This is a genomic window from Mycobacterium sp. IDUB_24, from assembly GCF_055419385.1.
This window is the reverse complement of sequence record NZ_JBVAXO010000011.1, coordinates 1-108,091: the sequence shown is the minus strand read 5'-3', so window position 1 is coordinate 108,091 and position 108,091 is coordinate 1. Positions and strand designations below refer to the sequence as shown.

Sequence of the window (108,091 nt, the reverse complement as noted above, 5' to 3'; positions counted from 1 at the left end):
GCCAAACCCGCGAACAAGACCGCCAAGACCGCATCGCCGAAGAACGACGGCTCCGCGCCGAACTCAACGGCGACCTCAAATTCGAACGCGACTTCCAAGCCTGGATCGCCGAAGAATACGGACCGCCACCACCATTCTGAGTGGGATGGGGAATCAACCTTCGGCGTGTTCCTTGAGCCGCTGCAAGGTGAGTTGGATGTGCTCGGCATTGGCGCTATCGCGGTCGGGAACCCCGGTGGCCAGGCCAGCGACCTTCTTGAACCAACCCGCACGACGATCCCAGGTGGATTCGGTCACCGTGCAGCCACTGTCGGTGGCAGTGATGTCGTAGCGCCAGTGCGCGACCGGGAAAACCAGGGACTTCACGTCGAAGGCGAACGTCTTACCCGGCTCGGCGTCGGTGACGGTGCACGTCGTGCTCCAGGCCTTCGATCCATTGCGGTTGCGGCCCTTGAAAACCGACCCGGGAGTGGCCGAATCGCCTTTCTGCCACTCCATCGCATCGGCTTCTTCGGCCAACGACGCCAGAGTGGGCAGGTCGGTGATGAGTGCGTACACGGCTGCGGGATCGGCGGCGATCGACACAGTGGCTTTCACAGGCGCGGTCATGGGCCGATCGTAGTTGGGGGGCTACCGGTCGATCATCCGCATCTGAGCCTCGGTGTGATGGTCGCCTGCAGCCGGTGCGAGATTGTCGAGGGTGGACAACTGGTCGGCGGTGAGTGTCACGGCATCGGCGGCGACGTTCTCCTCCAAACGCTCGACGCGTTTGGTACCGGGGATGGGCACGATGTCGGGGCCGCGGGACAGCAGCCAGGCGAGCGCGACCTGCCCTGGCGTCACGCCCGACGCGTCGGCGATGGCCCGCACCTCATCGGCGAGGCGCAGATTCGCGGCGAAGTTCTCACCGGCGAACCGGGGATTGGCCCGGCGGGTGTCGTCGTCGGCCAGATCGTCGACGGACCGGATCTGGCCCGTCAGAAACCCGCGGCCCAGCGGCGAGTACGCGACGAAGCCGATCCCGAGCTCACGCAGGGTATCGAGGATCCCGTCCTCGGGATCGCGGGTGAACAACGAGTACTCCGACTGCAGCGCGGTGACCGGATGAACAGCATGAGCCCGTCGGATCGTCTCGACCCCCACCTCGGACAAACCGATATGGCCCACCTTGCCCTCGGCGACGAGCGCGGCGAGCACCCCGATGGTCTCCTCGATCGGCGTGGAGCGGTCCAGGCGATGCTGGTAGTAGAGATCGATGTGATCGGTGCCCAGGCGCCTCAGCGAACCATCGACCGCGGTGCGGATGTTGGCCGGGCTGCTGTCCGTCCCGTCGCGGCCGGTGTGGGAGATCATCCCGAACTTGGTGGCGAGCACGACCTTGTCGCGCCGGCCCTGCAATGCCCGGCCGACCAATTCCTCGTTGACGTACGGGCCGTACACCTCGGCGGTGTCGATGAGGTTGACACCGAGGTCGATGGCCCGGTGGATCGTGCGGATGGATTCCGCGTCGTCGAGACCGGCGCTGCCGTAGGCGAACGACATGCCCATGGTGCCCAGCCCGAGCCGTGTCACCTCGAGCTCACCCAACCGCGCCTTCTGCATAGTTGCCATCGCCCCAGTCTGCCCGGGAATCCGCGGCCGTGCCTGAGACGTTGTGCCGATCATGACCGAGCGCCAGGTGCTGCAGCCAAACGCAGCCCACCCCATCACGATCGCCCCGACCGGACGCCGGGTGACCGTCACCGTCGGCGGTGCGATCATCGCGCAGACCGACGATGCCCTGACTCTGCAGGAGTCGACTTACCCAGCGGTGCAATATATTCCGCGCGCCGACGTCGTGTGGGAGACGCTGGCACGCAGCGCCACCACCACGTACTGCCCCTACAAGGGCGAGGCGAACTACTACCATGTCGGGGGGATCGAGGACGCAGTCTGGACCTATGAGCAGCCCTACCCGGCTGTCGCTGAAATAGCCGATCACCTGGCCTTCTACCCGCAGAAGGCCGACATCGCGCTGGCCTAGTCTGGAGCGGTGCCCTCAACCAGCGTCAGGTTCGACAGCCCGGCCAGTCCCGGACTGACGCTGGCTCCGTGGCGGCGCGGTGGGCACGACCCGGCCAACCGGATCAATGTCGACGGCGCGGTCTGGCGCACCAGCGCGATGAAAACCGGACCGGTGACCGCGCGCATCACCAAGTCGGCCCCCGACACCGTGGACTGCGAGGCGTGGGGTCCGGGTAGCGCGGAGTTCCTGGACGGATTCGGTGCGCTGGTGGGTGCCGACGACGACGCCGACCGCTTTGACCCCGTGGAGCCGACCATCGCAGAGGCACACCGCCGGGTGCCGCATCTGCGTCTCGGGCGTAGTGGCTTGGTACTTGAGGCGCTGGTACCCGCGATCATCGAGCAGCGGGTCTCGGGCATGGACGCCTGGCGGGCCTGGCGGCGGTTGGTGACGAAGTACGGGGCCCCCGCTCCGGGGCCGGCACCCGACGGTATGCGCGTGCCGCCCACCGCGGAGGTATGGCGACGCATCCCGTCATGGGAATTCCACCGGGCCAACGTGGATCCGGGCCGGGCCCGCACCATCGTCGGCTGCGCGCAGCGCGCCGATGCCCTCGAAAGGCTGACTGCCGATCGAGCTGTGCGGGCGCTGCGCTCGCTGCCCGGTATCGGGGAATGGACGGCGGCAGAAACCGTGCAACGCGCTTTCGGTGATGCCGACGCGATCTCGGTCGGGGACTATCACCTGTCCACGATGGTCGGACGCAGCCTGCTCGGCCGGCCGATAGACGACGAGGCCATGGTGGAACTGCTGGAGCCGCTGCGCCCGCACCGGCAGCGCGCGGTGCGGCTACTGGAAGCCAGTGGGCTGGCTCAGAATCCGCGATTCGGTGCGCGTTCGGCCATTCCGAACCTGCGCGCGCTGTAGCCGCGCTGATTGCCGGGCGCGGTTGTCGGGTACCCGGGGACGGAACCGATCGTGAACCGAAAGGAGCCCCGATGACCTCGTTCACAATTCCCGGACTGACCGACAAGCAGGGCCGTGACGTGGCCGAGCTGTTGCAGAAGCAGCTCAGCACGTACAACGACCTACATCTGACACTCAAGCACATCCATTGGAACGTCGTCGGTCCGAACTTCATCGGCGTACACGAGATGATCGATCCGCAGGTAGCGCTGGTGCGGGCATACGCCGACGAGGTCGCCGAACGGATCGCTGCCCTGGGCGAATCGCCGAAGGGCACTCCCGGCGCCATCGTCGCTGACCGCACCTGGGATGACTACTCCGTCGGACGTGACAACGTGCAGGCCCACCTCGCGGCACTCGACCTCGTCTACAACGGGGTGATCGAGGACATCCGCAAGGCCATCGACCGTCTGGAGAAACTCGACCTGGTGTCCCAGGACGTCCTGATCGATCACGCCGCCGAACTCGAGAAGTTCCAGTGGTTCGTTCGGGCGCATCTGGAGAGCGCCGGAGGCACGCTGGCCCATGAAGGTGCACCCACCGAACGTGGGGCGGCCGGCAAGGCCCGGCGCAAGAGCGCTTGACCTGAACCTTCGTTGAGGTGCCAGGGTCGGTGTATGCCTACCTGGATTTGCACGGGATGCGGTGTGGAACACCCCGATTCCGCTACCGCACCCGCTGAGAGCTGTGTGTTGACGTCGGAGACGGTGTCGATCGAGGAACGTGGAGACCTGCCCCCGCATGGCACCTGGATCACGCTGGAAGAACTGGCGGCGCAACCACATCACACCGAACACGTCGACCACGGTCGCGGAGTGCACAGTCTGCGGCGCGCGCCCAAGTTCGCCATCGGACACCGGTCGTTCCTGGTGCAGACCGCGCACGGGAACCTTTTGTGGGATGCGCCGAGCTACCTTGACGACGAGATCATCGGCCTCGTTCACGGCCTCGGCGGCGTCGATGCAGTCGCCGCCAGCCATCCCCACATGTTCGGTGCGCAACTCAGTTGGAGCAGGGCATTCGGCGACGCGCCGGTGTATGTGAATGCCCTTGACGAAGAATGGCTTCCGGGTCCGGATCCGCTCACCCAGCTCTGGACCGACGAGCTGCAACCGTTGGCCGGAGTGCGGCTGATTCACGTCGGCGGCCACATGCGGGGCAGTTCGGTGGCGCTGACGGCCGACGGCACGCTCCTGGTCGGGGACACCATCTCCGGTGGGCTGGCCCGGAACTGGGTGTCGTTCCAACGGAACTTCCCCAAGCATGTCCCGCTGTCGGCCGCGGTGGTGCGGCGGATCGTGGACCGGCTCGATGAATACGAATACGACCGGCTCTACACCCTTGGCGGCGATGAGATAGACAGCGCCGCCAAGGATGTAGTGCACCGGTCAGCCGACACCCATATTCGTTGGGTCAGTGGTGAATTCGACCACCTGACCTGACCTATTGGCCTCGCGGCTGGTCAAGGGCGTCCTCGCGCACCGGGCGTTCGGCCAGCTTCTCGGGTGAACCGAACAGCAGCGGGTATGCCACACCGGCGATGGCCGCACCGACCAGTGGCGCCAGCCAGAAGGCCCAGAGTTGCGCGGGCGCGCCATTACCGTTGAAGAATGCGACCGCCGTGGAACGGGCCGGGTTGACCGAGGTGTTGGAGATCGGAATCGAGATCAGGTGGATCAGCGTCAGGGTGAGCCCGATGGACAAGCCGGCGAAACCCTTCGGTGCGCGATCATCGGTGGAACCGAGGATGACCAGCAGGAACACGGCCGTGAGGATCACCTCGGCCAGCAGTACGGCCGTGAGCGAATATCCGCCGGGGGAGTGCTCGCCGTAACCGTTGGCCGCCATGTTCCCGGTGGCCGACCAACCGTCCTTGCCGCTGGCGATCACATAGATCACCAGTCCGGCCACCAGACCGCCCACGATCTGTGAAATCCAGTACGGCACCACGGCTGCCCACTCGACGCGGCGCGCGAGTGCAGCGCCCAGGGTGACCGCCGGGTTGAAATGCCCGCCCGAGATGGTGCCGAAGGCGTACACGCCGGTCAGAACCGTCAGGCCGAACGCGAGGGCGACCCCGAGGAACCCGATCCCCACGGAGAAGCCGTCGGAGAGAAACTTCGCGGCGAACACCGCGCTACCGCAACCGCCCAGGACCAGCCAGAACGTCCCGATGAACTCGGCTGCCAATCGATGTGACATTGTCGGCGTACTCATGGCGAACTCCTCCGTAGATGTGGTTCATCCGGAGGGTTTCACGCCAGTAGCTGATGGCAGAGTCGTTGTTGCCGAATTGAGCGCACAGTGAAATTTACGTTTCCGTAATACAATCAGCGGTAGGCGGTCAGCCGGGCCATCAACGCCACCGCGCCGTCGTCGCCGATAGCCTGTGCGTCGGCTACCCCGGAACTTCGCCCGGTACGCAATGCCTTTGCCTCATAACGAGATTCGTTGCCGCCGCGGAACTGGCGCAGGTAATTGACCCGGAGGGATGCGGTTCGCCAGGGCTCGCCGGCGTCGTCACCGAGCGCAGCGGAACCGACGAGTTCCAGTGCGGCCGCCGACACCCCGCCGTGCACGATGCCGATGCTGTTGTTGACGACGGGATCCGGCAGCTGCCGCAATACCGCGATACGACCGCCGGTCTCGGCGACCTCGACCGACATGCGGTCTTCCAAGGTGGCAGGCGGCGTGCCCTCGGCGGAATCGGCAGGCCACGCGACGACCTGCCCCGGCGCGTGGATGTGGAAGGACCGCACCGTCGCTGTCCCCAGCAGTTGGTCGCCATGGGTCAACTCGCACAGGCTCAGTGAGCCGGTGCCCTTGGGGCCGAACGGGCGGGCGGTCGCCACGACGGGCACATCGAGTGCGGCAGTCACGAGCTCCATCGCGTGCGGGGTGAGTTCGACGGCCAGCTCGCTGGACACCGTCCACTCGTCGTCATCGCGGCGACAGTGGTTGACCAGGCCGCCGACGTGATCAACCAGCATGGCCAGCGGGGCGACGGTCGGCAGTTGCGTCAGGGGATTGCGTAGGCCGCCCACGGGTATGGAGGCCACGCAGCGGTCCGGGCTCTCCTCAAGGGTTTGTACGCCCATGCGGCCCAACGGGGTGTTCAGCGGATAGCGCATCGCCGTCAACAGTTACGCCCATCACGGTGGCCAGATACCCCCTAGGGGTATACAGTGGCGATATGACCACGACCGAACATGCGATGCACGAGCACGAACACACCGGTCACGCGGGGCATGCGGGCCACGGCGACCATGTCGCCCAGTTCCGGAGGCTGTTCTGGGTCATGGCGGGGCTGGCGGTGCCGACAGTCGCACTCTCACCGATGTTCGCGATGCTCCTCGGTTACGACCTTCCGGGCTTTCCCGGCGCGCGCTGGATATCGCCGGCGCTCGGCACGGTCATGTACGTGTGGGGTGGCCGCCCGTTCCTGACCGGCGCCATTAGCGAAATACGTTCGCGTGCACCGGGAATGATGCTGTTGATCGGATTGGCGATCACCGTGGCCTTTGTGGCGTCCTGGGGCGCGAGCCTCGGTGTGCTCCACCACGAACTGGACTTCTGGTGGGAGCTCGCGCTGCTCATCGTGATCATGCTGCTGGGGCACTGGATCGAGATGCGGTCACTGGCCCAGACCACCTCAGCCCTGGATTCGCTGGCCGCGCTGCTGCCCGACGAGGCCGAGCGGGTGGAGGGCGACGGCGACGGCGAGCAGGTGGTGACCGTGGCCCCGTCGGATCTTCGGGTCGGCGATCTGGTGATCGTCCGGCCGGGTGGCAGCGTCCCCGTCGACGGCGCGATCACCGACGGTGCAGCCGACATGGACGAGTCGATGGTCACCGGAGAGTCGCGGACAGTGCGCCGGGGCGTGGGCGACGACGTGGTCGCGGGCACCGTCGCCACCGACTCCGGGCTACGGATCCGGGTGACGGCTGTCGGCGACGACACCGCCTTGGCGGGTATTCAGCGGTTGGTCGGTGAGGCGATGAACTCCTCATCGCGGGCGCAGCGCCTGGCTGACCGAGCCGCGGGCTGGCTGTTCTGGTTCGCCCTGGGATCGGCGGTGCTGACGGCGCTGGCTTGGACACTGCTCGGCGAACCCGATCAGGCGGTGGTTCGCACGATCACGGTGCTGGTCATCGCATGCCCGCATGCCCTGGGCCTGGCCATCCCGCTGGTGGTGTCCATTGCGACCGAACGGGCGGCGCGGGGCGGCGTGCTGATCAAGGACCGGCTGGCGCTGGAAACCATGCGCACGGTCGGGGCAGTGCTGTTCGACAAGACCGGCACCCTGACCAAGGGCGAGCCGGCCGTCACCGCGGTGGCGGCCACAAGCCGTCCGGAGAACGACGTGCTGGCGTTGGCGGCCGCCGCTGAGGCGGATTCCGAGCACCCACTGGCCCGCGCCATCGTTGCTGCGGCGAAGCATCGCGGGCTCGACATTCCGGCGGCGAGCGACTTCAGTTCCTCACCTGCGGTCGGGGTCAGCGCCCTGGTCGGTGGGCGCCGGGTGCAGGTCGGTGGGCCCGCATTGCTCGAGCAGGCCGGGAAACCGCCCCTCCCGGACAGCGCACGGTGGGACGGCGCCACCGTGTTGCACGTCCTGGTCGACGGGGAAGTGGCCGGAGCGCTGGCGCTGGCCGACGAGGTCCGCCCGGAATCCCGGCAGGCCGTCGATGCGCTGCACGATCTGGGTGTCGAAGTGGTGATGATCACTGGCGACGCCGCTCCGGTGGCCGCCGCGGTGGCCTCGGAGCTGGGTATCGACCGGGTATTCGCTGGTGTGCGGCCCGAAGACAAGGCTGCCAAGGTCGCCGAGCTTCAGGGCGAGGGCCTGACCGTGGCCATGGTCGGTGACGGTGTCAACGATGCGCCGGCGCTGGCTGCGGCCGATGTCGGCATCGCCATCGGCGCGGGCACCGACGTCGCCATCGCCTCGGCAGGCGTCATCCTGGCCAGCTCCGATCCGCGATCGGTGCTCTCGGTGATCGAGCTGTCCCGGCAGTCCTATCGGAAGATGAAGCAGAACCTTTGGTGGGCAGCGGGTTACAACCTGATCTCGGTGCCGCTGGCGGCCGGGGTGGCCGCTCCGCTGGGCTTTGTAATGCCGATGTCGGTCGGCGCGATATTGATGTCAGCGTCGACGGTTGTCGTGGCACTCAATGCGCAGTCGCTACGGCGCCTCGATCTACGACCCGAGGCCGGTGTGCGCAGCGTCGCGCAGGTCTCGGGACGTTGACGACCCAAATCTAAGAATCTGACTAAGCTTTCCTGCAAATGTCGAATATCGATATAACAGCACTATAACGGGCTAATGTGATTTTTGTGGCAAACTAAATTGACGTATGGGGTGGCTGTCGGCCCCGTCGGGGGATGGTTCACCCTCGCTCGGGTCAAATTGAAATGGCAAGGGCTGCAAGTATATTCGCGATTTCGATGACTGGGTGGCGAGTGGGTTCCAAAGTTGCCGAACGAGCATAGTTAGGCTTGGCTAAGTTGGCATCTGCCACGGTAGTTGCCTTATCGTTTTCTCCACTTATGGCGTGTGGGACATCGCCGTCGTCCAGTGCTGCACGGAGGCCACCCACGCCGAGCCGGCTTCTTCGTAGAAGCGTGTTGAAGGGCAAGGTGGGAATGGCGCCCAGCAAGGTCGGGCTGTACAACCCCGCGTACGAACATGATGCGTGCGGTGTGGCAATGGTGGCAGACATCCACGGTCGCCAGAGCCGCGACATCGTGGACAAGGCGATCACAGCACTGGTGAACCTGGAGCACCGCGGTGCCCAGGGCGCGGAGCCGAACACCGGCGACGGCGCAGGCATCCTGCTGCAGGTCCCCGATTCGTTCCTGCGCGCAGTTGTCGACTTCGAACTCCCGGAGGCCGGTAGCTACGCCACCGGCATCGCCTTCCTACCGCAGTCGTCGCGCGACGCCTCCACGGCCGCCGAGGCAGTGGAGAAGATCGTCGAGGCCGAGGGCCTGAAGGTGCTGGGCTGGCGTCCGGTGCCGACCGACGACTCCTCACTGGGCGCCCTCGCACGCGACGCCATGCCGACGTTCCGGCAGCTGTTCATCGGCGGCGCGTCCGGCATGGACCTGGAGCGCAAGGCGTACGTCGTGCGCAAGCGCGCCGAGCACGAGTTGGGCACCAAGGGACCGGGCCAGGACGGCCCCGGCCGCGAGACCGTGTACTTCCCGAGCCTGTCCGGTCAGACCTTCGTCTACAAGGGCATGCTGACCACCCCGCAGCTCAAGGCCTTCTACCTGGACCTGCAGGACGACCGGATGGAAAGTGCGCTGGGCATCGTGCACTCCCGCTTCTCCACCAACACGTTCCCGTCCTGGCCGCTGGCCCACCCGTTCCGGCGGATCGCCCACAACGGCGAGATCAACACCGTCACCGGCAACGAGAACTGGATGCGCGCACGTGAGGCGCTGATCCGCACCGAGGTGTTCGGCACCGACGGCCTCGACAAGATCGTCCCGGTCTGTACTCCCGGCGCATCGGACACCGCGCGCTTCGACGAGGTGCTCGAGCTCCTGCACCTCGGCGGCCGCAGCCTGCCGCACGCCGTGCTGATGATGATCCCGGAAGCGTGGGAACGCCACGAGTCGATGGATCCCGCCCGTCGTGCCTTTTACGAGTTCCACGATTCGCTGATGGAGCCGTGGGACGGACCGGCCTCGGTCTGCTTCACCGACGGCACCGTGATCGGTGCCGTGCTGGACCGCAACGGCCTGCGCCCCTCCCGTATCTGGGTGACCGACGACGGCCTCGTCGTGATGGCGTCCGAAGCCGGCGTGCTGCCGCTGGACCCGTCCACCGTCGTCCAGAAGCTGCGCCTGCAGCCCGGGCGGATGTTCCTGGTGGATACCGCCCAGGGCCGCATCGTCTCCGACGAGGAGATCAAGGCTCAGCTCGCCAGCGAACAGCCCTACCAGGAATGGATCGAGGCGGGCCTGTTCCCGCTCGACGAGCTGCCGCCGGGCGACTACGTCCGGATGCCCCACCACCGCGTGGTGCTGCGCCAGCAGATCTTCGGCTACACCTACGAGGAGCTGAACCTGCTGGTGGCGCCCATGGCGCGCACCGGCGCCGAGGCCCTCGGCTCGATGGGCACCGACACCCCGGTCGCAATCCTCTCGGCCCGGCCGCGGATGCTTTTCGACTACTTCCAGCAGCTGTTCGCCCAGGTCACCAACCCGCCGCTGGACGCCATCCGCGAAGAGGTGGTCACCAGCCTGCAGGGCGTGATCGGCCCCGAAGGCGACCTGCTCAACCCCGGTCCCGAATCGTGCCGGCAGATCGTGCTCTCGCAGCCGATCCTGCGCAACGCCGACCTGTCCAAGCTGATCTGTGTTGACCCCGACCACGAGGTGCGGGGCCACAAGCACGGCATGCGTGCCGCAGTGATCCGCTGCCTGTACCCGGTCAACCGGGGCGGCCAGGGCCTCAAAGAGGCGCTCGACAACGTCCGCGCCAAGGTCTCGGAGGCGATCCGCGAGGGCGCCCGCATCATCGTGCTGTCCGACCGTGAATCCAACGAGACCATGGCGCCGATCCCATCGCTGCTCTCGGTGTCCGCGGTGCATCACCATCTGGTCCGCGAGCGCACCCGCACCAAGGTCGGCCTGGTGGTCGAGGCCGGTGACGCCCGCGAGGTGCACCACATGGCCATGCTGTGCGGCTTCGGTGCCGCCGCGGTCAACCCGTACATGGCCTTCGAGTCGATCGAGGACATGGTCGACCGTGGTGTGATCGCCGGAATCAGCAGTGATCAAGCCAAGGCCAACTACGTCAAGGCCGCCGGCAAGGGTGTGCTGAAGGTGATGTCCAAGATGGGCATCTCCACCCTGGCCTCCTACACCGGTGCCCAGCTGTTCCAGGCGATCGGCATCTCCCAAGGCGTGCTCGACCAGTACTTCACCGGGCTGCACTGCCCGGTGGGCGGCATCGACCTCGACGACATCGCCGGCGACGTCGCCACCCGCCACGCGCTGGCCTACCTGGACCGCCCCGACGAGCGTGCCCACCGTGAGCTCGAGGTGGGCGGCGAATACCAGTGGCGCCGCGAGGGCGAATACCACCTGTTCAACCCGGATACGGTTTTTAAACTCCAACATTCGACTCGGACCGGGCAGTACTCGATCTTCAAGGAGTACACCGCGCTGGTCGACGACCAGAGTGAGCGGATGGCCTCATTGCGCGGCCTGCTGAAGTTCCGCAGTGGTGACGACGCCGTGCGGCCGCCCATCTCGATCGACGAGGTGGAACCCGCCTCCGAGATCGTCAAGCGCTTCTCCACCGGTGCCATGAGCTACGGCTCGATCTCGGCCGAGGCGCACGAGACCCTGGCCATCGCGATGAACCGCCTTGGCGGGCGGTCGAACTCGGGTGAGGGCGGCGAGAGCGTCGACCGCTTCGACCCCGACGAGAACGGCGACTGGCGCCGCAGCGCCATCAAGCAGGTGGCGTCGGGCCGGTTCGGGGTCACCAGCCACTACCTGACCAACTGCACCGACATCCAGATCAAGATGGCCCAGGGTGCGAAACCTGGTGAGGGCGGCCAGCTTCCGGGGCACAAGGTGTACCCGTGGGTGGCCGAGGTGCGGCACTCGACCCCGGGTGTCGGCCTGATTTCGCCGCCGCCGCACCATGACATCTACTCGATCGAGGATCTGGCACAGCTGATCCACGACCTGAAGAACGCCAACCCGGCTGCCCGCGTGCACGTGAAGCTGGTTTCGGAGAACGGCGTGGGAACGGTCGCCGCGGGTGTCTCCAAGGCGCACGCCGACGTGGTGCTGATCTCCGGCCACGACGGCGGTACCGGTGCCACCCCGCTGACATCGCAGAAGCATGCCGGCGCCCCGTGGGAACTGGGGCTCGCCGAAACGCAGCAGACCCTGCTGCTCAACGGTCTGCGTGACCGCATCGTGGTCCAGGTCGACGGTCAGCTCAAGACCGGCCGCGACGTGGTGGTCGCCGCCCTGCTGGGCGCCGAGGAGTTCGGCTTCGCCACCGCACCACTGGTCGTGGCGGGCTGCATCATGATGCGCGTCTGCCACCTCGACACCTGCCCGGTGGGTGTGGCCACCCAGAACCCGGTGCTGCGGCAGCGGTTCAACGCCAAGCCCGAGTTCGTCGAGAACTTCTTCATGTTCATCGCCGAAGAAGTCCGTGAGCTCATGGCGCAACTGGGCTTCCGCACCGTCACCGAGATGGTCGGCCAGGTCGGCGCGCTGGACACCACCCAGGCCGCCGAGCACTGGAAGGCCCACAAGCTGGACCTGACGCCCGTGCTGCACGAGCCCGAGTCGGCGTTCATGAACCAGGATCTGTACTGCAGCTCGCGTCAGGACCACGGTCTGGACAAGGCGTTGGATCAGCAGTTGATCGCCCAGAGCCGCGACGCCCTGGACAAGGGCACCGCGGTCCGTTTCTCCACCAAGATCACCAACGTCAACCGCACGGTCGGCACCATGCTCGGCCATGAGGTGACCAAGGTCTATGGCGGACAGGGGCTTCCGGACGGCACGATCGACATCAACTTCGACGGGTCGGCCGGCAACAGCTTCGGCGCGTTCGTGCCCAAGGGCATCACGCTGCGGGTCTACGGCGATGCCAACGACTACGTCGGCAAGGGCCTGTCCGGTGGCCGGATCGTGGTCCGACCCGCCGAAGAGGCACCGGCGGGCTTTGCCGCCGAGGACAACATCATCGCCGGCAACGTGGTGCTCTTCGGCGCCACCAGCGGCGAGGCGTTTCTGCGCGGCCAGGTCGGCGAGCGGTTCGCGGTCCGTAACTCCGGCGCCCACGCGGTCGTCGAAGGTGTCGGTGACCACGGCTGCGAATACATGACCGGCGGCAAAGTCGTCATCCTCGGACCCACCGGCCGCAACTTCGCGGCGGGCATGTCCGGCGGTGTCGCCTACGTCTACGACCCGGCCGGCGTGCTGGGCGAGAACCTGAACACCGAAATGGTGGAGCTGGAAGCCTTGGATGCTGAAGACACGGTGTGGCTGCGCGACTTCATTGCCGCCCATGTCGATGCGACCGATTCGGCTGTGGGACAACGGGTCCTGGACTCCTGGGATCGATCGGATGGAGCGTTGAAGCACTTTGTGAAGGTCATGCCGCGCGACTACAAGCGCGTGCTGGCCGCGATCGCCGAGGCTGAACAGCGCGGCGTGAACGTGGACGAGGCGATCATGGCGGCGGCCAATGGCTGATCCACGCGGTTTCCTCAAGCACACGTCCAAGGAGCTACCGACCCGCAGGCCGGTTCCGCTGCGCCTGAAGGACTGGAAAGAGGTCTACGAAGACTTCTCCCACGAGAAGCTACAGGACCAGGCATCGCGATGCATGGACTGCGGTATCCCGTTCTGCCACAACGGGTGTCCGCTCGGGAACCTGATCCCCGAGTGGAACGACCTGGTGTACAAGGACCGGTGGCGCGACGGGATCGAGCGGCTACATGCCACCAACAACTTCCCGGAGTTCACCGGGCGGCTCTGCCCTGCCCCGTGTGAGGCATCCTGCGTCCTTGGCATCAACCAGGATCCGGTGACCATCAAGCAGGTCGAGGTCGAGCTCATCGACAACGCCTTCGACCAGGGCTGGGTGGTCCCGAAGATGCCCGACGTGCAGACCGGCAAGAAGGTCGCCGTCGTCGGGTCCGGACCGGCCGGACTGGCCGCAGCCCAACAGCTCACCCGGGCCGGCCACACCGTCACGGTGTTCGAACGCGCCGACCGCATCGGCGGCCTGCTGCGCTACGGCATTCCCGAGTTCAAGATGGAAAAGCGCCACATCGACCGGCGCCTGGAGCAGATGGCTGCCGAAGGCACCCAGTTCCGGCCCGGCGTCAACGTCGGCGTCGACATCACCGTGGCCCAGCTGCGGCTGAACTACGACGCCGTCGTGCTGGCGGGCGGTGCCACCGCGTGGCGCGATCTGCCCATCCCGGGCCGCGAGCTCGATGGCATCCACCAGGCCATGGAATTCCTGCCCTGGGCCAACCGGGTTCAGTTCGGCGACGACGTCCTCGACGAGAGCGGCCAGCCGCCGATCACCGCCAAGGACAAGCACGTCATCATCATCGGCGGTGGCGACACCGGCGCGGACTGCCTGGGCACCTCGCACCGTCAAGGCGCGGCCAGCATCCACCAGTTCGAGATCATGCCGCGCCCGCCCGAGACCCGCGCAGACTCGACACCGTGGCCGACCTATCCCTTGATGTTCCGGGTGTCCTCGGCCCACGAAGAGGGCGGCGAGCGCGTCTTCTCGGTCAACACCGAGGAATTCACCGGCGCCGACGGTCATGTGACCGGCCTGCGCGCGCACGAGGTCAAGATGAACGCCGGCAAGTTCGAGAAGGTCGAAGGGACCGACTTCGAGCTCAAGGCCGACCTGGTGCTGCTCGCCATGGGCTTCGTCGGACCGGAGAAGGAAGGCCTGCTGACCAAGCTCGGCGTCGAGCTGACCGACCGCGGCAACGTCTCCCGCGACGACAACTTCCAGACCACCGTGCCGGGTGTATTCGTCGCCGGCGACATGGGTCGTGGACAGTCGCTGATCGTGTGGGCGATCGCGGAGGGCCGGGCAGCCGCCGCCGGCGTCGACCGATACCTGATGGGCCAGACCGCCCTGCCGGTGGTGATCAAGCCGACCGCGGCGCCGCAGCGCTAGGTATGAGGCTGCGACGTCGCGTCGTCTCAGGTGCGGTACTTGCGGCTGTCCTGGCACTGCTGGTCCACAACCAGCTGGTGCCGTTCAGCACGCATTTCTTCGGATTGACCGGCAACAACTTCGACCTGGACACCTACCGCGCTGCGGTACATGCGTCCTGGGACGGTAGGAGCCTGTACCAGGAACCGGCGCTGCGCGGTGCCTGGTACGTCTATCCACCGTTCGCGACTTTCATCCTGGCCCCGTTCGCCTGGCTCGGCTTCGACGTCGCCAAATACGTTCTGCTGGCCGTCTCGATCTGCCTGCTGGCGCTCATCGCGTGGCGCATCCTGCGGCTGGCCGGAATCCGCGCAGATCTCCGGCTCGGCGTGATGAGCGCCGCACTCGCGGTGATCGTCATCGATGTCGAACCGGTGCAGGCCACGTTGTGGTGGGGACAGATCAACGTCCTGCTCATGGCGCTGGTGATGCTCGATCTGTTGCGGCCCGACCAGGCTCGGTGGCGGGGGATCGGGCTCGGACTGGCCGCGGGCATCAAGCTCACCCCGTTGGTGTTCCTCCCATACCTGTTGCTCACCCGGCAGTGGCGTGCCTCGGCCACTGCCGCAGTCACTTTCGTCGCGACCGCTGCACTCACCTGGCCGCTGCTGCCGCGAGACAGTGCCTGGTTCTGGAACCACCTCGGCGACACCGCCCACATCAGCTCGATCGAGCACCTCGCGAACCAGTCGATCAACGGATTTCTCGCCCGGTACTTCGCGCCGGATCCGCGCCCGGAATGGCTGTGGATCATGTTGAGTCTGCTGGTACTTGTCGCCTGCCTCGCCGCGGCGACGTGGGCGCACCGACGAGGGGAACGTGCGCTGGCAGTGGTGCTGGTGGGCCTGACCGGGTGCGCGGTCTCGCCGTTCAGCTGGGCGGCGCACTGGGTGTGGTTCGCCCCCGCGATCTTCTGGCTCGTCGCGAAAGCGTGCGCGACGCAGGGTCAGTGGGCGCGCGGTTGGGCCTACCGGGCCGCCGGCCTGCTGGCGATGACTTTCATGTGGACGCTGCACCGGCCCGGCCGCAATCACACCACCATGTACTTCAGCGGGGTGTACTGGAATTTCCTGGACCTGCGGCGCTTCTGGACCGGCCAGCTCGCGAGCGGCTGGTACCCGCTGACGTTCGTGTGTTTCGTGATCGCTGCGGTGAGTTGGCTGCGGCTGAGCACGACGGCAAAGCGAGACGATCCCGACGAGATCTCCATGACGTCCGACGATATCGACGACTATCCGCCGGAGTTCCTCGATGAGGAGCTGGCGCGCGCCTGAGCGCGCCGTGCACCAACACCGAGAAAAGTTTGAGGGCTTTTCTTAATTAGCTAATGTGAGCTGTATCACGGTCCACGAGTGTGCTGACCAGCGAAGAAATGTGACATACATCTCGAATAGGCGAGATTTCACCGTCACACACGTCACATTAGTCTCATTAGAAACATCAGATGTTTCTGCGGCGTGGCTCACACTGTTTGCGGAACGTCCGGTATCTAATGACGGGGTGAGAGTGCTGCGGTAACGTAGAACTACGGAAACAGCTACCAGTAGTCGCAGGAGTGATCACCGTGTACATCAATCCGATCAGTCGGTCACGGATGGGTCGAATTGCCTGGTCATTGTTCCGTCATCCGATGAAGAGCCGTGAATTCCCGGCCAGGAACGAACGCCTGGTGACGGCCGACGAGCTACTTCGCTTCGGGGTCTGACGGGTATCCGTCACGGCACGCCGGTGTTAGCTTGGATCCCCGTTGCTGTTCCCTTAAAAGGAGTGCACAACGCCCTCGAACCGACGCGATAGCGCCGATCCGAGGGCGTAGCCAAATCCGTCAGCTCGTCAGCTGACCCGAGTCCCTGATCGCCTCAGCCAACGGTTCCAGCACGGCCGGGTCGTAGGGCGGCGGCAAGTAGATGATCGCCAGATCCAGGCCCTCGGCGCCCAGGGCGGCAGCCTCGTCGACCACCTTTGCGTAATCGCGGTCCTCGCCCAGGCGCACGTGCGCCGAGAGGCTGATCTCCTTGGGATCGCGGCCGAGATCGGCGCAGTGCGCGGCCAGCACATCGCGCTTACGGGCGAACTCCTCAGGTGGGCCGCCGACGAAATTCCAGTGGTCGGCGTACTTGGCGGTGATGCGCAGCGTGCGCTTCTCCCCACTGCCGCCGATGCAGAACGGAGGATGCGGCTGCTGCGGGCCCTTGGGCTCGTTACGGGCGTCCTTGAGTTGGTAGAACTTGCCGTCGAACGTCGTGGTCTCCTGCGTCAGCAGGCCTTTGAGAACTTCACACGCCTCCTCGAACCGGTCGAAGCGCTCCCTGATCGAGCCCAGTTCGATTCCGTACGCGCCCGATTCCTCCTCGTTCCAGCCGGCGCCGATGCCGAGCTCGAGGCGGCCGTTGGAGACGATGTCGAGTGCCGAAGCCATATTCGCCAGCACGGCGGGATGGCGGTAGTGGATACCGGTGACGAGCACGCCGACACGTAGCCGCTGAGTGGCCTGCGCCAAAGCGGTCAGCGTGGTCCAGCCCTCGAGGCAGGGACCGGACGAGTCGGAGAAGATCGGGTAGAAGTGGTCGAACGTCCAGCCGGATTCGAAGACGTCGATCGTGTCGGCCGCTTTCCAGATGGCAAGCATGTCGGCCCACGTCGTGTTCTGCGGGGATGTTTTGAAGGCGAAGCGCACGTCATCACAAACCAGTCCCGCTGCAGCATTCATTCCGGACAACCCGAGCTGTGCTGATTCCGTATCTTCGGTGCCATTTGGACGTCGCAATCGGTAGTCTCAGGCAGGGAAATATGCGGAATCCCGCGATCAGACCATCTGGGAGTGAACATGAGCGAGTACGCAGTCACCGATCCGGCGACCGCAAAGGTGGTCGCCACCTACCCGACCTCGACCGACGCCGAGATCCAGGCCGCGATCGAGGCTGCCGCCAAGACCGGCCGCACCTGGGCACGTACGACCACGGTGGCCGAGCGGGCCGCGCTCATCGGCAAGGTTGCCGCCCTGCACGAGCAGCGCCGCGAACAGCTCGCCGACGTCATCGTCCGTGAAATGGGCAAGCCGCGCGACCAGGCCTTGGGCGAGGTCGACTTCAGCGCCGCGATCTACCAGTACTACGCCGACAACGCCGGGAAGTTCCTCGCCGACGAGGAGATCACCCTGCTCGAGGGCGAAGGCAAAGCGGTCGTGAAGCGTGGCCCTGTCGGCGTGCTGCTCGGCATCATGCCCTGGAACTACCCCTACTACCAGGTCGCCCGCTTCGCCGGTCCAAACCTGATCGTGGGCAACACAATTCTGCTCAAGCACGCCCCGCAGTGCCCCGAATCCGCCGAGCTGCTGCAGCTGATCTTCCTGGAGGCCGGGCTCCCGCAAGGCGCCTACGTCGACATCCGTGCCACCAACGACCAGGTCGCCGAGATCATCGCCGACCCCCGGGTGGCCGCGGTCTCGCTGACAGGTTCCGAACGGGCGGGTGCCGCAGTGGCCGAGATCGCCGGCCGCAACCTCAAGAAGTGCGTGCTCGAACTCGGCGGCTCCGACCCGTTCATCCTGCTGTCCACCGATGATCTTGACGCGACCGTGCAGGCCGCGGTCGAGGGACGGATGGAGAACACCGGGCAGGCCTGCAACGCCGCGAAGCGCTTCATCGTCGCCGAGGACATCTACGACGACTTCCTGACCAAGTTCACCGACAAGCTGCTGGCCGCCGCCGACGGGATCGCACCACTGTCCTCGGAGCCGGCCGCCGAGAGGCTTGAGCAACAGGTCAAGGCCGCCGTCGCGCAGGGTGCCGAGCTGAAGTCGGCAGGGGAGCGCCGCGGTGCCTTCTACCCACCGGCTGTGCTGACCGGCGTCACCGAGGACAACGACGCCTACCGCCAGGAGCTGTTCGGCCCGGTGGCCGTGGTGTACAAGGCAAGTTCGGAAGACGAGGCAGTCGAGATCGCCAACGACACCCCGTTCGGATTGGGCTCCTACGTCTTCACCACCGACGCCGATCAGGCTGCCCGGGTGGCCGATCGGATCGACGCGGGCATGGTGTTCGTCAACGCCGTCGGTGCAGAGGGGGCCGAGTTGCCGTTCGGTGGCATCAAGCGGTCCGGTTTCGGGCGCGAGCTGGGCAAGTTCGGCATGGACGAGTTCGTGAACAAGAAGTTGATCCGCACCGTCAGCTGACGTGAGTGCGAGCATGCTCGATCGCCTCGTCGAGCGAATCGAGCAGGTGATTCTCGTGTCGCAGTGACTCGAACACGCCGACGTTGGTCAGCAACTCGGCGTGTTCGGGGCGAACGCCCTTGATGATCACCGTGATACCGCGCGATTCCAGTTCGGTGGCGATCTCCGCGAGGGTGTGTGCTCCGGTGGCATCGAGCATGCCCAGTTGCGACATCCGGATGATGACGACGGATGTCTGCGGATGCTCGGCGTCCACGATTGCACTCGAAATGCGTTCGGCTGCACCGAAGAACATTGCGCCATTGAGGCGCAGCAACGCAATCTGATCGTCGCCGGGCTGTGGTGGACCGGGGAGCTCCTCGCGAACGACGCTGCTGCGCCGCGCTACCGAACGCAACGCGAAGAACGCCGCGACGACGACGCCGATCTCTACGGCTTCGATCAGATCGAAGCATACGGTCACCGCGGCCGTCAGGCTAAACGTCAACGCGTCGGATCGCGTGGAGCGCAAGATCTTCCGGATCGTGACCGCCGAGATCATGCGGAACGACGTGACCATCAGCACCCCGGCCAGTGCGGCCAGCGGAATGGTGGACACCGGGCCGGTGGCCAGGTAGACCACTCCGAGCAGGACAAGCGAGTGCACGATTGCCGCCACCCGCGTCCTGGCGCCGGACCGGACGTTGACCGCGGTGCGGGCGATCGCGCCGGTGGCGGGCATGCCACCGAAGACTCCGGAGGCGACCGATGCCAGACCCTGCCCCACCAGCTCACGGTCGGGGTCGTACGGCCCGGTGGGCGACATGGTTGCGGCCACCCGCGCCGACAACAGCGATTCGATGGCCGCCAGTGCGGCGATGGCCAGCGCCGCACCCAGCAGGGTGCGCAATGCGCCGAGGTCGGCGTGGGGCAGCACCGGGGTGGGCAGGTGTGACGGCAACTCACCGATCGCCGCGACCGGAAAGTGGAGCACAGAAACCAGGACGGTAACCACGATCACCGCAGTCAGCGATTCGGGAATGGCGCGGTGCAGCCGGGGCAGGGCGACCATGAGGAGCGCGACAACAGCCACTACCGCAAGGGTTTTCGCCGCGGTTGTCCAGTCCGCCTGGGTGACCACCGCGATCGCGGCGGGGAGTGTGCGCTCACCGGCCGGAGCCTGCTGCGCGAAGGCGGCCGGGACCTGTTGCAGGAAGATGATCATCGCAATGCCCAGCGTGAACCCCTCGATCACCGGCCACGGGATGAATGTCACGGCCCGGCCGAGGCCGGTGGCCCCGGCCGCCAGCACCACAAGGCCGGCCGCGACGGTCACCAACGCGATGCTGCCGAGCCCATGTAACGCGACGATCGGCGCGAGGACCACCGCCATCGCCCCCGTCGGGCCGGACACCTGCACATGGGAACCGCCGAACACGGCGGCGACCAGGCCGGCCACCACCGCCGTGACCAGCCCTGCGGCCGCTCCCACGCCGGAACTGATCCCGAACGCCAGCGCCAACGGCAGCGCCACCACGCCGACGGTCACCCCGGCGAGGACGTCGCGCCGCCACGAGCGTGGCACCTCGGCGTAATCGTCGCGATGGGGCAGCAGCTGACCTAATCTGCCGGCGGCGGTCCTGATCACGGTATGCCTGACGGATTGATGGATTGAGCAATTTCGCAATCCACTGTACGGTATCGCGAAAGCTGGGCACACTGAAGGTATGAGCGGTGTCCTGTACTTCGACGGCAACTGCGGGATGTGCACCCGCAGTGTCAACGCGCTGACCGATCGACAACGGACCGGAGACCTCCACATCGCGCCGTTCCAGCGACCGGGCACGGCGGACCGACTCGGTGTGCCGGCCGACGAGATGCTGGAAGCGGCGTGGTGGCAGGACTCGTCGGGAGTGGTCTACCGCGGTGCCGAAGCGATCAACGCCGCGGTATCCGCCGGGTTTGGGACACGAATTCCGTTGCGGCTCTACCACGTACCAGGTGTGCGACACCTGCAGAACGCGATCTACCGCTGGATCGCCACCCACCGCTACCGGTTCCCGGGCACCACGCCGCACTGCGAGGCGCGCCCGGGGGACTGCTGAGTATGCCGATGGATCCGGTGACCGCGCTGCGCCAGATCGCGTATTACAAGGACCGCGCGCGGGAAGACCCGCGACGGGTGATGGCCTACCGCAATGCCGCCGATGCCGTCGAGTCGCTGACCGACGAGCAGCGCGAGCGTCTGGGCGCGTCGAACAATTGGCAGTCACTGCCCGGGGTGGGGCCCAAGACCGCGAAGGTGATCGCCCAGGCCTGGGCTGGCCGTGAACCGGATACCCTCGTCGAATTACGTTCGGCCGCCGTAGATCTCGGAGGTGGCGATATTCGCGCCGCGCTGCGCGGTGACCTGCATGTGCACTCGAACTGGTCGGACGGATCGGCTCCCATCGAAGAGATGATGCTGGCCGCGCGCGACCTGGGCCATGAGTACTGCGCGTTGACCGATCACTCGCCGCGGCTCAAGATCGCCAACGGGCTGTCGCCCGACCGGTTGCGCGAGCAACTCGACGTCATCGAGGAAATCCGTGAACTCGTGGCGCCGATGCGCATCCTCACCGGAATCGAGGTCGACATCCTCGAAGACGGATCGTTGGACCAGGAGCCCGAACTGCTGCAACGCCTCGACGTGGTGGTGGCCAGTGTGCACTCCAAGCTCGCCATGGACTCGGCATCCATGACCCGGCGCATGGTCAAAGCGGTGTCGAACCAACACACCGATGTTCTCGGGCACTGCACCGGGCGCCTGGTCACCGGCGGACGCGGCGTGCGGCCGGAGTCGAAGTTCGACGCCGAGAAGGTGTTCACCGCCTGCCTCGACCACGGCACGGCCGTCGAGATCAACTCCCGGCCGGAACGGCGTGACCCGCCGACCCGGCTGCTGAAGCAGGCGCTCGACATCGGATGCCTGTTCAGCATCGACACCGATTCCCATGCGCCCGGCCAGCTTGAGTTCCTCGGCTACGGGGCCCAGCGCGCCGTGGATGCCGAGGTCCCGGTCGAGCGCATCGTCAACACCTGGCCCGCCGAACAGCTCCTGGAGTGGGTCTCAGGCCGCTGAGGTGAACGGATTGTGTTCGGCGATCAGCTTTTCCATGCGTGCCTCGTCGAGCCGGACCCGGATCGTCGTGGCTTCCTGCTGGTCCCGGATCACCTTGGCGAGGGTGAACGAGCTTGTCACGAGGAACAGGACCGTCATCGCCAGGAACAGCCGCTGCCACAGATCCAGCGGTAGGAACAAGACCCCGCCGAGCAGACCGATGAAGCTTGCCCCGAAGGCGATTGCGGCCTGGAGGGAGAAAGCGGCGGTGACCCTCGGTCTAAGCTCACGCGATGCACGCGGATCTCGGGATCGACACCGTCATCACCCTGCTGGCCGCCGGCCTGATCTTCCTGCTGGCGCTGGTGCTCGGGGTGTGGAAATACCGGCAGATGGCCACCAGCGAGAACCATCTGGCCCATCCGTATGTCGACATCGCACACCGGGCGGCCCTGCTGTATTCGTTCGCGACACTGCTCGTCGCCGTATTCGTCGAACTCAGCGCCTGGCCCACCTGGGTGAACCTCACCGCGGCGATGGTGCTCGTGGCGTTCTTCGTCATTGCCATTGCGGCCTACATCGAGCACGGCGCAAAACGGGACACCACCAACCAATTCGAAAAGCCCACCGCGGGCCTGCATGCCGGGATGCTGGCCCTCATCGGCGGCGAAATCGGCGGATTCGCCGTGCTGCTGGCCGGATTCATTGCCGCGCAGTTCTTCTAGGACCGCATCTGTTCAGTACGGCAGCGTCGGCATCTCCAAGCCGGGATCACGTCCGACCAGCACCCCGCGGGTCAACATGGCGTTGCCGAACCGCTGCCGTACCTCGTCGATCGCGCCGTCGATGGCCACCGGATCCGGTTCTGATTCAAAGGGCAATTCCAACTGTTGACTGCCCTGGTGGTCGATGTTGGACACCGCGAACCCGATCAGGGTCAGGCCCCGCTCGGCGATCACCGGCGCGGCGGCGGTGACCAGCGCGCGGGCCGCGCCCAGGACCGCATCTGTCGAGGCGGTGGCCCGAGGCATGGTGTGCGACCGGGTCGCCCGCCCGAAATCATCGAAGCGCAGGCGCAACACGACGGTCCGACCAGTACGCCCGGCACCCCGCATGCGGCGGGTGATGCGGTCGACGAGGTTGACCACCACGACATCCACCTCAGCGGCCGACATGGTGTTCCCGCGCCGCCCGAGAGCGCGTTGGGCACCGACCGAACTGCGCCGCACCCCCGTCGTCACCCGGCGTCGATCGATGTTGCGCGACAACGCATACAGCTGTCGCGCCATCGCGCCGCCGACCATGGGGCGCAGGGCCGACTCGGGCAACTCGGCCACATCGGCGACCGTCTCGATCCCGTGGGCATGGAGCTTTTCGGCAGTCTTGGCACCTACGCCCCACAGTCGGCGCACGGGCAGTGGATGCAGGAACGCCAGCTCCCGATCGGGCGGCACCAGCAGCAGACCGTCCGGCTTGGCCACCTGACTGGCCACCTTGGCCAGGAACTTGGTGCGGGCGATGCCGACGGTGATCGGCAGGCCAACCTGCTCGCTGACCTGTTCGCGCAGCCGTCGGGCGATCTCCACCGGGGTGCCGGACACCCGGCCCAACCCGGACACGTCGAGAAACGCCTCGTCCACCGACAGTGGCTCCACCACCGGCGTCGTGTCGTGGAACACCTCGAACACGTGCGCGCTGGCCTGGGAGTATGCCGACATCCGCGGCGGCACCACGATGGCCTGCGGGCAGAGCGCCCGGGCCTGGCCACCACTCATCGCCGTGCGGACCCCGAACGCCTTGGCTTCATAACTGGCTGCCAGCACCACGCCACCGCCGACGATCACCGGGCGGCCACGCAGGGCCGGATCGTCGCGCTGCTCGACCGATGCGTAGAACGAATCGAGATCAGCGTGCAGGATGGCCGCCTGCGCAAGTGACACGAACATATGTTCGCATAGGTGGCTGACTGGTTACGACGTGTCGCCGTAGATGCTGGTCAGCCAGATGTGGGCGAGGGTGTCGACCACCTTGTCGTAGTCCACCGCGGGCTGTTCGGCGCCCAGGGCAGACATGATGGTCCGCTCGTTCATCAGGTTGAGCGAGGTCGCCAGGTCCAGTGCGGGAATGGTGTGCGGGGCGGCACCCCGTTGGCGTTCGGCGCTGATCAGGGCCGCGGTCAGGTTGATCCACTTCTGCATGAGCCCGGCCCAGAAAGTCCGGAACTCCGGGCTGCTGTTCAGTGCCTCGGTGCCGGCGCGCGCTGTCGCGGGATGTGACGCGAACGAGTCGAAAAAGATCTCGATGCCGCGCCGGATCGCCCGCTTCGGATCGGCCGGCATGTCCTCCAGCGCGCTGTCGAAACCGGTGTCGGCGCGTTTGATCAGCGGATCGATCAGCGACAGCAGGACGGTTTCCTTCGACGGGAAGTAGAAGTAGAACGTGGGCCGGGAGATCCCGGCGCCTTTGGCCAGGTCATCGACCGAAATGTCGGCGAATTTCTTGGTCTCCAGCAGTTGCCGTGCCGTCTCGAGGATGGCGGCCTCACGATCGTCGCCCGACGGCCGGGCGGCTCGTCGACCGCGGGGGGCGCGGGTCGTGCTGGAGGTGGTCACAATGAGCACCCTAACACCGCGTTGAATTTATCAACACACTGTTGACCACATCAACACCATGTTGATACCGTCGGTCCCATGACCGAACATTTCGATGTTGTGATCGTCGGCGCCGGCATCTCCGGCATCAGCACCGCCTGGCATCTGCAGGACCGCTGCCCGACCAAGAGCTACGTACTCCTGGAGCGTCGGGAGAACATCGGCGGCACCTGGGACCTGTTCAAGTACCCGGGCATCCGTTCCGACTCGGACATGTTCACCCTCGGGTTCCGGTTCAAGCCGTGGGAGTCGGCCAAGTCCATCGCCGACGGCCAGTCGATCTGGAATTACATCAACGAGGCCGCCGACGAGAACGGCATCAGGAACCACATCCGCACCGGCCATCGCGTCCTCTCGGTGGACTGGTCGGATGCCGACAACCGCTGGACCATCGACGTCGAGCACAACGGCGAAGCCAAGCAGATCACCGCGTCGTTCCTGTCGGTGTGCAGTGGCTACTACAACTACGACGAGGGCTACTCACCCGAATTCCCGGGCGCCGAGAACTTCAAGGGCCAGATCATCCATCCCCAGCACTGGCCCGAGGACCTGGACTACACCGGCAAGAACGTCGTGGTGATCGGCTCCGGTGCCACCGCCATCACCCTCATCCCGTCGCTGGTCGACGGCGGCGTCGGACACGTCACGATGCTGCAGCGGTCACCCACCTACGTCGGATCCCTCCCGCTGGTCGATCCGGTGGCCGTGAAGACCAACAAGTACCTGCCGAAGGACCTGGCGCACTTCGTCAACCGGTGGAAGCAGATCGGCTACAGCACCGGCCAGTACCAGGTCGCACGCCGCTTCCCGTCGATCTTCAAGCAGTTCTTGCGCAAGATGGGGACCCGCCGCCTGCCCCAGGACTTCGACTACGACAAGCACTTCAGCCCGCGCTACGCCCCGTGGGACGAGCGAGTCTGCCTGGCGCCCAACGGGGATCTGTTCAAGGCCATCCGCTCGGGCAAGGCCGGCGTCGTCACCGACACGATCGAGACCTTCACCGAGACCGGCATCAAGCTGGCTTCCGGCGAGGAGTTGCAGGCTGACATCATCGTCACTGCAACGGGTCTGAACATGCAGTTGTTCGGTGGTGCGACGGCGAATCGCAACGGCGAACCGATCGACCTGACCGGGTCCATGACCTACAAGGGTCTGATGCTCTCGGGCGTGCCGAACATGGCCATCACCTTCGGGTATACCAACGCATCGTGGACGCTGAAGGCCGACCTGGTGTCCGAGTTCATCTGCCGCGTGCTGAACTACATGGACGCCAACGGTTTCGACCGGGTCGAGCCGCAGCACCCCGGCGACGCGGTCGACGAGCTGCCCTTCATGGACTTCACCCCGGGCTACTTCCGGCGGGCCATGGACACCCTGCCGAAGTCGGGTTCGGAAGCGCCGTGGAAGCTCAAGCAGAACTACTTCTTCGACATGCGGACCATCCGGTACGGCAAGGTCGACGAGGAGTCGCTGCTGTTCACCAAACACCGTGCCGCAGTGAAGGTTTAGTTCCCCGCCGAGCAGACACAAAACTGCCCATTTCCACGTGGAAAAGGGCAGGTTTGTGTCTGCTCGCGTTGAGGGGTGACCTACGGGGCGACGACGACGATGCCGTCCTCGTCGCAGTAGGCGACCTCGCCCGGGACGAACGTCACGCCGCCGAACTCCACCGGCACGTCGCGTTCGCCCTCGCCCGTCTTGGTGCCCTTGCGCGGGTTGGTCCCCAGGGCTTTGATCCCGACGTCGATGGTGCGCAGGGTCGCCGCATCCCGCACCGGCCCGTTGACCACGACGCCCGACCAGCCGTTGTCGTGGGCCAGTCCGGCGATGATGTCGCCGACCAGCGCGGTGTGCAGTGACCCGCCGCCGTCGACCACCAGCACGCCGCCGTTACCCGGGGTGGACAGGATCGACTTGAGCAGAGCGTTGTCCTGGAAGCAGCGCACCGTGGTGATCGGCCCGGCGAACATGGTCCTGCCGCCGTAGTTGCCCAGCTGCAGATCGCAGCTACGGACGTCGGGGTAGATCTCGTCGACCAGATCAGCGGTGGCGCGCGGTTCGATACTCACCCGGCGATTATCGCAGCCGGCTATCCGGCGACGCTTTGCACGATGATGTCGTGCACGAACTGGGCCAGCCCGGGCTCGGCATCGTCGTAGTAGCGGGCGAACCGCTCATCCTCCACATAGATGTTGGCCAGACAGACGTGCATGTCGTCGCTGCAGTCGTAGAACCGGGAAATGTTGGCGCGATGCCGGGCCGCCAGCTCGTCGGCCCGCGCCGACCCGGGACGTACCCCGGCGCGCTTCCCCTCGGCCAGCGCTTCCAGCAGCGCATCGTTCTCGGCCTTGAACTCGATCCAGTCCTGCTTGGTCATCTGTGCGGTGCGTTGCCGCGATTGCCGCCATTCCTCGGTCTCACCCCAGCGCTCGCGGGCCTCGTCGTCGTGCTCGTCGAAAACCGCACTGCCGAAGATCTCCACCTGCTCCTCGGCGGTGAGCTGAATTCCTTGGTCGTGGGCGCTCATCAATTCCTCCACTGCCTTGATGGTCTGCTGTAACTGCTCGGCCTGCTCGCACAGCAGGCTGTGCTGGCGTTGCAGGTGGGCGAGGACGTCGGCATCGGGATCGTCGAGCAGGGACCGGATCGCCTCCAGCGCCAGCCCGGCCGACCGGTACACCAGCACCAGGTGCAAACGCTCCACATCGGCATCGGTGTAGCCGCGGTAACCCGCCGCAGTACGCACGCTGGGCACCACCAGACCGATGTGGTCGTAGTGATGCAGGGTCCGCACCGAGATTTCCGTCAGCGCGGCGACCGCGCCGACGGATCTCACCTGCGGATCTGCGTGCATGAGGCCACTATTGGCCCTGACGTCGCGTCAGGGTCAAGCCACAATCAGTCTTCCTCGGCATTTCGTCGGCTGAGCAACACCAGCACCAGGGCCAACAGGCCGACGGCTGCCGCCGCGATCAGCGGCAGCTTGGACGACGGACTCTCGCTCAGCGGAACCGGGACGGGGCCGGACACCGGGTTGGCGGCCGAGGTCACAGTTGACTTAGCTTGCGCCGCAGCCTCTTTGGCGGCCTTGGCGACATCGGGCAACGGAATGACGGGAGCGGGCTTCGGCTCTGCCGGAGGCGGGGCGGCCGGCGGGGCAGGCTGAGCCTTCTTGACCGGGGCATTCTTCGGCGGGGCCTTCTTGGCGGCCTTGGCGGGAGCCTTCTTCGCCGCTGCCTTCTTCGCCGGAGCCTTTTTGGCAGGAGCTTTCTTGGCCGGCGGCGGACCAGGCTTGGGCGCCGGGGTGGGCGGAGCAGGATCCGCGCCGGACGCCGACGCATCAGCCGCACCGGACTGCGCTGCGGTTTCGGGCTTCTCGGCGGGTTGATCCTGCTGCTCTGCCATCTGGCTGCTCCTTTGCAGTAGCTGGTGTTCCGCGCCAGCGCGGTCGGGGGCCGGCAGTGTTTCCATCATGCCAGGCGCCGCAGCGGTCAGCCTGTGACGGCCAGAGCCGCCGCAAGGGTGACCGCAAGAGCCATGATGCCCAATTCCACCAACGAGCGGTTCTGCGACAACGCGGCGCTGCTGCGATGCGCCCGCGCCGCGGGCAGCCACCGTGACCGGTTTCGCCAGGCCAGCACCAACAGGACCACGGTCACGACCACCTTGGCCGCCAGCACCCGGCCATAGCCGGTGGCCCACAACTCGGCGGGCGAGGTCAACTTGATCGCCGCCCCGGTGACGCCGGCGACCAGCAGCACCCCCACGCACGACAGTGACAACTGCGAGAACCGGGGCAACACCCTGGCCCACTGACCCCGGTGCGTCACAGTGAGCACCAGCGCGGCCAGCACGCCGCACCACACCGCGGCGGCCAGCGCGTGCACCGCCACCGCTATGCCGCCGACCGGGCTCTCCGCGAGATGGCCGGCCAGCGTCCTGGCGGCCATCCCGACTGCGGCGAGACCGACCGTCGTGACCGTCGTGGTCGCACCGCGCGGGGCCAGGATTGCCACGCCCGCCACGATCACCGCGGCGGCGATGCCGACCAGCCCCGAACGGCCCGCCGTCGTATAGAGGCCGAAGTCGGCCAGGGTGCGGACGCCGATCTGCCAGAACCCGACGCCCGCCGTCTGCGCCGCCTCCACGGTCAACCGCACGATCTCGGTCAGCAGCCAGATCGCCGCGACCAACCCGAGCGGTCCCGCGGCCCTGCGGCTCAATTCGGCGCGGTAGCGGTCGGATTCGAGCAGTGGCACCGCTGCCAGGCCCAGGGTCACGATGGCGGCGCCGTCAGCCAGCGCCCGGATCAGCAAGCCGGTCACCGCTGACGCCGGACCGCCCACCAGGCTCCACCACCGATGAGCACCACCGCGACCAATACGAACGGCCACACCACGATGCCGCCGTCGGACTGCGCAGGCGACGACGCGGCAGCTCCCGGCGTACCTGACCCGGCGACCGTCAGGTCGAACGACCAGGAACCCGACACCACATGTCCGTCGGCCGAGGTCACCCGGTAGTTGACCGTGTACGTACCGGCTGGGCCGAGCGGACGGACCCCGACGCTGAGCACTGCGCCGGCCACCTTCGGATCGCCCTCGGACCACAGGTTCTTGTCCGGCCCGACCACCGTCATGTTGGCGAAGGCAGGCTGCAGTGCCTCGTTAAACGTGGCGCTCACGCGCGGCGGTGAGCTGGTCAACGCGGAATGTTCGGCGGGGTCGGCGGCGATCCGGGCCGCATGCGCCGATGCCGCGGGGGCTCCGAGCAAGGCAGAGGACGCCAAGATCAGCCCGGTCAGAGTGGCAGCCAGCAGCCGGCTCATGGCCGGCGCCGGTTCAGCAGGCTTGCGACCACGGCGGCGGCCGCCACGATCAACGCCCCGCCGGCCAGCCAGCGGGCCGAGTTGTCGACGGTGCCCGCGGCCTGCGCGACCGGCGAGGGCGCAGTGCTGGGTGCCGCAGGCACCTCGGTGCCGTGCTCGGGGTGGCCCGCCGCGGGAGGTGCGCCGGTCAGCGTCAACTGCGGGGCCGGATGCTCGGGCTCGCTGCCATCGGGCAGGGGCGGCTGATCCCAGCGGACCACAGAGCCGTCGGAGTAGGTCTGGGTGACCGGAAAGGTCGCCGTCGCCGCGTCGGGGAGCTTGACCGACACCCGGAACAGGGCGAACTGCTCGGGTGAGATACCCACCCCGGGCGCCGCGGTCCACGTCACCGTCCGGACCGTGCCCGCCGAGGTATCACGGTCCAGCTTGGCGGTCCAGCCCGGCATCACCTCGGTGCGGGCCGACGCGACGTTCGGTAGGTCGACCGTCAATCGTGTTGTCAGCGCGCCGGTATCGGACTCGCCGGGGACGCGGAAGGTGAGCACCGAGGTGGTCCCCGGAGTCGGATTCTCGGCATCGACGTGGACATGGGCCCAGGCCGGTGCGGCGGTGAGCAGACCGGTGACGGCTACCGCGGCGGTCGTGAGGAGGGCGCGCGAGGACGCCCCGGTGAAGGGTTGCATTCGGGGTGGTCTTTCTGGAGTTGATCGGGTCGGATGGTCAGGCTGCGACGCCGACCGGCGGACCCCGATGAGACACCGAAGCGGCGAGAAGCAAGGCTGAGTGCAACGGCTGATCTGCGCTGCGTGCCGCGACGCAGACCGTCGATCCCGGGGTCAGGCGGCCAGCCCTCACCACCGCGCGCGCCACCCGCGAAACCGCTGCCGACAAGCGCGCGCCGCAGGCGATCAGACCCGCGCCGAGCGATACCGCTGCCACGTGCGCGCCGCACATCGCCGGGCCGGACGGCGCGGCGTGTGCGTGACCGGCCGTGGCCAACAACCCGTGGGCCACCAGCTGGCCGGTACCGAGCAGACCCCACAACACCGCGGTGCGGTTTGCACCGGCCAGGGTCGCGGCCACCGACCCCAACGTCACCGCAAGGACCACGAGTTGGGCGGCCACGGCTCCGCCCGGCACGGCACCACCGGCCGCGCCATGAGCGGCGATGGCCAGCGCGGCAGTGAGTGAGCCGACGGCCGTACCGCGCAGCGTGGCTGCGGAGTCGATACGGGCGCCGGTCATGGAAGTGCGCTAGACCAGCCCGAGCCGAGCCATCAGATCGGCATCGATGCCGTCGAGTTGGGCAGCGATCGCCGCATGGGCGCCACGGCGACGTGCGGTCGGCATGTTCTCGGCGGCGGTCACCGCTGCGGCCAGATCTGTCAGCCGCTCGTTGATCGCTGTGACGAACTGTTTGGTCTCGGCGTCCTTGGGCTTCTTCTCGGCGACCTGTCGGAGGGTCTGCTCGGCGCCGGAAATCCGCGCGGACAGCTCGGCGCCGTGCCCGGAGAACTGACCGAGCTGGGCCAGCGGGACACCGAGGCGATCGGCGCGACGCTCGTCCAGAGCGCCCCGGGCGGCCGTGGCGGCCCGGTAGATCAACGGCACAAGCACCGGCGCCAGCAAACGTGTGACGGTGAGTAGGCGGCGAATCCGGACGGGGGAGAGCAGGCGTCCCTCGCGGGCCGCCTTCAACTCGGTTTCGGCTACCTTGAGGGCATTGCGGTCACTGTCCCGCTGCGCTTTGACCTGAGCATTGAGGGCCCGCCGCGCAGATTTTTGATCGGACTTGATGCGACGGGCGTCGTTCTTTGCGGTGAGCCGAGCTTCCAGCTTGGCCTTGGCCTTGATGGCGCGGGCTTCGGCGCGGCGGGTGGCGCGGCTTTTTCGTCGCGTGAACAGGCCCATTCCGGTTGCCTCCCGGTCAATTCGTCGTGTGTTCATGGTCACCGCAGAAGTGCTGCAGACCCACAGTATCGTCCGGTGGATTTGCTCCGCTGCGGCTCCCCGCCCAGGGCGGGGGCAATCGCCTCAGCTAGCAAATTTGAACTGCCCGGTTGTGCAAGAATCAGATTCATCAATCGAAGCTGTTGGGCGGTGCGCGAAAGGGTGGTGAGAACGTGCGTTCGCGGTTGCGCGTCGCCGCCTCGACCGGTCTGGTGCTAACGGGCCTGATCATCGCCGGTGTCGGAGGGGCATTGGCATTTGCCGACCCCAATCGGGGTCGGTCTGATGGTGGGCAGGAATCGTCGAACAGCGCCGGCAACGGCCACGACGGGCACGACGGCAAGGACCACGGCCACGGCCATGCCCAGGACGGCGACGACCAGGGCGAAAATGACGGCGGCACCGGGTCCATGGGCACCCGCACGTCCCACAAGCCCACCAAAACGAGCGGCAAGCCCACCAAGACGACGGGCAAACCGACCAAGACCGGGGAACCTACGGACACCGCGCAACCCTCCGGAACACAGACGCCTCCGCAAACTGGAACCGACACCAAGACACCGACCAAGACCGACACGGCCCCACCGAGCACGAAGCCGTCCGAGACTGAGACGGAGACGGAGACGCCACCCACCTCGCAGCCCTCGGAGACGGAGACGCCGACGACCTCGGCCTCGGTCGAGACGTCGACAGCGGTGACCTCCACCGAGGCCACGGTGACAACCTCACGAACCACCTCGGCCACCACCGAGACGACCACCGGGACGACGTCGGAAACCACCTCGGCGACGACCACGAAATCGACCTCGGAGACCACCTCTGCGACGACCACGAAATCGACCTCGGAGACCACCTCTGCGACCACCCTCATCGGGGGTTCCGCCGGCGGTGGAGGCGGTGTTGGTTTGGGCGGTGTCCCGGCGCCGTTCAACTACCCGCGCCCACCGGACATGCTCATGCCGGCAGTGCAGGCGCAGGCTCCCGACGTGGCCGTGGCACCCCCGCCAGGTCTGGCCGCGGCGGCCGGGGTGCCGCCGATCGTCGTTCCGGTCATCGCCCTGCCGGTCATCGTTCCGCCGCTCGCGCTGCCGTTGGAGGCTTCGGGCTCTGACCACGGGCCGCAGTCCGGGCCGCGATCGGGACCCGAGGTGCAACCCAACATCAAGATGCGCACCGAGTCGCTGCCTCCCGCCGCTGTCGGGTTGGACTCCGTGATGCCGGTGGCCTTCCGGGCCGGGTACGCGGACTACCTGCGCACCGCGAACACGAGGGAACTCGCGGCGGTTGCACTGCCCGGGGTGACCGGAATGATGGCCCTGACCGGCCTCGGTGGACTCCTGGGTTACCGGCAGGCCAAAGCAGGCCGGACGGTCCCGATCGATGCCCGCCGGTTCATGAGCTAGGTATGACTTGGAAGAATCCAGGTAATCGGACTTCTCCGGGCGTGCTACGAAAGGGTGGAAAGGGGGATCATGTCCGCCAGTCGAAGCGTCACGCGCGCTGTGAACGAGGTGCTCGACCTCGCCCCGCGACAGGGTGAAGTCACATTGACCCGCCTGGTCGACGCGGTGGCCGCGGACCGCGGCAGGCCGATCGAGTTGACCATGGCCGAGCTTCCGACCGGTGTCTGTGGGCAGTGGCGGCAATACACCGACCGCGATGTGTTCCTCATCCAGCAGGGTCTGCCGGCCTGGGACCGCACCCTGGCTCACGAACTCGGGCACCTGGTCCTCGGGCACGAAGGCATATCGATCGTGGACGCTGCCGCGGCCTCGGCCGAGGTGGCGACCTCAGATCTGATCAGTTACATGCTCAACCAGCGGACCGGCTGCATGGGCCCCAACGGTGAGGACATCGAGCAGGAGGCCGAGGACTTCGCCGCGCTCCTGCTCTACCGCCTCGGCCGGTTGCCGTCCGACCGGTCATCGATCGTGCAGGTCCGCCTCGGAGAGGCGTTTGGTTGATCGTCTGGGTGATCGCCGGCCTACTTGGCCTGGCCACCGGCCTGCGCATCGGCTGGGCTCTGGTCAACAAACAATCCCTGGTGAGCTCTGCGATGATCCTGTCGCTGGGCAGCCTGGGCGTGGTAGCCGCGCTGAACTGGGAGCCGCTCGCCCTGCTGATCGACACGGTGGTGCACTGGCCCAACATCGCCGCCGGTCTGAGTCAGGTCGCGCTGATCGCGTGTGCGGCAGGCAGTTGCGTCATGATCACGACTGCGTCCTCGGGCCATTCGGCCACGCTCACCCGTCGTATCGCGTTGATCCAGTACGGCATCGCCGGCGTCGTCGTCGTCATCAGCCTGGCGATCTTCTTCCGCGCCGGTCGGCAACCGGAGATGTCCCCCGCCGAGTATCTGAGGCGAGACCTCGGATCGCACGGCGCCTCGTGGCTGCTGCCACTGCTCTACGTGTTTCTGGCGCTCACCCTGGTGGTCTGGGCCGGTCTGCGCTACTCGAACCGCAGCCGGCGTGGGCGGGCGCTGTTCCTGTTCACCATCGGCATGGTGCTGATCGTGGGAGCCATCGGCTTCGTCCTGCTCCGGGCCGCGGGCCGGACCGAACCCGTCGGAGTCGGCGCCGCGGCCACCCTCCTCGGTTGCGCGATGATCGTTGTCGCCGCCGGATCGCTGCTGCCGAGTGTCGAAGACTGGTTCGGGGCACGCCAGGAATTGCGGACCATCAAACCGCTGCTGAGCGAGTTGGCCCGGCGTCAGCCCGATGTGGGCATCGGGGTGCGGCCGCGTGGACCGTTGGTGTTTCGCGTCGCCGAGCGGATGTCGCTGATCTCCGATGCGCTCTATCTTGAGGCCACCGCCGCCGACGCACAGCAGCATGAAGCAAGCGACACAACACAATTGGGGGATGACGAGCGCCCTCAGGTACCACCCCGGGATCAGGCCGAGGTCATCGCCCAGTGGATCTACGAAACCCGCGACGACGACAAGGATTCGGCGTTCCCGGGGCTGGCCTGGTTGAGCCAGCCCGCATCGTATTCCGACCGGGAATGGATTCTGGCGATTGCCGAGCAGTACCGGGAATTGGACCGCACGGCGTCGCACAGCTGAAACCCGCGCGAGCGGAGCTCAGCTGTGCGAAAGTGCCGGCCGAACCGACGGATCAGCCGTCGAGGTGTTCCCGGCGGCGCAGTTCATCGACCTTCTGCACCAGATCCTGCTGAGCCTCGTTGGACAGCCCGACGGTCCGGGCGGCGATCCGGCGGATCCCCTCGTCACGCATGCTGGCCAGCCAGGTCAGCTCCTTGTCGAGCTTCTCGTAGTACTCGTCGTCGGTGAAGTAAGCCGGTTTGATCCGGAAGAAGTTGGCAAGTGCGGCCATGGTTGCCACCGACGGGTTGGTCCGGTTGCCCGAACGGAGTTGCGACAGGTACGGGGCCGACATGGTTACGCCCTCGGACTTGAGTGCGGCGATCACCTCGGCAGACGTATGGGGTCCGCGCCCAGGTGGATAAACCGTATCGAACAGGCGGTTTAGGCGGGCGGCGAACGTCTTGCTCATCGATTTGACCTCCACATGCTTCACGAGCGGTACGAATTAGGCGGCGTATTTGCTGACCATCGTAGCGAGTGTTGTGACGACAACCAAGTGCAAACGCCACAAAAGTTAAACGGGCTTTGTGTTTGGGTGGCCTCTGCTGCGGATACCGGCGCCTTCGCCGTAGGGGTGCGGCGGGATTGTGCCGTCTGACAATGCAAAAGGTGACGGCTGCGTTGCATTGGCCGCGATGAGCTGCGAGCACAGGGGTGCCCGATCATGATCAACCTCTTGACCGGCAACCGAAGCGGTGCCGTGACTGACAGAAACGAATATTTGCTAGAGTGCAGGTCCAGGGTCGCGTCGGATTCCGCGCGGCGCCGTTGTAGGACGACGTGGAACACGTTACAGGTTGGGCGGTGGAATGCCCGTCAGCCCCGTCGCGCGCGATAGCCAGACAGGCCTGGGCGGATTCCGGTACCGATTGTGGAAGGCTGTTGCCAGGCGGAAGCGGGCGGAGGTTTCCGCCGTGGCCGGACAATCGACGGTACAAATGCGCCGACGTTGACGGTTGCGGCGGGTCATCACGGCTATCTGAAACACATACTGGGTCGCCGATATCGGCGACCCTGTTAAGACGCTGACGTCTGCGTCTGCGGACATGGCGACCTTTCGACACACCGCCGATACCTGCCGCTCACGCGGCTTACCCCACCTACGGTCGAAGGTGTCGCCCACCGCACCGCAAGCTGTCGACCGGGCTCATGGCCGGCATGTCGACGCGACGATTGCGGGCTTCCGCCCTTCGCTGATTTAGAGGACCCTAGCTGTTGTCCGCCGAGCCCGCTAGGGTTCCTATCCTTTTCGGGCAGCTGGATTCTCTTTGTTGGAGAAGCTGTCCCACATCTGGCGCGCCTACGCCGCCAACAGCATCGCCAGGATCGCAGTATCGGGATGGCTGATCGGATCGACACCCACCCTGCTGACCATCGACGTGACCGTGCCGTCGGATTCGGCTTCGACCCAGGCCGCGCGGTGTTCCAGTCCGAGATGCGGAAGGCCGGGTAGCAACACGCAGCCCGAAGCGGCGCCGGTGCACTCGGGAAGCGACGGCGTTGTCTCCGACGGCGGATGCAACATCAGGAGTGCCGGCGGTTGATGGTCGGCGAAATACCCGGGCGGAACCGCGGATTCGCCGACCACCGGTCCCTCGGCGATGACAATGCCGACAGTGCCGGGGCGCGGCGCCTCGGGTAATTCTTCGCGAACGCCGAAAATCGTTGTGGTGGAGAGCAATCCGGGCAGCGAGGCCACCCGGACAGTGACCATGAGAAGTTGCGCCCACTCTTTGGTGGAGTCGGGCCATCGGCCCAGCACCACAAACCCTTTGAGCGCACCACCGGAATGAAAAGGGGCGATCTCAATCGCCCGGCCGGACCCCGTCGTATCCATATCGCCTCCGGGACATCGGTGTTGGCTCGCCGGCTGGCCGGTGCTCCGACACGTCGGTGGGTCGATCACATCAGGATGCGGCAGCAACCGGCACGGTGCAAGGCGACACGGGATCCGGCCCGATAACGAGTCGGCCAAAAACGAGGGCGGGGCGTCACGCAGTTCGCGCGACGCCCCTTGGTGAGAGATCAGAAAACCGATCAAGCCCTCAAAATCGGACCGAGACCGGAACTAGCCGAAGATCAGGCCGTTGGTCTTGGAGGTAGCCGCTGCATAGCGGTTCTGCACGTCCTCCCAGTTCACGACGTTCCAGAAGGCCTTGACGTAATCGGCCTTGACATTCTTGTACTGCAGGTAGAAAGCGTGCTCCCACATGTCGACCTGCAGCAGCGGGATGATGCCCAGCGGCACGTTGGCCTGCTGGTCGTAGAGCTGGAACGTCAGCAGCCGGTCGCCGAGGCTGTCGTAGCCGAGCACTGCCCAACCCGAGCCCTGCAGCCCGTTGGCGGCGGCAGTGAACTGCGCCTGGAACTTGTCGAACGAACCGAACTGATCATCGATAGCCGAAGCGAGGTCGCCCGTCGGCTTGTCGCCACCGTTGGGAGACAGGTTCTTCCACCAGATCGAGTGGTTCACGTGGCCGCCGAGGTGGAAGGCCAGGTTCTTCTCGTTGAGGAAGATCGCAGCGTGGTCACTGTTGGCCCGTGCCTCGTCAAGCTTGGCGACGGCATCGTTGACGCCCTTGACGTACGCCGCATGGTGCTTGCTGTGGTGGAGTTCGTTGATCTGCCCGGAGATGTGGGGCTCCAGAGCTCCGTAGTCGTAATCCAGGTCTGGCAGGGTGTATTCAGCCACGAGATTCCTTCCTCATTATCGATCGATTGAGCCAGGCTTCAGATCGTCAAGATCGTCGTCAACATTGCTCCATCGCAAGGCGCACCGCAAGGACGCGCGCGCCGACCACACGTATACCCGATCGGGCGTCGGTCAGAACAAGTCAGAGCAAGACGATCACGGCGAGTACGCCGAGCAGCAGCAGGGCGATCACGCTGGCCCGAAGAAAGGACATCAACTGGTTACGGGTGTGCAGATGTCCGGATGAATGCCATTCGGGCTGCGGAAACGCTGATCCCGATCCGATCGGATGTGACGCCATCAAACACTCCTGACCTGCACGATCAATGCTTGCCCTCCAGTGAGTTCTGTCACAACAGCTGGTGTGACGCCGATCATAGCCCGTGTAATGGCCAGGGGAAAATCGGCCTCCGCGTAACTGGTATGAGGCGGGTTCAGCGCCTGGAATCAGGCTGATCCCAACCGGGCCCGCTCGGCGCCGATGACCGCGGTTTAGCCGAGTGCTTAATTTCGCTCCGCACCGGTGGTGGCTGTTGATCGCTGCCGTGAACAGCCCAGGTTTATCCACAGTGTTGGACAGCTACCGCACAGTAATGCCCATTTCGGGGGCTTTTCTCCAGGTGGTGGGCCTGTGGATGAACCTGTGGAAACTGTGGATAGCTTTGCGTTGCTAACACCGCGTTGAGCCATCAGGGGCGGGTGCGCTCAGCACCGTGGGCATGCGAGCATTGAGGGCATGGACGATGTGGAAGTCGGGCAGGCAGATATCGCTGCGGTACCCACCACGTTCGGCGGGGCCGTGGTACTTCTCGACGTCCGTGAAGACGACGAATGGCAACGCGGTCACGCCGAAGGAGCCCAGCACATCCCGATGGGTGATGTGCCGGCGCGAATCGCCGAGATCGACCCGGACGCCGAGCTGTACGTGGTCTGCCACGCGGGTGGACGTTCCCTGCGTGTGGCGAACTATCTGGCCCGTAACGGTTACACCGCGACCAATGTCGAGGGCGGAATGTTGGCCTGGGCCGGGGCTGGGCGTCCCGTCATCACCGACGCCGGCGGCCCGGGAACCGTCTGACCGCGGGGGCTGTCCGGAGATCGTGACTAGGCTGGTCGGATGATCCAGGTGTGTTCGCAGTGCGGGACGCGCTGGAACGTGCGTGACCGGCAACGGTCGTGGTGTCCCCGGTGCGGCGGTTCGTTGTTGGCGCCTTCTGCGCCGTTGTTGTCGCAGTCCCAATCCCAGTCCCAATGGGGACCCGCTGCCCGGCCTCCGGCGCCGTCATCGCCGACCGCAGGGCGCACTCCACCGCATCTCGCTCCCGGCTATCGCTGGGTCGCCCTGCGCCCGGGGCCTCCCCCGCACCAGCGCCGGCAGCGGCGCTCGCTCGGCCCGACGCCGCACTACCGCGCGATTCCGAGTTGGGGCCTGCACCAACAGTTCGACCTCGAGGAACAGCCTCAGAAAACCGAGGCCGAGACCGATGCCGGCAATGTGCGTCTCATGCTCGTCGTGGCCATGGTGGTGCTGGGAATTGCGGCCTTCGCCCATGTGATTCGTTACGTGTTGCTGCTGATCAACCGCAGCGTGCTTCTGCATCCGCTGATCGCGGTCGGCGGCGTGGTCATCGGGCTGCTGGCCAGCGTGGTGGCGATGGGCGTCGTGGTCGTCGCGGTGGTGACGTTGGTGCGTTGGCTGATCACGCGGCGCGCCGCCGGGTATGCCGCGCACGGCGAGGTGGATCCGCGCAGCACCAGGACACTGTGGCTGTGCTGTCTGCTGCCCGGTGTGAATCTAGTGATGGCGCCGGTGTTCGTGTGGGAGCTGGCCGCGCTCGAAGCGCGCCTCTCACACCTGCGTCGCCAGATCGTGGTGTGGTGGATCGTCTGGGTGTTCAGCGCAGTGGTCGCGTTCGCGTCGATGGTGAGCACCGTGTATGTGACGTTCTTCAACGACACACCACAGAACATCGCGAACAACACCATGACCGCGATCGTCGGGTACCTGCTGGCGCTGGCGGCATTCCTGTTGACCGCCAAGGTGTTCGTCGGGTTCGAGGGCAGCGGTACGACGGCTGAGCGCAGCGTCCGGCGCTGGGTGGTGATCGAGCCCGAGTCCTCTGGTCCCGGCCCGGCGCCTGACCCGTCCCCGGACCACGCCGAGGCGGACGACACTTCGCAGAATGGTGAAGATTCCGCTGAATCCGCCGTTCCGGTTGAGGCCCAAGGGCAGAACCCGGCAGCATAGGCCGTATGGAAACGGGCGACGGCGGAGCCGCTGCGCAAGCGACACCGGGGCCTGGGCATCCGTTCGTGGTGGCCCACCGGGGAGCATCCGCCGCGAAACCCGAACACACGCTCGCCGCATACGACCTGGCACTGCGTGAAGGTGCCGACGGTGTCGAATGCGATGTGCGGCTGACCCGCGACGGCCACTTGGTGTGTGTACATGATCGCCGGGTCGACCGCACCTCCACGGGCACCGGTCTGGTCAGTGAGATGACGCTGGCCGAGTTGCGCAGGCTGGACTACGGATCGTGGCATGCCGGCGGACGGTCCGACGATGGTGAGGGCGGTGACGGCGGTGACGAAACCGACGGAGACCTCGAGGGCGCGCTCGGCGATACCGGGCTGCTGACCCTCGACGACCTCGTGTCGCTGGTGCTGGATTGGAACCGGCCGGTCAAGTTGTTCATCGAGACCAAACATCCCGTGCGCTACGGCGCGCTGGTCGAGAACAAGGTGCTGGCACTGCTGCACCGCTACGGAATCGCCGCTCCGGCCTCGGCCGATCTCTCCCGCGCGGTGGTGATGTCCTTCTCCGCGGCAGCCGTGTGGCGGATTCGCCGGGCCGCTCCGATGCTGCCGACGGTGCTGCTCGGTGAGACGTCGCGGTACCTGGGCGGCAGTGCCGCCACGACGGTCGGGGCCACCGCGGTCGGTCCGTCCATCGCGACGCTGCGTGAACACCCGGAGCTGGTGGATCGGGCCGCCGCCCAGGGACGGGCACTGTACTGCTGGACCGTCGACCATTACGAAGACGTGCAGTTCTGCCGCGACATCGGCGTGGGATGGGTGGCCACGAATCATCCCGGCCGCACCAAGAGTTGGCTGCAGAACGGCCTGACCGGTGCCGGCCGGGACTGAGTGTTAGCAGCTGGCGGCCCAGATCAGATCAGAGATTGCCGCCGGCGGCCCTGGGGGCTGCCGCGTCGACCCCGGCGCCGCCGGTGAGTTCCCGGGCGACGAAGTCCTCGATGTGGAAGAGGTTGGCGCCGGCGCGGTCGGCGATGCGCACCAGCGTCGCCATCGACGCGACCTCTTCGATCTGCTCCTTGAGGAACCATTGCATGAACTGCTCGCCGAGGTAGTCACCCTCCTCGCGGGCCACGCTGGCGAGCCGGCTGATCTGTTCGGTGACCGTGCGCTCCTGGCTCAGCGCCAGCGCGAGCGCATCACGGGGCGCATCGAAACGGTTGCACACCGCGTCGACTCCCGGGATCTCGGCGTCGATATCCCGATCGAGCAGATATTGGACCAGCATCATGGCGTGGTTGCGCTCTTCGACTGCCTGCGCATAGAAGTGCTTGGCGAGCTGCGGAAGGTCGGCACCATCGAAATAAACCGCAATTGCGATGTATTGCTGTGACGCGGTGAACTCGCTGCGGATCTGGTCCTGAACAAGTGCGTGGAATTTCGTGTCATGCTCACCGGTCGTCGTCATGATCGCGAGAATATCCCAGGTCAGGACGTGTTGTCATCGAAGGTTGACCTCATTGAGGTCAGCTTTACCTTAGTTGTGTGGCGCGGATTACATTTGCTACGAGGAATTTGCTATTGCCTTATTTAGCTTTGCCTAAGCTCAAGGTTGGGGCTTTTCGATGACGTCGTCCGGGACAGCCGTGTCGTTGGCCAGCGCGGTGAACAACCGGCCTGCCGCGTCGCTGTCCCACACCACGACCGCACCCGAATCGCTCCCGGTGAACTCGCCGATCGGCACCGTCGTGGTCACCATGTCGCCGTGCATCGCCCAGGCCAGCCGGCCCAGATCCCAGACGTGGGCGTCCTGGTCGACGGCCACCGAGTCGGTGGCCGCGTGGGCCATCGGCTGCCACCGCAGGGGGTTGATCAGTACCTCCGGGCTGGTGGCCCGATGCAGCAGTGCGGACATGAACGCCCGCTGGTGTGTCATCCGGTCCAGGTCGGCGCGCGGGGTGGCGCGGCTGCGGACGTAGCCGAGCGAGTTGCGGCCGTCGAACTCCTGGCAACCCGCCGGGAGGTCGATCCCGGCCAGCGGGTCGCTTATCGGTTCGGTCGGGCACATCGTCACCCCGCCGACGGCGTCGACGAGCGCCGCGAAACCGTCGAAACCGATCTCGGCGTAATGGTCGAGGCGCAGGCCGGTCGCCTGCTCGACGGTCTGCGCCAGCAGCGGCGCCCCGCCCAGTGAGAACGCGGCGTTGATCTTGTCCTCGCCGTAGCCCGGAATCGGCAGGTAGGAATCCCGGGGAATCGAGACCATGGTGGCCGGTGTGCCCGAGCCGATCCCGGGAATGTGCACCAACAGGATGGTGTCGGTGCGGCCGTTGCCGATGTCCCCGCCGGTGGCCAGCTCGGCCTGCTGCTCGGGGCTGAGGTTCTGGCGACTGTCCGACCCGACCAGCAGCCAGGTGGTGCCGTGCGCCACGGCGGGCCGCTCGGGATAGTCGGCCAGCGCCGGAATGCGGTGCAGCGACGAGTCGATCCAGAATCCGCCGCCGATCACGGCCAGCACCGCCGCCAAGACGACCACCAGCGACACGGTCATCACCAGGCGGCCCCAGCGCCGCCGTCGCCGCGGCTTGCGCGCGGGTGCGGGTGCGGGCGGACGGGGCGCGGCGGGCCGGGGCGGGTGCGACCCCCGGGGCGGACGCGGTGGAGGTGGAGGTGGCTGCCTCGGTGGCAGGGGCTGCCTGGGTGGTTGTCGTGGTGGTTGTCGTGGGGGCGTGGGCGGATTCGGCGGCCAGGCCGGGCGGTAGTTCGGGTCGCGCCGGATCACCTGGGACGGCTCGTTGCCATGGCGGCGCGGTCCCGGACGCCGCGAGCGCGGATCGGGTGGTCCGCCTGAAGCCGGGAAGTCGCCCACAGCAGAAATGTACGTGGCGGACGCGTTATTGCAGCCAACTGAGATGATCGGCCACCAGCGCGTAGCCGACGAACGCCACCGCGTCGATCAGGGTGTGGGCGATGATCAGCGGCCACAACCGGCCGGTGCGCTGCCATGCGTAGCCGAATACCAGGCCCATCACGATGTTGCCCAGGCCCGCGCTGTAGCCCTGGTACAGGTGATACGCGCCGCGCAGCAGGCTGGAGATCACCAGCGCCCGCCCGGGGCTGACGTCGAGTTGACGTAGTCGGGTCAGCAGGAACCCCACCACGATGATCTCTTCGGCCCAGCCGTTGGCGAACGCCACGCCGAGCAGCATCGGGATGCGCCACCACGTGTCGTACAACTCGGCCGGTTCCACGTCCGCACTCAGGCCCAGCACCCGGGCCAGCACGTAGAACCCCAACCCCGGCAGGCCGATGAGCAGGGCCAGGCCGACCCCACCCAGACCGTCGGTGCGCCACTGCGGACGGGACAGTCCGATCGTTGACGGTCCGAAACCGCTGCGCCACAACAGGTACAGGGCCAGTGCGCCCCAGGCCAGCAGTTGCAGGACGACGGCCAGGTGCAGGCCCAGGTCGATCAGGTCGAACGGGGAGCGCTTCGGGTTGAGCGCGACGGTCTGCCCCGAAAGGCCGAGCAGCACCGCTTCGATGAGCCGCAGGCCTGCGGTGTAGGCGCTGAGCCCGAAGGTCACCGCGAGCACGACGGCGATCTCGATCTTCAGCGTGCGGCGCTGCGGCTCGAGTTGCTCGTGGGGCTCGGTCACCGAAGCTACGGTAGCGGCGCCCGGCCGGCGTGGCCGATCGTGCGGGTCAGATCTTGCGCGCGCGCAGGCCGTTGAGGAAGGGGCAGCCCATCAATATGCGGATGGCCTGGCTCAGGCCGGTGACGTCGTCGACGGGGTTCGGGAACGGCAACCGTACGTCGTGGTCGCCGTGTTCGTTCTCCACCCGCAGCTGCACGCCGTAGCGGTCGAGGCCCAGTGGGCGTACCCGCCCTTGGCGCAGCGTCATCGGCAATCGGGTGGCGAGGCGTTCCACCACGTCGCGGTGCGAGGACTCCATGTGCTGCAGCCATCCGGATTCCATCGCGCAGAACGGATCAGGGCGCGCCTGCAACAGCGCTCCGAGGCCGACCGACTCGGCGCCGGTGGCGTCGGCCACCACGACGGATTCGATCTCCAGACGCATCAGGGTGTGGTTGTCGTCGTCCTGGTGGGCGTTCGACTGAGCCCCGGAATTCACCTGCAGCAGAGCGGGATCGGGGTTCTCGGCAGCGATCAGGTCGAGCAGGGCCGGAACCTCGGCGCTCGGCACGTGCTGTAGGCGGCCCCGGATCCACACCAGGGAGCGCACCGGTTCGCGTAGTGGGAGCGGCGCGTAGTCGGTCATCTCGAGCACGGCCTGCACCCCGGCCGAACCTGCGGACATCGCCATTCCGGCCAACGGGCCGGCCTCGGGGACGGTGATCGCGAACGACCCGTCGTCGAGCAGGTGATGAACGGGGGAGGCGACGGGTTCGATGCCCTCGACCGCAACCACCGCACCGCCGCCTCGTGCGCACGCGCTGCGGATCCGCTCGGCTGTCGTCGGTGTCGCTATGGCCATCTCGCCGCCTTAAAAGCTAGGTCAGGATTAAGTGAGGTAAGCCTAACTTAACTGGGCGGTTCCCGGTGGGCAAGACCTCCGGTGAAACACCGGCGCGCCCGTCATCAACCGCCGGCGGACAGCGGACCGATAGTGTTGGCTTGTGCCGCGCATCGCCTACCTCGGGCCTGAGGGAACCTTTACCGAAGTGGCGTTACTGCAGATGGTGGCCCATGAGCTGGTGCCCGGATTGTCGTCGGCACCCGGCGACGGCCGGGCTCGATTCACCCCGGTTCTGACCGACAGCACCCCCGGCGCGCTCGGCGCGGTGCGTGACGGCCGGGCCGATTACGCGTGCGTGCCGATCGAGAACTCGATCGAGGGGTCGGTGCTGCCAACGCTGGACAGCCTGGCCGTGGGGGAGCCACTGCAGATCTATGCCGAGCTGACTCTCGACGTCGCCTTCACAATCGTGACCCGACCCGGCCACGCCGGGCCCGTGCGCACCGTCGCCGCCTTCCCGGTGGCCCTCGCGCAGGTGCGTCAGTGGCTGGCCGCCAACCTGCCCGACGCGGACATCGTCCCGGCTACTTCCAATGCCGCCGCCGCCCACGAGGTGGCCGAGGGCCGGGCCGACGCCGGGGTGAGCACCCGACTGGCCGCCGAGCGTTGCGGCCTGGACGTCCTTGCCGCCGACGTGGTCGACGAGGCCAATGCCCGCACCCGCTTCGTCCTGGCCGGGCCGCCCGGCGCGCCGCCGGCCGCCACCGGTGCCGATCGCACCTCGGTGGTCCTGCGGTTGGACAACACCCCGGGCGCCCTGGTCACGGCGATGACCGAATTCTCGATCCGCGACATCGACCTCACCCGGATCGAATCCCGGCCCACCCGAACCGAGCTGGGCACCTACATGTTCTTCCTGGACTGCGTTGGACACATCGACGACGATTCGGTGGCCGAGGCACTCAAAGCGCTCCACAGACGTTGTACCGATGTGCGATATCTCGGTTCATGGCCTACCGGAGCGACCGCGGGTGCACCTCCGCCGCGCCTCGACGAGGCCTCGCGATGGTTGGCGGGCCTGCGCGCGGGAACGGACGACTCATGAGTGGCCGGCTGATCCTGGTCCGTCACGGACAGTCCTACGGCAACGTCGACCGGCGGCTGGACACTCTGCCTCCCGGTGCCGAGCTGACCGACCTCGGTCACGACCAGGCCCGGAGATTCGGTGGGACGCTGACTGCGCGTCCCTCGATCCTGGCCCACTCGGTCGCCCGCCGCGCAGCGCAGACCGCTGCGGGTATCGGTGTCGAAACCGGCCTTGTCCCTTTCGAATTCGAAGGGGTCCACGAAGTCCAGGTCGGTGAACTCGAAGACCGTAGCGACGATGACGCCGTGGCCGAGTTCAACCGGATTTACGAGCGCTGGCACCGGGGCGAACTGGACGTGCCCATGCCTGGCGGCGAAAGTGCCGAGGCGGTGCTGGCCCGGTACGTGCCGGTGCTCACCGAGCTGCGGGTGCGCTACCTCGACGACCACGACTTCGACAGCGACATCGTGCTGGTGAGCCATGGTGCGGCGATCCGGCTGGTGGGCGCCGTGCTGGCCGGCGTCGACGGCAGTTTCGCCCTCGATCACCACTTGGGCAACACCGAATCGGTGGTGTTGGCGCCGATCACCGACGGGCGCTGGAGCTGTGTGCAGTGGGCCGCGGTGACGCCGCCCTTCTACCCGGAGCCCGGCGCCACACCGATCACGGACGCGGTGCAGTCCGAAACCGACCCGATGGGCTAACCGGTCCGCCGGATCGAGAGCGCACTCTCATGCGCACACGGGCAGCCCACCGCCTCACAATCGAGGCTGAATGTATGCGCTGCTTCCGGGGTGGTGCAGGTGTCGTCGGTGCATTCCGCGCGGTACCGCACGTGGTGGATCACGGTGCCGTGGCAATGCTCCAGACCGGCTGCGCACTCCCGGCACTGGATGGTCATAGCCCGTTGATAGCACTGCGGGCCGACAAAACCTGGTTGCCGCGCGGCTCATCCCCAGCAATTTTGTCTTCGCGCAAGCGGCTCATCCCCAGCAGTTTGTCTTCGCGCAAGCGGCTCATCCCCAGCCGAGTTCGTGGAGCCGCTCATCATCTATCCCGAAATGGTGCGCGATCTCGTGGATCACCGTGATCGCCACCTCGTCGACCACGTCGGCCTCGCTGTCACAGAAATCCAGCAGGGCGCCGCGGTAGATCGTGATGGTGTCCGGTAACGAGCCGGCGTACCAGGAATCCCGCTCGGTCAGCGCGACCCCCCGGTACAGGCCCAGGATCTCGGGCTCTTCGGGATCACGGTCCTCCACCAAGATCACGACGTTGTCGATCGCGGCCGCCAACCGCGGCGGGATCAGGTCGAGCGCGTCGGACACCAGCTCGTCGAACCGCTGCGAGCTCATCCGCACCGGCACGGCTACGGCGCCGGCGGTACGGGGGCAGGCTCACCCGGAGGTGGACCGGCGGGGGGTGCCGCGCCATCAGGAGCAGGAGCGGGCGCCGGGGCCGGGCCCTGCTCGGGTGCCGGGGCCGGTGCCTGCTCGGGCGGCGGCGGGTTGAAGGTGTTGGCCTGCGTCGGAGCCGGCGCCGCGGTGGTCGAGGCCTGCGGCATGTGCTGACCGCTCGACGAGGATCCCGACGAACCCGAGGACCCGGACGATCCGGATCCCGACGACGAGGACGAACCGGACGACGACGAACCGGACGAGGACGAACCGGACGACGACGAACCGGACGACGAAGACGAACCCGAGGAGGATGTCTCGTCCACATCGGGCATCGGGACGGGCGGCAGATTGAGCCGCTCCTCCGGGATGTCGGGCGGTGCGACCGGCGGTTGCCCGTTGATCATCAGTGGGCCCTTGGCGCTGTTGATCAGTGTCGACCAGCCTCCGTTGCCCAGCGTGGCGCCGATGCTGCACGAGACCTGGTGGCTGCCGGCCGACCAGCTGGGCAGTGAGATCGTGCTGTAGCTCAGTGCCAGCGTGGTGGTGCGCAACTGGACCGGGGCCAGGTAGGCATCGGTCTGCGCGGTGCAGGCGTCCTTGATGAAGTTGTCCTGGTCGCCCTCCGCAGGCAGCCCGCCCGGGAACTTCTCGACGAGGTTGACCGCGCCGGTGACCTCCATGGCGTGCGGTGCCGCGCAATCGACCGGGACGTCGGTGGGCTGGTTGGTGGCGGCGTCGATACCGAGGCAGGTGCCTGCGGCCCAGACCTTCGATTGATCGACGTCGGCCACCTTGCCTGCCGACTCCAACTGGCCGTCGCCGGGGCCGAGGAGTTGCAGCCCGCACAGCATGCGCCGCTCACCGGACTGCTTCCAGGCCTTCTCGCCCGACCACAGCAGGCCGATGGTGTACTTGCCGTTCGGGTCGTACTTGGGGCCCAGGTAGCCACGGACCGACGGGGTGCACTGCTCCTGGCTGATCTGCTTGATCCGGTCCACCGACGGTGGCGGCGCGCCCGGCCCGTACTCGCTGCCGGGGAAGGTGCGCATGTCGACGGCCTGGGCGACCTCGAAGCGATGGTTGTCCTTGCAGTCCACGATGTGTGCGGCGTCGGGGTTGCGCCCGGGCCAGTTCAGACAGTCACCCCGCTTGACGTGATTGAAGGTGTCGTTGCCGCGGGGCCCGAGGGCGATCGCGCCCGGCGCGGTGCTCGTTCCCTCGCTCCGGGGCAACGCGGTGATCAGGCCGGCGATGAGCAGCGCGCCGAGTGCGGTCAACAGCAGTGCCCGTCGCGTCGACGCGGCCGCCAGACTCTGCCACCACCGTTCCTTGGCGGGTTGTTCGTCCGGAACAGGTTCGGCGAGCAGGGCCCCGTGCTCGGGGTGCTCGGGGTGCTCGGATGCTTCCAACATTGCCCTCCATTGTGACAGGCGTGTCAGCCCCTGTGGCAAGTGATGCAGTTGTAATGTTGCGAGGTTGTGCCCGGTGGCTGTGGGAATCTGGTCGCCATCGCTGCGCCACACTTCGATCGACCACCTCAGATGTACGTCGACGCACTTCAAAAAGTAGGGTTGCGCCCGTGATCGACCTCAAGCTGCTGCGCGAGAATCCCGACTCCGTCCGTGCGTCGCAACGCGCCCGCGGGGAGGACCCGGCGCGCGTCGACGCGCTGCTTCAGGCCGATACGGCGCGGCGGGCCGCGATCTCGACGGCCGACAACTTGCGTGCCGATCAGAAGGCCGCCAGCAAGCTCGTGGGCAAGGCGACCCCCGAGGAACGTCCGGCCCTGCTGCAACAGGCCAAGGACCTCGCCGAACAGGTCAAGGCGGCCGAGGTGGCCCAGGCCGAGGCCGAGACGGCCTTCACCGCTGCCCACATGGCGATAGGCAACGTGATCATCGACGGTGTACCGGCCGGCGGCGAGGACGACTTCGCGCTGCTCGACACCGTCGGTGAGCCGCGGGCGATCGATAACCCCAAGGACCACCTCGAGCTGGGCGAGACGCTCGGGCTGATCGACATGGAACGCGGCGCCAAGGTGTCGGGTTCGCGGTTCTACTTCCTCACCGGTGCCGGTGCCCTGCTGCAACTGGGCCTGCTGCAACTGGCCACCCAGGTGGCCGTGCAGAACGGGTTCACGCTGATGATCCCGCCGGTGCTGGTGCGCCCGGAAGTCATGGCGGGCACCGGATTCCTCGGCTCACATGCCGACGAGATCTACCGGTTGGAGGCCGACGACCTGTACCTGGTCGGTACCTCGGAGGTACCGCTGGCGGGCTACCACTCAGGCGAGATCCTGGATCTGTCCGCGGGGCCGAAGCGGTATGCCGGCTGGTCGTCGTGCTTCCGACGTGAGGCCGGGAGCTACGGCAAGGACACCCGCGGCATCATCCGGGTGCATCAGTTCGACAAGGTCGAGGGATTCGTCTACTGCAAGCCCGAGGATGCCGAGTCCGAGCATCAGAAGCTGCTGGGCTGGCAGCGCCAGATGCTGGCGGCCATCGAGGTGCCGTACCGGGTGATCGATGTCGCGGCAGGCGATCTCGGCTCCTCGGCCGCACGCAAGTACGACTGCGAGGCGTGGGTGCCCACCCAGCAGACATACCGGGAGCTCACCTCGACCTCGAACTGCACGACGTTCCAGGCGAGACGATTGGCCACGCGTTACCGCGACGAGAACGGCAAGCCGCAGGTTGCCGCCACGCTCAACGGCACGTTGGCCACGACCCGATGGCTGGTGGCCATCCTGGAAAACCATCAGCAATCGGATGGCAGTGTGAGGGTTCCCGACGCGCTGGTGCCGTTCGTCGGCACCGCCGTCCTGGAGCCCGGTAAGTAACACGCCGCGGCCCGGCACAGGGAAATGACTGCGGACGCCCCGGTGCGGGTGAGGGTGCTCGGGCCCGTACAGGCCTGGGTCGGCGACAATCCGGTGGATCTGGGCGCGCGCCTGCAGCGGGCATTGCTGGCGCGTTTGGTCGCCGCGCACGGCCACACGGTATCCGTCGATCGGCTCATCGATGATCTGTGGGAGGGCGAGCCGCCGCCCAAGGCGTTGTCGGCGCTGCAGGTCTACGTCTCGCATCTGCGGCGGGCGCTGGAGCCGGGGCGGCAGCGTCGGGCCCCGGCCCGCATCCTGGTCAGCGCTGCACCCGGTTATTGCCTGCGACTGCCGGTGGACGCCGTCGACTCCTGGCGGTTCGAAGCGAAAGTCACTGCGGCATATGAGGAATCGGACGCACAGCAACGGGTGTGTCTGCTCGACGAGGCGCTGGCCGACTGGTCGGGAGATCCGTTCGCCGGGGCGGGCGATGTGCTGTGGGCGGCCCCCGAGATCGCCCGGCTGACCGAGCTCCGCCTGGCCGCGGTGGAAGCGCAGGCCGCTGCCCAGGTGGAACTGGGCCGGTACGGCACCGCCATCGCCGCGCTGGAACGACACGTCGGCGAGCGACCGGGCCGGGAAGGCGCCGCGGCCGTGTTGGCGACGGCGCTGTATCGGACCGCACGCCAGACCGACGCGCTGGAGGTGTTGCGGCGCACCCGGGACCACCTCGTCGACGAGCTCGGTTTGGAACCGGGCCGGACGCTACGCGACCTCGAGCGCGACATCCTGCGTCAGGCCGACCATCTGGAGCCGTCCCGACCGTTGCAGCCGGCGATACCGGAGATCGTCGCGCCCGAGGGCGCTGAACTGGCCGCCCGCGGCCGTACCGAGGAACTCGCCGAAATCGACTCTGCCGCAAGCGCTGTCGCCGCCGGCCGCAGCGCGGTGCTGTGGATCGGGGGCGAAGCGGGATCGGGCAAGACCACCCTGGCGGCCGCCGCGACTGCCCGGTTGCGGGCGGCGGGCTGGCGCACCGTGCTCGGCCGTTGTCCGGAGGTTCACGGTGCGCCGGCGGGGTGGGCGTGGACCGAGGTGCTACGCGAATTGATTGACACCGCAGCGCAGGTGGACGACGCCAGGCAGGCGCTGGCTCCGCTGCTTCACGACGTCGCCGCGGTCGAGCCGGGCACCTTCTGGTTGGGGCATGCGGTGGCCGATGTGCTGAGCACGATCGCCGGCAGTCAACCGCTGGTGGTCGTCCTCGATGATCTGCACCGTACCGACGGTCTGACGTTGGAGCTCCTGCGGCTGGTGGCCGACCGGATCAGGGATCTGCCGGTGTTGGTGATAGGCACCTATCGCCCGTCGGAGGACCGCGGCGAACTCGAGGTGGCGCGGGCGGCACTGACGGTGCACACCGCCGCACATCTGATACTCGACGGTCTCGACGCCGCGGCCACGGCGGCGCTGGCAGCCGACCACGGACTGACCGCCGCCAGCGGCGAGGCGCTGCGCCTGCTGCGTGAGCGGACGGGCGGCAACCCGCTGTTCGTCCGCGAACTGGCCCGGCTGATGGTCGCCGAGGGGCCGGACGCAGTGTGGGCATCGGTGCCGGTTGGAGTTCGAGATGTGTTGCGCCGCAGGCTGGCCCGGCTACCCGGTCCGACCGTCACCGCATTGCGCCAAGCCGCGGTGCTGGGCCGCGATATCGACGTCGACCTGCTCGCCGAACTGGGACGCAACGACCCCGAGGATTTGCTCGACGCATTGGAACCGGCCGTCCTGCTCGGTCTGCTCGACGAGCCGGCGCCGGGCCGATTGCGGTTCGCCCACTCGCTGGTTCGCGACACCCTCTACGAAGACACCTCGAAGTTGCGGCGGTCGCGGTTGCACGGTGCCGCTCTGGAACTGTTGCGCGCACCCGGCCGGTCGGTCGATCCGGCTGCTCTCGCACACCACGCAGTCGCATCGGCGACAGCAGAAACTGCTTTGACCGCTACGGCTTTCGCAACAGCAGCGGCTCGCGAGGCCGATTCGGTGGGGGCACACGCCGAAGCGGCCAGACAATGGCGTGCCGCCGTGCAGATGCTGGAGTTGGCAGCCAGCCGCCGGTTGCGGCCCAGCGCCGACGGCCTGGAACACGAGATCGACGCCCGGTGCGGGCTGATCTCCGCACTGGCCCAGTCTGGAGACGCCGTCGCCGCCCGCATCGAGTTGAAGGCTGCGCTGCAGTTGCTGAAGGGGACGTCGCGCGACGACCTGATGGTGCGGGTGCTCACCGCATGGGACACCCCGTTGGTATGGCGGGACCGCGAGTACGACGAATCGGATGCCCAGATGATCGGCCTGCTGCGCCGGGTGCTGGACGGCGGGTCGACGAAAATCACTGCGGCCGACCGGATCAGACTCCTCAAGGCCCTCTACGTGGAGTCGGAGGGCACCGATCCCGACGGGGCACTGGCCGCCAGCACGGAGCTGCTCGAGTTGGCCCGACGCGCCTACGCCGAGGATCCGGCATCGTCGGGCCGGCTGCTGTGTACCGCGCTCAACGTCCGGGCATACTGCGCGCTGGGGCCGGATCTCGACGCCGAACGCGAAGCCACCGCCGCCGAATTGCTGCAGACCGCGGAGGCCACCGAGCAGGCCGACTATCAAGCTGTGGCGCACTGGATGCTGTCGCTGGCGGCCGGTCACCGGTCCGATCTGGCGACCGCGAAGCGGCATGTCGACATCGCGGTGGCCCGGGCCGGCACCGGGCAGCTCGTCCACCTTCTGGGGGTGCTGGGACTGTTCCGGGCCCGGATGTACCTGCTGGCGGCACGATTGGACGACGCGGTGGGCGCCTACACCGACCTGGCGGCCCGCATGGTCGAGAACGGGGCCGCCAACGGGGCGAAGCTGGCGATGGTGGGCCGGGTGACGGGCGAATTCTGTCTCGGCGACCTCGGTGTCCTGGCCGACGAGTTGGTGTTCTTCTACCGGGAGGTCTCGGTTGCCGCGCTGGACGCCGCGGTTCTCGCGCTGATCGCGCGGGGCCGGGAGGCCGAGGCTCGCGAGCTGTGGCGGGACCGGCAGCCGATCGAGCGGGCGTACTTCTGGCTGCCGTTCACCGTGCTGCGCGTCAACGCGGCCGTGGCGCTCGGGGATGTCGAGGAGGCCGAGGCCCGGGCAGCAGACCTCGAGCCGTATTCCGGGCGTATCGCCGGACTCGGTGTCGACGGGCTGATGGTGGGCCCGGTCGACGAGGCCCTGGCCGCCGCTGCCGATGTGCTGGGCCGGCCGGATCGGGCGCGCGCCTACCGGGAGGCCGCCTCGGTGCTGCGGGACCGGCTGGCGGCCGAAGCGCAGCGCTTCATCGACTGACACCGGCGGTGCCGAAGACCGCCCGCTCCCGGCGCCGGTGCAGCAGCATCAACCCGGCGAGTAGCACCCGCAGTCCGATCCCGACGTCCTGTGCCAACACTGCGCGCTCGTCGTCGGTCATCACCGCTACCGAGCGCGGACCGTCGAACGACATCCGGCTGCCGTCCCGGGCGGCTTTCTCCACCGTCGCCCAGTCCGCCACCGAGACGTGTTCGGTGACCAGGGGGAACACCTCGATCTCCTCGTCGTTGATGTGCTCGGTGAGGAGGGCTGCCAGTTCGGCCAGTTCGATGGCCATGAGGCCGGCGACATGGCGGTCACCCATCGACAGCCGAAACGCCGCGGCGCGGGCCCGCAGCTGCTCCAACCGTGGTTCCAGAGCCGCGTGGTCCTCGATCAACTCGGTGAGGTCCACATGGTCGCCGACACTGGCCCGGATCACCGGCCACAGCACCGCGTCCTCGGTGGTGTGGTGATGGTGGATGGAATCACAGAGCAACTCGACGTATCGGGAGATCGCGCGGGCACGGCCGGGTGTGCAGATCACATCCCGGTCGCGCACCGCCGCAGCGAGGTCGCTCAGGCGGAGCAGGTCGGCCAGCATCGCGCGGTGGGCCACCGTGATACCCAGCAGGTCCGGTGCGGGATCGCCCGCGCGACGAGGTGAGCCGCTGGTGGTGGTTGTTGTCGGCACTGGGGTACTCCTCGGGTCCAGCCGATCCGGCGCGGATCGGCACTGTGGAGCACAGCCTGGTACCGGCCACTTAAGCGCGACTTGTTACCGGCTTGGCGCGGCCACAGCAGGGCGGCCACAGTAGGGTTGCAGCCATGATCGATATCGACCTTGCCGAATTGCGCAACTGGTTCGGCTTCGGCGTGGCCGGTAACTTCGCGGGGCACCTCGAACAGGCCGGAGAGGCCGGGGATTTCGTCAAGGTGGTTACCGAAGGGTATGCGCCCAAAGGTATCTTCCCGTGGTACGCACCAGGCCGGGACGACTTTCTGGGTGAGTTCCCGCTGTCCAGCGATGCCATCGTGCTGCCGGAGGCCGGTGAGGTTGACGGCCCGCTCAACCTTCAGATCGAGCCCGAGGTCGGAGTGGCCTGCCGCGTGGTGTGGAACGGCGATACCGTGGTGCGCCTCGAGCCGTTCGCCCTCGGCGCATTCAACGACTGCTCGATCCGCCGGCCGGGCGCACCCAAGATCAGCTACAAGAAGAACTGGGGCCCGGCCTCCAAAGGCGTTGCACCGCAATTCTTCGAGATCAGTGACCTCACCCCGGACGGTCCGACCGCCACCATGCGGCTGGTCTGCTATCTGAGCGAGGACGGCGGCCAGCAGCACGCCTACGGTGTGGATTCACCCCTGGTGGGCTACTCGTATTACGGTGAGGTGCTGCTGGACTGGATCGTCGAACGGCTGGCCAACCAGAAGGGTTCGGCCGATACGCCGCTGGAGGATGTCGGCGCGTTGATGGTGGCCAGCGGTCACCCCGAGAACGTGCTGATCGGCATCGGTGCCACCCGTTACACCCCGCTGGGTGAGTCCACCTTCCTCAAGCCGGGGGATGAGGCCATCGTTCGGGTGTACGACAGTGCTTCCAGCGCGGCTTCCGAACTGCGGCAGGTGGTCTCGGCGCGCTAGTCGCCGAGCAATTCCTCCAGGCGGGCGACGAACTCGTCCGGACGGGCCGGAGTGAACGCCGGCTTCGGATAAGTGCCCGGCACGTCGAGGGTGATCAGCGTCGACCGCAGGGGACGGTGCACATCCAACGGCAGCCAGCGGCGCAGATCGGTGCTACCCCACAACCGGAAGCGTTGCATCCACAATCCCAGTGGGGTGGCCTCGTATCCGCTGATCGACCGCAGCGGGATCACCTTCGAGGTTCCCGATGGGAAGTGGTAGCGCCGCAACGTGATCGCCTCGCGATCCAGCTGGATCAGGCCGTCGTCGTAGTACTGGCGCGGGGCGGTCATGACTTGCTGCACCGCAACTCGTGACCCTTGGTGGTCAGGCACTTCCCGTTCTCCAGGTTCCACTGCCAGCCGTGCAGGTTGCAGGTGAGGGTGTTGCCTTCCACCACACCGAATTTCGACAGGTCGGCCTTCAGGTGCGGGCAGCGGCGCTGGATCTGGAAGCCGTCGAGGGTGATCGATGAGGTGTCGTCGTGGGCCTCGGCGAACCAGCCGTCTGCGTAGGCGATGCGCTCATCGGTGAGGCATTTGAAGAACGTGTACAGGTATTCGTTGTAGCCGCCCACACGCCAGGCTTTGAACCGGGTGGACAGAAAAATGGTGTTGACCCAGTCCGGTTCGTTGTCGCGTAGCACGGTGCGCACCAACTCGGGTGGGATCGCGAAGCCGTAGCGGAACTTCTCGTCGGCGATGGGTTCGCGGACAAGGCGTTTCGGGAAATCCAGGACCACGGTCTCGCTGTGGCCGGGGCCGGACAGCCGCAACTCCACCGGGTAGCCGATGCCGTCGCAGATCTGGTCGGTCTGGCTCATGATCGGCTCGAACAGCGCCCGCAGTCCGGGCAGCAGGGGTTCGCCGGCCGCCGGCGCCCACGAGGCCTTCTCCGCAGCCAGCACCGGGGCCATTCGTTGCGCGAAGTCCTCGATGTAGGCGGCCTTACCGGTGGTGAAGATCGTCTCGGGGTCCTCCACCGGGTGGGTCAGTGAATTGAGTTGGGACCCGGTGAAATCGGCGGTGCTGCCAGGGATCATCAGCAGGCCGCCGTCGTGACCGTGGCGACGCATCTGGTCGAGGAACACCACCTGGTCGGGGAAGATGTTCGCCGGGTCGTCGTGGTCGTCGTTGAGGTCGCGTAGTTCGGGATCCAGGAAGCACGGCGGGCCTGCCGACGGGATCACCCAGGTCGCTCCGACCTGGGCGATGTATTGGCGGCACCGGTCCATCTGGCGCTGCCGTTTCTGGATGCCGAAGGCTTCCTTGGCCCGCGCAGGCATGTCGTAGACCATCGGGTACCAGATGGCCCCGGAGTACTGCAGCATGTGCACGTCGACCTGCCCGAAGTCTGACTCCAGGACTTCAAGGTCAACGGGTCGCGCGTCGTTCATGTTGAAGGCGACGGTGTCGCCGTCGTCGACCACGAGCCCTGAGTCGCCGATCGGGCCGTCTGCGGGTGCGCGCAGCGCGATGATCATCACGTCGAGGTCACCCTTGGGGCCGCTGACGGTGTGCTTGACCGAATCGGTGGTCTCGAAGAACCGGTGAAAGCCCAGGGCGGCCAGTTCGCGTTGCAGGTCGGGCACCGGGAAATCGGGCAGCAGCACCACGGCGTCCTTGTTGACGTGGCGGCGCAGGTTCTCCGGGTCGAAGTGGTCCTTGTGCAGGTGTGAGACGTAGAGGTAATCGACATTTCCGAGAGCCGCCCAGTCCAACTGCGTGTTGTCGGGGAACGGGAACCAGGAGGCGAAGTACGCGGGGTTGACCCACGGGTCGCACAAAATGCTGCCAGCCTTGGTCTCGATCAGGAAGCCGGCATGCCCGACGCTGGTGACCTGCACAAACGGCCTTTCGATGGAGTGCTTTGATGCCCGACCAGCCTAGCCCGAGTTGGGTGACGGGCCGATACGGGCTGGGATTAGGCTGGCTACGTGGAACCGGTGTACGGGACTGTCATACAACTCGCTCGGCTGACCTGGCGTATGCAGGGGCTGAAGTTCAACGTGACCGGGGTGGAGAACATCCCGGTGACCGGCGGTGCGGTGGTGGCAATCAACCACACCAGCTACTTCGACTTCACCTTCGCCGGCTTGCCTGCCTACCTGCAGAAGCGGGGCCGCAAGGTGCGGTTCATGGCAAAGAAGGAAGTTTTCGACAACAAGATCACCGGACCGATCATGCGCAGCCTGCGTCACATCGAGGTGGATCGTGACAGTGGGGCCGCCTCGTTCGAGGCGGCTGTCGACAACCTCAAGGCCGGTGAACTGGTCGGGGTGTACCCCGAGGCGACGATCAGTCGCAGCTTCGAGATCAAGGAATTCAAGTCCGGCGCGGCGCGGATGGCGATCGAGGCCGGGGTTCCGATCGTGCCGCACATCGTGTGGGGCGCACAGCGGATCTGGACCAAGGGGCACCCCAAGACGCTGTACCGGCCCAAGGTGCCGATCTCGATCGCGGTGGGCGAGCCGATCCAGCCCACCCTGCCGGCGGCAGAGCTGACCGGACTGCTCCATTCGCGCATGCAACATCTGCTTGCCCAGGTGCAAGACGCCTACGGGCCACATCCGTCCGGCGAGTTCTGGGTGCCGCACCGGCTGGGCGGCTCGGCGCCGACGCTGGCCGAGGCCAACCGGATGGATGCCGAGGAGGCTGCGGCGAAGGCCGCCAAACGTGCACTGGACGGACCTTCTGGATCTTCTGGACCCGCCGGGGTCTCGGGGTAAATCGCGTATGGAACCGGTCTTCCGAAGTCTGGAGATTGCCGCCCGGCTCGCGGTCAGGGCCACCGGAACCCGGATCACCTTTCGTGGGTTGGACAACCTGCCCGCCACGGGTGGTGCCGTCATCGCGATCAACCACACCGGCTACGTCGACTTCCTACCTGCGGCGCTGGCCGCCACCGCACGTGGCCGCCGGATGCGCTTCATGATCAAGGCGGAGATGGAGCAGGTGAAGGCGGTGAACTTCCTGATCAAGCACACCGGGACGATCCCGGTGGACCGCCGGGCGGGAGCCGGCGCCTATGCCGCGGCGGTGGAGGCGCTGCGTCGCGGCGAGCTCGTCGGGGTGTACCCGGAGGCGACGATCAGTCGCAGTTTCGAGCTCAAGGATTTCAAGACCGGTGCTGCGCGCATGGCCGTGGAGGCCGGTGTCCCGATCATTCCGCTGATCGTCTGGGGCGCCCAGCGCATCTGGACCAAGGACCATCCGAAGTCGCTGGGGCGCAAGAAAATTCCGGTCACCGTCGTGGTCGGTGAACCGATGCGGGTGGCAGGTTCGGTCGACCAGATCGACGGCACCCTGCGGGCAGCGATGTCGTCACTGCTGGATCGGGCCCAGCAGTACTACCCCGAGCCGGCCGGGGCGTACTGGGTTCCGAACCGGCTCGGAGGAAGTGCGCCGACGCCTGCCGAAGCCAAGTCGCTCGACGAGGCGGAACTGGCCGAACGCGCACGCAAGCGCGCCGAACGTGAAGCGACGGGGAAAAAGTGACGGGTGCCGAGCGGACGCCGGGGTTGATCGCCACCGACGTGGACGGAACGCTGCTCGACGAGGACGAGAAGGTCACGCCACGCACCCGCGCGGCGGTCCGGGCCGCGGTCGAGGCGGGAACGACGTTCATCTTGGCGACCGGACGGCCGCCGCGCTGGATCGCGCCGGTGGTCGACGGGCTCGGCCTGGCGCCGATGGCGGTGTGCGCCAACGGCGCCGTGATCTACGACCCGGCCACCGACCGCATCATCTCGGCGCACACGCTCTCGACCGACGTGCTCGGCGAGCTCGCCGAGATCGCCACCCGGGTGATTCCGGGCGTGGGGCTGGCCGTGGAACGGGTGGGGCGTTCGGCGCACGATGCGGCGACCCCGCAGTTCGTCAGTTCCCCCGGATACGAGCACGCCTGGCTCAACCCGGACAACACCGAGGTATCGGTCGAGGATCTGCTCAGTGCCCCTGCGGTCAAGCTGCTCATCCGCAAGGCAGGCGCGCGCAGTGCCGACATGGCCGCTGAACTTCTCAAACACATTGGGTTACAAGGCGATATCACCTATTCGACCAACAACGGTCTGATTGAGGTGGTGCCGCTGGGCATCAGCAAGGCCACCGGTGTCGCGGAGTTGGCCGCTCCGTTGGGGCTCACCGCCGCCGACGTCGTGACTTTCGGCGACATGCCCAATGACGTGCCGATGCTGAGTTGGGCCGGGCGGGGTGTGGCGATGGGCAATGCCCACCCCGACGCGGTGGACGCGGCCGACGAGGTCACTGTGACCAACACCGAGGACGGCGTGGCCCGGGTACTCGAACGCTGGTGGTCCTGAGCGGTCAGGTGATCGGGGTGAAACGCTCCAGTTGCACCGGCTGCTGATCGGGTGAGGGTGGGGGCAGTTCCACCGGCACACCGTCGACGACGCGGGTGACGCTGCCCTTCTCCCGGTCGAAGTTCAGGGTGCCGTGCTGGAAGTTCTGCACGATCCACTGCGGCTCGGGGATCTCCGCGCTGGTCGGCAGGCCCAGGACGCCGCGCTCGAAGCCCAGCGAGCCCCAGGCCTCATAGATGGCACCGGACACCGGTTGGGCGCCGCTGTCCGGCGACCAGTACACCGCGCCGCGCTCGAACGTGGCGTAGCGGGCGGCCCCTTCGCCGGTGGTCTCGGGCGAGGTCGGATTACCCAGCAGGCCCGCCGGCCCACCTGCCGCCTGCCAGCGGTTGTAGATGGCGCCGCCGCGCATCTGGTCGGCCAGATCCTCGGGGCCCGGCGGCCGGTTGAAGCGGGCGGCGATGTCCCGGATGTGGCCCATCTGGGCGTAGGCCGCGTTACCGGGGCAGTCGGTGATGCCGACATCGCGATGGGTGAAGATCGTCGGCAGTGTCGGGGTGGCTCCGCGGGGGAAATGGGTGAACGATCCGCCGGCGGAGGTCAGCACGACGGTGCCGTGCGGGTCGATGCGATCGAGGCCCAGGCGCCAGCCCAGCAGACGCCCGGTGTTGCGCACCTGGATCTCGGTGGGCGGCACGACGTCGAAGTCGCCCAGCATCGCCACCCCCCAGGTGTCGATGTTGAAGCCACCGGTGTGGGAACCCTCGACGGGCTTGTCCATGCCGCCTGCGCGGCCCTCGAATACCTGGCCGTACTTGTCGACCATGGCGTTGTAGGCGATGTCGCACCAGCCCAGCTCACGGGTGTGGTACTCGTAGATCGACCGGATGATGCCTGCCGAATCTTCGGGTGCGTAGTCGTTGCTGCCCGCCGTGTGATGCACGATGCCCGCGCGGATGCCCTTGTCGTACACGGTGTTTCCGCAGCGCATCGACTCGTTGGCGCCCCACTGCGCACGGCTGATGATGGTGGGCGGCTGGCCGGGGTTGATGGCGGCGGTCGGCAGCGGGCCGACGTCGACGGGGGACTGGGGCGGGCTGATCAGCACCGCGGTGACGTTCTGGCCGATGGGTGCTTCGACGTTGGCCGGCACATAGCCCAGTGCGGGTTTCGCCGGTGTCTTTCCGGGGCGCGGGGCGGGCGCCTTGGGCGCGCGGGTGACAGCGATCTGGACGGTGGTGGTGCGGCCGACGAATACCGGTTCGGTGCCGCGTGGGCCGGGAGTGTCGGCGCCGACCCCGTCGAGGTTCTCGGCCTGGTACCAGGGGCCCCAGGTGCCGTCGTCCTTGCGGGCGCGGACCCGGGCGGAGGTGCCACGGAGGTCCGGAGAGGTGAGCGCGACCATCGAGAACGGGCTGTCCTGATGGACCTCGCGGATGCTCTCTCCGACCGCAAGATTTTCGAGTGGTTGCTGTGTGAGCTGCGGTGCAGCATTTGCTGGTTCGGGTTGTTCGCCGGAATCTGTTCCGGAGATGGCCCACGGCACGATCACGACCGTCGCCGCGAGTGCGGTGAAGAGAATCGACGGCGCGGAACGGCGGGACTGCACGGACTGATGTTACGTATGAGTCTGGTGTTACGAATGATTCGACACGGTCCGCGCGTCGTTTTAACCGGCAACGGCACCGCAGAGCCGATGGCTTCTGCGGTGCCGTTCTTCTAACCGGGCTTTCTCTACGGGGCGGGCGGTGCCGGGACCGGTGCGGGCACCGGCGGCTTCATCGCCGAGGTGATCGCCGGCATGACCATGCCCTTGAGCAGGTCGATGGCCTGACCGGCGCCGAGCTGCTGAGCCGCGCTGGACAGGTCGCCGAACAGACCGCCGCCGCCACCACCACCGGTGGCCGGCATCGCGGACAGCGACGGATCGGCACCCAGGAGCGGGTAGGTGCCCGCGCTGGGATCGAGCCCGATCGGAGCCGAGATCGGCACTTCGCCCGGAGCGCCCAGACCGCCGGACAGCGACGGGTCGAGGCCCGCCGGCGAGGTGGTCAGGCCCGTACCGCCCAGGGAAGTGGGGGACGTGGTCAGACCACCCGGCGCGCCACCGGCCGGCGTCAGCGCCGGGTTGGTGAGCGAGCCGGTCGGCGGGGTCAGCGCCGGGTTGGTCAGCCCGCCGGGTGCGGCCGGAAGCCCGGCCGTCGGCGACGTCAAACTCGGCGTCGCACCATTGGGGCTGGTCAGTCCCGCGTCAGGGGACGTCAGACCGGGCGAGGCGAGCCCCGGTGAGGTCAGCCCCGGCGACGTGAGACCGGGCGAGGTGAGTCCGGGAGACGTGAGGCCCGGGTCGGTCAAGCCGGGCGATGTCAGCCCTGGCGATGTCAGCCCCGGGGACGCCAATCCGGGAGAGGTCAGGCTCGGCGAGCCGAGTGTGGGGGTCGGAGAGGTGCCGCCCAGCATGGGCATCGGCGGCAGGTTGACGCCGAACTGGGACAGGCCCTGCGAGAGGGCGGACATCAGTTCACCGGGAAGGTCGGTGACCAGGGAGGCCTGGGTGAACTCCCGCTGCTGGGGCGCGGGGGACAGCTGGGACATGGCAACTAGGGCGACTGGACTTGCGACTGCCACTGCGGCGACTGCGCTCATGGCTGTCGAGAGCTTGCGTCGACGGCGGTTCGGCACGGAAGTCTCCTCAATATGTTTGCAGTTAAGGACTGCATTTCGGATTGCACGGGGTGCTCTCCGCTTGCTTGATCGGCGGTTCCGGACCAGTTGGTGTGAAGCCCATGAATGCCAACGAGATCGATGTTAAGGCTGTTACTCATGGGACTGAAGTGACGATATTGAATCGTGAGCGAATTGCGACCTGGGCCCTTCGTCGAATTCGGGGCACAGGGGCGCGGTCGGATACCCTGGCTGCCGATGACGTCCTTATCTCCCCGGGTCGCTACAGACCAGTCCAGCGCACATTTCGACTTATTCGTCGTCGGCTCCGGTTTCTTCGGTCTGACGATCGCTGAGCGCGCCGCGGCGCAGCTGGGCAAGCGTGTCCTTGTTATAGAACGCCGCCCGCACATCGGCGGCAACGCCTACTCGGAAGCCGAACCGCAGACCGGTATCGAAGTCCACAAGTACGGGGCCCACCTGTTCCACACCTCCAACCAGCGGGTGTGGGACTACGTGCGGCAGTTCACCGAGTTCACCGGCTACCAGCACCGCGTCTTCGCGATGCACGACGGCCAGGCCTACCAGTTCCCCATGGGGCTGGGCCTGGTCTCGCAGTTCTTCGGCCGGTACTTCACCCCCGACGAGGCCCGCGCCCTGATCAAGGAGCAGGCCAGCGAGATCGCCGGGCACGAGGCGGCCAACTTCGAGGAGAAGGCCATCTCGCTGATCGGGCGCCCGCTCTACGAGGCGTTCATGAAGCACTACACCGCCAAGCAGTGGCAGACCGACCCGCGCGAGCTGCCGGCGTCCAACATCACCCGGCTGCCGGTGCGCTACACGTTCGACAACCGCTACTTCAACGACACCTACGAGGGCCTGCCGGTCGACGGTTACACCGCCTGGCTGGAGAACATGGCCGCCGACGACCGCATCGAGGTGCGGTTGGACACCGACTGGTTCGACGTGCGCGATGAGCTCCGCGCGGCCAACCCCGACGCCCCGGTCGTGTACACCGGTCCGCTGGACCGCTACTTCGACTACTCCGAGGGCCGGCTGGGTTGGCGCACACTGGACTTCGATCTCGAGGTGTTGACGGACTGTGGTGATTTCCAAGGCACGCCCGTCATGAACTACAACGACGCCGACGTGGCGTACACCCGGATCCACGAGTTCCGGCATTTCCATCCCGAGCGGGACTACCCGGCCGACAAAACTGTCATCATGCGGGAGTTCTCGCGATTCGCCGAAGCGAACGACGAGCCGTACTACCCGATCAACACCGACGCCGACCGTGCCCTGCTGGCTTCTTACCGGGCCCGCGCCAAGGCCGAAACCGCCTCGGCGAAGGTGCTTTTCGGCGGCCGGCTGGGCACCTACCAGTACCTCGACATGCACATGGCCATCGCCAGTGCGCTGAACATGTACGACAACACCCTGGCCCCGCACCTGACTGACGGTGCACCGCTGGTGACCGAGCAGACCGACAAGGAAAGCAGCAACGCATGAGTGACATCCCTTCCGGCGCGCTGGACGCCGGGGAATCCCGGGCCGTCAGTCTGCTGGCCCGCGTGATCCTGCCGCGACCGGGCGAGCCGCTGGACGTCCGCAAGCTCTATCTCGACGAGGATCCGACCAATGCCCGTCGGGCCCATGCGCCGACGCGGACGACCCTCGAGATCGGTACCGAATCCGGTATCTCGTTCGCGACCTACTTCAACGCTTTCCCGGCCAGTTATTGGCGGCGCTGGTCCACCCTGAAATCGGTGGTGCTGCGAGTCGAGTTGACCGGCACCGCCCGGGTCGACGTCTACCGGTCCAAGGCCACCGGCGCCCGGATCACCGTGGGCGGCGCCCCAGTCTCCAGCGGCGACTCCGCCGAACCGGCGAGCGTCGAATTCGAGATCGACCTCACCCCCTTCGAGGACGGCGGGTGGATCTGGTTCGACATCACCAGCAACACCGCGGTGCGGGTCCACAGCGCCGGTTGGTACGCCCCGTCCCCCGCGCCGGGCCGGGCCAACATCGCCGTCGGCATCCCGACCTTCAACCGTCCCTCGGACTGCGTCAACGCGCTGGCCGCCCTGACCTCGGATCCGTTGGTGGACGAGGTGGTCAGCGCGGTCATCGTGTCCGACCAGGGCACCAGCAAGGCCAAGGACCATCCGGGATTCGAGGCCGCCGCAGCCGCACTCGGCAACCGGCTCACGATCCACAACCAGCCCAACCTCGGTGGCTCCGGCGGTTACAGCCGGGTGATGTACGAGGCGCTGAAGAACACCGACTGTGAACAGATCCTGTTCATGGACGACGACATCCGCATCGAGCCCGATTCGATCCTGCGGGCCCTGGCCATGAACCGGTTCGCCAAGGAACCCATTCTGGTCGGCGGGCAGATGCTCAACCTGCAGGAGCCGTCACACCTGCACATCATGGGCGAGATGGTCGACCGGGCGAACTTCATGTGGTCGGCGGCGCCCAACGCCGAATACGACCACGACTTCGCCAAGTATGCGCTGGACGACACCGACGCCGTCCGCAGCAAGCTGCTGCACCGCCGGATCGACGTGGACTTCAACGGCTGGTGGATGTGCATGATCCCCCGGCAGGTGGCCGAGGAGCTCGGGCAGCCGCTGCCGCTGTTCATCAAGTGGGACGACGTCGAGTACGGCTTGCGCGCCGCCGAACACGGCTACCGCACGGTCACCCTTCCCGGCGCGGCGATCTGGCACATGGCGTGGAGCGACAAGGACGACGCCATCGACTGGCAGGCCTACTTCCACCTGCGCAACCGGCTGGTGGTGTCGGCAATCCACTGGGATGGCGATGCGCGGGGGCTGCTGGCCAGCCACCTCAAGGCCACCTTCAAACACCTTCTGTGCCTTGAATATTCGACCGTCGCCATCCAGAACCGGGCCATGGAGGACTTCCTGGCCGGCCCGGAGCACATCTTCTCCATCCTGGAATCGGCCCTACCCGACATCCGCAAGATGCGCCAGGAGTACCCCGACGCCGTCGTCGTGGGCGGTGCCACCGAACTACCGCCGGCCTCGGATCTGCGGCGCAAGAAGATCGGCATCCCGGTCTCCAAGCCGGCGATCGCGGTGAACCTGGCCCGCGGCGTCGTCCACCAACTGCGCCAGCACGATCCGCAAACCCACATCCAGCCGCAGATCAACGTGGCCACCCAGGATGCCCGCTGGTTCTCCATGTGCCGGGTCGACGGGGTCACCGTCACGACCGCTGACGGGCGTGGTGTGGTGTACCGGCAGCGGGACCGCGCCAAGATGTTCGCGTTGCTCCGTGCCTCGCTGCGCCAGCAGTTGCGAGTGGTCCGTCAGTTCGACCGGATGCGCAAGGTCTATCGTGAGGCGCTGCCGGTGCTGACCAGCACCCAGAAGTGGGAGACGGTGTTGCTGACAGAGTCGGCGGAGAAAAACTGACATGACCGATGCCCCGCGCGGCGAAGACGCCGTGTTGGTCGCCGTGCAGTCTGCCCTGGCCACCAGGCCCGGCGTGCTGAGCGGCGCACGTGCGTTGTCGCATTTCGGCGAGCACAGTCTGGGTTGGCTCGCGCTCGCGGCCGGGGGTGCGCTGGCCCAGCCGGCCAAGCGCAGGTCATGGATCGCCGTGGGCGTCGGCGCCTTTGTCGCCCATGCCGCGGCGGTACTGATCAAGCGGGTGGTGCGCCGTGAGCGGCCACATCACCCCGATGTCGCCGTGAACGTCGGGACGCCGAGCCGGCTGAGTTTCCCCTCGGCACATGCCACCTCGACCACCGCGGCGGCGGTCCTGCTGGCCCGGACCACCGGTCTGCCGGTGCGCGCGGTGCTCGTGGTGCCCATGGCGCTGTCCCGTCTGGTGCTGGGCGTGCACTATCCCACCGATGTGCTGACCGGCGTGGCCGTCGGGGCAGCCGTGGGTTCGGTGGTCGGAAGAACTGCCGGTGTCGGGCCGAAGGAGACCGTGGCCAAATGAGTGAGGAAGTGTTGCCGGAGGTCGGCCCGCCGAAGAATCTGGCCGCCGGGCTGATCAAGGCCGTCCGTCCGCGCCAGTGGATCAAGAACCTGCTCGTCCTGGCCGCGCCGTTGGCCGCGGTCGGCAGCGGCATCCAATACGACTACGGCGACCTCGCCTACAAGGTGTCGATCGCGTTCGTGGTGTTCTGCCTGGCCGCGTCGTCGATCTATCTGATCAACGATGCCCGCGACGTCGAGGCCGACCGCGCCCATCCGACGAAGCGGTTCCGGCCGATCGCCGCCGGTGTGGTGCCGGAGTGGATGGCCTACGTGCTGGCCGTCGTTCTCGCGGTGGCCTCGCTGGGCATCTCGTGGCTGCTGACCCCGGCGCTGGCGCTGGTGATGGCGGTGTACATCGCCATCCAGCTCGCGTACTGCTTCGGGCTCAAGCACCAGGCCGTGCTCGACATCTGCATCGTGTCCTCGGGCTTCCTGATCCGCGCCATCGCCGGTGGTGTGGCTGCCGATATCCCACTGTCGCAATGGTTCCTGCTGGTGATGGCCTTCGGCTCGCTGTTCATGGCGGCGGGCAAGCGGTACGCCGAACTGCAGTTGGCCGAGCGCACCGGGGCCAAGATCCGCAAGTCGCTGGAGAGCTACACCAACACCTATCTACGGTTCGTCTGGACACTGTCGGCCACTGCGATGGTGCTCTGCTACGGCCTGTGGGCGTTCGGGCGCGACAGTGCCAACGACGCCTTGGGCCTCGACGGCCAGGACGCGTCGTGGTACGCGATCACGATGGTTCCGTTCACCGTCGCGATCCTGCGCTATGCGGTTGACATCGACGGTGGCATCGCCGGTGAGCCTGAGGAGATTGCGCTGAAAGACCGAGTGCTGCAGATCCTGTTCCTGGCCTGGATCGGAACCATCGGTGCAGCCATCTACTTCAGCTGACCGGATTACGTTGCGCCGCTTGGCAGGCGGCGTGGGTGCACGGTTGGCGCGGTGGCCGGTGTTTCCCTACGACGTCTCGGTGCGGGTCAGCCTGTGGGTGAGCGTGGTCGTGGTGGCCGGGCTGTTCGGCTGGGGTGCCTGGCAGCGCCGATGGATCGCCGACGACGGCCTGATCGTGCTGCGGACGGTGCGAAACCTGCTCGCGGGCAACGGCCCCGTCTTCAATGCGGGTGAACGGATCGAGGCCAACACCTCCACCGTGTGGACCTACCTGATGGCGCTGGGCGCATGGCTTGGCGGCTCGGTCCAGATGGAGTACGTGGCGCTGGCCCTTGCGTTGACGCTGAGCGTGCTCGGCGTCGTTCTGGCGATGCTCGGCACCGGCCGGTTGTACGCCCCGAGCCTGCAGGGCCGCCGGGCACTGCTGCTGCCCGCCGGCGCGCTGGTCTACATCGCCGTCCCGCCGGCCCGCGACTTCGCCACCTCAGGGCTCGAAAACGGTTTGGTCCTGGCCTATCTGGGTCTGCTGTGGTGGATGCTGGTGTGCTGGTCGCAAGCTCTGCGTGCGGCTCCGGCAACGAGGCGCGGGGTAGCCGCCGGTGCACCGAACCCGGTGTCCAGCAAGTACTTCGAGGGTGTGTTGGCCGCCCTGGCCGGGCTGAGCGTGCTGATCCGCCCCGAGCTGGCGTTGATCGGCGGCGGCGCACTGGTCATGATGCTGATCGCGGCGCGCGGCCGGCGGCGCCGGGTCCTGATCGTGGTGGCCGGTGGGCTGCTGCCGGTCGCCTATCAGATCTTCCGGATGGGTTACTACGGGCTGTTGGTGCCGGGTACCGCGGTGGCCAAGGACGCCTCTGGATCGAAGTGGTCCCAGGGCCTGACCTATCTGACCAATTTCAACCATCCGTACCTGCTGTGGGTGCCGGTGCTGCTGCTGGCCGCGCTCGGTGCGGTTCTGCTGACCACGAGGACCCGGCCGTGGTGGGTGCGTCATCAGGTGCCCCGCGGTTACGGCTGGCTGGCACGCACCGTCCAAAGTCCTGCCGCGGTAGTGCTTTTCATGTTCGTCAGCGGGTTGCTGCAGGGCATCTACTGGGTGCGGCAGGGCGGTGACTTCATGCACGGCCGGGTGTTGCTGACCCCGCTGTTCTGCCTGCTGATGCCCGTCGCGGTCATTCCGGTCGTGCTGCCCGACGGCACCAGGTTCACCCGGGAGACGGGTTACCTGCTGGCCGCGGCCACCAGCGTGTTGTGGGCCTCGGTGGTGGGCTGGTCGATCTGGGCCGCCAACTCGCCGGGCCTCGGTGCCGACGGTACCCGCGTCACCTACACCGGCATCGTCGACGAGCGTCGGTTCTACTCGCAGGCCACGGGCCATGCGCACCCGCTGACCGCCGCCGACTACCTGGACTATCCGCGCATGCGTGCGGTGCTGACCGCGATCAACAACACCCCCGACGGGGCGCTGCTGTTGCCGTCGGGCAACTACGACCAGTGGGACGTCGTCCCCGCCTATCCGCCGCCGCCCGATCTCACCCCGGAGGCCCGTCGGGCGCTGGAAACCCCGCACACCGTGTTCTTCACCAACATGGGCATGCTGGGCATGAACGTCGGGCTCGACGTACGGGTCATCGACCAGATCGGTCTGACGAATCCGCTGGCGATGCACACGCAGAGGCTGACCGACGGCCGCATCGGCCACGACAAGAATCTGTTCCCGGACTGGGCCGTCGCCGAAGGACCGTTCCTCAAGACCAGGCAGTACATCCCGCCCTACCTGGACGAGGATTGGATCTCGCAGGCACAGGCGGCGCTGGACTGCCCGGCCACCGAGTCGATGCTGAACTCGGTGCGCGGGGAGATGAGCCCGCGGCGGTTCCTGTCCAACCTGGCGCACGCGTACGGGTTCACCAAGTACCGGATCGACCGGGTGCCGCTCTATGACTTGAAGCGATGCGGCCTACCGGTCCCCGAACCGAAGAACCCGCCGTACACGGGAATGCCCGCCACCGGACCGTGACGGGGGCGGGATCGTAGGACTGAATTCTGTGTATTCGGTAACGCCCGGCCGGGTGGCGCCGATACCCAGACGAGCCCGCATGATCGATCTTGAACGGACGGTATGAGAAACCGATGCTGACCTCTGGTGTCTGTACCTGTGAACGGGAGACGTTCCTCACACCGGAGCACCCGGCGTATCGGACCGACACCAAGCAGGTCTGGGCGACCGGAAACGCTGTAGTGGGGTGGGCGAATTGCGTGCCGGGCGACGGTGCCCGGCCGTACCGGGCGGCTCGTTCGAAGGCCCCGAAACCAGACCTGATCGCGACCGTGAACGGCTGAGGGAGCGATCAGGGACGACAACTGCTGAAGAGAAGCATCACGCATTCGTGTGGTTGACTACACGGGCACGTGAGCCGCTTACGTCGGTCCTGACATCGATGTGCGGAATACGAAGAAAAGATTCAGATAGGGAGCGGTATGAAGTTCGTTGGGAAGATGCGCGGCTTGTCGCGCCGGCTGACGGTCGCGGTTGCGGCGGCGGCCGTGCTGCCTGGCCTGGTGGGCGTCGTGGGCGGCTCGGCGACCGCTGGAGCTTGGTCTCGACCCGGCCTGCCGGTCGAGTATCTCGAAGTTCCGTCGGCAGCGATGGGACGTGACATCAAGGTCGAGTTCCAGAGCGGTGGCGCGGGTGCACCTGCGCTCTATCTGCTCGACGGCATGCGTGCTCGTGAGGATCAGAACGGTTGGGACATCGAACTGCCTACGTTCGAGTGGTTCCTGAACTCGGGCATCTCGGTCGTGATGCCGGTCGGCGGTCAGTCCAGCTTCTACAGCGACTGGTACAAGCCGGCCTGTGGCAGCAAGGACGGCGGCTGCAAGACCTACAAGTGGGAGACCTTCCTGACCCAGGAGCTCCCCTCATGGCTGGCGGCCAACAAGGACGTGAAGTCGACCGGTAGCGCTGTGGTCGGTCTGTCGATGGCCGGTTCGTCGGCGCTGATGTTGTCGGCTCGCCACCCGGATCAGTTCATCTACGCGTCCTCGCTGTCGGGCACCTTGAACCCGTCTGAGGGCTGGTGGCCGATGCTGATCGGTGTCTCGATGGGTGACGCCGGTGGCTACAAGGCCGACGACATGTGGGGCAAGACGGGCGATCCGGACAACGCCTGGAAGGCCAACGACCCGACCGAGAACGTCGCGACACTGGCCAACAACGGCACTCGCCTCTGGGTCTACTGCGGTAACGGCAAGCCCGGCGAGCTGGGTGGCGCTGACATGCCCGCCAAGTTCCTGGAGGGCTTCGTGTGCCGCACCAACTCCACGTTCCAGGAGAAGTACATCGCGGCCGGTGGCAAGAACGCGGTGTTCAACTTCCCGCAGAGCGGTACGCACAACTGGGCCTACTGGGGCCAGCAGCTGCAGGCCATGAAGCCTGATCTGCAGCGGGTTCTGGGCGCCACCCCGACCGCCTGATCCGGCGGTAGGTAGCGACCTAACACGTACGACGCCTGACGGCGGCGACCCCCGACGGGGTCGCCGCCGTCAGCCGTTTCCGGGTCCTGTCACGGTCGGGCGTTTGACGCCCCGGCTGTGAGGTCGATGTGGTTCACTACAACGCGGGTGTGTGCGGTGGGCCCAGATGTGTAGTGCGCAGTCGAGTCCGGCAGGCAGCAGGAGAGGTTGATGATGAGACGTGCGTTGAGTCTGATGCGGACGATGCTGCTGGCCCTGCTGGCCCCAGTGCTCGGCACTGCCCTCTGGGCCGTGTCCGCGACGACGGGCGCGCCGGCCCGGGCCGAGGGTGTCGAGTATCTGATGGTCCCGTCGGCGGCGATGGGCCGCGACATCCCGGTGGCGTTCCAGGGCGGTGGCCCGCATGCGGTGTTTCTGCTCGACGCGTTCAACGCGGCCCCTGACGTGAGCAACTGGGTCAACGCCGGTCACGCGATGAGCACCCTGGCCGGTCGCGGAGTGTCGGTGGCCGCGCCGGCCGGTGGAGCGTTCAGCCTGTACACCAACTGGGAGCAGGACGGCAGCAAGCAGTGGGAGACCTTCCTGTCCGCCGAGCTGCCGGACTGGCTGGCCGCCAACAAGGGTCTGGCCCCGGGCGGGCACGGAGTCGTCGGAGCCTCACAGGGCGGCACCGCCGCGCTGACGCTGGCCGCGTTCCACCCCGACCGGTTCCGCTTCGCCGGATCCCTGTCGGGCTTCCTGACCCCGTCGGCCACCACTCTCAACGGCGCGATCACCGCGGGCATGGCGCAGTTCGGCGGCGTGGACAGCTATGGCATGTGGGGTGCCCCACAGCTGGGCCGCTGGAAGTGGCATGACCCCGACGTGCACGTGCAGTTGCTGGCTGACGCCAACACCCGGCTGTGGGTGTACAGCCCGGCCGTGCTCACATGCAGTGACCCCGCTGCGATGATCGGTGTCTGCGATCTGGCGCAGGGCAGCAACAGGTCCTTCTACCAGCACTACCGCTCCGTCGGCGGCAGCAACGGGCACTTCGACATGCCGGCCGGTGGCCAGCATGACTGGGGTAGCTGGGCTCCGCAGCTGGCGCAGATGTCGGGCGAACTGGTCGCGACCATCAAGTAAGCCGTCCGGGCGGCCGCCGTGGTGACCAGAATCAGCTGCGCCGGGACACTTTTCACCAGCCGGTACGGTGGAAGCGTGCAGCACACGGTACGGTCGGCCACCCTGGTGGTAGCGGTGTCCGCTGCGTCGTTGCTGACGGCATGCGATGCGAGCGGTGACATCATGGCGCCGCTGGCCCTGCCGACGTCACAGGTCAACGGTGCGCAGCCGCAGGCGGTGTCCGCGGAGCCTCTCCCACGCCGCTCCGGTGAGCTGGCCATCACGTCGCAGCAGCACACGTATCTCGATGAGCTCAAGGCCGCGGGGATCAGCCCGTCCAGTGAGCTGCTGGCGCTGTCGATCGGGTCGTATGTGTGCCAGGCCCACGCCGCCAAGCTGAACGACCAGGCCGTGCGGGATTTCGTCCTGCCGCTGGTGCGCAGCGACGTCCGGGCCGCCCACACCGCGGAAAGCCCGACCTCCGGCGAGATCGACGCCGCCGCCACCGATTACATCCGTATCGCCACCGAACATCTCTGCTGACAAGCAGATCACCGCACCGCACGCGAGGAGCCCGAGTAACCCATGGCAAAAAATGCCGGCCGCCGGAAGCGGCACCGCATCCTGGCCCTGATCGCCGCCGCGGCCATGGCACTCGTGGTGGTGCTGGTGGTGACGATCGTGGTGATCGTGATGCGTCGTCCCGAAACCCCGTCGGCACCGCCGTCGGCCCAGCCTCCGGCCGGGGTGCCGGGCCCGTCGGGGACGCGTAAGCCGCGCCCGGAGTTCCAGTCCGCCGACTGTCCCGACGTGATGTTGCTCTCGATCCCCGGTACCTGGGAGTCCTCGCCGCAGGACGACCCGATCAACCCGACACAGTTCCCGCTGTCGCTGATGACGAATGTCAGCCGGCCGATGGCCGAGCAGTTCGGGACAGACCGCCTCGAGGTCTACACGGTGCCCTACACCGCGCAGTTCCATAACCCGTTCTCCGCCGACAAGCAGATGTCCTACAACGACAGCCGTGCGGAGGGGAAGCGCACCGCGGTCAAGGCGCTCACCGACATGAACGACCGGTGCCCGCTCACCAGCTATGTGATCGCCGGCTTCTCGCAGGGCGCGGTGATCGGCGGGGACCTGGCCAGCGACATCGGCAACGGCCGTGGCCCGGTGGACGAGGACCTGGTGCTGGGCGTGACGTTGATCGCCGACGGCCGCCGCGAGCTCGGTGTCGGGCAGGACATCGGCCCCAACCCGCCCGGACAGGGTGCCGAGATCACGCTGCACGAGTTGCCGGTGCTGTCCGAGATGGGCCTGACCATGACGGGTCCGCGGCAGGGCGGCTTCGGGGCGCTGAACGACCGGACGAATCAGATCTGCGGAAAGGGCGATCTGATCTGCTCGGCGCCGGAGGAGGCGTTCTCGATCTTCAATCTGCCCAAGACCCTGGAGACGCTGACCGGCAGCGCGGCCGGTCCGGTGCACGCCTTGTACAACACCCCGCAGTTCTGGGTGGAGAATGGACAAACCGCCACGCAGTGGGCGCTGAGCTGGGCCAAAGACCTGGTGGACAACGCGCCGCATCCAAAGCACGGGTAGCCGGGACGGGCCGGAGGCGTCAATCGTGCGTCGGATTTGGCCAGCACCGTCACAGTCCCTTAACATTAAGAGAAAAATAAGAGCTTCTTGCGCGAGTAGTGGGTTGGATAGAGCCGTCAGCTGATTCGTGGCATGGATCTGCGGGCCCGGTACGATCTTCGGGTTTGGGACGTATCGGCCGCCGAGTGGCTGCGACGCACCGGCAGTGACGTGCGACAACGCGACGAGTACGGCTCTGACAGGAGATTTAAATGCCGTTCATCAATCCGTTCATCAAGGACGGTCAGATCAAGTTCCCTGACGGCGCCAGCATCGTCGAGCACGTCGAGCGCTGGGCCAGGGTCCGTGCTGACAAGCTGGCATACCGCTTCCTGGACTTCTCGACCGAACGTGACGGTGTCGCCCGCGACCTGACCTGGTCCCAGTTCAGCGCCCGGAACAAGGCGGTGGCTGCCCGGCTTCAGCAGGTCACCCAACCCGGTGACCGTGTTGCCATTCTGTGCCCGCAGAACCTCGACTACCTCGTCGCCTTCTTCGGCGCGCTCTACGCCGGCCGCGTCGCGGTGCCCCTGTTCGACCCGTCCGAGCCCGGACACGTCGGCCGCCTGCACGCGGTGCTGGACGACTGCCACCCGTCGGCGATCCTGACCACCACCGATGCCGCCGAGGGCGTCCGCAAGTTCTTCCGCAGCCGGCCGGCCAACCAGCGTCCCCGCGTCATCGCGGTGGACGCGGTGCCCGACGACGTCGCCGCCACCTGGGTCCACTTCAAGGATGTCGACGAGTCCACCATCGCCTACCTCCAGTACACCTCCGGATCGACCCGGATCCCGACCGGTGTGCAGATCACCCACCTGAACATGGCCACCAACGTGGTGCAGATCGTCGAGGCGCTCGAAGGTGAGGAGGGCGACCGCGGCCTGTCCTGGCTGCCGTTCTTCCACGACATGGGTCTGGTCACCGGGTTGATCGCCCCGATGATCGGCCACTACTTCACCTTCATGACCCCGGCCGCCTTCGTGCGCCGGCCCGAGCGCTGGATCCGGGAGATGGCCCGCAAGGAAGGCGACACCGGTGGCGTCATCTCGGTGGCCCCGAACTTCGCGTTCGACCACGCCGCGGCCCGCGGCGTCCCCAAGGATGGCGCGCCGCTCGACCTGTCCAATGTGAAGGCCGTGCTCAACGGCAGTGAGCCGATCTCGGCGGCGACCGTGCGCCGGTTCAACGAGGCGTTCAGCCCGTTCGGCTTCCCGGCCAAGGCCATCAAACCGTCCTACGGCCTGGCCGAGGCAACGTTGATGGTATCGACCACCCCGGCTGCCGAAGAGCCGAAGATCATCTCCGTCGACCGCGACGAGCTCAACAGCGGCCGCATCGTCGAGGTGGATGGCGATTCGATCAAGGCGGTTGCCCAGGCCTCGGCCGGCAGGGTCGGCGTCTCCGAGTGGGCCGTCATCGTGGACGCCGAGAGCGCGACCGAGCTGCCCGACGGACAGGTCGGCGAGATCTGGATGAGCGGCCAGAACATGGGCACCGGGTACTGGGGTAAGCCCGAAGAGACGATCGAGGTTTTCCAGAACACCCTCAAATCACGGACCAGCCCGTCACACGCCGAGGGTGCTGCAGACGACGCCACCTGGGTCCGCACCGGCGATTACGGCGCCTTCTACGACGGTGACCTCTACATCACCGGCCGCGTAAAGGACCTGGTCATCATCGACGGCCGTAACCACTACCCGCAGGACCTGGAGTACTCGGCGCAGGAAGCCAGCAAGGCGCTGCGTACCGGCTACGTGGCGGCCTTCTCGGTGCCGGCCAACCAGCTGCCCGACGAGGTGTTCGAGAACGCGCACGCGGGGCTGCACCGCGACGACGATGACAGCTCCGAGCAGCTGGTCATCGTCGCCGAGCGTGCCCCCGGCTCCCACAAGCTCGAAGTCGGCCCGATCACCGATGACATCCGCGCGGCTATCGCCGTGCGGCACGGTGTGACGGTGCGCGATGTGCTGCTGACCGCGGCCGGAGCGATCCCGCGTACCTCCAGCGGCAAGATCGGCCGCCGGGCCTGCCGCTCGGCCTACCTGGACGGCTCGCTGCGCAGCGGGAAGATCGCCAACGCGTTCCCCGACGAGACGGACTGACCGAACCCCCCACCGCTACGACGCCGACCAGCGCTCGTTCTGATGCAAGGTGACCTGAAATATGGATGAAGCACAAAGCAATTCGAATCTTCCAGAAGGCACCGAGCCTGCCGCGGCGCCGGCGGTGCGCCCCGACCTGACTGTCGCGGAGATGCGTGAGTGGCTGCGCAAGGCGGTGGCCACCGCCACGAGTCAGTCGCCCGACACGATCGACGAGACCACTCCGCTGATCGAGCTGGGGCTGTCCTCGCGTGACGCGGTGGCCATGGCCAGCGACATCGAGGACCTCACCGGTGTGACGCTGACGGCCACGGTGCTCTTCCGGCACCCGACCATCGAGTCGCTGGCCACGGTGATCATCGAGGGTGAGCCCGAGCCCGAGGACACCGGTGACGAGGACTGGACGCGTGCCTCCGATGTCGAGGACATCGCGATTGTCGGCGTCGCAACCCGCTTCCCGGGGGACATGAACTCCCCGGACGAGATGTGGGAGGCGCTGCTGGAGGGCCGCGACGCCATCACGGACCTGCCCGAGGGCCGCTGGGAAGAGTTCCTCGCCGAGCCGCGGATCGCCGAACGCGTCGGCAAGGCCAGCATTCGCGGCGGCTACCTCTCGGACATCAAGGGTTTCGACTCCGAGTTCTTCGCGCTGTCGAAGATGGAGGCCGACAACATCGATCCGCAACAGCGGATGGCGCTCGAACTGACCTGGCAGGCCCTCGAGCATGCCCGTATCCCGGCGTCGAGCCTGCGCGGCACCAATGTCGCTGTGTACGTGGGTAGTTCCAACAACGACTACCAGTTCCTGGCCCTGATGGACCCGACGACCGCGCACCCGTATGCGATCACCGGTACCGCCACCTCGATCATCGCCAACCGGGTGTCCTACTTCTACGATTTCCGCGGGCCGTCGGTATCCGTCGACACCGCGTGCTCCAGCTCGCTGGTCGCCGCGCACCAGGGTGTGCAGGCGCTGCGCTCCGGCGAGGCCGATGTCGCCATCGTGGGCGGGGTCAATGCGATGATCACCCCGATCGTCACCATCGGTTTCGACGAGGTCGGCGGAGTGCTGGCCCCGGACGGCCGGATCAAGTCGTTCTCCTCCGACGCCAACGGATATGCCCGTTCCGAGGGCGGCGGCATGCTGGTGTTCAAGCGGGTATCCGATGCCCGCCGCGACGGAGACACCATCCTCGCCGTCATCGCCGGCAGTGCGGTCAACCATGACGGCCGGTCCAACGGCATGCTCGCACCCAACCCGGATGCGCAGGAGGATGTGCTGCGCAAGGCCTACCGGGACGCCGGGATCAACCCGCGCGACGTCGACTACATCGAGGCGCACGGCACCGGCACCATCCTGGGCGACCCGATCGAGGCCGACGCACTGGGCCGGGTGGTCGGCCGCGGTCGCGACGCCGACAAGCCAGCTCTGCTGGGTGCGGTGAAATCCAATGTGGGACACCTGGAGTCGGCTGCCGGCGCGGCCAGCCTGGCGAAGATGACCCTGTCGCTGCAGCGCGACAAGCTGCCCCCGTCGATCAACTACGCGGGCCCCAACCCGTACATCGACTTCGACAAGGAACACCTCAAGGTCAACGACACCGTCTCGGAGTGGCCGCGCTACAGCGGGCACGCCATCACCGGTGTCTCGGGCTTCGGCTTCGGTGGGGCCAATGCGCACCTGGTGCTGCGCGAGGTCTTGCCGTCGGATCTGGTCGAGCCGCAGCCGGAACCCGAAGTCGAGGACAAGCCGGCCGCCGACGAAGCGAACGCCGCCCTTGTCGGTGGTGTGCGGATGGACGAGTACGGCGAGTTTGTTCACGATGAGCCTTCTGAATACCCGGCCTACGAAGAGGCGAGCCTGGAGCTGCCCGGCCTGACCGACGAGGCGCTGCGCCTGATCGAGGCGGCCCGTGCGGAGTTGGCGGCGGCAGAAGCTGCTGAGCCCACCAAGAAGGTTGTCCCGCTTGCTGTCTCGGCGTTCCTGAGCTCACGCAAGAAGGTCGCCGCGGCGGAGCTGGCGGACTGGATCGACAGCGAAGAGGGTCGCGCGTCGTCGCTCGAGTCCATCGGACGCTCGCTGTCGCGCCGCAACCACGGCCGTTCCCGCGCCGTGGTGCTGGCCCATGACCACGACGAGGCGATCAAGGGCCTGCGGGCGATCGCCGATGGCAAGCAGCATCCGACGGTGATCTCGGCCGACGGCCCGGTGACCAACGGCCCGGTGTGGGTGCTCGCCGGTTTCGGTGCGCAGCACCGCAAGATGGGCAAGAGCCTGTACCTGCGGGAGCCGGTCTTCGCCGAGTGGATCAACAAGGTCGACGCTCACATCCAGGATGAGCGCGGGTACTCGATCGTCGAACTTATTCTCGATGACGCGATCGACTACACCAACGACACCTGCGAATACCCCATCGAAGTGGTCCAGACGGTGATCTTCGCCATCCAGATCGCGCTCGGGGAGTTCCTCAAGGCTCACGGAGCGAAACCCGGTGCGGTGGTGGGACAGTCGCTCGGTGAAGCGGCCGCCGCCTACTTCGCCGGCGGCCTGTCACTGGCCGACGCCACCAGGACCATCTGCTCGCGCGCGCACCTGATGGGTGAGGGCGAGGCGATGCTGTTCGGCGAGTACATCCGGTTGATGGCGTTGGTCGAGTACTCCGCCGACGAGATCAAGACCGTCTTCGCGGACTATCCGGGCCTCGAGGTGTGTGTCTACGCCGCCCCGACCCAGACCGTCATCGGGGGCCCGCCGGAGCAGATCGAGGCGATCATCGCCCGTGCCGAATCCGAGGGCAAGTTCGCGCGCAAGCTCCAGACCAAGGGCGCCAGCCACACCCAGCAGATGGATCCGCTGATCGGTGAGCTTTCCGCCGAAATCCAAGGCATCGAAGCGCATCCGCTGACCACCGGTTACTTCTCGACCGTGCACGAGGGCAAGTTCATCCGGGCCGGCGCCGAGCCGATCCACGATGTGGACTACTGGAAGAAGGGGCTGCGCCACAGCGTCTACTTCACCCACGGCATCCGCAATGCGGTGGACAACGGCCACACCACCTTCCTGGAGTTGGCGCCGAACCCGGTGGCACTCATGCAGGTTGGATTGACGACGGCTTCGGCCGGGCTCCACGATGCGCAGCTGATCGCAACCCTGGCCCGCAAGCAGGACGAGGTCGAGTCGATGGTCACGGCCATGGCTCACTTGTTCGTGCACGGCCACAGCCTGGATTTCCGGACTCTGTTCCCGCGCAAGTCCAGCGGGCTGGCCGGCGCCCTGGACTTCGCCAACATCCCGCCCACCCGGTTCAAGCGCAAGCAGCACTGGCTGGAAGCAACGTTCACCGCGGACAGTTCGGCGGTGATGCCCGGCAACCACGTCGCGACACCGGACGGCAAGCATGTTTGGGAGTTCGTGTCGAAGGGCGCCGCTGACCTCGCCGCGCTGGTGAGAGCGGCTGCCGCGCAGGTGCTTCCGGATGCCAAGCTGACCGCCTCCGAGCAGCGTGCGGTGCCCGCCGAGGGCTCGCGTCTGGTCACCACGCTGACCCGGCACCCGGGCGGTGCCTCCGTGCAGGTGCACGCCCGGATCGAGGAGTCTTTCACCCTGGTCTACGACGCGATCGTGACCCGCGGCGGCGCCGCGGCCGCGCTGCCGACCGCGGTGGGCGCCGGCGTTGTCGCCGAGCAGGTTTCGGCCGCGCCGGCCGTGGCCGAACCCGAGGCCCAGGATGATGCCGAGATATTGCAGGACAACCTGACCAGGGGCGCCAATCTCGGTGCGGGCTTTGCCAAGTGGTCACCGGATTCGGGCGAGACCATCGCACAGCGACTCGGCACCATCGTCGGCGGCGCCATGGGCTACGAGCCAGAGGACCTGCCGTGGGAGGTGCCGCTGATCGAGCTGGGCCTGGATTCCCTGATGGCGGTGCGGATCAAGAACCGGGTCGAGTACGACTTCGACCTGCCGCCGATTCAGCTGACCGCAGTGCGCGACGCCAACCTGTACAACGTCGAGGAGCTCATCAAGTACGCGATCGAGCACCGCGACGAGGTCGATCAGATCGCCGAGTCCCAGAAGGGCAAGACGGCCGAGGAGATCGCCGCGGAGCAGTCCGAACTGCTGGGCGGTGCCTCCACGGTCGCCGAGCTTGAGGCCAAGCTGGCCGAGACCGGACACCCAGTGGCGGAGAACGACTCCGAGGACAGCGCTGACGCTCCCGAAGCAAGTGGAATCCCGGCTGATCTTCCGGTTCCACCGGCGCCTTCGGACCCGTCGGGACCTGCCGTCCCCGCCCCGCCGAGTGATCCGTCCGGACCCGGCAAGGCCACCGCGGCTGCGGCGGCTGCCAAAGTACTGACCCAGGAGGCGGTCACCGAGGCATTGGGCGCCGACGTGCCCCCGCGTGACGCGGCCGAGCGGGTCACATTCGCCACCTGGGCGATCGTCACCGGCAAGTCGCCGAGCGGCATCTTCAACGAGCTGCCCTTCGTCGATGTCGAGACCGCGACGAAGCTCTCCGAGCGGCTCTCCGAGCGTGCCGAGGGCACCGTCACGGTTGAGCAGGTGCGTTCGGCCAAGACCATCGAAGAGCTGTCCACGATCGTGCGCGATCAGCTCGAAGAGGGTGTGGTGGACGGATTCGTCCGCACCCTGCGGCCTGGCAAAGAAGGCTCCTCGCACGTGCCGCTGTTCGTGTTTCACCCGGCCGGCGGATCGACCGTCGTCTACGAGCCGTTGATGAAGCGGCTGCCCGCCGACACCCCGGTGTACGGCATCGAACGGGTCGAGGGTGCCATCGAGGAGCGCGCGGCCGAGTACGTGCCCAAGCTCCTGGAGATGCACAAGGGCCCGTTCATCCTGGCCGGCTGGTCGCTGGGCGGGGCACTGGCCTACGCGTGTGCGATCGGGCTGAAGCGCGCAGGCGCCGATGTCCGGTTCGTCGGCCTGATCGACCTCGCGCTTCCCGGGGAGCCGATCGACCAGAGCAAGGAGGGTATGCGGGCCCGTTGGGATCGTTACGCCCTGTTCGCCCAACGCACCTTCAACGTCGAGATTCCGGCGATCCCGTACGAGGAGCTGGAGCAGCTCGACGACGAGGGCCAGGTGAAGTTTGTCCTGGACGCGATCAAGGACAGCGGTGTGCAGATCCCGGGCGGGATCATCGAGCATCAGCGCACGTCGTACCTGGACCAGCGCGCCCTGGCCACCATCGAGGTCCAGCCGTACGACGGCCACGTGACCCTGTACCTGGCCGACCGCTACCACGATGACGCCATCGTGTTCGAGCCCGCGTACGCGACCCGCAAGCCCGACGGTGGCTGGGGCGAGTACGTCAAGGATCTCGAGGTGGTGCCCATCGGGGGTGAGCACATTCAGGCCATCGATGAGCCGTACATTGCCAAGGTCGGTGCTCACATGAGCGAGGCGATCAACCGTATCGAAGCGGAGAGCGAGAGCAAGTGACCAACAAGACCACGGCCGAACTGCTGGCCGAGCTCCGCGAAAAGCTGGAACTGGCCAAGGAACCGGGCGACGCGAAAGCCATTGCGCGGCGGGACAAGAAGGGCATTCCCAGCGCCCGTGCCCGCATCCACGCCCTGGTCGATCCGGGCAGCTTCCTGGAGATCGGCGCGCTGGCCAAGACCCCGGGTGACCCGAACGCGTTGTTCGGCGACGGCGTGGTCACCGGGCACGGCACGATCAACGGCCGCCCGGTCGGTGTGTTCAGCCACGACCAGACGGTGTTCCAGGGTTCGGTCGGTGAGATGTTCGGCCGCAAGGTCGCCAAGCTGATGGAGTGGGTGGCGATGGTCGGCTGCCCGATCATCGGGATCAACGACTCGGCCGGCGCCCGCATCCAGGACGCTGCGACCTCGCTGGCCTGGTACGCCGAGCTGGGCCGCCGCCACGAGATGCTGCGCGGCCTGGTCCCGGAGATCTCCATCATTCTGGGCAAATGCGCGGGCGGCGCGGTCTATTCGCCGATCCAGACGGATCTGCTGGTGGCGGTGCGCGATCAGGGCTACATGTTCATCACCGGTCCCGACGTGATCAAGGACGTCACCGGTGAGGATGTGACGTTCGACGAGCTCGGCGGTGCCGACGTGCAGGCCCAGCGCGGCAACATCCACAAGGTCGTAGAGGATGAGGCCGCGGCGTTCCAGTACGTCCGCGACTACCTTTCGTTCTTGCCCGCCAACCACTTCGACGACGCTCCGATCGTCAACCCGGGCCTTGAGCCCGAGATCACCCCGCACGATCTGGAGCTGGACTCGATCGTGCCGGATGCCGACAACACGGCGTACGACATGCACGAGATCCTGCTGCGGATCTTCGACGACGGTGACGTCTTCGAGATCGCCGAGCAGCGCGGCCCCGCGATGATCACCGCGTTCGCGCGGGTGGACGGCCGTCCGGTCGGCGTGATCGCCAACCAGCCGATGTTCCTGTCCGGAGTGGTGGACACCGATGCCTCCGACAAGGCGGCGAGCTTCATCCGGTTCTGCGACTCCTTCAACCTGCCTTTGGTTTTCGTCGTCGACACCCCCGGCGCCATGCCCGGTGTGGAACAGGAGAAGGACGGCATCATCAAGCGCGGTGGCCGGTTCTTCAACGCCATCGTCGAGGCCGACGTGCCGAAGGTGACCATCGTCGTCCGCAAGGCCTACGGCGGCGGGTACGCGGTGATGGGCTCCAAGCAGCTCTCGGCGGATCTGAACTTCGCCTGGCCGACCGCACGTATCGCGGTGATCGGCGCCGAAGGTGCCGCGCAGCTGTTGGTGAAGCGCTTTCCGGATCCGACCGCACCCGAGGTGCAGAAGATCCGTGCCGACTTCATCGAGGGCTACAACCTGAACCTGGCCACGCCGTGGATCGCGGCCGAGCGCGGTTACATCGACGGCGTGATCCAGCCGCACGAGACCAGGCTGCTTCTCCGCAAGTCCCTGCACCTGTTGCGGGACAAGCAGAACATGCCCAAGGTCCAGCGTAAGCACGGGCTGACCCCGATCTGATCCGGCGCGCGTGAATACCGCGGTCGTCGTCGGTGCCGGGCCCAACGGGCTCGCGGCCGCCATCACTCTCGCCTCGGCGGGGCTGGACGTCACCGTGCTGGAGGCGGCCGGCGAGATCGGCGGCGGGGTGCGTTCCGGTGACGGCATCGTCCCCGGCCTGCTCCACGACCACTGCTCAGCGATCCACCCGATGGCCGTCGGCTCGGCGTTCCTGAACTCCCTCGAGCTCGAACGGCACGGGCTGCGGTGGAAATGGCCCGAGGTCGACTGCGCTCACCCACTCGACGGTGGCGACGCGGGCCTGCTGTACCGCAGTGTCGATGACACCGCTGCGGCGCTCGGCGCGGACGGTGGTCGGTGGCGGGCGGCGTTCGGCGGTCCGTCGGAAAAGTTCGACCTGCTCTCGCAGGACATCATGGGACCGCTGCTTCGGGTGCCCAAGCATCCGTTGGCGCTGGCCCGGTTCGGCGTACCCACGGTGCTGCCGGCCGCGGTGTTCGCCCGGCTGTTCCGCACTCCGCAGGCCCGTGCATTGTTCGGAGGCGTTGCCGCCCATACGTTTCAGCCGCTGCACCGCCCGCTGACCTCGGCGATCGGGATGGGCATCATCACGGCCGGGCACCTGCACGGCTGGCCCGTCGCCGAGGGTGGTTCGCAGGCCATCACCGATGCACTGGCAGCGGTGCTGGCGGAGTCGGGCGTCAAGGTGGAGACCGGTGTCCACGTCACGTCTGCAGCGCAGTTGCCGCCGGCGGACGTCACGATGTTCGACGTCGCTCCGACGGCGGTCGCCGACATCCTGGGCGACCGCCTGCCCAAGCGGGTGGCTCGGGGATTCCGTCGATTCCGATATGGTCCAGGCGCATTCAAGGTGGACTTCGCCATCGACGGCCCGGTGCCGTGGGCCAATCCGGAGGCGGGCCGGGCCGGAACCGTGCACCTCGGCGGCGATTTCGACGAGATCGCCGCGACCGAACGTGACATCCATGCCGGCAGGATGCCGCAGCGACCGTTTGTGCTCGTCGGTCAGCAGTACCTGGCCGACCCGAGCCGATCAGCAGGCGGCATCAACCCGGTGTACTCGTATGCCCATGTGCCCCACGGCTATACCGGCGATGCGACCGAGGCGATCATCGGTCAGTTCGAGCGGTTCGCTCCCGGGTTCCGAGAACGGATCGTGGGGATGGCGGTGCGTTCGACGACGGAGATGTCGGTGTACAACGCCAACTATGTCGGCGGTGACATCTGCACGGGCGCCAAGGACATCCGGCAGTTGGTGTTCGGCCCGCGGATTACACTGCAGCCCTATCGAATCGGTGTTCCAGGCATGTACCTGTGTTCGGCGGCCACCCCACCGGGGCCCGGAGCGCACGGCATGTGCGGCGCCAACGCTGCCGCTGTCGCCCTCGCTGCTCTGCGACGGTGAGTCGGCCGCCTTTGCGGCGGGCTGTTGACGCACATCCTTACTCACAAGCGTGTAATTCGAAAATATGGGCCCTGAAGAGCGGTGACGCGGGGCCTGGTGAAATCCATCCACAAGTTGTCCACAGGGCACCCGTGTTGGCTGGAATCAAGCTGGAATCAAGATTGCAGGCCCGCGATGAAGATCTCGAGCAGCCGGCCCACGGTGGATTCGAAGTCGGTGACCATGGCGTTCCGCCCCCCTGTTTCCGGCGTGGTCCACGCCCAGGCTGTGCCGGTGAAGGCGTGAACGGCGGCAGTCAACGATCTCAGCTGTTCGTCGGACAACGGAAGTGATTGCCGCAGAGCCGCACCCAACCGCTGTTGCGCATCTGCCGCCTGCGTCGCCAGGGCGCGCAGACTATCTGGGCCGAGTCGCCCGATGAGTACGGGTGAGGCGGCGATGAGATCGCACAGCACCGGTCGTGCGGCCAGGGTGTGCGCCAGCGCCGTGGCCGGGCCGGTGGTGGAGAGTTCGCCGGCCAACTCATCGATCCAGGTCAGATGCTCGTCGTACATCACCGCCAACAGCAGCGCCTCGCGTGACCCGAAATACCGCAGGATGCCCGACTTCGCGAGTCCGGCTGATGCGGCCACGTCGCCCAACGTCAATGCGGCCGCGCCGGTGTTCTCGAGGAGCCCGCGCGTTGCGGCCAGCACGTGGGATGACCGGTCCTGACGTTGCGCTTCGCTGCGTGCGCGGGTGAACGGTGGAGCGGATTCTGCCATTTCGCAATAGTAGAACACTGTTCTGTTATTGTCTCGATCGTGTACCGCCACTTCGAATGCACTGTCCGCCGCCGCACCACGGCGTCGCCCCGGACCCTGTTCGCCATCGTGTCCGACGGATCCCGGTGGTCCGAGTGGGCCAAACCGCTGATCCCGTATTCGGCATGGGAGACGCGGGGCCCGGCCGATGACGGTGGGGTCGGGGCGATCCGGGCCGTGGGCACCCGGAAGAAGCCGACCCGCGAGATGACCACCATCCATGAACCCGGCCGCCGGCATGGTTACACCATGCTCACCGACGGCCCGATCCGGGACTACCAGGCCGAGGTGTCTTTCACCGAGGCTCCCGGCGGGACGCAGGTGACGTGGCGGGGTAGATACGAGACCCGCCGGCGGGTGGTCGGATTGGCGTACTGGCTCGTCTTGCGGGTGGTGCTCGGCACGCTGTCCCGCAAGCTGGTCACGGCTGCGGAGCGGGTTACGGCTTGATGCGGATCCGGCCCGGCTTGTAGAGCCCGGAGTGGGTCGCGGTACCGAGTTCGACCTCTGCGGGAACCGCGTCCACGATGGTGTCGAACTTGCGCAGCGAACCCCAGTCCCGGCCCCAGTCCTTGTTCAGGTAGGTGGCCATCACATGCTGGCGCAGCAGCAGATCGCTGATGCCCAGCAGGCCACCGTTGATGCCGTCCTCCCAGGTGTCGGTGTCCTTCATCTTGGCGTTGTAATCCGGGGTGATCCGGAACTTCGGCACCTCGGTGACACCGTTGGCGTGCAGCATCGGTTGCTGGCACGGGAAGGCCAGGCCCACAGCCCAGTCCATCAGCACCGGCTGCTGTGAGCCGATGTACTCCTGCACGGTCTTGACCTCGGGAACCCGGGGCGGGGTGACGGCGATCCAGTCTCCGAGAGACAACGACTTGTCCTCGGCGATGACGCGGACGAACGTCGCGTCGGCGGGGATCTCGCTTCGGTCGAAGCGCAGGTTGCGCCAGGACGGGATGGGCCCCAGGTCGTAGGGCTCGACCCGGCCGGCCGGTACTGCGGCGCCGTCGGGCCCAGGCCGTCCGTACTCCAGCTCGACCGCCTGGCCTTCGGTGCGACCGTTGAAAATGCTGTTGCCGGTGATGGTTCCGGCGGCGGTGACGACGACCAGCGGGTGGGCGGCGTCGGGAGCGGGCAGTTGGTACCAGGCCGAGGCCAGCTTGCTCTCCTGCTGAGCCGCGCCTTCGACGTAGCTGCCGGCCAGCGGCACCCGGGCCGGATCCAGCCCGTAGGGCAAAGGCACCCTGGAACCGTTTATGCCCGTTGTCGTCAATTCGGCGGCCGCATTCCAATCGGCATCGATGCCGGGCATCGGGACGGTGATCCGAATCGCCTCGGCGACAATGTGGTCCGGCACGCCGTTCGGGGTGAACCCGGTGGGTGCGGTGCCGCCCAGCGGCCCCAGCGGGCCGTAGTCTCCCGGTGCCGGGGTGAGGAACCCGTCGTTGGTGTCGGGTTCCACCAGCACGTCGTCGGCAAGGCCGCAGCCACCGGCGAAGGCCCGCAGGTTAGAGGACCCATTGGAGTAGGTGCCCTCCTGGCGCACCACGCCGTAGAGCATCGAACCGACGAACACCACGACCATGAACCCGGCCGCCACCGGCACCGGTGCGGTGGTCAGTGCCCGCGCCAACCGGCCTTCGGCCGATGGTCTCAGGTGCAGCCAGTACGCCCACAGCGCGGCGATGGCGAACAGCGCAAAGAATATGGCGCTCACCGTGATTCCGCCGATGTTGGGCTTGTCGTTGTTGAACGGCACGCCGTAGCTGGACACGTACCACCAGCCATTGGTGGTGGCGAAACACAACGCCAGCACGAACAGCACCGCGGCGGTGAACGCCATGCGGTTACGCGCCGACCGCAGTACCACCGGCCCGGCCAGCACGGTGACCACCGCGGCCATTGCCGCACCGACGGCGGCGAACAGTCCGAAGTGGTGCACCCACTTGGTGGGGGTGAACATCAGGCAGAACATGGTCGCGAAGATGATGCCCATCAGCCGCCACACCGGCCCGCGGGCCACACCGGGAACCCGCTTGCGCCGCAACATGATGAAGAGCGAGGCGAACAGGCTCAGCGCGGTGATGATGAAGCCGAACCGGCGCGACAGCGAGCCGTCCACGGTCGGCAGGATCAGGTAGTAGTACCGCAGGTTCTCGGTGTACCACTCTTGACTCGGCCCGATGGCGGTGCGAATCCTGGTGGCCTCCAGCACTGTTGCCAGCGTCTGGTCGGCGAACACCACGGTCAGGATCACTGTTCCGGCGGCCAGCAGTGGCAGTACCAGCGGCCACACGCCCAGCACGCGGCGGCGGCGCACCAGGATGCGCAGGATGGGGCGCCCACCGGCGAGCAGCGCGGCGACCGCGATCAGACCGGTCGGCTGGATCCCGAGGGTGAACGCCGCCGAGATGATCGCCATGGCGGCCGGAGTCAGGCGTCCGGAGATGATGGCCCGCTCGATCAGCACGTAGGTGATCAGTGCTCCGGTGGCGATCTGGCCCTCGGGGCGCAGGCCGTTGTTGAACGGCATCCAGGCCGCCATCAGCACCAGGCCCGCGGCCCAGAGTGCCGGCTTGGAGGCGATGACCGCGGGTCCGAGGCGGGGCAGCACCTCGCGCGACAGAAGCAGCCAGCAGACCAGGGCACAGATCAGGTCGGGCAGTCGCATCCAGATGCTGGCGTCGCTGACATGGGTCATGAGGGCCAGCAGGTTGTAGAACCAGCCGAAGGGATCCTCCGGGCTGCCGAACCAGCGGAAGTAGTTCGACATGTAGCCGGCGTGGTCGGCCACGCGCGCCATCTGCAGGATGTACCCGTCGTCGGACGAGTTGGCGCCGATCACGTGCCAGCTCAGGAATCCGCCGACCACCACCACGTCGACGGCGCTGAAGGTGCGCCAGCGGGATGGGATCAGGTGGTGCATCCGGCGGCCGTCGAGGCGGTCCAGCCGCCACAGTGCCAGCAGCGCAACCACTGTGGCGGCGATCCCGAGCAGCATCGCCACCAGCTTGAGCGCGGTGGGTTTGGAGGTGAATCGGGTGTCGATCGTGGCTGACAACGAAAGACCTTGCGGCGCGGGTCCGGTCAGCTCGGTGAAGACGCCGACGATCTGGGGCCGCAGGTTCGGATCGGGGAAGCCGGTGCGCAGCTCCTTGCCGTCCGCGCCCGTGAGCCCGACGAACGTGGCGAACGTGCCCTTGTCGTTCGAGGTGATCTCGATGCGGTCGCAGGCGGCGGAACTCGCCTTCTCCCGGGACACGCTGGCGATCACCACGTTGCGGTCGGTGATGTCGACGCGCTTGGCGTTGACGTTGACGAACAACGCGTTGAGGGCGGCCTGCCTGCCCTCCTTGGGTGCGGTGCCCAGCACCATGCCGCCCTCCGGTGGCATGGACCGGATCACCTCGCACGGCACCGACACCGACATGGTGACGGGCGTCTGGGTGATCAGCGGGGCGGTGACATTCTGCAGTTGATCCTGTTGGGGCCAGTTGAGCGTCGCGGTGGTCTGCACCACCGGTAGCAGCGGTGTGGCCACTGCGCACAGGAAGCCGATGAGTCCGGCGATCATCGCCACCCAGCGGGTCACCTGAACGCCCTTGTCAGCGCTGTGTTCGCGCACCGTGGTGCTCATGGCAGGGCCCGGATCGGTCCGGGCCGGCTGAAGCCGAACACTCGTTGGGTTCCTTGATCAATCGTGGCGACGGGCGCCTGGTCGGCCGGCACCACCCGGTCGTATTTCTCGATCGAGCCCCAGTCCCGGTACCAGTCGTCACGCAGATACGTCGGAATGGTCGACGTGCGCAGCAGCGCCTGGATGAAGAGGAAGGGACCACCCTTTTGGGCGGACTGCCACATGTTCGACGACACCACCACTTGCTTGACGTTGGGAAGGATGCGGTACTCCGGCAGCTCGGCCACGCCGAGGTGTTCGGAGAACGGGCGCTGGCACGGGAAATTCGCGGCGGTCGCGATATCCATCATCACCGGGGTCTGCGCGCCGAGGAACTGTTGTGCGGTCTGCAGGGTCGGCACCCGCGGCGGGGTGAACCCGAACCACTGGTCGTCGGAGAGGTTGGGATCGTCGGCGACGATCCGCGCCACGTTGGCCTCCGGCGGCGCCCAGGCGAGCGGGAAACGCAGGTTGCGCCAGGCGTATTGGGCGAACACGTCGATGGGTTGCACGGCGTTCAGCGCCTGGAAGCTGCCGTCGGGCCGGTTCACGCCCCACTGCAGTTTCAGCGACTGGCCGTAGTGGAACTCGTGTTCCTCGTCGTAGTACCAGATGGCACCCGCGGCGGCGACGGTCACCAGCGGCCGGTCCGCGGTGCGGGGCGGCAGTTGGTACCAGGCCGAGGTGGCCTTGGCCGCAACCCGTCCCTCTTTTGAGGCGGGCTCGTTGTAGCTGCCCATCACCGGCGTGCGGGCCGGGTCCAGGCCGAACGGCAGGTATACCCGGGAGCCGTTGGCGCCGACGGGTCCGTAGCCGCCCCCGGTGCCCGCGGCGTAGGCGATGCCGACGTTGGGTTTGTTGGGCGAGCCGTCGGAGTTCACCGTGCCGGGGTTGGCGACGACGGGTTTCGGCGGTTCCAGGGTGTCGCTGATTCCGTTGGGGGTGAAGCCAACCGGGTTCTCACCGCCCAGCGGTCCGTACTCGCCGTAGGTCTGGCCTTCCACCGGTTGCAGCATGCCCGCATTGGTGTCGGCCTCGACCAGGACATCGTCGGCCATGGCACAGCTGTCCGATGACAAACCGGAACTCAACGCACGCACGTTGGCCGCCGCGGTGGTGTAGACGGGGTAGCGCTGGACCAACCCCTTGGCCATCGAGCCGACTTCGAGCACCACCATGATGGTCGCGACCACCAGCAGCGGGGTCGACGCCAGCGCCCGGTTGCGCCGGGTGTCTGCCACCTCGGTGTGCCCGGCGTAGTCGATCCGGAAGTGCAGCCAGCCGGCCAGCACCGCGGTGACGATGGCCAGGGCCAGGAAGATGGTGGTCACCGGGAATCCGGCGATCACCGGCTGTCGGTCGAACCAGGGCACGCCGTAGTTGCCGACGTAGAACCAGCCGTTGGTGCCGGAGGTGGCCCAGGCGAGCACGAACAGCAGTGCGGTGACGTAGAGGGCGAGGTTGCGTCGGCTGTGCAGGCCCACCAGGGCGAAGGCGAATGCCGTCACCGCCCCGAGAGCGGCTGCCAGCCCGGCGAAGGCACCGAACTGCACGGCCCACTTGGTCGGGGTGAAGTGCAGCAGCAGCAGGCCGACGGCGGTGGTGCCGATCAGTCGCCAGACCGGGCCGCTGGTCAGCCCGGGTACCCGGCCCTTGCGAAGCAGGACGGTGATCATGCCGAACAGGCACAGCATCATCGCCAGCACCGCGAAGCGCCGGGTCAGGGAGCTGTCGACGGAATCCTCGACGGTCAGGAAGTAGTAGCGCAGGAATTCCTGGTACCAGGAGATGGTCGGCCCGACGGTGTATTTGATCCGGGCCGATTCGGCGACGCTGGCCAGGGTTTGGTCGCGGAACACCACGACGAAGATCAGTGCGGCCGAGCCCGCCAGCGCGGCCAGTGCGGGCAGCGCGATGCGTCGGGCCTTGATGATCTTGATGACGGTGCGTGCGCCGACCAGCAGCGGGGCCAGTGCGATGAGGCCCTGCGGTGCCAAAGTCACGCTGAGCGCCGCAACGATGATCGCCAGGCAGGCCGGCCACAGGCGGTGGGTGGCGATTGTTGTTTCGATGAGGGCCCACACCGCGAGCACGCCGAAGGCGATCAGCGGCTCGGGGCGCAGGCCGTTGTTGAACGGCATCCAGGCGGCCAGGAACACCGCGCCGGCGGTCCACATGGTGACGCGGTTGAGCGCGACGCGGCGGCCGATCCGGGGGAGCACCCAGCGGCTCAGCAGCAACCAGGTGCCGATGCCGGCCAGGGTGGCCGGCAGCCGCATCCACACGCCGGCGGTGCTGATCGCCGCGAAGTGGCCCAGCACCGACTGGTACCAGTCGAACGGGGCCTCGGTGGTGCCGAAGTAGCGGAAGTAGTTGGCGGTGTACCCGGCGTCGGCCGAGACCCGCGCGATGGTCAGGTTGTAGCCGTCATCGGAGGAGATGGCGCCGATGACGTGCCATACGAGCAGGCCGCCGATGACGCCGATGTCGGCGATCCAGGTGGCGAGCGGCACTTTCACGAAGCGCCGCCAGGCGCCGCGCACTCGATGACAGCCGCGGGCCTGAATGTCGCCGCCGGGGCGGCTCCGGCGGTCCAGCACGGCCAGCGCGGCGATCGACGCCACCACACACAGCACGCCGAGCGCCATCACCAGCAGTTTCAGCGGGGTCGGGGAGGTGATGAACCGGGTGTCGATGTCGACGCGGGCGCTCAGCCCGGGCTGGGGCGCCACCTTTAGATCGGTGAACAGGCCGGCGACCTGGGGCTTCTTCTCGACGGCCGCGGTGCCGGTGGCACCGGGGATGCCGACGAAGTCCGCGCCGACGCCGCCGAGGTTGGCCCACAGGTGCAGCGCGTTGCAGCCGCCGGCGTTGATCGCCGCGCGGGGAGCGACGGCGGCCACCGAGTCGCGGAACGCGACCACCACGGTCTCGGAGTTGGCCCGCACGAACAGCCCGTTGCGGCTGGCATCGATGCCTCCGGACGGGATGGTGGAGAACACCAGGCCGCCCTCGGCGGGCAGTGACGCCATCGCCGAGCAGGGAATGGATACGTCGAGGGATTGTGGGGCACCTGACACCAAGGGGGCGGTCACCGAGGTGACGTTGCCTCCGCCGTCGGTGCCCTGCGGCCACAGGATGGTCGCAGTGGTCTGTTTGACGGGCAGTAGCGGCACCAGCGCGCACAGCACCACACCCGCGATGCCCGCGACGATGGCGATCAGGCGTGCGATGCCCACAACACGGTCGGTTGGCTCATCGGAAGGCACGAGGCTCGATGTTATGCGACCCGGATGTGAGCCCCGGGTCACCGTCGCCCTTTTGGTGAGTGTGTGTGCGAACTTCTAATCAAGCAGCCTCGCCCGCAGGTACTCGTGCCCTAGCTGTGGCGCAGGGGCGCCGGGCTCCACAGTCCGCCGCGGATCGCGGTGCCCAGGTCCAGACGGGCAGGTTCGGCGTCGGGGTACCACGGTGTGAGCCGTTGCAGCGAGCCCCAGTCCCGGAACCAGTCGTCCTTCAGATACGTCGGCACGCTCGACGGCCGCAGCAGCAGTTCGGAGATGCCCAGCGGGCCGCCGCCCAGGTAGTCCATCACCGGCGAGTTGGCCTCGGCGCCGAAGCGGTCCGGCAAGATCCGCCACTTGGGCACCTCGGTGACGCCGTACTGATGGCCGAACGGCCGCTGGCACGGGAACGCCAGGCCCACCAGCCAGTCGAGCAGCACGGGATCCTGGGAACCGACGACGTCCTGCAGCGTGCGCAGCTGCGGGATGCGCGGCGGGGTCACCGCGATCCAGTGCTGCGGGGCCAGATCGTCGTCGGAGGCGACCAGCCGGATCTGCGTGGCTTCGCGCGGGATGGCGGCCATCGGGGCGCGTAGGTTGCGCCACGCCGGTGCGGCGCCCACGTCGGCAAATCCGATGCCGCCGCCGGGCTTGTTCTCTACCGCCTGTGCGTCGGTGGCCCACTGCACCACGACCTCGCCCGGGTCGAAACGGCCCGCGGCCGAGACCACCAGCAGCGGTCCGGCCTTGTCGCGGTCGGGCAACCGGTACCAGGCCGAGCGCATGATCGCGGGCTGCTGCGTGCCGGCGCGCCAGCTGCCCAGCACCGGAGTGGTGGCCGGATCGAGCCCGTACGGCAGCCGGGCCCGGGAACCGTTGACCCCTGCGGCGGCGGTCGTGCCGCCTTCGGTACCCACTTCGCTGCCGGTCACGGTGCCCGAGTCGGTGTCGGCGAAATTGCCTGCACCGGGCTGTTCCATCACCGGGTCGGCCGAGACGTCCGACGGGATGCCGTTGGGGCCGAATCCCTGGGCGGTGACAGCGCCGAGGGCCTGTCCGGGTGGCTCGCTGATCGGTGCCAGCAGGCCGGCGTTCGTGTTCTCCTCGACCATCACGTCGCTGGCCAGTCCGCAGGTTTTACCGGTGAGCGCCTCGAGGTTGGAGCGCCCGACGGACCAGGCCGGGTACTGGTCTGTCATCGCCAGGGTCAGGGACACCACCTCGAACATCACCAGTACCCAGGCGGCGATGGCGAGCGGTGATTGCACGATCCGCTGCCAACGGCGCTGCGGGGCATCCGGGGATTTGTCGCGGCCGCTGAAGTGGAACCAGGCTGCGCCCAGCAGCGCCAGCACCGAGCAGCCCAGCAGGATCGTGGTGAAGCCGAAGTGCCACTCCGGGAAGGAGTTCGACCAGGGCACCCCGAAGTTGGAGACGTACCACCAGCCGTTGACGGTCGCGAACGACAGCGCCACGACGAACAGCACCAGCGCGGCGAACATCGACCGGTTGCGCCGCGACTTCATCGCCGCGGCGGTCACCGCGACAGCGGCCAGGGCGCCCAGGGATCCCGCGAGCCCGGCGAACACACCGAAGTGATGGGTCCACTTGGTGGGGGTGAACATCATCGCGAGGAACGAGATGATGGTGATGCCGATGATGCGCCGGCTCGGGCCGGCCGCGGTACCGGGGATGCGGCCCTTGCGCAGCGTCATCGCGATCGACACCGCCAGTGCCACCAGCAGCGTCAGCACCGCGAAGCGCCGCGCCACCGAGCCGTCCGGGCTGGAGGTGAACAACCGTGAGTACCGGATGTGTTCGTCGAACCAGGCCAGGCTGGGGCCGACGGCGGATTTGAAGCTGCTGGCCTGGATCTCGCTGGCCAGGGTCTGGTCGCGGAAGATCAGGATGATGGTCACGGTGCACGCGGCCAGGATCGGGGCCAGCAGCGCCAGATGGCCGAAGCGTGAGGTGTGCCGGGCGACAATGGTTTTCAGCGGTCCCACGGCGACCAGCAGGGCGCCGACAGCGGCGATGCCGGTGGGTCCGGAGAACAGGGTCAGCGCGCCGATGATGATCGCGATGGCCACCGGCAGCATGCGGTTGGTGGCCACCCCACGTTCCACCGAACACCAGGTCAGCAGGATGCCGAGGGCGATGATCGGTTCGGGACGCAGCCCGTTGTTGAGGGGCAGCCAGAACGCCAGGAACATGCCCGCGGCGGTCCAGGCGGCCGCCCGGTTGGTCTTGACCGCTCGGCCGAGACGCGGCAGCACTTCCCGGCTGATCACCCACCAGCACGCGAGTGCCATCAACAAGGTGGGCAGCCGCATCCACACGCTGTTGGTGGAGACGTGCGCCCACAGCGCCAGCAGGTCGTAGTACCAGCCGAATGGTGCCTCGGGGGTGCCGAACCAGCGGTAGTAGTTGGCCATGTAGCCGGCGTGTTCGGACACCCGGGCCATGGTCAGGATGTAGCCGTCGTCAGAGGTGTTGGCCCCGACGAAGTGCCACCACACCAGGACGGCGGTGACCAGTCCGTCCAACGGCGTCATCGACCACCAGCGGGGCGGCAGGAAACGCCGGTGCCGGACGCCGTCGGCGGTGTCGAGACGATGCAGCGCGGTGAGCGCGATGACGGTCATCGCGACGCCGATGATCATCGCCAGCAGCTTGAGCAGCGTCGGGGCACTGCTGTAGCGGGAGTCGATGGTGGCCGAGAACTTCAGGCCTTCGGGTGCCGGGCCGGACAGGTCGGTGAAGACGCCGACGATCTGCGGGCGGAAGTCGTAGCCGCCGCGTTCACCGCGCAGGGGCGCATCGGGGTGGTCGGCGGTGGCACTGGCATCGCGCTGGGTCAGCCCGACGAATTCCCCGGTCACCTTGTCGGCGTGGGCGGTGAATGTCAGGGTCTGGCAGGCCGGGCTTAGTACCGCAGCCAGTGGCGCGCTGACCACGGGGGTGTTGCGCACGATGACCAGCAGGTCGTCGTTGACCCGCTCGATCAGCAGGCCGCGGTCGATGGCCTTGGGTGCCTGCTTGGGCACGGTCGACAGCAGGACTGTCTTGCCGCGATTCTCGGGCCCGGCCAGTCCGGCGGCGGCCTGGCAGGGCACGGTGATGGTCAGGTCGGTGGCGACGTAACCGATCAGCGGCGCGTTGATGCTCTGCCACGTGCCGTTCTGTGGCCAGTTCAGCTGGGCAGTCGTCTGTTTGACCGGTAGCAGCGGTGTCGCCACCGCCATCAATACGCCGAGCAACCCGGCGACGATCGCGATGAGCCGCACCGTCCGGTGGTTGCTGCCGGCGGTTCCCCGCGGTCCCGTCACGGGCTCTGATGCTATCGGCGTGTCAGCGCCTGAACTAATGGCCATCGGGAGTTGGCTTTCTGATCACCAGGACGAACGGGCCGATGTCGGTTACCTCGAAACGTGGATCTTTGAACAGTGCTGCGTCGAGCGCCACGTGATAGCGGCGCACATTGGGCTGGTTGGGGTAGACATCGGAGGCCAGGCGCAGCGTGTATGTGTCGTTCGCGCCGTGGCGCATCAGGAACACTGTGGGCGCTTTCCAGGGCATCTCGTCAAGGGCCTTCACGAACTGGTCGGCCTTGTCCATCGTGGCCCAGCCCTCGATGGCCTTGGCGCGTTTGTCGAATTCGGCCAGCGGGTTGGCGTAGTGCGAGGTCAGTCCCTGGAACCCGTAGTAGGGGTAATACGACAGGAAGCTGTAGTCGGCCGTCAGCACCACGGTCTGGTTGCGCGGCACGCCGGTGACCTCGGCGATCTTGGCGTCGATCTCGCGGTAGTAGCGCTCGGCCCCGGGGGGCCGGCGGTCGGCCCGCTGGCCGGTGCCGTCGGTGTCGGTGTAGGCCACGTTGATGTCGGGGCGCAGCACGTCGGGGATGTCCTGGCTGAACGTGATGGCGCCGATCGAACCGACGGCGGCTGCCGCGGCGACGACGCGGCGTGCGGTGTCCTGCTGATAGCGCCGGGCGATGGCCTGCGTCACCTCGATGAAGCCGAATGCCCCGGCGGTGGTGAGCAGCACGGTCAGCGTGGGTTGTAGCCGGAAGGACAGCAGCGTGGTGCCGGCCAGGGTGGTCAGCATCGACAACAAGGACCAGGCGTAGACGGCGAGCACGGCGACGGCAAGCGCACCGGCCCGGGTCGAAGTGCGGGCCCGGACCACCAGCCACAGTGTGCCGAGCATGCACAGCGCGCCGAGCAGGGTGAAACTCAGCATGGGGAAGGTCAGCTGGGCGCCGGCGTCGGGCAGGTAGTGCTGGGCGGTGCCCTTCTCGGCCGGTGTTCCGCGCAGTGCGGCCAGCAGGTAGGGCGCCCAGGTGAACAACGCGATCGCGCCCGCGATCACTGCGATGACGACGCCCCTGAGCAGTGGTTCGAACGTCCGGCGAGCGATCGCGAGCACCAGCCCCATGATCGTCAGCGTGAACGCGCAGTACAGGAACAGCAGGGTGTAGAGGAGCGCGGTGAACCCGAGGAAGATCCCGACGCCGATGACGGCGGCCCAGCCGCCGTTTCTGGTCTTACCTCGCAAACCGGACCAGGCCAGCACGAACACCGGCGGTAGCAGCACCGTGATGATCGCGGCGTAGGGCTCGGTCGAGGAGTAGGCCAGCATGGCGGCGGTGCTGGCGGTGGTGACGATCAGCGCGTACTCGAAGCGAATCATGTTCGCCCACAACACGAATGCCAGTGCGACGGCAATGGTGACGGAAACGATGGACCAGGGCTTGAACATCTCCCAGGCTGGGGTGTCGGTGGCTGCGGCGATGCGGCCGCCCATCCAGAACCAACCGGCCGGGTAATAGGGCGGCAGCCCGAAGTAGGTCATGTCGTGCAGGCCGGGGGTGTCGGCGAGCCGGGTCAGGTATTCGGTGCGGAACTGCTGGTCGACCGAGACCCCGAACAGGTACAGCTTGGTGGCGCCCAGCGGCATCGCGAGCGTGACCACCGAGAACACTGACAGGAAGATCAGTGCGGCCAGCCGGGCCAGGGTGCGCCGGCCCCGGCGCCAGATCAGCCCGGCGGCGAAGATTCCGGCCAGTGCAGCGACCTGGCCCACCGTGGTGAGCGCATGCAGTTGGTTGGACGTGTTGTAGGCCGGCCATTGGACCTGGGCGATCGCGGCGATAGACACCCCGGCCACTGCCGAGGCGAGCATCAGGGCGATCACCAGGTGTCCGGCCACCCTGGCCGGACCGGCCACGCTCGTCGGCGTGCGGGGCCCGGCCTGCATCAGATGGGAAGCTTGCGGAAGATGGACCGCGGGACGTGCCGCAAAACCATCATCACGTAGCGGAACGCGCCCGGCGCCCAGACCAGCTCCTTGCCCTTGGCCGACGCGGTGACGGCAAGGTTGGCGACGTATTCCTTGTCGACGGTCAGCGGGGCTTCCTTGACGTGGGCGCTCATCCGGGTACGCACCTGGCCGGGGCGGATCACCAGTACCCGCGGGCCGTATTCGCGTAGTGCCTCACCGAGGCCGAGGTAGAACCCGTCGAGGCCGGCCTTCGTGGAGCCGTAGACGAAGTTGGACCGGCGGACCCGCTCGCCGGCGGCCGAGCTCATCGCGATGATCTGGCCGTAGCCCTGTGCCCGCATCTTCTCGCCGACCAGGACACCGACGGAAACCGCTGCGGTGTAATTGATTTCGGCAATCTGCACGGCTTTGCGCTGGTTCTGCCACAACTCCTCGGCGTCGCCGAGCAGGCCGAACGCGACGATCGCGACGTCCACATCGCCGGAGGCGAAGGCCTTGTCGATCACGGCGGGGTGGCTCGCGGTGTCGACCGCATCGAAGTCGATGACCTCTACTGAACTGGCGCCGGCCTTGCGCAGCTGGGCCACGGCGTCGTCGCGGCCCGGATCGCCGGGCAGGGCGGCCAGCACGATGCGGGCAGACGCGTCGCGCAGATAGCGCTCACAGATCGCCAGCCCGATCTCTGAGGTGCCGCCGAGCAGCAGAATCGTCTGGGGGTTACCTACGGCGTCGAACACCATCTAGCGCAGCTCCAAGCCTCGGGGGACATCGTGACGAGGGTACCGTGCGGTTTCTTTCGAAAATTCGAGCGCAGGGCCTTGACGCGATTTCCTACACGACGTAGCTTTTTTCTACATCGTGTAGGAAATGGGGGAGATCATGACGATCCGTGACTGGCTGACGTTGCCCGAGACGGAACCGGGGGAGGACTACGGGTTCTTCGGCCCGGATTCGGTGACGTGGAAGGTGTGGAGCTATCCCACCTCGCTGTCCATCGGGTTCCAGCGGGCCGTCGTCATCGAGGAGCTCGACCCTGCTCTCGTCGCGGCGGTCGACAAGACCCATGAGATCTACTCGCGCCCGCGCACTCGATATGACCGGACGCTGCGGTACTTCGCGATGGTGGCCTTCGACGACAGCCGCTCGACCACGAAGGCCGCCGACGTCCTGGTCAAGATCCACTCCAAAGCGATCGGCACCGACCCCGTCACCGGAAAGACCTACGACGCGAACGATCCCCGCTCGCAGTTGTGGATCCACCTGACCGCCTGGCATTCCATCCTGGTGGCCTACGAGAAGTACGGTCCCGGTCCGCTGCCACCCGAAGAGGAGTTGCAGTACTGGCGGGAATGCGCGATCGCCGCCGAACTTCAGACCTGCGATCCCTCTGACGTCCCACTGACCCGCGAGGGCATCCGGGAGTATTTCGAGCAGATGCGGCCCCAGTTGATCGGGTCGGACATCGCCCAGCAGGCCATGCATCACCTGCTGGGTGCCGAGGTGATGTTGCCCAAGATGCCACTGCTGTTGCGCCCGGGTACCACGGTCGTCACCGCTTTCCTGCGTCGCGGCACCCTGGCGACCATGCCGCGCTGGATGCGAGAGATGGCCGGGCTCAGCACATCCCGGATTCTCGACGCGTTGGTGGTACCGCCGCTGAGTGCCGCATTCACGGTGATCGCCATGAGCACGCGGCTCCAGCTGATCCTGCTGCGCGTGCTCTCACCGGCGACCCTGCCCATCGGCGCGCGGGTCCTGCTGTCCGTTCCGCCGAAGCACCCCGTCACCACGACGCCGCGTGAGGCCCAGCGCCGCTACGGCTACGACGCGCCGAGCCAGGCGCACTTCGAGCTTCGCGACCGGCAGGCGGTCCGGGTGTTCGGTGAGGGTGGCGCACCGAGTGACGAGGGCATCGTGGAATCTCAGCCGATCCTGGGCCGGATCGGCTGACCCGTGATCTCGCGCCTTCTCGATTTCCGGCTGAGCATCCGTCAACTCGTCTATCTCGCGATAGTGGTGGGCGGGCCATACCTCGTTGTCGGGATGGTCTGGGCGCTCACCCACAGCGATCACATCGCTGCGCTCACGGGCCCGGACAGGCTGTTCTCCCTCTTGGGTGAGATCGTTGCGTGGCCCGTGCTGATCATCGCGAATGTCTCCCTGACATGAGGGAAGCGAAGTGAAAGGAGCAGCACTCGCCGGTCGCGGCCGCGCCGAGCATCTCGGCCCGGACCGGCGCCGGCCGCAAGTCCTCGACATCGCGTTGGACATCGCCGCGCACCAGGGCCTGGCCGACGTGACGATGGGGACCATCGCGCGCCGGCTGGGCGTCACCCGGCCGGTGGTCTACGCCTGCTACCCCGGCCGCGGGGAAGTGCTTGCCGCACTGTTGGATCGGGAAACCGACGTGGTGCTGTCGAGCCTGCTGGAACTGTTGCCGCCACAGCGCACGGGCTCCATCGAGCAACTGTTCGTCGACGGGTTTCATGCGCTTCGCAGTACTGTGCGCGAGCGGCCCGCATCCTGGCGCATCATCTTCGCCGCCGACCCCGACCCGGTGCTGACCGCGGCGATCGTGGCCGGCCGTGAACGCATCCGTGGCCAGCTCGCCACGGCGATGCGTCCGCTGCTGCAGCGGTGGCAGGTCGCCGATGTCGACATCACGCTGCCCATGCTGGTCGAGGTGTTCCTGGCGATCTGTGAGGCGGCGGTCCGGAAGATGCTCGACTCGGACGATGATGACGATCAAGGTTTGCTTGCCGAAACCTTCGGCAAGGCGGCCTATCGGGCCGTGCGGGCAAAGCCCCAGTGAGACAACAACACCCCGCGGGCCCAAGCCCGCGGGGTGTTGTGTCAGTTGACGATCAGTCGATCAGGCGTTCAGATCGAACCGGTCGGCGTTCATCACCTTGTTCCAGGCCGCGACGAAGTCCTTGACGAACTTCTCCTTGGAATCGTCCTCGGCGTAGACCTCGGCAAGCGCACGCAGCTGCGAGTTCGAGCCGAACAGCAGGTCGACGCGGCTGGCCTTGTACTTCTGCGCTCCGCTGGCCCGGTCGGACCCGACGTACGTGCCGTCATCGGCCGGCGACGGGGCCCACTTGATGCCCATGTCGGTCAGGTTGACGAAGTAGTCGTTGGTCAGCTGGCCCTTCCTGTCCGTCAGGACACCGAGATCCGAGCCACCGTGGTTGGCGCCGATCACGCGCAGGCCGCCGATCAGCACGGCCAGCTCGGGGGCCGAAAGGCCCAGCAGGTTGGCCCGGTCGATCAGCCGGTACTCGGCCGGCAGGCTGTCGCCCTTGCCGACGTAGTTGCGGAAACCGTCGCCCTTGGGCTCCAGGTAGGCGAACGAGTCGACGTCCGTCTGCTCCTGGGTGGCGTCGCCACGACCGGAGGTGAACGGCACCGCGACGTCGAAACCGGCGTCCTTGATTGCCTTTTCGACACCGACCACGCCGCCGAGGACCACCAGGTCGGCGAACGACACACCAGTGTCGGACGCGCCTTGGATCTCCTCGAGCTTGCGGATCACCTGGGCGAGCTCGTCGGGCTCGTTGACCTCCCACCCGAGCTGCGGCTGCAACCGGATGCGGCCGCCGTTGGCACCGCCACGCATGTCGCTGGAGCGGTACGAGGCCGCCGCCTTCCACGCGGTGTCCACCAGCTGCTGGACGGTCAGGCCCGAATCGGCGATGGCCGCCTTGAGCGTGGCGACATCGGCGTCGCTCAGTGCCTTACCGGCCGGAACGATGTCCTGCCACTGCCAGGTCTGCTTGGGCACCAGCGGTCCGAGGTAGCGGGCCACCGGACCCATGTCGCGGTGGATCAGCTTGAACCAGGCCTTGGCGTACTCGTCGGCCAGCTCCTCGGGGTGATCCAGCCAGCGGCGGGTGATCTCGCCGTAGATCGGGTCATACCGCATCGACAGGTCGGTGGTCAGCATTGCCGGGTGGGTCTTGCCGCTGCCCTGTGCCATCGGTACCGAGTTGGCCCAGCCGCCGTCCTTCGGCCGCCACTGGTTGGCGCCCTGCGGGCTCTTGAACAGCTCCCACTCGTTGCCGTAGAGGATCTCCAGGAACGAGTTGTCCCACTTGGTCGGGGTGTGGGTCCAGGTCACCTCGATGCCGCTGCTGACGGTCTCGTTGCCGACGCCGGGGTTGGCCCAGCCCAGGCCCATCTGCTCCAGCGGTGCAGCCTCGGGCTCCACGCCGTTCTCGATGTCGGTGGCGCCGTGGGTCTTTCCGAAGGTGTGTCCACCGACGATCAGCGCGGCGGTCTCGATGTCGTTCATCGCCATCCGGCCGAACGTCTCGCGGATGTCGATGGCTGCGGCCAGGTAATCCGGATTGCCTTCGGGGCCTTCAGGGTTGACGTAGATCAGGCCCATGTGGCTGGCGCCGAGGGGATTCTCCAGCTTGGTGCGGTCACCGCCGGAGCCCGCGTACCGCTCCTGGGAGCCGAGCCACTCGTGCTCGGCGCCCCAGTAGATGTCCTCCTCGGGCTCCCAGTAATCCGGGCGGCCGAAGGCGAAACCAGCCGTCTTGAAGCCCATGTGCTCCATGGCGCGGTTGCCCGCGTAGACGATCAGGTCGGACCAGGACAGCTGCTTGCCGTACTTCTTCTTGATCGGCCACAGCAGACGACGGGCCTTGTCCAGGCTGACGTTGTCGGGCCAGCTGTTCAGCGGGGCGAAGCGCTGCATGCCGCGCCCGCCACCACCACGGCCGTCCTCGACCCGGTAGGTTCCGGCAGCGTGCCACGCCATGCGGACGAAAAGCGGGCCGTAGTGGCCGAAGTCGGCGGGCCACCAGTCCTGCGAATCGGTCAGCAGTGCGTCGAAATCGCGGGCCAGGGCATCGACGTCGAGACTCTTGACGGCCTCGCGGTAGTCGTAGCCCTCGTCATTCGGATCGATGGCGGGCGGATTCTTCTGGAGGATCTTCAGGTTGACCGCGTTGGGCCACCAATCGCGGTTGCTGCCGCCCTCGACGGGAGGCTTGATCTGCATGGGACACCCGCTTTCTGCGGGTTCGGTTTGTGCCTCACCAATCGGGGGGTGAGTTTCGGCGTCGGCCATGACAAATCCTTTCCAGGGCTGGTGGTTAGGGGTTATCTAGTTGGGGCAGTGGAACATTCGGGGCAAGTGCCCCAGTAGATGACCTCGGCTTCATCGATCTCGAAACCGTGGTCTTCAGACGCGGTCAGGCATGGGGCCGACCCAGCCGCGCAGTCCACGTCGGCAATGGCGCCACACGATCGGCACACGACGTGGTGGTGGTTGTCGGCGACGCGAGATTCGTACCGAGCCACCGAGCCTGATGGCTGGATGCGGCGGACCAGTTGTGATGCGGTCAGCGCATGCAACGAGTCGTACACGGCTTGGTGGGAGACGTCGGGCAGTTCCAGGCGTACCGCACGGATGATCGTGTCGGTATCGGCGTGTGGATGCGCCTGGACCGCGTGCAACACCGCCACTCGCGGGCGGGTCACACGCATGTCGGCGCTTCGCAGCATCTGCTGGAAGTCCGCGGTTGTCGCCACGGGACCGAGTCTGTCCCCTTTTCTGGAATTAGTCAAGAATAAAATTCTCGCTAATTCGAGGGGAACGGTGAGGGGCTAGACGAGCTCCAGCCGGCGCGCCATGTCCGAGACGAACAGGCCGTCCGGGTCGACCTTGCGTCGCACGGCCAGCCACTCTTCGATGCGCGGGTACATGGCGTGGAACGTCTTGGCGGTGGTCCGCGAGTCCTTGGCGGTGTAGAGCCGCCCGCCGAATTCCATTACCCGGCGGTCGAGTTCGGTGAGGAACTCGCTCAGGCCGGGCTTGATCCGGAAGTCGACGCAGACGTTCCAGCCGGGAATGGGGAAGCTCAGCGGCGCCTGGTTGCCCGGGCCGAACAGCTTGAACACGTTGAGCCACGAGTAGTGCCCGGAGCGCTGGATGTCGACCATGATGCGCTTGAACTCATCGACGGCCTCGGTGGGCACGACGAACTGGTACTGAGCGAAGCCGGCCGAGCCGTAGGCCCGGTTCCACTCCCCGATCATGTCCAGCGGGTGGTAGAACTGCGTCAGGTTCTGGGCCTTGCCCCGGTAGGTCTTGCCCAGCCGGTACCAACCCTCGGTGAGGGTGCCGAAGATGTACTTGTTGCCCAGTCCGTTGGGGAAGATGTCCGGCGCCGTGAAGTACTGCGGTGCATCGAATTTCAGCGGATCACGCTGAAGTTTCGCGGGCAGTTGGTCCAGTTTTGCCAGGGAACCGCGGGAGATCACCGCGCGGCCCAGCTTTGGTGGTGCGCTGATCGCGTCGAACCAGGCCGATGAATAGGTGTAGTTGTCCTCGGTGCCGTCGCTGTGGAACTCGATGGTCTCGTCGAGGCTGTGCGTGACATCGCCGTCGGCGATGAAGTAGGCGGTCTCCGTGGGGGTCATTTCGATCGTGGCCCGCAAGACGATGCCGGTCAGGCCGTTGCCGCCGACCGTCGCCCAGAACAGTTCGGATTCGGTACCGTCCGGGGTGAGCTGACGAATCTCGCCGCTCGCGGTCAGCAGGTCGATCGAGCGGACGTGGTTGCCGAAACTGCCTGCGCTGTGGTGGTTCTTGCCGTGGATATCGCAGCCGATGGCGCCGCCGACGGTCACCTGCCGGGTGCCCGGCAGCACCGGTACCCACAGCCCGTGGGGCAGTGCGGCCCGCATCAGCTGGTCGAGGTTCACCCCGCCGTCCACGTCGACCAGCTTGGTGCCGGCATCGATCGAGTGGATCTGGTTCAGCGACGACATGTCGATGACGAGTCCGCCACCGTTCTGCGCGTTGTCGCCGTATGAGCGTCCCAGGCCGCGGGCGATCACACCGCGGCCCTTCTCCTCGGCGGCCCGCGTCACAGCCTTGACGATGACCTCGGGATCGCTGGTAGAGAGCACCTGTGCCACGGTCGGTGCGGTCCGGCCCCAGCCCGTCAGGCGCTTGGGATTGGTCGGCAAGTCAGTAGTCGACATCGCAGAGAATCGTACCCGGCAGTAGTCGGCGCCGACCTCAGTGGATTTTGAAGATCACTGCACGCTGCACGATGAAGTTGATCACCGTCGCCGTGCCCTGGGCGATCACGAAGGCCACCGGCACTGCCCACGACCGGTAATCGGCCAGGTGGAGCACGAGGTGGTTCAGCCCGACCTGGACGGCGAATGTGACCAGGTAGAGCGCCCATACCGCGATGAACCGGGCCGTGCTCGGAGGCGCCTGGAACGTCCAGCGCCGATTGATCAGGTAGGCCGTGGTGGTTCCGGCGATGAAGCCGATCGTCTTGGCCAGGTCGACCTGTAATCCGACGGTCTTGTAGAGCAGGACATACAGGCCGAAGTCCACGATCGCCGACAGCCCACCGGTCACGACGAACCGGAAAGCCTGGGTTTTGAGGTCAAGGGTCGGCGACATTACTGGCTCAGCCACCTAGGCAGCTTAGCGAGGCCGTACCGTTCATTCGTGTTGCAGACGGTCCTCAACGATCTCGGTATCGCGGTCTTCGCGTCGTCGGGGGCCATGGTTGCGATACGTAAGGGCTTCGACCTGTTCGGCATCGCGGCGCTCGGGGTACTGACCGGTGTGAGCGGTGGGGTGATCCGTGACGTCTTCCTCGGTGTCCACCCACCTACCTCTATTCAGCATTGGCCCAACATCACGGTCGCGGTCGCCGCGACGGCGGTGGCCACCCTCACAGCCAAGCACCTCATCCGGTTCAACCACATCGTGCTGCCGTTGGATGCGATCGGCATGGGCTTCTTCGCGACTTCGGGCGCGGCGTTCGCCGTCGACCACGGGGCCAGCTGGTTTGCGGCGGTGCTGATCGGTATGACCACCGCGATCGGCGGCGGCATCATCCGCGATGTGCTGGTCCGGGAGATCCCGATGTTGATGCGGCCGGACGATCTGTACGCCGTCCCGGCGTTGATGGGTGCGACGACGTACGCGGTCATCGATTACTTCGGCCCGCAGTGGATAGGTCTGGCGGTGGGTACGGTGCTGGCGACGACGCTGCGCCTGGCCGGGTTGATATTCGGCTGGCGGCTGCCGACCGGTCCGCGGGACCTGATCGTGGGCGAGGATTCCTAACGCAACGCGGCTGACAGCACGCCGTGCAGCGCGTCGACCGCAGGGCCGAAGGCGTGGTCCGCGGGCGCCCCGAATCCGATGATCACCCCGTCGGGGTCCGGGGTATCCGGTCCGGCCAGCGGGTGCCGCATGATCGATAGTCCGTTCAACGCGATGCCGGCCTCGCCGGCCCGGCGCAGCACCTCGGGTTCGGCGCCGTCGGGCAGGGTCAGCAGCATATTCACCCCAGCCGACAGGCCGGCGATGCCGAGGCCGAATCCGGCCAGCGCGGTGACCAGCGCGTCACGTCGGCGGCGGTAGCGGTTGCGCATCCGCCGGATGTGCCGGTCGTAGCTGCCGCTGTGGATGAAGTCGGCCAGGGTGAGAGCGCTGAGCGCGTCGACGTGGTATTGCGCCCCGCCTGCCGCTGCGATCACCGGATCGATCAATGCGTCGGGCAGCACCATCCAGCCCACCCGCATCACCTGGGCCATGCTCTTGCTGGCCGAGCCCAGGTAGACGACCCGTTCAGGGTTGAGTGTCTGCAGGGCGCCGACCGGCTGGCGGTCGTAGCGGAACTCGCCGTCGTAATCGTCGTCCACCGCATATCCGCCGGTGCGGTGCGCCCAGTCGACGACCGCGGTGCGCCGCGCCGGATGCAGGGCCATCCCGAACGGGCTCTGATGTGCGGGAGTCAGTAGCACTGCCGGAGTGTCCAGCCCGTCCAGATCGGTGATCACCGCGCCGTGTTCGTCGACGCCGATCGGTGTGGTCGGTACGCCCAGAGATGCGAGCGCGTCCCGAAAGATGAACAGCCCGTAGGCCTCCACCGCGATCGGCCGCCGGGTGCCCAGCACCCGGCCCAATAGGTCGACGCCGTCGCGAACCCCGGAGCAGATCACGATCGACTCCGGCGTGGCCCGCACTCCACGCACCCGGCCGAGATATTCGGTGAGAGCCTCGCGCAGTGCCAGCGGTCCGCGTGGATCGCCCATCCGCAGTGCGGAGACCGGCGCGTTCGTGATGGCCCGGCGGGCCGACGCCAACCAGGCCGACCGCGGAAATTCAGACACGTCGGGCGAGCCTGGCATCAGGTTGTGCCGTGGGACGGCAGGGATGCGGCGCGGGCGCACCACCGGCCGCGGGCCGGTGGTGCGCGCGACCCAGGTGCCCGCGCCCTGGCGGGAGGCCAGCCAGCCTTCGGCAACCAGTTCGGCGTATGCCTCGGCGACCGTGTTGCGGGCCAGCCCCAAATCGGAGGCCAGCACTCGTGACGGCGGCAGCCGCGTGTCCGTGCTCAGTCTGCCGCTGCGAATCCCGTCCCGGAGGGCGGTGATCAGCTGCTCGCGCGCGGTGCGGCTGCCGGGCTCGATGCTCGCGCGCAGCTCGAGATGCAGGTCCCGGCTCCCTGAATTGGCCCGCGAAGTCATGGCAGTATTGAACCATCTAGGCGGTATTTTCCCGTCTAGCGTTGACGGCATGACACAGACACTCGAACCCGCCAAGGCCATCGACCGGCTCAAGATCTACAAGGTCTCGCCCGAGCTCTACGACGCGATGATGACGCTCTCGAATGCCGCAGCCAAGGACGTCGACCCCACGATCGGCGAGCTCGTCAAGATCCGGGCGTCGCAGATCAACCATTGCGCGTTCTGCCTCGACATGCATACCCACGACGCCCGCAAGCTGGGCGAGACCGAGCAGCGGCTCGCGCTCATCGCAGCCTGGCAGGAGGCGGGTGACCTGTTCACCGAACGTGAGCAGGCCGCGCTGGCCCTAACCGAGGCCATCACCGAACTGGGCAACGGCCACGTTCCCGACGCCGTGTACGCGCGTGCGGCCGCCGTGTTCACCGAACGCGAGCTCGGTCAGGTGATCGCGATGGCCGTCACCATCAACGCGTGGAACCGGATCAATGTCACCGTGCGGATGCCTGCCCCGCGGCGTTGATCTCGCGGGAAACTGGAGGTGTGGAGACCCGGTCAGGTGCAGACATCACGGTGCACGGCGCCGTGGTGCACAAGCTGCACCGGCCGGGCACCGATCCGCGCGCACTGCGGGTCCGGCTCCACGCCGCCGGCCGCATCGATGCCCTGGTGAGCCCGGTTTCAGAAGTACCCGGTACGGTGGATGGCCGCTGGTTGACCCGTTGGCCGCGTGTCGAAACCCTTGTGGTGCAACCGGAATGCGTGCCATGGGCCGACATCGGGCGGCTGCTGGCGGCGTTGCACCTCGAACCGGTCACCGAAGGTCTCCCACCGCACGGCTGGCCGGCGAGGCTGCGGCGGGCGGTCGACCGGGCGCGGCGCCACGGTCACCGCGTGGTGTTGCGGGCCGCGGCGGGCCTACCCGTCGATGCGTGGCGGCCGGGTTCACCGGACCGACCACGCACCCTCGTGCACGGCGACTTTCACCTGGGCCAGGTGGGGCGGCGGGACGGGTGCTGGCAGCTCATCGATGTCGATGACCTCGGATTGGGCGATCCGGCTTGGGATTTGGCGCGTCCGGCCGGGTTCTGGGCGGCCGGGCTCATTCCCGATGCCGATTGGTTCCAGTTCCTCGACGCCTACCGGGCAGCCGGTGGACCCGCCGTGCCGCCCGGGGATCCGTGGCCTGTGCTGGAACCGTTCGCCCGGGCCGCCGTCATCCAGTCCGCCGCCGGCGATCCCGACGACGAACTGCTGGCGGCGGCCTGTGCGCGGATGCCTCAGCTGGAGAAGAACAGCCGGCCGAAGCCCTGCTTGCGGTAGTGCTTGTTGCCGCGGTGACCCCAGCCCGGCCCGTAGTCCGAATAGCCCTGGTTGTATCCCGGTTGCGCCGGCGGCGGCGGTGGCGGCGCCTGGACGAACCGGTTCTCCATTTGGGTCAACGACTCGAGCTCGCCGAAATCCAGGAAGATGCCGCGGCACGTGTCGCATTGCTCCAGGTGGATGCCGTTGCGCTCATAGGTCGTCATCACCCCGGCACACTTCGGACACAGCAGGGTATTGCCGACGCCAGGCGACGGAGGAGACTTCGGGGGCTCATATGGCGGGATGCTCATATCGCCATAACGTCCAATCCCGCTGTGGAGTGCCTGTGAGGAAGGCGCTCCCGCCACCGCTTCACGTGTGATGTCGGTCACAAATCGGAATATCGGTCGCGGCACCATCGAAGGATCTTCGGCGGTTCAGTTAATCCCGGCGTTGGGTAGCGCGTAACGGGCCGTTTACACAGCAAGCGCAAACCCGGAGTGGCCGGCGGGCCGGTTCGCGATATTGACGATCGTGACGGCAATCTTTCCGCTCAGCGTGATTGACTGGCAGACCTTCCGTGGAAATGGCGAAACAGCAGTTGGGGCGCCATGGCAATGTCTTGCCTCGGTCTCCTTGCGCCGGTGACATGCGGCCGGGACGCCCCGCGCTCACAGGTGACGGACAGCGAAGGTGTGACGCAATCCGGTGTGGTTCTAGCAAATATTGTACCGAGGTTTGTCTGCTCGATGGCCGGAAACCGTTGCCGTTGCTGCCCCGGTGTTGCCCGGTTACGTTTTCTCCTGCCAATCATGAGCAACGCATGAGAACCGGATGTGACCTCCCTAATCGGGAGTGGATCGCCCAAGTATCTCTGGGGTCGGGACCCTGGTTGGTGAAGAACGAATCGGATCACCGACACAGCTAGGGAGAACATGAAGGCATTCAGTCGGGTGCTGGTCGCCATGGTGGCAGCCATCGCGGCGCTGTTTACGAGCACGGGTATTTCTCATGCGGGTCTGGACAATGAACTGAGCCTGGTCGATGGTCAGGATCGGACTCTGACCGTTCAGCAGTGGGACACCTTCCTCAATGGTGTGTTCCCGTTGGACCGCAACCGGTTGACCCGTGAGTGGTTCCATTCCGGCCGCGCCAAGTATGTGGTGGCCGGCCCGGGGGCCGAGGACTTCGAGGGCACCTTGGAGCTGGGTTATCAGATCGGCTTCCCCTGGTCGCTGGGTGTGGGGATCAACTTCTCCTA

Annotated in this window: 92 protein-coding genes and 1 pseudogene; 48 read left to right on the top strand and 45 right to left on the bottom strand. The window is 67.0% G+C overall.

Features of this window, described 5'->3' with window-relative positions:
- Window positions 1-153 precede the first annotated feature (153 nt).
- Together ACZYZF_RS29405 and ACZYZF_RS29400 are read right to left on the bottom strand one after the other, a co-directional pair.
- Window positions 154-609: an SRPBCC family protein gene (locus ACZYZF_RS29405; RefSeq protein ID WP_463743621.1), complete on the bottom strand. Its 456-nt coding sequence runs from the start codon at window positions 607-609 to the stop codon at window positions 154-156.
- A 21-nt stretch (window positions 610-630) separates the two neighbouring features.
- The gene (locus ACZYZF_RS29400; RefSeq protein ID WP_463837593.1) at window positions 631-1,602 is read right to left on the bottom strand and encodes an aldo/keto reductase; all 972 of its coding nucleotides are present in this window, start codon (window positions 1,600-1,602) and stop codon (window positions 631-633) included.
- Window positions 1,603-1,663: 61 nt separating this feature from the next.
- On the opposite strand from ACZYZF_RS29400, the gene ACZYZF_RS29395 reads away from it, so the two are divergent.
- The 4 genes from ACZYZF_RS29395 to ACZYZF_RS29380 all read left to right on the top strand — a co-directional run bounded on the left by ACZYZF_RS29395 (window position 1,664) and on the right by ACZYZF_RS29380 (window position 4,413).
- Window positions 1,664-2,023 (top strand): DUF427 domain-containing protein, encoded by a 360-nt coding sequence (locus tag ACZYZF_RS29395; protein WP_463837588.1) that lies wholly within the window; start codon window positions 1,664-1,666, stop codon window positions 2,021-2,023.
- Between the two features lie 9 nt (window positions 2,024-2,032).
- Window positions 2,033-2,932 (top strand): DNA-3-methyladenine glycosylase family protein, encoded by a 900-nt coding sequence (locus ACZYZF_RS29390; protein ID WP_463837587.1) that lies wholly within the window; start codon window positions 2,033-2,035, stop codon window positions 2,930-2,932.
- Between the two features lie 71 nt (window positions 2,933-3,003).
- A complete protein-coding gene (locus tag ACZYZF_RS29385; protein WP_463743624.1) occupies window positions 3,004-3,555 on the top strand; it encodes a Dps family protein in 552 nt (183 codons plus the stop codon).
- Window positions 3,556-3,588: 33 nt separating this feature from the next.
- Window positions 3,589-4,413, top strand: a complete 825-nt coding sequence (locus ACZYZF_RS29380; protein ID WP_463837585.1) for an MBL fold metallo-hydrolase — start codon at window positions 3,589-3,591, stop codon at window positions 4,411-4,413.
- A gap of 1 nt (window position 4,414) precedes the next feature.
- Here ACZYZF_RS29380 and aqpZ read toward each other — a convergent pair whose 3' ends face one another.
- Both aqpZ and ACZYZF_RS29370 read right to left on the bottom strand, forming a co-directional pair.
- Entirely contained in the window at window positions 4,415-5,188 is a 774-nt protein-coding gene (gene aqpZ, locus ACZYZF_RS29375) for an aquaporin Z (RefSeq protein ID WP_463743626.1), read from the bottom strand.
- Between the two features lie 113 nt (window positions 5,189-5,301).
- On the bottom strand, window positions 5,302-6,102 hold the full coding sequence (locus ACZYZF_RS29370) for a PaaI family thioesterase (protein WP_463837584.1): 801 nt from the start codon (window positions 6,100-6,102) through the stop codon (window positions 5,302-5,304).
- Between the two features lie 62 nt (window positions 6,103-6,164).
- Here ACZYZF_RS29370 and ACZYZF_RS29365 point away from each other — a divergent pair, with 62 nt between their 5' ends.
- From ACZYZF_RS29365 to ACZYZF_RS29350, 4 genes are all read left to right on the top strand, one after another.
- Complete coding sequence (locus tag ACZYZF_RS29365; RefSeq protein ID WP_463837582.1) at window positions 6,165-8,222, top strand: heavy metal translocating P-type ATPase; 2,058 nt, start codon at window positions 6,165-6,167, stop codon at window positions 8,220-8,222.
- Between the two features lie 395 nt (window positions 8,223-8,617).
- Window positions 8,618-13,216 carry a glutamate synthase large subunit gene (gene gltB / locus ACZYZF_RS29360; RefSeq protein ID WP_463743629.1) on the top strand — a complete coding sequence of 1,533 codons (4,599 nt, stop codon included), beginning with the start codon at window positions 8,618-8,620 and terminating at the stop codon, window positions 13,214-13,216.
- The gene (locus ACZYZF_RS29355) at window positions 13,209-14,675 is read left to right on the top strand and encodes a glutamate synthase subunit beta (RefSeq protein WP_463743630.1); all 1,467 of its coding nucleotides are present in this window, start codon (window positions 13,209-13,211) and stop codon (window positions 14,673-14,675) included. The genes gltB and ACZYZF_RS29355 overlap by 8 nt, the downstream gene beginning before the upstream one ends.
- Before the next feature lie 2 nt (window positions 14,676-14,677).
- Window positions 14,678-15,988, top strand: a complete 1,311-nt coding sequence (locus tag ACZYZF_RS29350) for a glycosyltransferase 87 family protein (RefSeq protein ID WP_463837580.1) — start codon at window positions 14,678-14,680, stop codon at window positions 15,986-15,988.
- Between the two features lie 551 nt (window positions 15,989-16,539).
- Here the strand turns inward: ACZYZF_RS29350 and ACZYZF_RS29345 are convergent.
- The gene (locus tag ACZYZF_RS29345) at window positions 16,540-17,391 is read right to left on the bottom strand and encodes an LLM class F420-dependent oxidoreductase (RefSeq protein WP_463837591.1); all 852 of its coding nucleotides are present in this window, start codon (window positions 17,389-17,391) and stop codon (window positions 16,540-16,542) included.
- Window positions 17,392-17,541: 150 nt separating this feature from the next.
- Here ACZYZF_RS29345 and ACZYZF_RS29340 point away from each other — a divergent pair, with 150 nt between their 5' ends.
- Window positions 17,542-18,888, top strand: coding sequence for an NAD-dependent succinate-semialdehyde dehydrogenase (locus ACZYZF_RS29340; RefSeq protein WP_463837578.1), 1,347 nt, complete (start codon window positions 17,542-17,544; stop codon window positions 18,886-18,888).
- On the opposite strand, the gene ACZYZF_RS29335 is transcribed toward ACZYZF_RS29340, so the two are convergent.
- Window positions 18,881-20,515, bottom strand: a complete 1,635-nt coding sequence (locus tag ACZYZF_RS29335) for a SulP family inorganic anion transporter (RefSeq protein WP_463837576.1) — start codon at window positions 20,513-20,515, stop codon at window positions 18,881-18,883. The two genes, ACZYZF_RS29340 and ACZYZF_RS29335, sit on opposite strands and share 8 nt — an antisense overlap.
- 79 nt (window positions 20,516-20,594) lie before the next feature.
- On the opposite strand from ACZYZF_RS29335, the gene ACZYZF_RS29330 reads away from it, so the two are divergent.
- Together ACZYZF_RS29330 and ACZYZF_RS29325 are read left to right on the top strand one after the other, a co-directional pair.
- A complete protein-coding gene (locus ACZYZF_RS29330; RefSeq protein WP_463743634.1) occupies window positions 20,595-20,972 on the top strand; it encodes a thiol-disulfide oxidoreductase DCC family protein in 378 nt (125 codons plus the stop codon).
- Between the two features lie 8 nt (window positions 20,973-20,980).
- Window positions 20,981-21,988 (top strand): PHP domain-containing protein, encoded by a 1,008-nt coding sequence (locus tag ACZYZF_RS29325; RefSeq protein ID WP_463837575.1) that lies wholly within the window; start codon window positions 20,981-20,983, stop codon window positions 21,986-21,988.
- Here ACZYZF_RS29325 and ACZYZF_RS29320 read toward each other — a convergent pair.
- Window positions 21,977-22,246, bottom strand: a pseudogene (locus tag ACZYZF_RS29320) (YiaA/YiaB family inner membrane protein); the annotation flags it as partial. The gene ACZYZF_RS29325 and the pseudogene ACZYZF_RS29320 overlap by 12 nt on opposite strands.
- Window positions 22,247-22,260: 14 nt before the next feature.
- On the opposite strand from ACZYZF_RS29320, the gene ACZYZF_RS29315 reads away from it, so the two are divergent.
- Window positions 22,261-22,692 (top strand): hypothetical protein, encoded by a 432-nt coding sequence (locus ACZYZF_RS29315; RefSeq protein WP_463743636.1) that lies wholly within the window; start codon window positions 22,261-22,263, stop codon window positions 22,690-22,692.
- A 12-nt stretch (window positions 22,693-22,704) separates the two neighbouring features.
- Here ACZYZF_RS29315 and dinB read toward each other — a convergent pair whose 3' ends face one another.
- Together dinB and ACZYZF_RS29305 are read right to left on the bottom strand one after the other, a co-directional pair.
- Window positions 22,705-23,913 (bottom strand): DNA polymerase IV, encoded by a 1,209-nt coding sequence (gene dinB / locus ACZYZF_RS29310; RefSeq protein ID WP_463837574.1) that lies wholly within the window; start codon window positions 23,911-23,913, stop codon window positions 22,705-22,707.
- Between the two features lie 24 nt (window positions 23,914-23,937).
- On the bottom strand, window positions 23,938-24,579 hold the full coding sequence (locus ACZYZF_RS29305; RefSeq protein WP_463743638.1) for a TetR/AcrR family transcriptional regulator: 642 nt from the start codon (window positions 24,577-24,579) through the stop codon (window positions 23,938-23,940).
- 78 nt (window positions 24,580-24,657) lie between these two features.
- On the opposite strand from ACZYZF_RS29305, the gene ACZYZF_RS29300 reads away from it, so the two are divergent.
- Window positions 24,658-26,127, top strand: coding sequence for a flavin-containing monooxygenase (locus tag ACZYZF_RS29300; protein WP_463837573.1), 1,470 nt, complete (start codon window positions 24,658-24,660; stop codon window positions 26,125-26,127).
- An 80-nt stretch (window positions 26,128-26,207) separates the two neighbouring features.
- Here the strand turns inward: ACZYZF_RS29300 and rraA are convergent, their stop codons facing one another.
- The 8 genes from rraA to ACZYZF_RS29260 all read right to left on the bottom strand — a co-directional run bounded on the left by rraA (window position 26,208) and on the right by ACZYZF_RS29260 (window position 31,357).
- Window positions 26,208-26,687, bottom strand: coding sequence for a ribonuclease E activity regulator RraA (rraA, locus tag ACZYZF_RS29295; protein WP_463743640.1), 480 nt, complete (start codon window positions 26,685-26,687; stop codon window positions 26,208-26,210).
- 20 nt (window positions 26,688-26,707) lie between these two features.
- Window positions 26,708-27,472 carry a MerR family transcriptional regulator gene (locus ACZYZF_RS29290; protein WP_463837572.1) on the bottom strand — a complete coding sequence of 255 codons (765 nt, stop codon included), beginning with the start codon at window positions 27,470-27,472 and terminating at the stop codon, window positions 26,708-26,710.
- 44 nt (window positions 27,473-27,516) lie between these two features.
- On the bottom strand, window positions 27,517-28,023 hold the full coding sequence (locus ACZYZF_RS29285) for a hypothetical protein (protein WP_463743642.1): 507 nt from the start codon (window positions 28,021-28,023) through the stop codon (window positions 27,517-27,519).
- An 86-nt stretch (window positions 28,024-28,109) separates the two neighbouring features.
- On the bottom strand, window positions 28,110-29,000 hold the full coding sequence (locus tag ACZYZF_RS29280; protein WP_463837590.1) for a CopD family protein: 891 nt from the start codon (window positions 28,998-29,000) through the stop codon (window positions 28,110-28,112).
- Window positions 28,940-29,446, bottom strand: coding sequence for a copper resistance CopC family protein (locus ACZYZF_RS29275; protein WP_463743643.1), 507 nt, complete (start codon window positions 29,444-29,446; stop codon window positions 28,940-28,942). The genes ACZYZF_RS29280 and ACZYZF_RS29275 overlap by 61 nt, the downstream gene beginning before the upstream one ends.
- Window positions 29,443-30,129 carry a YcnI family copper-binding membrane protein gene (locus ACZYZF_RS29270; protein ID WP_463837570.1) on the bottom strand — a complete coding sequence of 229 codons (687 nt, stop codon included), beginning with the start codon at window positions 30,127-30,129 and terminating at the stop codon, window positions 29,443-29,445. The genes ACZYZF_RS29275 and ACZYZF_RS29270 overlap by 4 nt, the downstream gene beginning before the upstream one ends.
- Window positions 30,130-30,166: 37 nt before the next feature.
- The gene (locus ACZYZF_RS29265) at window positions 30,167-30,691 is read right to left on the bottom strand and encodes a hypothetical protein (RefSeq protein ID WP_463837569.1); all 525 of its coding nucleotides are present in this window, start codon (window positions 30,689-30,691) and stop codon (window positions 30,167-30,169) included.
- A gap of 9 nt (window positions 30,692-30,700) precedes the next feature.
- Window positions 30,701-31,357, bottom strand: a complete 657-nt coding sequence (locus tag ACZYZF_RS29260; RefSeq protein WP_463837568.1) for a DUF6474 family protein — start codon at window positions 31,355-31,357, stop codon at window positions 30,701-30,703.
- A 212-nt stretch (window positions 31,358-31,569) separates the two neighbouring features.
- On the opposite strand from ACZYZF_RS29260, the gene ACZYZF_RS29255 reads away from it, so the two are divergent.
- From ACZYZF_RS29255 to ACZYZF_RS29245, 3 genes are all read left to right on the top strand, one after another.
- Window positions 31,570-32,799: a hypothetical protein gene (locus ACZYZF_RS29255; protein WP_463837567.1), complete on the top strand. Its 1,230-nt coding sequence runs from the start codon at window positions 31,570-31,572 to the stop codon at window positions 32,797-32,799.
- Window positions 32,800-32,868: 69 nt separating this feature from the next.
- The gene (locus tag ACZYZF_RS29250) at window positions 32,869-33,360 is read left to right on the top strand and encodes an ImmA/IrrE family metallo-endopeptidase (protein ID WP_463743647.1); all 492 of its coding nucleotides are present in this window, start codon (window positions 32,869-32,871) and stop codon (window positions 33,358-33,360) included.
- Window positions 33,357-34,463, top strand: coding sequence for a hypothetical protein (locus ACZYZF_RS29245; protein ID WP_463743648.1), 1,107 nt, complete (start codon window positions 33,357-33,359; stop codon window positions 34,461-34,463). Before ACZYZF_RS29250 ends, ACZYZF_RS29245 begins: the two co-directional genes overlap by 4 nt.
- A 52-nt stretch (window positions 34,464-34,515) precedes the next feature.
- Here ACZYZF_RS29245 and ACZYZF_RS29240 read toward each other — a convergent pair whose 3' ends face one another.
- The 4 genes from ACZYZF_RS29240 to ACZYZF_RS29225 form a co-directional block, all read right to left on the bottom strand.
- Window positions 34,516-34,914 (bottom strand): transcriptional regulator, encoded by a 399-nt coding sequence (locus ACZYZF_RS29240; protein WP_166907040.1) that lies wholly within the window; start codon window positions 34,912-34,914, stop codon window positions 34,516-34,518.
- Window positions 34,915-35,805: 891 nt separating this feature from the next.
- A complete protein-coding gene (locus ACZYZF_RS29235; RefSeq protein ID WP_463743649.1) occupies window positions 35,806-36,342 on the bottom strand; it encodes a peptidase in 537 nt (178 codons plus the stop codon).
- A 231-nt stretch (window positions 36,343-36,573) separates the two neighbouring features.
- Window positions 36,574-37,197, bottom strand: a complete 624-nt coding sequence (locus ACZYZF_RS29230) for a superoxide dismutase (RefSeq protein ID WP_463743650.1) — start codon at window positions 37,195-37,197, stop codon at window positions 36,574-36,576.
- 142 nt (window positions 37,198-37,339) lie between these two features.
- Window positions 37,340-37,498, bottom strand: a complete 159-nt coding sequence (locus ACZYZF_RS29225) for a hypothetical protein (protein ID WP_463743651.1) — start codon at window positions 37,496-37,498, stop codon at window positions 37,340-37,342.
- A gap of 435 nt (window positions 37,499-37,933) precedes the next feature.
- On the opposite strand from ACZYZF_RS29225, the gene ACZYZF_RS29220 reads away from it, so the two are divergent.
- Genes ACZYZF_RS29220 through ACZYZF_RS29210 form a run of 3 tightly spaced genes read left to right on the top strand, consistent with a single transcriptional unit; the run spans window position 37,934 to window position 40,344 of the window.
- A complete protein-coding gene (locus ACZYZF_RS29220; RefSeq protein WP_463743652.1) occupies window positions 37,934-38,275 on the top strand; it encodes a rhodanese-like domain-containing protein in 342 nt (113 codons plus the stop codon).
- A 39-nt stretch (window positions 38,276-38,314) separates the two neighbouring features.
- Complete coding sequence (locus ACZYZF_RS29215) at window positions 38,315-39,445, top strand: DUF4328 domain-containing protein (protein ID WP_463837566.1); 1,131 nt, start codon at window positions 38,315-38,317, stop codon at window positions 39,443-39,445.
- Between the two features lie 5 nt (window positions 39,446-39,450).
- Entirely contained in the window at window positions 39,451-40,344 is an 894-nt protein-coding gene (locus ACZYZF_RS29210) for a glycerophosphodiester phosphodiesterase (RefSeq protein ID WP_463743654.1), read from the top strand.
- 28 nt (window positions 40,345-40,372) lie between these two features.
- Here ACZYZF_RS29210 and ACZYZF_RS29205 read toward each other — a convergent pair whose 3' ends face one another.
- The 4 genes from ACZYZF_RS29205 to ACZYZF_RS29190 form a co-directional block, all read right to left on the bottom strand.
- Window positions 40,373-40,921, bottom strand: coding sequence for a ferritin (locus tag ACZYZF_RS29205; protein WP_463743655.1), 549 nt, complete (start codon window positions 40,919-40,921; stop codon window positions 40,373-40,375).
- A 138-nt stretch (window positions 40,922-41,059) separates the two neighbouring features.
- Entirely contained in the window at window positions 41,060-42,322 is a 1,263-nt protein-coding gene (locus ACZYZF_RS29200; RefSeq protein ID WP_463837564.1) for an LCP family protein, read from the bottom strand.
- Window positions 42,323-42,347: 25 nt separating this feature from the next.
- Window positions 42,348-43,112, bottom strand: a complete 765-nt coding sequence (locus tag ACZYZF_RS29195; RefSeq protein WP_463837563.1) for a CPBP family intramembrane glutamic endopeptidase — start codon at window positions 43,110-43,112, stop codon at window positions 42,348-42,350.
- Window positions 43,113-43,158: 46 nt separating this feature from the next.
- A complete protein-coding gene (locus ACZYZF_RS29190; protein ID WP_463837562.1) occupies window positions 43,159-43,953 on the bottom strand; it encodes a DUF2470 domain-containing protein in 795 nt (264 codons plus the stop codon).
- A 142-nt stretch (window positions 43,954-44,095) separates the two neighbouring features.
- Between ACZYZF_RS29190 and pheA the strand changes: the two genes are divergently transcribed.
- Together pheA and ACZYZF_RS29180 are read left to right on the top strand one after the other, a co-directional pair.
- Complete coding sequence (pheA, locus tag ACZYZF_RS29185) at window positions 44,096-45,040, top strand: prephenate dehydratase (protein WP_463837560.1); 945 nt, start codon at window positions 44,096-44,098, stop codon at window positions 45,038-45,040.
- A complete protein-coding gene (locus ACZYZF_RS29180; protein ID WP_463743660.1) occupies window positions 45,037-45,726 on the top strand; it encodes a histidine phosphatase family protein in 690 nt (229 codons plus the stop codon). Before pheA ends, ACZYZF_RS29180 begins: the two co-directional genes overlap by 4 nt.
- On the opposite strand, the gene ACZYZF_RS29175 is transcribed toward ACZYZF_RS29180, so the two are convergent.
- The 3 genes from ACZYZF_RS29175 to ACZYZF_RS29165 form a co-directional block, all read right to left on the bottom strand.
- Entirely contained in the window at window positions 45,723-45,923 is a 201-nt protein-coding gene (locus ACZYZF_RS29175) for a hypothetical protein (protein WP_463743661.1), read from the bottom strand. The two genes, ACZYZF_RS29180 and ACZYZF_RS29175, sit on opposite strands and share 4 nt — an antisense overlap.
- Before the next feature lie 115 nt (window positions 45,924-46,038).
- The gene (locus ACZYZF_RS29170) at window positions 46,039-46,389 is read right to left on the bottom strand and encodes a metallopeptidase family protein (protein ID WP_463743662.1); all 351 of its coding nucleotides are present in this window, start codon (window positions 46,387-46,389) and stop codon (window positions 46,039-46,041) included.
- A 2-nt stretch (window positions 46,390-46,391) separates the two neighbouring features.
- Window positions 46,392-47,834, bottom strand: coding sequence for a septum formation family protein (locus ACZYZF_RS29165; protein WP_463837558.1), 1,443 nt, complete (start codon window positions 47,832-47,834; stop codon window positions 46,392-46,394).
- Window positions 47,835-48,001: 167 nt separating this feature from the next.
- Between ACZYZF_RS29165 and serS the strand changes: the two genes are divergently transcribed.
- Window positions 48,002-49,261, top strand: a complete 1,260-nt coding sequence (gene serS, locus ACZYZF_RS29160) for a serine--tRNA ligase (protein WP_463743664.1) — start codon at window positions 48,002-48,004, stop codon at window positions 49,259-49,261.
- A 24-nt stretch (window positions 49,262-49,285) separates the two neighbouring features.
- On the top strand, window positions 49,286-52,609 hold the full coding sequence (locus ACZYZF_RS29155; RefSeq protein WP_463837556.1) for a BTAD domain-containing putative transcriptional regulator: 3,324 nt from the start codon (window positions 49,286-49,288) through the stop codon (window positions 52,607-52,609).
- On the opposite strand, the gene ACZYZF_RS29150 is transcribed toward ACZYZF_RS29155, so the two are convergent.
- Window positions 52,599-53,303, bottom strand: a complete 705-nt coding sequence (locus tag ACZYZF_RS29150) for a hemerythrin domain-containing protein (protein WP_463837555.1) — start codon at window positions 53,301-53,303, stop codon at window positions 52,599-52,601. The two genes, ACZYZF_RS29155 and ACZYZF_RS29150, sit on opposite strands and share 11 nt — an antisense overlap.
- A gap of 134 nt (window positions 53,304-53,437) precedes the next feature.
- Here ACZYZF_RS29150 and ACZYZF_RS29145 point away from each other — a divergent pair, with 134 nt between their 5' ends.
- Entirely contained in the window at window positions 53,438-54,253 is an 816-nt protein-coding gene (locus tag ACZYZF_RS29145; protein WP_463743667.1) for a DUF5718 family protein, read from the top strand.
- On the opposite strand, the gene ACZYZF_RS29140 is transcribed toward ACZYZF_RS29145, so the two are convergent.
- Together ACZYZF_RS29140 and ACZYZF_RS29135 are read right to left on the bottom strand one after the other, a co-directional pair.
- The gene (locus ACZYZF_RS29140; protein ID WP_463743668.1) at window positions 54,250-54,585 is read right to left on the bottom strand and encodes a hypothetical protein; all 336 of its coding nucleotides are present in this window, start codon (window positions 54,583-54,585) and stop codon (window positions 54,250-54,252) included. The genes ACZYZF_RS29145 and ACZYZF_RS29140 overlap by 4 nt on opposite strands.
- A complete protein-coding gene (locus ACZYZF_RS29135) occupies window positions 54,582-56,138 on the bottom strand; it encodes a Rieske 2Fe-2S domain-containing protein (protein WP_463743669.1) in 1,557 nt (518 codons plus the stop codon). Before ACZYZF_RS29135 ends, ACZYZF_RS29140 begins: the two co-directional genes overlap by 4 nt.
- 90 nt (window positions 56,139-56,228) lie before the next feature.
- On the opposite strand from ACZYZF_RS29135, the gene ACZYZF_RS29130 reads away from it, so the two are divergent.
- From ACZYZF_RS29130 to ACZYZF_RS29120, 3 genes are read left to right on the top strand one after another with little or no spacing between them, the layout of a single operon-like run.
- Window positions 56,229-57,020 (top strand): lysophospholipid acyltransferase family protein, encoded by a 792-nt coding sequence (locus ACZYZF_RS29130; RefSeq protein WP_463743670.1) that lies wholly within the window; start codon window positions 56,229-56,231, stop codon window positions 57,018-57,020.
- A 7-nt stretch (window positions 57,021-57,027) separates the two neighbouring features.
- On the top strand, window positions 57,028-57,789 hold the full coding sequence (locus ACZYZF_RS29125; RefSeq protein WP_463743671.1) for a lysophospholipid acyltransferase family protein: 762 nt from the start codon (window positions 57,028-57,030) through the stop codon (window positions 57,787-57,789).
- Complete coding sequence (locus ACZYZF_RS29120; protein WP_463743672.1) at window positions 57,786-58,613, top strand: HAD family hydrolase; 828 nt, start codon at window positions 57,786-57,788, stop codon at window positions 58,611-58,613. Before ACZYZF_RS29125 ends, ACZYZF_RS29120 begins: the two co-directional genes overlap by 4 nt.
- A gap of 4 nt (window positions 58,614-58,617) precedes the next feature.
- Here ACZYZF_RS29120 and ACZYZF_RS29115 read toward each other — a convergent pair whose 3' ends face one another.
- On the bottom strand, window positions 58,618-60,222 hold the full coding sequence (locus tag ACZYZF_RS29115) for an N-acetylmuramoyl-L-alanine amidase (RefSeq protein WP_463837553.1): 1,605 nt from the start codon (window positions 60,220-60,222) through the stop codon (window positions 58,618-58,620).
- A 125-nt stretch (window positions 60,223-60,347) separates the two neighbouring features.
- Window positions 60,348-61,295, bottom strand: a complete 948-nt coding sequence (locus tag ACZYZF_RS29110) for a hypothetical protein (protein WP_463837551.1) — start codon at window positions 61,293-61,295, stop codon at window positions 60,348-60,350.
- A 240-nt stretch (window positions 61,296-61,535) separates the two neighbouring features.
- On the opposite strand from ACZYZF_RS29110, the gene glf reads away from it, so the two are divergent.
- The 13 genes from glf (at window position 61,536) to ACZYZF_RS29045 (ending at window position 82,954) form a co-directional block, all read left to right on the top strand.
- Complete coding sequence (gene glf / locus ACZYZF_RS29105) at window positions 61,536-62,786, top strand: UDP-galactopyranose mutase (protein ID WP_463743675.1); 1,251 nt, start codon at window positions 61,536-61,538, stop codon at window positions 62,784-62,786.
- On the top strand, window positions 62,783-64,720 hold the full coding sequence (locus ACZYZF_RS29100; RefSeq protein ID WP_463743676.1) for a glycosyltransferase: 1,938 nt from the start codon (window positions 62,783-62,785) through the stop codon (window positions 64,718-64,720). The genes glf and ACZYZF_RS29100 overlap by 4 nt, the downstream gene beginning before the upstream one ends.
- Before the next feature lies 1 nt (window position 64,721).
- Entirely contained in the window at window positions 64,722-65,255 is a 534-nt protein-coding gene (locus ACZYZF_RS29095) for a phosphatase PAP2 family protein (protein ID WP_463743677.1), read from the top strand.
- Window positions 65,252-66,193, top strand: coding sequence for a decaprenyl-phosphate phosphoribosyltransferase (locus tag ACZYZF_RS29090; protein WP_463743678.1), 942 nt, complete (start codon window positions 65,252-65,254; stop codon window positions 66,191-66,193). Before ACZYZF_RS29095 ends, ACZYZF_RS29090 begins: the two co-directional genes overlap by 4 nt.
- Entirely contained in the window at window positions 66,171-68,213 is a 2,043-nt protein-coding gene (gene zomB / locus ACZYZF_RS29085; protein ID WP_463837549.1) for a flagellar motor control protein ZomB, read from the top strand. The genes ACZYZF_RS29090 and zomB overlap by 23 nt, the downstream gene beginning before the upstream one ends.
- A 461-nt stretch (window positions 68,214-68,674) precedes the next feature.
- Window positions 68,675-69,670 carry an esterase family protein gene (locus ACZYZF_RS29080; protein ID WP_463837547.1) on the top strand — a complete coding sequence of 332 codons (996 nt, stop codon included), beginning with the start codon at window positions 68,675-68,677 and terminating at the stop codon, window positions 69,668-69,670.
- Between the two features lie 213 nt (window positions 69,671-69,883).
- Complete coding sequence (locus ACZYZF_RS29075) at window positions 69,884-70,795, top strand: alpha/beta hydrolase-fold protein (RefSeq protein WP_463744173.1); 912 nt, start codon at window positions 69,884-69,886, stop codon at window positions 70,793-70,795.
- Between the two features lie 75 nt (window positions 70,796-70,870).
- Window positions 70,871-71,317, top strand: coding sequence for a hypothetical protein (locus tag ACZYZF_RS29070; protein WP_463743681.1), 447 nt, complete (start codon window positions 70,871-70,873; stop codon window positions 71,315-71,317).
- 42 nt (window positions 71,318-71,359) lie between these two features.
- On the top strand, window positions 71,360-72,373 hold the full coding sequence (gene culp6 / locus ACZYZF_RS29065; RefSeq protein ID WP_463743682.1) for a carboxylesterase Culp6: 1,014 nt from the start codon (window positions 71,360-71,362) through the stop codon (window positions 72,371-72,373).
- A 251-nt stretch (window positions 72,374-72,624) separates the two neighbouring features.
- On the top strand, window positions 72,625-74,514 hold the full coding sequence (gene fadD32 / locus ACZYZF_RS29060) for a long-chain-fatty-acid--AMP ligase FadD32 (RefSeq protein WP_463743683.1): 1,890 nt from the start codon (window positions 72,625-72,627) through the stop codon (window positions 74,512-74,514).
- Window positions 74,515-74,575: 61 nt separating this feature from the next.
- Complete coding sequence (gene pks13 / locus ACZYZF_RS29055; protein ID WP_463837545.1) at window positions 74,576-79,978, top strand: polyketide synthase Pks13; 5,403 nt, start codon at window positions 74,576-74,578, stop codon at window positions 79,976-79,978.
- Entirely contained in the window at window positions 79,975-81,528 is a 1,554-nt protein-coding gene (locus tag ACZYZF_RS29050; protein ID WP_463743685.1) for an acyl-CoA carboxylase subunit beta, read from the top strand. Before pks13 ends, ACZYZF_RS29050 begins: the two co-directional genes overlap by 4 nt.
- Before the next feature lie 10 nt (window positions 81,529-81,538).
- On the top strand, window positions 81,539-82,954 hold the full coding sequence (locus ACZYZF_RS29045) for a phytoene desaturase family protein (RefSeq protein WP_463837543.1): 1,416 nt from the start codon (window positions 81,539-81,541) through the stop codon (window positions 82,952-82,954).
- Window positions 82,955-83,109: 155 nt separating this feature from the next.
- Here ACZYZF_RS29045 and ACZYZF_RS29040 read toward each other — a convergent pair whose 3' ends face one another.
- Window positions 83,110-83,718, bottom strand: coding sequence for a TetR/AcrR family transcriptional regulator (locus ACZYZF_RS29040; protein WP_463837541.1), 609 nt, complete (start codon window positions 83,716-83,718; stop codon window positions 83,110-83,112).
- A 39-nt stretch (window positions 83,719-83,757) separates the two neighbouring features.
- On the opposite strand from ACZYZF_RS29040, the gene ACZYZF_RS29035 reads away from it, so the two are divergent.
- Window positions 83,758-84,207: an SRPBCC family protein gene (locus ACZYZF_RS29035; RefSeq protein WP_463837540.1), complete on the top strand. Its 450-nt coding sequence runs from the start codon at window positions 83,758-83,760 to the stop codon at window positions 84,205-84,207.
- Here ACZYZF_RS29035 and ACZYZF_RS29030 read toward each other — a convergent pair.
- The 5 genes from ACZYZF_RS29030 to ACZYZF_RS29010 all read right to left on the bottom strand — a co-directional run bounded on the left by ACZYZF_RS29030 (window position 84,197) and on the right by ACZYZF_RS29010 (window position 96,746).
- A complete protein-coding gene (locus tag ACZYZF_RS29030; protein WP_463837539.1) occupies window positions 84,197-87,397 on the bottom strand; it encodes an arabinosyltransferase domain-containing protein in 3,201 nt (1,066 codons plus the stop codon). The genes ACZYZF_RS29035 and ACZYZF_RS29030 overlap by 11 nt on opposite strands.
- Complete coding sequence (locus ACZYZF_RS29025; protein ID WP_463837538.1) at window positions 87,394-90,705, bottom strand: arabinosyltransferase domain-containing protein; 3,312 nt, start codon at window positions 90,703-90,705, stop codon at window positions 87,394-87,396. Before ACZYZF_RS29025 ends, ACZYZF_RS29030 begins: the two co-directional genes overlap by 4 nt.
- A gap of 110 nt (window positions 90,706-90,815) precedes the next feature.
- Window positions 90,816-94,094 carry an arabinosyltransferase domain-containing protein gene (locus ACZYZF_RS29020; RefSeq protein WP_463837536.1) on the bottom strand — a complete coding sequence of 1,093 codons (3,279 nt, stop codon included), beginning with the start codon at window positions 94,092-94,094 and terminating at the stop codon, window positions 90,816-90,818.
- Entirely contained in the window at window positions 94,084-95,982 is a 1,899-nt protein-coding gene (locus ACZYZF_RS29015) for a galactan 5-O-arabinofuranosyltransferase (RefSeq protein ID WP_463837535.1), read from the bottom strand. Before ACZYZF_RS29015 ends, ACZYZF_RS29020 begins: the two co-directional genes overlap by 11 nt.
- On the bottom strand, window positions 95,982-96,746 hold the full coding sequence (locus tag ACZYZF_RS29010; RefSeq protein WP_463743693.1) for a decaprenylphospho-beta-D-erythro-pentofuranosid-2-ulose 2-reductase: 765 nt from the start codon (window positions 96,744-96,746) through the stop codon (window positions 95,982-95,984). The genes ACZYZF_RS29015 and ACZYZF_RS29010 overlap by 1 nt, the downstream gene beginning before the upstream one ends.
- A 127-nt stretch (window positions 96,747-96,873) precedes the next feature.
- Here ACZYZF_RS29010 and ACZYZF_RS29005 point away from each other — a divergent pair, with 127 nt between their 5' ends.
- From ACZYZF_RS29005 to ACZYZF_RS28995, 3 genes are read left to right on the top strand one after another with little or no spacing between them, the layout of a single operon-like run.
- Window positions 96,874-97,956, top strand: a complete 1,083-nt coding sequence (locus ACZYZF_RS29005) for an oxygenase MpaB family protein (protein ID WP_463837534.1) — start codon at window positions 96,874-96,876, stop codon at window positions 97,954-97,956.
- 3 nt (window positions 97,957-97,959) lie between these two features.
- Complete coding sequence (locus tag ACZYZF_RS29000; RefSeq protein WP_463743695.1) at window positions 97,960-98,175, top strand: hypothetical protein; 216 nt, start codon at window positions 97,960-97,962, stop codon at window positions 98,173-98,175.
- A gap of 10 nt (window positions 98,176-98,185) precedes the next feature.
- Complete coding sequence (locus ACZYZF_RS28995; RefSeq protein WP_463743696.1) at window positions 98,186-98,818, top strand: TetR/AcrR family transcriptional regulator; 633 nt, start codon at window positions 98,186-98,188, stop codon at window positions 98,816-98,818.
- A gap of 60 nt (window positions 98,819-98,878) precedes the next feature.
- Here the strand turns inward: ACZYZF_RS28995 and katG are convergent, their stop codons facing one another.
- From katG to ACZYZF_RS28975, 4 genes are all read right to left on the bottom strand, one after another.
- Window positions 98,879-101,086: a catalase/peroxidase HPI gene (katG, locus tag ACZYZF_RS28990; protein WP_463743697.1), complete on the bottom strand. Its 2,208-nt coding sequence runs from the start codon at window positions 101,084-101,086 to the stop codon at window positions 98,879-98,881.
- A 32-nt stretch (window positions 101,087-101,118) separates the two neighbouring features.
- Complete coding sequence (locus ACZYZF_RS28985) at window positions 101,119-101,523, bottom strand: Fur family transcriptional regulator (protein ID WP_463837589.1); 405 nt, start codon at window positions 101,521-101,523, stop codon at window positions 101,119-101,121.
- A gap of 102 nt (window positions 101,524-101,625) precedes the next feature.
- Window positions 101,626-103,008, bottom strand: a complete 1,383-nt coding sequence (locus ACZYZF_RS28980; RefSeq protein WP_463837532.1) for an FAD-binding oxidoreductase — start codon at window positions 103,006-103,008, stop codon at window positions 101,626-101,628.
- A 37-nt stretch (window positions 103,009-103,045) separates the two neighbouring features.
- Window positions 103,046-103,444 (bottom strand): GtrA family protein, encoded by a 399-nt coding sequence (locus ACZYZF_RS28975; protein WP_463744175.1) that lies wholly within the window; start codon window positions 103,442-103,444, stop codon window positions 103,046-103,048.
- Between the two features lie 48 nt (window positions 103,445-103,492).
- On the opposite strand from ACZYZF_RS28975, the gene ACZYZF_RS28970 reads away from it, so the two are divergent.
- Window positions 103,493-104,119, top strand: coding sequence for a trimeric intracellular cation channel family protein (locus tag ACZYZF_RS28970; protein WP_463743699.1), 627 nt, complete (start codon window positions 103,493-103,495; stop codon window positions 104,117-104,119).
- On the opposite strand, the gene pdxR is transcribed toward ACZYZF_RS28970, so the two are convergent.
- The gene (gene pdxR / locus ACZYZF_RS28965; RefSeq protein WP_463837531.1) at window positions 104,116-105,528 is read right to left on the bottom strand and encodes a MocR-like pyridoxine biosynthesis transcription factor PdxR; all 1,413 of its coding nucleotides are present in this window, start codon (window positions 105,526-105,528) and stop codon (window positions 104,116-104,118) included. The two genes, ACZYZF_RS28970 and pdxR, sit on opposite strands and share 4 nt — an antisense overlap.
- A gap of 49 nt (window positions 105,529-105,577) precedes the next feature.
- Here pdxR and ACZYZF_RS28960 point away from each other — a divergent pair, with 49 nt between their 5' ends.
- Together ACZYZF_RS28960 and ACZYZF_RS28955 are read left to right on the top strand one after the other, a co-directional pair.
- The gene (locus tag ACZYZF_RS28960) at window positions 105,578-106,048 is read left to right on the top strand and encodes a carboxymuconolactone decarboxylase family protein (RefSeq protein WP_463837529.1); all 471 of its coding nucleotides are present in this window, start codon (window positions 105,578-105,580) and stop codon (window positions 106,046-106,048) included.
- Window positions 106,049-106,068: 20 nt separating this feature from the next.
- Complete coding sequence (locus ACZYZF_RS28955) at window positions 106,069-106,848, top strand: phosphotransferase family protein (protein ID WP_463837528.1); 780 nt, start codon at window positions 106,069-106,071, stop codon at window positions 106,846-106,848.
- Here ACZYZF_RS28955 and ACZYZF_RS28950 read toward each other — a convergent pair.
- Complete coding sequence (locus ACZYZF_RS28950; protein ID WP_463743703.1) at window positions 106,806-107,141, bottom strand: TFIIB-type zinc ribbon-containing protein; 336 nt, start codon at window positions 107,139-107,141, stop codon at window positions 106,806-106,808. The genes ACZYZF_RS28955 and ACZYZF_RS28950 overlap by 43 nt on opposite strands.
- A gap of 624 nt (window positions 107,142-107,765) precedes the next feature.
- Here ACZYZF_RS28950 and ACZYZF_RS28945 point away from each other — a divergent pair.
- The coding region (locus ACZYZF_RS28945) for an MspA family porin (RefSeq protein WP_463837527.1) at window positions 107,766-108,091 on the top strand (326 nt) is incomplete at its 3' end.

Bases quoted from the DNA above. Each gene is read 5' to 3' on its own strand.
- ACZYZF_RS29405 (WP_463743621.1), bottom strand. From the start codon at position 609: ATGACCGCGCCTGTGAAAGCCACTGTGTCGATCGCCGCCGATCCCGCA.
- ACZYZF_RS29400 (WP_463837593.1), bottom strand. From the start codon at position 1,602: ATGCAGAAGGCGCGGTTGGGTGAGCTCGAGGTGACACGGCTCGGGCTG.
- ACZYZF_RS29395 (WP_463837588.1), top strand. From the start codon at position 1,664: ATGACCGAGCGCCAGGTGCTGCAGCCAAACGCAGCCCACCCCATCACG.
- ACZYZF_RS29385 (WP_463743624.1), top strand. From the start codon at position 3,004: ATGACCTCGTTCACAATTCCCGGACTGACCGACAAGCAGGGCCGTGAC.
- ACZYZF_RS29380 (WP_463837585.1), top strand. From the start codon at position 3,589: ATGCCTACCTGGATTTGCACGGGATGCGGTGTGGAACACCCCGATTCC.
- aqpZ (WP_463743626.1), bottom strand. From the start codon at position 5,188: ATGAGTACGCCGACAATGTCACATCGATTGGCAGCCGAGTTCATCGGG.
- ACZYZF_RS29370 (WP_463837584.1), bottom strand. From the start codon at position 6,102: ATGCGCTATCCGCTGAACACCCCGTTGGGCCGCATGGGCGTACAAACC.
- ACZYZF_RS29365 (WP_463837582.1), top strand. From the start codon at position 6,165: ATGACCACGACCGAACATGCGATGCACGAGCACGAACACACCGGTCAC.
- gltB (WP_463743629.1), top strand. From the start codon at position 8,618: ATGGCGCCCAGCAAGGTCGGGCTGTACAACCCCGCGTACGAACATGAT.
- ACZYZF_RS29355 (WP_463743630.1), top strand. From the start codon at position 13,209: ATGGCTGATCCACGCGGTTTCCTCAAGCACACGTCCAAGGAGCTACCG.
- ACZYZF_RS29350 (WP_463837580.1), top strand. From the start codon at position 14,678: ATGAGGCTGCGACGTCGCGTCGTCTCAGGTGCGGTACTTGCGGCTGTC.
- ACZYZF_RS29340 (WP_463837578.1), top strand. From the start codon at position 17,542: ATGAGCGAGTACGCAGTCACCGATCCGGCGACCGCAAAGGTGGTCGCC.
- ACZYZF_RS29330 (WP_463743634.1), top strand. From the start codon at position 20,595: ATGAGCGGTGTCCTGTACTTCGACGGCAACTGCGGGATGTGCACCCGC.
- ACZYZF_RS29325 (WP_463837575.1), top strand. From the start codon at position 20,981: ATGGATCCGGTGACCGCGCTGCGCCAGATCGCGTATTACAAGGACCGC.
- ACZYZF_RS29315 (WP_463743636.1), top strand. From the start codon at position 22,261: ATGCACGCGGATCTCGGGATCGACACCGTCATCACCCTGCTGGCCGCC.
- dinB (WP_463837574.1), bottom strand. From the start codon at position 23,913: ATGTTCGTGTCACTTGCGCAGGCGGCCATCCTGCACGCTGATCTCGAT.
- ACZYZF_RS29300 (WP_463837573.1), top strand. From the start codon at position 24,658: ATGACCGAACATTTCGATGTTGTGATCGTCGGCGCCGGCATCTCCGGC.
- ACZYZF_RS29290 (WP_463837572.1), bottom strand. From the start codon at position 27,472: ATGCACGCAGATCCGCAGGTGAGATCCGTCGGCGCGGTCGCCGCGCTG.
- ACZYZF_RS29285 (WP_463743642.1), bottom strand. From the start codon at position 28,023: ATGGCAGAGCAGCAGGATCAACCCGCCGAGAAGCCCGAAACCGCAGCG.
- ACZYZF_RS29275 (WP_463743643.1), bottom strand. From the start codon at position 29,446: ATGAGCCGGCTGCTGGCTGCCACTCTGACCGGGCTGATCTTGGCGTCC.
- ACZYZF_RS29270 (WP_463837570.1), bottom strand. From the start codon at position 30,129: ATGCAACCCTTCACCGGGGCGTCCTCGCGCGCCCTCCTCACGACCGCC.
- ACZYZF_RS29265 (WP_463837569.1), bottom strand. From the start codon at position 30,691: ATGACCGGCGCCCGTATCGACTCCGCAGCCACGCTGCGCGGTACGGCC.
- ACZYZF_RS29260 (WP_463837568.1), bottom strand. From the start codon at position 31,357: ATGGGCCTGTTCACGCGACGAAAAAGCCGCGCCACCCGCCGCGCCGAA.
- ACZYZF_RS29250 (WP_463743647.1), top strand. From the start codon at position 32,869: ATGTCCGCCAGTCGAAGCGTCACGCGCGCTGTGAACGAGGTGCTCGAC.
- ACZYZF_RS29240 (WP_166907040.1), bottom strand. From the start codon at position 34,914: ATGAGCAAGACGTTCGCCGCCCGCCTAAACCGCCTGTTCGATACGGTT.
- ACZYZF_RS29235 (WP_463743649.1), bottom strand. From the start codon at position 36,342: ATGGATACGACGGGGTCCGGCCGGGCGATTGAGATCGCCCCTTTTCAT.
- ACZYZF_RS29225 (WP_463743651.1), bottom strand. From the start codon at position 37,498: ATGGCGTCACATCCGATCGGATCGGGATCAGCGTTTCCGCAGCCCGAA.
- ACZYZF_RS29220 (WP_463743652.1), top strand. From the start codon at position 37,934: ATGGACGATGTGGAAGTCGGGCAGGCAGATATCGCTGCGGTACCCACC.
- ACZYZF_RS29215 (WP_463837566.1), top strand. From the start codon at position 38,315: ATGATCCAGGTGTGTTCGCAGTGCGGGACGCGCTGGAACGTGCGTGAC.
- ACZYZF_RS29210 (WP_463743654.1), top strand. From the start codon at position 39,451: ATGGAAACGGGCGACGGCGGAGCCGCTGCGCAAGCGACACCGGGGCCT.
- ACZYZF_RS29205 (WP_463743655.1), bottom strand. From the start codon at position 40,921: ATGACGACGACCGGTGAGCATGACACGAAATTCCACGCACTTGTTCAG.
- ACZYZF_RS29190 (WP_463837562.1), bottom strand. From the start codon at position 43,953: ATGGCCATAGCGACACCGACGACAGCCGAGCGGATCCGCAGCGCGTGC.
- ACZYZF_RS29180 (WP_463743660.1), top strand. From the start codon at position 45,037: ATGAGTGGCCGGCTGATCCTGGTCCGTCACGGACAGTCCTACGGCAAC.
- ACZYZF_RS29175 (WP_463743661.1), bottom strand. From the start codon at position 45,923: ATGACCATCCAGTGCCGGGAGTGCGCAGCCGGTCTGGAGCATTGCCAC.
- ACZYZF_RS29165 (WP_463837558.1), bottom strand. From the start codon at position 47,834: ATGTTGGAAGCATCCGAGCACCCCGAGCACCCCGAGCACGGGGCCCTG.
- ACZYZF_RS29155 (WP_463837556.1), top strand. From the start codon at position 49,286: ATGACTGCGGACGCCCCGGTGCGGGTGAGGGTGCTCGGGCCCGTACAG.
- ACZYZF_RS29145 (WP_463743667.1), top strand. From the start codon at position 53,438: ATGATCGATATCGACCTTGCCGAATTGCGCAACTGGTTCGGCTTCGGC.
- ACZYZF_RS29140 (WP_463743668.1), bottom strand. From the start codon at position 54,585: ATGACCGCCCCGCGCCAGTACTACGACGACGGCCTGATCCAGCTGGAT.
- ACZYZF_RS29125 (WP_463743671.1), top strand. From the start codon at position 57,028: ATGGAACCGGTCTTCCGAAGTCTGGAGATTGCCGCCCGGCTCGCGGTC.
- glf (WP_463743675.1), top strand. From the start codon at position 61,536: ATGACGTCCTTATCTCCCCGGGTCGCTACAGACCAGTCCAGCGCACAT.
- ACZYZF_RS29100 (WP_463743676.1), top strand. From the start codon at position 62,783: ATGAGTGACATCCCTTCCGGCGCGCTGGACGCCGGGGAATCCCGGGCC.
- ACZYZF_RS29095 (WP_463743677.1), top strand. From the start codon at position 64,722: ATGACCGATGCCCCGCGCGGCGAAGACGCCGTGTTGGTCGCCGTGCAG.
- ACZYZF_RS29090 (WP_463743678.1), top strand. From the start codon at position 65,252: ATGAGTGAGGAAGTGTTGCCGGAGGTCGGCCCGCCGAAGAATCTGGCC.
- ACZYZF_RS29080 (WP_463837547.1), top strand. From the start codon at position 68,675: ATGAAGTTCGTTGGGAAGATGCGCGGCTTGTCGCGCCGGCTGACGGTC.
- ACZYZF_RS29075 (WP_463744173.1), top strand. From the start codon at position 69,884: ATGAGACGTGCGTTGAGTCTGATGCGGACGATGCTGCTGGCCCTGCTG.
- culp6 (WP_463743682.1), top strand. From the start codon at position 71,360: ATGGCAAAAAATGCCGGCCGCCGGAAGCGGCACCGCATCCTGGCCCTG.
- fadD32 (WP_463743683.1), top strand. From the start codon at position 72,625: ATGCCGTTCATCAATCCGTTCATCAAGGACGGTCAGATCAAGTTCCCT.
- pks13 (WP_463837545.1), top strand. From the start codon at position 74,576: ATGGATGAAGCACAAAGCAATTCGAATCTTCCAGAAGGCACCGAGCCT.
- ACZYZF_RS29040 (WP_463837541.1), bottom strand. From the start codon at position 83,718: ATGGCAGAATCCGCTCCACCGTTCACCCGCGCACGCAGCGAAGCGCAA.
- ACZYZF_RS29030 (WP_463837539.1), bottom strand. From the start codon at position 87,397: ATGAGCACCACGGTGCGCGAACACAGCGCTGACAAGGGCGTTCAGGTG.
- ACZYZF_RS29020 (WP_463837536.1), bottom strand. From the start codon at position 94,094: ATGGCCATTAGTTCAGGCGCTGACACGCCGATAGCATCAGAGCCCGTG.
- ACZYZF_RS29015 (WP_463837535.1), bottom strand. From the start codon at position 95,982: ATGCAGGCCGGGCCCCGCACGCCGACGAGCGTGGCCGGTCCGGCCAGG.
- ACZYZF_RS29010 (WP_463743693.1), bottom strand. From the start codon at position 96,746: ATGGTGTTCGACGCCGTAGGTAACCCCCAGACGATTCTGCTGCTCGGC.
- ACZYZF_RS29005 (WP_463837534.1), top strand. From the start codon at position 96,874: ATGGGGGAGATCATGACGATCCGTGACTGGCTGACGTTGCCCGAGACG.
- katG (WP_463743697.1), bottom strand. From the start codon at position 101,086: ATGGCCGACGCCGAAACTCACCCCCCGATTGGTGAGGCACAAACCGAA.
- ACZYZF_RS28985 (WP_463837589.1), bottom strand. From the start codon at position 101,523: ATGCTGCGAAGCGCCGACATGCGTGTGACCCGCCCGCGAGTGGCGGTG.
- ACZYZF_RS28980 (WP_463837532.1), bottom strand. From the start codon at position 103,008: ATGTCGACTACTGACTTGCCGACCAATCCCAAGCGCCTGACGGGCTGG.
- ACZYZF_RS28975 (WP_463744175.1), bottom strand. From the start codon at position 103,444: ATGTCGCCGACCCTTGACCTCAAAACCCAGGCTTTCCGGTTCGTCGTG.
- pdxR (WP_463837531.1), bottom strand. From the start codon at position 105,528: ATGACTTCGCGGGCCAATTCAGGGAGCCGGGACCTGCATCTCGAGCTG.
- ACZYZF_RS28960 (WP_463837529.1), top strand. From the start codon at position 105,578: ATGACACAGACACTCGAACCCGCCAAGGCCATCGACCGGCTCAAGATC.
- ACZYZF_RS28950 (WP_463743703.1), bottom strand. From the start codon at position 107,141: ATGAGCATCCCGCCATATGAGCCCCCGAAGTCTCCTCCGTCGCCTGGC.